The sequence below is a fragment of the Micromonospora sp. WMMD964 genome, from assembly GCF_029581455.1.
Classification (GTDB): domain Bacteria; phylum Actinomycetota; class Actinomycetes; order Mycobacteriales; family Micromonosporaceae; genus Micromonospora.
Genome location: NZ_CP120860.1, coordinates 4914183 through 5029525, shown reverse-complemented (window position 1 = coordinate 5029525; position 115343 = coordinate 4914183). Strand labels below are relative to the sequence as shown.

At 72.1% G+C, this 115343-nt stretch carries 104 protein-coding genes and 1 pseudogene (2 of these 105 cut by a window edge); 66 read left to right on the top strand and 39 right to left on the bottom strand.

Annotated elements, in window-relative coordinates:
- Nucleotides 1–718, top strand: the 3' portion of a protein-coding gene (locus tag O7616_RS23085; protein WP_282258940.1) for an endo-1,4-beta-xylanase. Its footprint begins 665 nt before the window's first position; only the last 718 of its 1383 coding nucleotides appear in the window; the start codon falls outside the window, past its left edge; its stop codon occupies nt 716–718.
- Between the two features lie 133 nt (nt 719–851).
- Here the strand turns inward: O7616_RS23085 and sthA are convergent, their stop codons facing one another.
- The 5 genes from sthA to O7616_RS23060 form a co-directional block, all read right to left on the bottom strand.
- Nucleotides 852–2255: a Si-specific NAD(P)(+) transhydrogenase gene (gene sthA, locus O7616_RS23080; protein ID WP_282258942.1), complete on the bottom strand. Its 1404-nt coding sequence runs from the start codon at nt 2253–2255 to the stop codon at nt 852–854.
- A gap of 53 nt (nt 2256–2308) precedes the next feature.
- On the bottom strand, nt 2309–3325 hold the full coding sequence (locus O7616_RS23075) for a cellulose binding domain-containing protein (protein WP_282303895.1): 1017 nt from the start codon (nt 3323–3325) through the stop codon (nt 2309–2311).
- 226 nt (nt 3326–3551) lie between these two features.
- Nucleotides 3552–5180, bottom strand: coding sequence for a ricin-type beta-trefoil lectin domain protein (locus O7616_RS23070; protein ID WP_282303894.1), 1629 nt, complete (start codon nt 5178–5180; stop codon nt 3552–3554).
- Nucleotides 5181–5305: 125 nt separating this feature from the next.
- Nucleotides 5306–7564: an esterase-like activity of phytase family protein gene (locus O7616_RS23065; protein WP_282303893.1), complete on the bottom strand. Its 2259-nt coding sequence runs from the start codon at nt 7562–7564 to the stop codon at nt 5306–5308.
- Between the two features lie 127 nt (nt 7565–7691).
- Complete coding sequence (locus O7616_RS23060) at nt 7692–8114, bottom strand: DUF2000 domain-containing protein (RefSeq protein WP_282303892.1); 423 nt, start codon at nt 8112–8114, stop codon at nt 7692–7694.
- A 49-nt stretch (nt 8115–8163) separates the two neighbouring features.
- Between O7616_RS23060 and O7616_RS23055 the strand changes: the two genes are divergently transcribed.
- A complete protein-coding gene (locus O7616_RS23055; protein WP_282303891.1) occupies nt 8164–8997 on the top strand; it encodes an AraC family transcriptional regulator in 834 nt (277 codons plus the stop codon).
- 6 nt (nt 8998–9003) lie between these two features.
- On the opposite strand, the gene O7616_RS23050 is transcribed toward O7616_RS23055, so the two are convergent.
- The gene (locus tag O7616_RS23050; RefSeq protein ID WP_282303890.1) at nt 9004–9837 is read right to left on the bottom strand and encodes a helix-turn-helix transcriptional regulator; all 834 of its coding nucleotides are present in this window, start codon (nt 9835–9837) and stop codon (nt 9004–9006) included.
- 224 nt (nt 9838–10061) lie between these two features.
- Nucleotides 10062–11486: an aldehyde dehydrogenase family protein gene (locus O7616_RS23045; RefSeq protein ID WP_282303889.1), complete on the bottom strand. Its 1425-nt coding sequence runs from the start codon at nt 11484–11486 to the stop codon at nt 10062–10064.
- 272 nt (nt 11487–11758) lie between these two features.
- On the opposite strand from O7616_RS23045, the gene O7616_RS23040 reads away from it, so the two are divergent.
- Nucleotides 11759–13339 carry a DHA2 family efflux MFS transporter permease subunit gene (locus O7616_RS23040; RefSeq protein WP_282303888.1) on the top strand — a complete coding sequence of 527 codons (1581 nt, stop codon included), beginning with the start codon at nt 11759–11761 and terminating at the stop codon, nt 13337–13339.
- A 60-nt stretch (nt 13340–13399) separates the two neighbouring features.
- Here the strand turns inward: O7616_RS23040 and O7616_RS23035 are convergent, their stop codons facing one another.
- The 4 genes from O7616_RS23035 to O7616_RS23020 all read right to left on the bottom strand — a co-directional run bounded on the left by O7616_RS23035 (nt 13400) and on the right by O7616_RS23020 (nt 17352).
- Nucleotides 13400–13852, bottom strand: coding sequence for a DUF5709 domain-containing protein (locus O7616_RS23035; RefSeq protein ID WP_145780891.1), 453 nt, complete (start codon nt 13850–13852; stop codon nt 13400–13402).
- Nucleotides 13853–13966: 114 nt separating this feature from the next.
- Nucleotides 13967–14851: an alpha/beta hydrolase gene (locus tag O7616_RS23030; protein WP_282258957.1), complete on the bottom strand. Its 885-nt coding sequence runs from the start codon at nt 14849–14851 to the stop codon at nt 13967–13969.
- 113 nt (nt 14852–14964) lie between these two features.
- Complete coding sequence (locus tag O7616_RS23025; protein ID WP_282303887.1) at nt 14965–15909, bottom strand: sigma-70 family RNA polymerase sigma factor; 945 nt, start codon at nt 15907–15909, stop codon at nt 14965–14967.
- A 465-nt stretch (nt 15910–16374) separates the two neighbouring features.
- Nucleotides 16375–17352 carry an aldo/keto reductase gene (locus tag O7616_RS23020; RefSeq protein WP_282303886.1) on the bottom strand — a complete coding sequence of 326 codons (978 nt, stop codon included), beginning with the start codon at nt 17350–17352 and terminating at the stop codon, nt 16375–16377.
- 93 nt (nt 17353–17445) lie between these two features.
- On the opposite strand from O7616_RS23020, the gene O7616_RS23015 reads away from it, so the two are divergent.
- The 7 genes from O7616_RS23015 (at nt 17446) to O7616_RS22985 (ending at nt 27128) form a co-directional block, all read left to right on the top strand.
- A complete protein-coding gene (locus O7616_RS23015) occupies nt 17446–17892 on the top strand; it encodes a GNAT family N-acetyltransferase (RefSeq protein WP_282303885.1) in 447 nt (148 codons plus the stop codon).
- Nucleotides 17893–17964: 72 nt separating this feature from the next.
- Nucleotides 17965–19314, top strand: coding sequence for a cellulase family glycosylhydrolase (locus O7616_RS23010; RefSeq protein ID WP_282303884.1), 1350 nt, complete (start codon nt 17965–17967; stop codon nt 19312–19314).
- 240 nt (nt 19315–19554) lie between these two features.
- Nucleotides 19555–22224, top strand: coding sequence for a carboxylate--amine ligase/circularly permuted type 2 ATP-grasp protein (locus tag O7616_RS23005; protein WP_282303883.1), 2670 nt, complete (start codon nt 19555–19557; stop codon nt 22222–22224).
- 89 nt (nt 22225–22313) lie between these two features.
- Complete coding sequence (locus O7616_RS23000) at nt 22314–24092, top strand: N-acetylglutaminylglutamine amidotransferase (RefSeq protein WP_282303882.1); 1779 nt, start codon at nt 22314–22316, stop codon at nt 24090–24092.
- Nucleotides 24093–25934, top strand: a complete 1842-nt coding sequence (locus tag O7616_RS22995; protein WP_282303881.1) for a prolyl oligopeptidase family serine peptidase — start codon at nt 24093–24095, stop codon at nt 25932–25934.
- A 17-nt stretch (nt 25935–25951) separates the two neighbouring features.
- Complete coding sequence (locus tag O7616_RS22990) at nt 25952–26500, top strand: hypothetical protein (protein WP_282303880.1); 549 nt, start codon at nt 25952–25954, stop codon at nt 26498–26500.
- Between the two features lie 73 nt (nt 26501–26573).
- Nucleotides 26574–27128, top strand: a complete 555-nt coding sequence (locus O7616_RS22985) for a dihydrofolate reductase family protein (RefSeq protein WP_282303879.1) — start codon at nt 26574–26576, stop codon at nt 27126–27128.
- Nucleotides 27129–27135: 7 nt separating this feature from the next.
- On the opposite strand, the gene O7616_RS22980 is transcribed toward O7616_RS22985, so the two are convergent.
- The gene (locus O7616_RS22980; protein WP_282303878.1) at nt 27136–30180 is read right to left on the bottom strand and encodes a BTAD domain-containing putative transcriptional regulator; all 3045 of its coding nucleotides are present in this window, start codon (nt 30178–30180) and stop codon (nt 27136–27138) included.
- Between the two features lie 53 nt (nt 30181–30233).
- Nucleotides 30234–30692, bottom strand: a complete 459-nt coding sequence (locus O7616_RS22975) for a hypothetical protein (protein ID WP_282303877.1) — start codon at nt 30690–30692, stop codon at nt 30234–30236.
- Nucleotides 30693–30857: 165 nt separating this feature from the next.
- On the opposite strand from O7616_RS22975, the gene O7616_RS22970 reads away from it, so the two are divergent.
- The 5 genes and pseudogenes from O7616_RS22970 (at nt 30858) to O7616_RS22955 (ending at nt 38162) form a co-directional block, all read left to right on the top strand.
- Nucleotides 30858–32711 carry an adenylyl cyclase gene (locus O7616_RS22970; RefSeq protein WP_282303876.1) on the top strand — a complete coding sequence of 618 codons (1854 nt, stop codon included), beginning with the start codon at nt 30858–30860 and terminating at the stop codon, nt 32709–32711.
- Between the two features lie 177 nt (nt 32712–32888).
- Nucleotides 32889–35276, top strand: a complete 2388-nt coding sequence (locus O7616_RS22965) for a discoidin domain-containing protein (protein WP_282303875.1) — start codon at nt 32889–32891, stop codon at nt 35274–35276.
- Between the two features lie 17 nt (nt 35277–35293).
- A pseudogene (locus tag O7616_RS31180) lies at nt 35294–35470 on the top strand (XRE family transcriptional regulator); the annotation flags it as partial.
- Between the two features lie 545 nt (nt 35471–36015).
- Complete coding sequence (locus O7616_RS22960) at nt 36016–37212, top strand: epoxide hydrolase family protein (RefSeq protein ID WP_282303874.1); 1197 nt, start codon at nt 36016–36018, stop codon at nt 37210–37212.
- A 98-nt stretch (nt 37213–37310) separates the two neighbouring features.
- Nucleotides 37311–38162 carry an alpha/beta hydrolase gene (locus O7616_RS22955; protein WP_282303873.1) on the top strand — a complete coding sequence of 284 codons (852 nt, stop codon included), beginning with the start codon at nt 37311–37313 and terminating at the stop codon, nt 38160–38162.
- 89 nt (nt 38163–38251) lie between these two features.
- Here O7616_RS22955 and O7616_RS22950 read toward each other — a convergent pair whose 3' ends face one another.
- Both O7616_RS22950 and O7616_RS22945 read right to left on the bottom strand, forming a co-directional pair.
- The gene (locus O7616_RS22950) at nt 38252–39268 is read right to left on the bottom strand and encodes a methyltransferase (protein WP_282303872.1); all 1017 of its coding nucleotides are present in this window, start codon (nt 39266–39268) and stop codon (nt 38252–38254) included.
- 80 nt (nt 39269–39348) lie between these two features.
- Nucleotides 39349–39753 (bottom strand): hypothetical protein, encoded by a 405-nt coding sequence (locus O7616_RS22945; RefSeq protein ID WP_282303871.1) that lies wholly within the window; start codon nt 39751–39753, stop codon nt 39349–39351.
- 60 nt (nt 39754–39813) lie between these two features.
- Here O7616_RS22945 and O7616_RS22940 point away from each other — a divergent pair, with 60 nt between their 5' ends.
- The 8 genes from O7616_RS22940 (at nt 39814) to O7616_RS22905 (ending at nt 45083) form a co-directional block, all read left to right on the top strand.
- Entirely contained in the window at nt 39814–39981 is a 168-nt protein-coding gene (locus tag O7616_RS22940) for a hypothetical protein (protein ID WP_282259018.1), read from the top strand.
- A 91-nt stretch (nt 39982–40072) separates the two neighbouring features.
- A complete protein-coding gene (locus O7616_RS22935) occupies nt 40073–40375 on the top strand; it encodes an urease subunit gamma (RefSeq protein WP_278139873.1) in 303 nt (100 codons plus the stop codon).
- Complete coding sequence (locus tag O7616_RS22930; RefSeq protein ID WP_282303870.1) at nt 40372–40707, top strand: urease subunit beta; 336 nt, start codon at nt 40372–40374, stop codon at nt 40705–40707. Before O7616_RS22935 ends, O7616_RS22930 begins: the two co-directional genes overlap by 4 nt.
- A complete protein-coding gene (locus tag O7616_RS22925; protein ID WP_282303869.1) occupies nt 40704–42407 on the top strand; it encodes an urease subunit alpha in 1704 nt (567 codons plus the stop codon). The genes O7616_RS22930 and O7616_RS22925 overlap by 4 nt, the downstream gene beginning before the upstream one ends.
- The gene (locus tag O7616_RS22920; protein ID WP_282303868.1) at nt 42407–43111 is read left to right on the top strand and encodes an urease accessory UreF family protein; all 705 of its coding nucleotides are present in this window, start codon (nt 42407–42409) and stop codon (nt 43109–43111) included. The genes O7616_RS22925 and O7616_RS22920 overlap by 1 nt, the downstream gene beginning before the upstream one ends.
- Nucleotides 43112–43202: 91 nt before the next feature.
- Nucleotides 43203–43874 (top strand): urease accessory protein UreG, encoded by a 672-nt coding sequence (gene ureG / locus O7616_RS22915; RefSeq protein ID WP_282307703.1) that lies wholly within the window; start codon nt 43203–43205, stop codon nt 43872–43874.
- Nucleotides 43874–44590: an urease accessory protein UreD gene (locus O7616_RS22910; protein ID WP_282303867.1), complete on the top strand. Its 717-nt coding sequence runs from the start codon at nt 43874–43876 to the stop codon at nt 44588–44590. The genes ureG and O7616_RS22910 overlap by 1 nt, the downstream gene beginning before the upstream one ends.
- 118 nt (nt 44591–44708) lie before the next feature.
- Nucleotides 44709–45083 carry a cupin domain-containing protein gene (locus O7616_RS22905; RefSeq protein WP_282303866.1) on the top strand — a complete coding sequence of 125 codons (375 nt, stop codon included), beginning with the start codon at nt 44709–44711 and terminating at the stop codon, nt 45081–45083.
- A gap of 21 nt (nt 45084–45104) precedes the next feature.
- On the opposite strand, the gene O7616_RS22900 is transcribed toward O7616_RS22905, so the two are convergent.
- Nucleotides 45105–45569: a MarR family transcriptional regulator gene (locus O7616_RS22900; protein WP_282303865.1), complete on the bottom strand. Its 465-nt coding sequence runs from the start codon at nt 45567–45569 to the stop codon at nt 45105–45107.
- Between the two features lie 96 nt (nt 45570–45665).
- Between O7616_RS22900 and O7616_RS22895 the strand changes: the two genes are divergently transcribed.
- The 7 genes from O7616_RS22895 to O7616_RS22865 all read left to right on the top strand — a co-directional run bounded on the left by O7616_RS22895 (nt 45666) and on the right by O7616_RS22865 (nt 52787).
- A complete protein-coding gene (locus tag O7616_RS22895) occupies nt 45666–46748 on the top strand; it encodes a substrate-binding domain-containing protein (protein WP_282259030.1) in 1083 nt (360 codons plus the stop codon).
- 419 nt (nt 46749–47167) lie between these two features.
- The gene (urtA, locus tag O7616_RS22890) at nt 47168–48412 is read left to right on the top strand and encodes an urea ABC transporter substrate-binding protein (protein ID WP_282303864.1); all 1245 of its coding nucleotides are present in this window, start codon (nt 47168–47170) and stop codon (nt 48410–48412) included.
- A 75-nt stretch (nt 48413–48487) separates the two neighbouring features.
- Complete coding sequence (gene urtB, locus O7616_RS22885) at nt 48488–49375, top strand: urea ABC transporter permease subunit UrtB (RefSeq protein ID WP_282303863.1); 888 nt, start codon at nt 48488–48490, stop codon at nt 49373–49375.
- Complete coding sequence (urtC, locus tag O7616_RS22880) at nt 49372–50556, top strand: urea ABC transporter permease subunit UrtC (protein ID WP_282303862.1); 1185 nt, start codon at nt 49372–49374, stop codon at nt 50554–50556. The genes urtB and urtC overlap by 4 nt, the downstream gene beginning before the upstream one ends.
- The gene (urtD, locus tag O7616_RS22875; protein WP_282303861.1) at nt 50553–51329 is read left to right on the top strand and encodes an urea ABC transporter ATP-binding protein UrtD; all 777 of its coding nucleotides are present in this window, start codon (nt 50553–50555) and stop codon (nt 51327–51329) included. The genes urtC and urtD overlap by 4 nt, the downstream gene beginning before the upstream one ends.
- On the top strand, nt 51329–52021 hold the full coding sequence (gene urtE, locus O7616_RS22870) for an urea ABC transporter ATP-binding subunit UrtE (protein ID WP_282259036.1): 693 nt from the start codon (nt 51329–51331) through the stop codon (nt 52019–52021). The genes urtD and urtE overlap by 1 nt, the downstream gene beginning before the upstream one ends.
- Nucleotides 52022–52304: 283 nt before the next feature.
- Nucleotides 52305–52787: a molybdenum cofactor biosysynthesis protein gene (locus O7616_RS22865; RefSeq protein ID WP_282259037.1), complete on the top strand. Its 483-nt coding sequence runs from the start codon at nt 52305–52307 to the stop codon at nt 52785–52787.
- 42 nt (nt 52788–52829) lie between these two features.
- Here O7616_RS22865 and O7616_RS22860 read toward each other — a convergent pair whose 3' ends face one another.
- From O7616_RS22860 to O7616_RS22845, 4 genes are all read right to left on the bottom strand, one after another.
- Nucleotides 52830–53207 carry a nuclear transport factor 2 family protein gene (locus O7616_RS22860; RefSeq protein ID WP_282303860.1) on the bottom strand — a complete coding sequence of 126 codons (378 nt, stop codon included), beginning with the start codon at nt 53205–53207 and terminating at the stop codon, nt 52830–52832.
- A gap of 105 nt (nt 53208–53312) precedes the next feature.
- A complete protein-coding gene (locus O7616_RS22855; protein ID WP_282303859.1) occupies nt 53313–53732 on the bottom strand; it encodes an ATP-binding protein in 420 nt (139 codons plus the stop codon).
- Nucleotides 53733–53954: 222 nt separating this feature from the next.
- The gene (locus O7616_RS22850; protein ID WP_282303858.1) at nt 53955–54791 is read right to left on the bottom strand and encodes an oxidoreductase; all 837 of its coding nucleotides are present in this window, start codon (nt 54789–54791) and stop codon (nt 53955–53957) included.
- Between the two features lie 31 nt (nt 54792–54822).
- Complete coding sequence (locus O7616_RS22845; RefSeq protein ID WP_282303857.1) at nt 54823–55155, bottom strand: nuclear transport factor 2 family protein; 333 nt, start codon at nt 55153–55155, stop codon at nt 54823–54825.
- 179 nt (nt 55156–55334) lie between these two features.
- Between O7616_RS22845 and O7616_RS22840 the strand changes: the two genes are divergently transcribed.
- Entirely contained in the window at nt 55335–55721 is a 387-nt protein-coding gene (locus tag O7616_RS22840) for a DUF2267 domain-containing protein (RefSeq protein ID WP_282259041.1), read from the top strand.
- A 46-nt stretch (nt 55722–55767) separates the two neighbouring features.
- Here the strand turns inward: O7616_RS22840 and O7616_RS22835 are convergent, their stop codons facing one another.
- Nucleotides 55768–58599, bottom strand: coding sequence for a ricin-type beta-trefoil lectin domain protein (locus O7616_RS22835; protein WP_282303856.1), 2832 nt, complete (start codon nt 58597–58599; stop codon nt 55768–55770).
- A gap of 302 nt (nt 58600–58901) precedes the next feature.
- Here O7616_RS22835 and O7616_RS22830 point away from each other — a divergent pair, with 302 nt between their 5' ends.
- Nucleotides 58902–59732 (top strand): nucleotidyltransferase domain-containing protein, encoded by an 831-nt coding sequence (locus O7616_RS22830; protein WP_282303855.1) that lies wholly within the window; start codon nt 58902–58904, stop codon nt 59730–59732.
- Here the strand turns inward: O7616_RS22830 and O7616_RS22825 are convergent.
- The 3 genes from O7616_RS22825 to O7616_RS22815 form a co-directional block, all read right to left on the bottom strand.
- Nucleotides 59689–61083, bottom strand: a complete 1395-nt coding sequence (locus O7616_RS22825) for an FAD-dependent oxidoreductase (protein ID WP_282303854.1) — start codon at nt 61081–61083, stop codon at nt 59689–59691. The genes O7616_RS22830 and O7616_RS22825 overlap by 44 nt on opposite strands.
- A 245-nt stretch (nt 61084–61328) precedes the next feature.
- Complete coding sequence (locus O7616_RS22820) at nt 61329–63005, bottom strand: hypothetical protein (protein ID WP_282303853.1); 1677 nt, start codon at nt 63003–63005, stop codon at nt 61329–61331.
- 241 nt (nt 63006–63246) lie between these two features.
- The gene (locus O7616_RS22815) at nt 63247–64821 is read right to left on the bottom strand and encodes an FAD-dependent oxidoreductase (protein WP_282303852.1); all 1575 of its coding nucleotides are present in this window, start codon (nt 64819–64821) and stop codon (nt 63247–63249) included.
- 74 nt (nt 64822–64895) lie between these two features.
- On the opposite strand from O7616_RS22815, the gene O7616_RS22810 reads away from it, so the two are divergent.
- From O7616_RS22810 to O7616_RS22755, 12 genes are all read left to right on the top strand, one after another.
- Entirely contained in the window at nt 64896–65492 is a 597-nt protein-coding gene (locus O7616_RS22810; protein ID WP_282303851.1) for an XRE family transcriptional regulator, read from the top strand.
- Nucleotides 65493–65665: 173 nt separating this feature from the next.
- Nucleotides 65666–66529 carry an alpha/beta hydrolase gene (locus tag O7616_RS22805; protein ID WP_282303850.1) on the top strand — a complete coding sequence of 288 codons (864 nt, stop codon included), beginning with the start codon at nt 65666–65668 and terminating at the stop codon, nt 66527–66529.
- 170 nt (nt 66530–66699) lie between these two features.
- Nucleotides 66700–67683, top strand: a complete 984-nt coding sequence (locus tag O7616_RS22800; protein ID WP_282307702.1) for an NAD(P)-binding protein — start codon at nt 66700–66702, stop codon at nt 67681–67683.
- A gap of 2 nt (nt 67684–67685) precedes the next feature.
- The gene (locus O7616_RS22795) at nt 67686–68084 is read left to right on the top strand and encodes a 6-carboxytetrahydropterin synthase (RefSeq protein ID WP_282259053.1); all 399 of its coding nucleotides are present in this window, start codon (nt 67686–67688) and stop codon (nt 68082–68084) included.
- On the top strand, nt 68084–69163 hold the full coding sequence (locus tag O7616_RS22790; RefSeq protein ID WP_282307701.1) for a glycosyltransferase family 4 protein: 1080 nt from the start codon (nt 68084–68086) through the stop codon (nt 69161–69163). Before O7616_RS22795 ends, O7616_RS22790 begins: the two co-directional genes overlap by 1 nt.
- Nucleotides 69160–69978, top strand: a complete 819-nt coding sequence (locus tag O7616_RS22785; protein WP_282303849.1) for a class I SAM-dependent methyltransferase — start codon at nt 69160–69162, stop codon at nt 69976–69978. Before O7616_RS22790 ends, O7616_RS22785 begins: the two co-directional genes overlap by 4 nt.
- Before the next feature lie 66 nt (nt 69979–70044).
- Nucleotides 70045–70983 (top strand): lysylphosphatidylglycerol synthase transmembrane domain-containing protein, encoded by a 939-nt coding sequence (locus tag O7616_RS22780; RefSeq protein ID WP_282303848.1) that lies wholly within the window; start codon nt 70045–70047, stop codon nt 70981–70983.
- Between the two features lie 57 nt (nt 70984–71040).
- Nucleotides 71041–71724 (top strand): GTP cyclohydrolase II, encoded by a 684-nt coding sequence (gene ribA / locus O7616_RS22775; protein ID WP_282303847.1) that lies wholly within the window; start codon nt 71041–71043, stop codon nt 71722–71724.
- Nucleotides 71721–72428 (top strand): dihydrofolate reductase family protein, encoded by a 708-nt coding sequence (locus O7616_RS22770; RefSeq protein ID WP_282303846.1) that lies wholly within the window; start codon nt 71721–71723, stop codon nt 72426–72428. The genes ribA and O7616_RS22770 overlap by 4 nt, the downstream gene beginning before the upstream one ends.
- A gap of 143 nt (nt 72429–72571) precedes the next feature.
- Nucleotides 72572–72913, top strand: coding sequence for a DinB family protein (locus O7616_RS22765; RefSeq protein WP_282303845.1), 342 nt, complete (start codon nt 72572–72574; stop codon nt 72911–72913).
- A 622-nt stretch (nt 72914–73535) separates the two neighbouring features.
- Entirely contained in the window at nt 73536–73988 is a 453-nt protein-coding gene (locus tag O7616_RS22760; RefSeq protein WP_282303844.1) for a GNAT family N-acetyltransferase, read from the top strand.
- A gap of 54 nt (nt 73989–74042) precedes the next feature.
- Nucleotides 74043–74615, top strand: coding sequence for a nucleosidase (locus tag O7616_RS22755; protein ID WP_282303843.1), 573 nt, complete (start codon nt 74043–74045; stop codon nt 74613–74615).
- Nucleotides 74616–74618: 3 nt separating this feature from the next.
- Here the strand turns inward: O7616_RS22755 and O7616_RS22750 are convergent, their stop codons facing one another.
- Entirely contained in the window at nt 74619–75797 is a 1179-nt protein-coding gene (locus tag O7616_RS22750; protein ID WP_282303842.1) for a low temperature requirement protein A, read from the bottom strand.
- 123 nt (nt 75798–75920) lie between these two features.
- Entirely contained in the window at nt 75921–77102 is a 1182-nt protein-coding gene (locus O7616_RS22745) for a low temperature requirement protein A (protein ID WP_282303841.1), read from the bottom strand.
- Nucleotides 77103–77274: 172 nt separating this feature from the next.
- Here O7616_RS22745 and O7616_RS22740 point away from each other — a divergent pair, with 172 nt between their 5' ends.
- The 4 genes from O7616_RS22740 to O7616_RS22725 all read left to right on the top strand — a co-directional run bounded on the left by O7616_RS22740 (nt 77275) and on the right by O7616_RS22725 (nt 83854).
- A complete protein-coding gene (locus O7616_RS22740) occupies nt 77275–78129 on the top strand; it encodes a S1 family peptidase (protein ID WP_282303840.1) in 855 nt (284 codons plus the stop codon).
- 84 nt (nt 78130–78213) lie between these two features.
- Nucleotides 78214–79239 carry a sugar kinase gene (locus tag O7616_RS22735; protein ID WP_282303839.1) on the top strand — a complete coding sequence of 342 codons (1026 nt, stop codon included), beginning with the start codon at nt 78214–78216 and terminating at the stop codon, nt 79237–79239.
- 61 nt (nt 79240–79300) lie between these two features.
- Entirely contained in the window at nt 79301–79915 is a 615-nt protein-coding gene (locus tag O7616_RS22730; RefSeq protein ID WP_282303838.1) for a bifunctional 4-hydroxy-2-oxoglutarate aldolase/2-dehydro-3-deoxy-phosphogluconate aldolase, read from the top strand.
- Nucleotides 79916–80140: 225 nt separating this feature from the next.
- Nucleotides 80141–83854, top strand: a complete 3714-nt coding sequence (locus tag O7616_RS22725) for a S8 family serine peptidase (protein WP_282303837.1) — start codon at nt 80141–80143, stop codon at nt 83852–83854.
- 62 nt (nt 83855–83916) lie between these two features.
- On the opposite strand, the gene O7616_RS22720 is transcribed toward O7616_RS22725, so the two are convergent.
- Genes O7616_RS22720 through O7616_RS22700 form a run of 5 tightly spaced genes read right to left on the bottom strand, consistent with a single transcriptional unit; the run spans nt 83917 to nt 89434 of the window.
- Complete coding sequence (locus O7616_RS22720; RefSeq protein WP_282303836.1) at nt 83917–84468, bottom strand: GNAT family N-acetyltransferase; 552 nt, start codon at nt 84466–84468, stop codon at nt 83917–83919.
- Nucleotides 84458–86512: a penicillin acylase family protein gene (locus O7616_RS22715; protein WP_282303835.1), complete on the bottom strand. Its 2055-nt coding sequence runs from the start codon at nt 86510–86512 to the stop codon at nt 84458–84460. Before O7616_RS22715 ends, O7616_RS22720 begins: the two co-directional genes overlap by 11 nt.
- Nucleotides 86509–87321 (bottom strand): ABC transporter ATP-binding protein, encoded by an 813-nt coding sequence (locus tag O7616_RS22710; RefSeq protein WP_282303834.1) that lies wholly within the window; start codon nt 87319–87321, stop codon nt 86509–86511. Before O7616_RS22710 ends, O7616_RS22715 begins: the two co-directional genes overlap by 4 nt.
- 29 nt (nt 87322–87350) lie before the next feature.
- Entirely contained in the window at nt 87351–88379 is a 1029-nt protein-coding gene (locus tag O7616_RS22705) for an iron chelate uptake ABC transporter family permease subunit (RefSeq protein WP_282307700.1), read from the bottom strand.
- Nucleotides 88380–88405: 26 nt separating this feature from the next.
- On the bottom strand, nt 88406–89434 hold the full coding sequence (locus O7616_RS22700; protein ID WP_282307698.1) for an iron chelate uptake ABC transporter family permease subunit: 1029 nt from the start codon (nt 89432–89434) through the stop codon (nt 88406–88408).
- A 157-nt stretch (nt 89435–89591) separates the two neighbouring features.
- Between O7616_RS22700 and O7616_RS22695 the strand changes: the two genes are divergently transcribed.
- The 6 genes from O7616_RS22695 (at nt 89592) to O7616_RS22670 (ending at nt 96568) form a co-directional block, all read left to right on the top strand.
- A complete protein-coding gene (locus O7616_RS22695; RefSeq protein ID WP_282303833.1) occupies nt 89592–90623 on the top strand; it encodes an ABC transporter substrate-binding protein in 1032 nt (343 codons plus the stop codon).
- Between the two features lie 80 nt (nt 90624–90703).
- Nucleotides 90704–92242 carry an aspartate aminotransferase family protein gene (locus O7616_RS22690; RefSeq protein WP_282303832.1) on the top strand — a complete coding sequence of 513 codons (1539 nt, stop codon included), beginning with the start codon at nt 90704–90706 and terminating at the stop codon, nt 92240–92242.
- A 52-nt stretch (nt 92243–92294) separates the two neighbouring features.
- Nucleotides 92295–93572 carry a SidA/IucD/PvdA family monooxygenase gene (locus tag O7616_RS22685; RefSeq protein ID WP_282303831.1) on the top strand — a complete coding sequence of 426 codons (1278 nt, stop codon included), beginning with the start codon at nt 92295–92297 and terminating at the stop codon, nt 93570–93572.
- Nucleotides 93569–94177 (top strand): GNAT family N-acetyltransferase, encoded by a 609-nt coding sequence (locus O7616_RS22680; protein ID WP_282303830.1) that lies wholly within the window; start codon nt 93569–93571, stop codon nt 94175–94177. The genes O7616_RS22685 and O7616_RS22680 overlap by 4 nt, the downstream gene beginning before the upstream one ends.
- A 101-nt stretch (nt 94178–94278) precedes the next feature.
- Entirely contained in the window at nt 94279–96018 is a 1740-nt protein-coding gene (locus tag O7616_RS22675) for an IucA/IucC family siderophore biosynthesis protein (protein ID WP_282307697.1), read from the top strand.
- Between the two features lie 49 nt (nt 96019–96067).
- Nucleotides 96068–96568: an anthrone oxygenase family protein gene (locus O7616_RS22670; protein ID WP_348773830.1), complete on the top strand. Its 501-nt coding sequence runs from the start codon at nt 96068–96070 to the stop codon at nt 96566–96568.
- Between the two features lie 12 nt (nt 96569–96580).
- Here the strand turns inward: O7616_RS22670 and O7616_RS22665 are convergent, their stop codons facing one another.
- On the bottom strand, nt 96581–97054 hold the full coding sequence (locus O7616_RS22665; protein WP_282259075.1) for a MarR family winged helix-turn-helix transcriptional regulator: 474 nt from the start codon (nt 97052–97054) through the stop codon (nt 96581–96583).
- A 138-nt stretch (nt 97055–97192) separates the two neighbouring features.
- On the opposite strand from O7616_RS22665, the gene O7616_RS22660 reads away from it, so the two are divergent.
- Nucleotides 97193–97753: an NAD(P)H-dependent oxidoreductase gene (locus O7616_RS22660; protein WP_282259076.1), complete on the top strand. Its 561-nt coding sequence runs from the start codon at nt 97193–97195 to the stop codon at nt 97751–97753.
- Between the two features lie 91 nt (nt 97754–97844).
- On the opposite strand, the gene O7616_RS22655 is transcribed toward O7616_RS22660, so the two are convergent.
- Entirely contained in the window at nt 97845–98762 is a 918-nt protein-coding gene (locus O7616_RS22655; protein ID WP_282303828.1) for an RNA polymerase sigma-70 factor, read from the bottom strand.
- Nucleotides 98759–99961 (bottom strand): FAD-dependent oxidoreductase, encoded by a 1203-nt coding sequence (locus O7616_RS22650; protein ID WP_282303827.1) that lies wholly within the window; start codon nt 99959–99961, stop codon nt 98759–98761. The genes O7616_RS22655 and O7616_RS22650 overlap by 4 nt, the downstream gene beginning before the upstream one ends.
- A 125-nt stretch (nt 99962–100086) precedes the next feature.
- Here O7616_RS22650 and O7616_RS22645 point away from each other — a divergent pair, with 125 nt between their 5' ends.
- Nucleotides 100087–101367, top strand: coding sequence for an MFS transporter (locus tag O7616_RS22645; protein ID WP_282303826.1), 1281 nt, complete (start codon nt 100087–100089; stop codon nt 101365–101367).
- A gap of 272 nt (nt 101368–101639) precedes the next feature.
- Here the strand turns inward: O7616_RS22645 and O7616_RS22640 are convergent, their stop codons facing one another.
- Genes O7616_RS22640 through O7616_RS22630 form a run of 3 tightly spaced genes read right to left on the bottom strand, consistent with a single transcriptional unit; the run spans nt 101640 to nt 104263 of the window.
- A complete protein-coding gene (locus tag O7616_RS22640) occupies nt 101640–102125 on the bottom strand; it encodes a GNAT family N-acetyltransferase (RefSeq protein WP_282303825.1) in 486 nt (161 codons plus the stop codon).
- A 48-nt stretch (nt 102126–102173) separates the two neighbouring features.
- A complete protein-coding gene (locus O7616_RS22635) occupies nt 102174–103193 on the bottom strand; it encodes a phosphotransferase (RefSeq protein ID WP_282303824.1) in 1020 nt (339 codons plus the stop codon).
- Entirely contained in the window at nt 103190–104263 is a 1074-nt protein-coding gene (locus O7616_RS22630; RefSeq protein WP_282259085.1) for a LacI family DNA-binding transcriptional regulator, read from the bottom strand. Before O7616_RS22630 ends, O7616_RS22635 begins: the two co-directional genes overlap by 4 nt.
- Nucleotides 104264–104356: 93 nt before the next feature.
- On the opposite strand from O7616_RS22630, the gene O7616_RS22625 reads away from it, so the two are divergent.
- The 9 genes from O7616_RS22625 (at nt 104357) to O7616_RS22585 (ending at nt 112753) form a co-directional block, all read left to right on the top strand.
- Nucleotides 104357–104701, top strand: coding sequence for a cupin domain-containing protein (locus O7616_RS22625; RefSeq protein WP_282303823.1), 345 nt, complete (start codon nt 104357–104359; stop codon nt 104699–104701).
- A complete protein-coding gene (locus O7616_RS22620) occupies nt 104694–105410 on the top strand; it encodes a cupin (protein WP_282303822.1) in 717 nt (238 codons plus the stop codon). The genes O7616_RS22625 and O7616_RS22620 overlap by 8 nt, the downstream gene beginning before the upstream one ends.
- A gap of 145 nt (nt 105411–105555) precedes the next feature.
- A complete protein-coding gene (locus O7616_RS22615; RefSeq protein WP_282303821.1) occupies nt 105556–106491 on the top strand; it encodes an ABC transporter permease in 936 nt (311 codons plus the stop codon).
- 23 nt (nt 106492–106514) lie between these two features.
- A complete protein-coding gene (locus tag O7616_RS22610) occupies nt 106515–107519 on the top strand; it encodes an ABC transporter substrate-binding protein (protein ID WP_282259087.1) in 1005 nt (334 codons plus the stop codon).
- A gap of 4 nt (nt 107520–107523) precedes the next feature.
- Nucleotides 107524–108318 (top strand): ABC transporter ATP-binding protein, encoded by a 795-nt coding sequence (locus tag O7616_RS22605; protein ID WP_282303820.1) that lies wholly within the window; start codon nt 107524–107526, stop codon nt 108316–108318.
- A gap of 38 nt (nt 108319–108356) precedes the next feature.
- Nucleotides 108357–109508 (top strand): Gfo/Idh/MocA family oxidoreductase, encoded by a 1152-nt coding sequence (locus O7616_RS22600; protein WP_282303819.1) that lies wholly within the window; start codon nt 108357–108359, stop codon nt 109506–109508.
- Nucleotides 109505–110680 (top strand): dihydrodipicolinate synthase family protein, encoded by a 1176-nt coding sequence (locus tag O7616_RS22595; RefSeq protein ID WP_282303818.1) that lies wholly within the window; start codon nt 109505–109507, stop codon nt 110678–110680. The genes O7616_RS22600 and O7616_RS22595 overlap by 4 nt, the downstream gene beginning before the upstream one ends.
- Nucleotides 110681–110796: 116 nt before the next feature.
- Nucleotides 110797–111600 (top strand): sugar phosphate isomerase/epimerase family protein, encoded by an 804-nt coding sequence (locus O7616_RS22590; protein ID WP_282303817.1) that lies wholly within the window; start codon nt 110797–110799, stop codon nt 111598–111600.
- A complete protein-coding gene (locus tag O7616_RS22585) occupies nt 111593–112753 on the top strand; it encodes a hypothetical protein (RefSeq protein WP_282303816.1) in 1161 nt (386 codons plus the stop codon). Before O7616_RS22590 ends, O7616_RS22585 begins: the two co-directional genes overlap by 8 nt.
- A 6-nt stretch (nt 112754–112759) precedes the next feature.
- Here the strand turns inward: O7616_RS22585 and O7616_RS22580 are convergent, their stop codons facing one another.
- A complete protein-coding gene (locus tag O7616_RS22580; protein ID WP_282303815.1) occupies nt 112760–113341 on the bottom strand; it encodes a GNAT family protein in 582 nt (193 codons plus the stop codon).
- 173 nt (nt 113342–113514) lie between these two features.
- Entirely contained in the window at nt 113515–114477 is a 963-nt protein-coding gene (locus tag O7616_RS22575) for a DUF4034 domain-containing protein (RefSeq protein WP_282303814.1), read from the bottom strand.
- Nucleotides 114478–114790: 313 nt separating this feature from the next.
- Here O7616_RS22575 and O7616_RS22570 point away from each other — a divergent pair, with 313 nt between their 5' ends.
- Nucleotides 114791–115343, top strand: partial view of a S8 family peptidase gene (locus O7616_RS22570; RefSeq protein WP_282303813.1) — the start only. Its footprint extends 2507 nt past the window's final position; the window shows 553 of its 3060 coding nt (coding positions 1–553); the start codon lies at nt 114791–114793; its stop codon lies off the right edge, out of view.

The following is a 115343-nucleotide window of genomic DNA, read 5'->3' as shown; positions in this document are numbered from 1 at the left end:
CATGGTGCGCGACTTCAAGGCGCGTGGTGTGCCGATCGACTGCGTCGGGTTCCAGTCGCACTTCAACAACGACTCCCCGTACGTCAGCAACTACCGCACCACGCTGTCCAGCTTCGCGGCGCTCGGTGTGGACGTGCAGATCACCGAGTTGGACATCCAGGGCGCGTCGCCGAACACCTACCGCAGCGTGGTGGAGGACTGCCTCGCCGTCTCGCGTTGCACCGGGATCACGGTGTGGGGCATCCGGGACAGTGACTCGTGGCGCGCCAGCCAGACCCCGCTGCTGTTCAACAGCAACGGCTCGAAGAAGCCGGCGTACGACGCGGTGCTCGCCGCGCTGAACAACGGCACCACGCCGACGGACCCGCCGCCCACCACCACGCCGCCGCCGACCGACCCGCCGCCCACGACCCCGCCCCCGGGCCCGGGTGGCTGCACCGCGACGGTGTCGGTGAACCAGTGGACAGGTGGTTTCGTGGCGAGCGTGCGGGTGACCGCCGGCTCATCGGCCCTCAACGGCTGGACGGTGACGATCGCGCTGCCATCGGGAGCGACGGTCACCAACGCGTGGAGCGCCGACCGCAGCGGTAACACCGGCACCACGAACTGGCGCAACGTGTCCTACAACGGTCAGGTCGGCGCCGGGCAGTCCACCGAGTTCGGGTTCCAGGCCAACGGCACCGCCGGCACCCTGAGCCCCACCTGCTCCGCAGGCTGAGAAACCCCCGGCCGGTGCGGAGGCGACCCGCCCCCGCACCGGCCCCACCCCAGTGGGTGATCAAGAGGTTTGCGTCACGACACGCCGCGCCGGATGACGCAAACCTCTTGATCACCGGGAGGGGGGAGAGGGGTCAGCCGTCGATGCGGGTGATGTTGCGGATCTTGTTGGATGCGTCGAGGGCGGCCACCTTGTACGCCTCGGCCAGCGTGGGGTAGTTGAACACCGCATCGATCAGGTAGTCGATCGTGCCGCCGCAGCCCATCACCGCCTGCCCGATGTGGACGATCTCGGTGGCGGCGGTGCCGAACACGTGCACGCCGAGCAGCCGACCGTCGTCGGGGGAGACGAGCAGCTTCAGCATCCCGTACGAGTCGCCGACGATCTGCCCGCGGGCCAACTCCCGGTACCGCGCGATGCCCACCTCGAACGGTGTCGAGGATTCGGTGAGCTGCGCCTCGGTCTGCCCGACGAAGCTGATCTCCGGGATGGTGTAGATGCCGATCGGTTGCAGGCCGTGCATCTCCCGGATCGGCTCGCCGCAGGCGTGCTGCGCGGCCAGCCGGCCCTGCTCCATCGAGGTGGACGCGAGAGCGGGGAAGCCGATCACGTCACCGACCGCGTAGATGTGGTCCACGCTCGTGCGGTAGTTGGCGTCCACCGTGATCCGGCCGCGTCGGTCCGCCTCCAGCCCGGCCGCCTCCAGCGCCAGGTCGTCGGTCTGGCCCTGCCGGCCGGCGGAGTACATGACCGTGTCCGCGACGATCTTCTTGCCGCTCTTGAGGATGCACAGCGCGGCGGTCTGGTGCTTCTCCACGGCGGCGACCTCCTCGCCGAAGCGGAACGCCACGGACAGGTCGCGCAGGTGGTATTTCAGCGACTCGACGATCTCGTCGTCGCAGAAGTCGAGCATCCGCTCGCGCCGTTCGACGACGGTCACCTTCGTGCCCAGGGCGGCGAACATCGAGGCGTACTCCATGCCGATCACCCCGGCGCCGACCACGACCATGCTGCGGGGTACGGCCTGGAGGTTGATGACGCCGTCGGAGTCCACGATCGTGCGGTCGTCGAAGTCGACGCTGTCCGGGCGGGCCGGACGGGTGCCCGCCGCGATGACGATCTTGTCGAAGGTCACCTTGGACTCCCGGCCGGACCCGCCGTCGACCCAGATCGAGTGCGCGTCGGCGAACCGGCCGGTGCCGGTGATCATGGCGACCCGGTTGCGCGCGAGCTGGTTGCGGATGACGTCGGTCTGCCTGGTGATGACGTGCTGGGTCCGGGCCGCCAGGTCGCTGACCGTGATCTCGTCCTTGACCCGGTAGCTGCTGCCGTAGAGGTCACGTTGGCTCAGGCCGGTCAGGTAGAGCACGGCCTCGCGTAGCGTCTTGGACGGCACGGTGCCGGTGTTGATGCACACCCCACCGATCATGTCGCGGCGGTCCACGATGCCGACCCGCCTGCCGAGCTTGGCCGCGGCGATCGCGGCCTTCTGACCGCTGGGCCCGGAGCCCAGCACCACCAGGTCGTAGTCATACATATTCGCTAGCGTCGCAAGATGTCGCGGCGCGCGCCAGACCTCGAACGCGAGCGTTACTCGTCCGCCACCTGGCAGACACCACCGTTCACAGTGACCTCCTGCGGCGTCTGCGAACCGCTGGCGACGACCCCCAGCGACACCGTGCCGCCGGGCGGGATCAGCCCGTTGTGGCGGACGTTGCGCACCCGCAGGTAGCTGCCGTCCCGGTCGACGACCTCCGCGCCCCACAGGCCGCGCAGCTGCTGACCGGCGTAGAACCGCCAGCTCATCGTCCACCCGTCGATCGGGGTCGGGCCGGTGTTGGTGACCGCGAGGCGTGCCACGAAGCCGTCCGGCCACTGGGCCACGGTCGACCGGACCGAGCAGCTCGGTGGTGGGGGAAGCGTGGTCACGGTGACCGGCGCGGACGGCGGGGACAGGTGGCCGGCCTCGTCGCGGGCCCGCACCACGAAGGTGTACGTGGTGTTCGGCGTCAACCCGCTGACCTGGGTGCTGTTGCGCGGCGGGTACTGGTACACCTCACCGACCCGGGTGAGAGCGCCGCCGGCGTCGACCCGGAACACCTCGTACCGGTCGAGGGCGACGTTCTCGACCGAGTGGGTCCAGCGCAGCCACACCGCCGTCGCGGCGACGTCGTAGGCGACCGGTTGGCCGGGTGCGCCGGGCGGCTGGTCGTCACCCGGCGGCATGGTCACCCGCAGTGTCGGATCGTTCAGCGACCTGTTGCCGGCCGCGTCCACCGCCGCGACGGAGAAGACGTACGTGCGCGAGGGTCGCAGGCCGGTGATCCGGATGCTGGTGGTGTCGGTCGAATAGTGGGCGCCGGTGTCCTCGAATCGCGCGCCGACCGGATAGCCGACCACCCCGACGTTGTCGGTCGCGGCCGCCCAGGTCAACTCGATCCAGGTGGTGTCGACGGCGACGACGGTGATGGCGCCGGGCGCGGTGGGGCGCTCGGTGTCCGCCGCGGCGTACGCCGGGGTCGCGCCCGCCACCACCGCCGCCGTGAACGCGCAGGCGGCCAGGGCGGCTGCCCTGGATCGGACGCCGCGCACCTGATGATCGCGCATGATGCTTGCCTCGCTTCCGGGTGACCGCAGCGGACCAGTCATCGACTGATGACGATGTTAGGTCAGTGGCCGTCGCGCCGTCGGCCCCTCAGCCGACCACGCCGGCCGGCAGGCTGCCGGCCCGGCGGGCGTCGCGGGTCAGCCCGGTGGCGGCCCCGGGGGCCGACGGCTGAACACCGCGGCGGGTCGGCGTCGAGCGTCTCGGCGCCGACCCACCGTGGTCCGGTCAGTTCGGGTTGCCGGCGTGGGTCAGCGTCTCCCAGGCGACGAACAGGTTGTTGCTGCCCGCCGGGCGTTGTTGCAGCGTGAGCGTCTGGGTGTTGGTCATGACGTTGCCCAGCCGGGTGCTCATCGCGTTGAAGCCGACCTCGGTGATCGGGCCGAGGCCCCGGGTGAGGCTGCCGCCGCAGAGCCAGGAGGGCGGCGCCTCGCCGAGCTGGTAGCGGGAGTGGAAGCCCAGTGCCTGCCGCAGCCGCTCACCGACCTGCGGGTACAGGTTCCGTCCCTGGATCCGCGAGGTCTCCGCGACGTGCGAGATGGCGGAGATCCCGTACCCGGTGTGGACGAAGTCGCGGCAGGTCTCCTGGGCGAGGCCCGCGACGAAGGTGGACTGGCCCTGCCAGTAGCCGATGATCTCGGAGCTGGTGTCCAGGCCGCTGCCGGGCACCGTGTACGGCAACGCACCGTCGCTGGGCAGGTAGACGAAGGCCCGAGTGCGGTTGAGGAAGCGGGTGACCGCCGCGTCGTAGGCGCTGCGGTCCTCCAGGAAGACGGCGATGCCGACGGCTGCCTCCATCATGGTCAGTTCCCAGTTGCCGTTGCTGTTCGAGCCGATGCGGACCACCGGCAGGTAGACGGTGCGCAGCATGGTGGCGAACCGGTCGGCGTTGGGCCAACTCGAGTACGTGTACTTGATGATCTCGGCGGCGCGGGGCCAGACCGAGGCGGCCCAGCCGGTCTGCAACGGTGCGTTGCTGCCGGTGTGCGCGGTGATCGTGGCCGACCACGCGTCCATGATCTGGATGGACTTCTGCGCGTACCGGGAGTCCCCGGTGAGATACCAGGCGAGGGCGTGGGTGTACGCGGCGATCGCGTCCTCCCGCTCGTCGGTGCAGCCGTTGTTGGGGTTGGAGTACGACCCGCACTCGACCACCGACCGGGGTGCCGGCGTACGCGACAGGGAGGCGTACCGGCTGCCCATCATCTGGTTGTAGGCCGATGTCCACGGCTGCGCGCCGGCCTGCACCCGACCGCGTACGAAGTCGAGTTGCCCCCGGCTGACCAGCACGCCGGGGTGGGTGAACCCACTCGACGGGGGTGGTATGGTGCCGCCGGTGGGCAGCGTCCAGGTCTGGTTGGCGGTGCCGGTGCAGCTCCAGATCTGCAGCGGAGTGCCGTCGGCGGAGCTGGGGCCGGTCGCGTCGAGGCACTTGCCGGAGGTGGGGTTGACCAGTTGCCCGGCACTCGCCGACCACTGCTGCGCCCCGGTGCCGTTGCAGTCGTAGATCTGGACGCGTGCGCCGTTCGCGGTGCTGCCGGCGGCGATGTCGAGACACTTGCCCAGCGCCCTGATCGTGCCGTCGTCGCCCACCGTCCACTGTTGCGCCGTCGAGCCGTTGCAGGTGTAGAGCTGGACCGCCGTGGTGTTGGCCGGGTTGGCGGCGGCCACGTCGACGCACTTGCCGCCGTACCCCGTGATGGCGCCGGTCGTGGCGGCTGTCGCGCGCGATGCGCCGACGGCCAGCGCCGCCGGTACGGCGAGCACGACCACGGCGAGCGTGGAGGTCAGGCGGATGCGGGGGAGGGCTCCGGCCAGTCGTCGTGTCATCTCGTCGTCCTCCAGGTGCCACAGCATTTGTAAAGTGTGTTAATTATTACAGCGCCGTTCATTGATATCAATGTCTGCGAACGCCCGCCGCCTCCCGGTGAACGCGACGACCCCCGGCGCAATGCTGCCGGGGGTCGTTCGGAACGGAGATGTCAGCGCAGGCCGGGCACGTCGATCACGATCAGCTCCGTGTCGTCCGGACGCCCCGGGATACGACCGTCGTTGCCCGGGAAGTTGTTGTCGTTGGCCACCAGCACCCGCTCGCCGCCGAGCGGCAGCACCGACTCGACCGACTGCAACGGGAACGAGAAGAGCGGGCCGACGCCGTACTCGCCCGGACGGGCCGGAGTGGAGACACCCTTCGGGTCGGCCACGCGCATCAGGTCGACAACGGTGCGCCGGGGCAGGTAGCCGTCCGCGCCCACCTCGTCCAGATCGGTCACCACCAGTCGCTTGACCACCGACTGCCGGCCCATGCCGTTGTCCCGCTCGATCAGCAGCAGCCGGTGACCGTCGAGCACCGCCGCGTCCCCGACCAGCAGGGACGGGTCGTCCACCCGGAACGACCAGGTGCGGTCGGTGTACCGGTTGTGCCGCACGTCGAACTCGTAGACCACCCGGCGGCGCTGGTCCGGGTCGTCGACCTGGGCGCCCTCCAGGATCGGGTACAGCGTCCAGCCGTCCGCGCTGGTCGCCATCGCCTCGAAACCGTTGCTGGCCCGCAGGGTCGGCGTCTCACCCGGGGCGAGATCCGGCGACTGCGGAGACCTGGTGCCGTCCGGCAGCGGGATCGGCGCCTGCAGCACCTTTCCGGTCCGGTCGGTGCGCACCAGGTACGGGCCGAACTCGTCGCCGATCCACAGGTCGCCCCGCGCGTCGCGGGCCAGCGACTCGATGTCGAAGTCCGCGCCGGTCAGCAGGCGGTCCCGGGTGTCGCCGTTCACGATCGGGAACGGCACCCTGCGGTCGGGGTCGCGGAAACCGATGTGCCCCCGGACGGTCACGCCGTGACGCTGGTAGTCCGGTTCGATCTCGTACGCCCGCAGGAGGAAGTCGGCCGAGTTGGTCTTCGCGCCGAACCCGTTGTCCGGCATGGCGAGCAGCCGCCGGCCGGAACGGTCACCCGGCTGGGCCGGGATCACCGCGGAGAAGCCCGGAATGGGCTGGCCGGGGAAGGGCGCGGTGATCCCGTTGACCGGGGTGGTGGCGAGCTGGGTGCCGGAGACCGGCCCCGGCTGGTACGCGGTCGCCGACAGCAGCGCCCGTTCCCGCAACGTCACCTCGGGTCGCAGCTTCACCGACAGCGCGTACACCCGGGTGGTCTGGGTGGCGCTGCCGTTGTCGTCGCTGATCAGGTACAGCTCGCGGCGACCGCCCGGCAGGTCACGGCCGAGCGCGGCGCCCTCGATGTTGTCCAGCAACGGATTGGGCTGCGGCTGCTTCGTGGTCGCGCCGGACGGCGGGCAGTCGGCGATGTCGACCAGCAGCTCCTTGCCCAACCACGAGCGCGGGTCGGTCGTGGTCGACAGGGACTCGACGGCGGACACGTCGGGCGCGCCGGTCGCCGAGACCCGGTACACCCGCACGGTGTTCCCCACCCCGGTCGTGAAGCCCCGCTCCACCGAGAGCAGTTGGTCGTCGCCGAGCGCGATCAGCTCGACCAGACCGAGGTTCGGGTCGGTGCGGTACGCGTACTGCGCGGTCGGCGCGTACGCGCCGCCCTCGCGGCCGTCGTACCGGATGATCCGCTGTCGGCCGCGGCCCTCGGCGTCGCGGCCGTCCGCCGCGAGCGGGCCCTCCATCCCGGCGTAGAGCACCCGGTGGTCCCCGGTGGCGGTCAGCGCCTCGAAGGTCTGGTTGACCGCGGCCTCACCGGCCGGGGTGACCTGGAAGCGGGCCGGCACCGGCAGCGAGCCGATCTCCCGGCCGTCGGAGAGCCGGAACCGGCGGATCGAGGGCTCCCGCTCGGAGCCGGCAAGGACGGTGTCCCCGCCGCGCTCGGCGACGAGCCCCTCCCCGTCGAAGTCGGCACCGGTGTACGGCGTGCCGTCGGGCCGGGTGAGCACCGTGACGTCGCGGACACCGACGTCCACGCCGCGCCGGCCGGTGTCCAGGCCCAGCTCGTAGACCCGGGCGGGAGTGGTGCCGATGTTGTCCACCAGCGCGAGGGCACGCCCGGGGCGGGTGAACGACAGCGCGGACAGGCCGGCCACCGGAGTGCCCCGGAAGGCCGTCTTGTCGAGAGCGTCGGAGAAGCCGAGCAGCGAGGCGTCCGGCGCGCAGCTCGCGCCCGTACCCGGGTGCCCCGGGGTCGGGTGCCCCGGCGCGCCGAGTGCCGGCGTCGCCGCGAGCAGCGAGATCGCCACCGCGGCGGACGCGACGGCCCGAGCCTTTCTGGAAGTGGTACGCACATCGCCTCCCGCATCGAGTCGGCGGCCGTTGCCGCCGCGCCGATGCAAGCGCCCGCCGCTCACCACAGTGGAACCCCCACCGGAACGTCGGCTGAACAACCCGTGCACGATCCCGTCGGCCGTCGCCTCAGGGGTGCATGGTCGTACCCTTGACCACCTTGTCGACCACGTTGCGGGGGGCGTGCAGCGCCAGGCCCACCAGGTCGAGTTTCTCCCGCCCGACCGCCTGCACGGCCGCTCGGTTGTCCCGGTCGTTGCCGGTGGCGAACAGGTCGGCCGTGAAGATGGACAGACGCAGCCCACGGGCGAGCGCGCGTGAGTGCGCAGCGGCCAGCGCGGCCCGGTCACCGGCGAAGACCAGCACCGGCTGGCCGAACATCGGCAGGTACCGGGTGCCGTCCGCGTCCCGGTACTCCTCGCCCAGCAGTTCCGGTACGGCGTTGGCGATGCCGCTGACCAGGAACGCGGTGACGTTCAGGCGCTGCCAGCTCACCAGGTCGTCACGGAGCAGCACAGCGATCTTGGTGGGGAATCGGATGGGTTCGGTCATGGCGTCGAGCCTGCCCGCGTACCGCCGACCGGTCTTGTACGTTCTTAGCGTGGCCACCCGCCCGGCGGGCTCGCACGTCAGCGCGTGGCGACCCGCCGTAGCCGGGGTCGCCGAGGTCTTCCACGCCCATTTCCTGGACCACGCCTACCCCCGGCACGTCCACGAGGTCTGGACGCTGTTGATCGTCGACGACGGCGCGGTCCGCTACGACCTGGACCGGCACCGGCACGGCGCGCTGCGCACCTCGGTCACCCTGCTGCCGCCGTACGTGCCGCACGACGGTCGCGCCGCCACCGTCGACGGCTTCCGCAAGCGGGTCCTCTACCTCGACACCGCCGTACTCGACGCGGAGCTGGTCGGCCGGGCGGTCGACCAGCCGGGCATCGTCGACCCGCAGTTGCGCGACCGCATCCACCTCCTGCACCGGGCGCTCGACGCACCCGGCGACGAGTTCGAGGCCGAGGGTCGGCTCGCGCTCATCCTGGACCGGCTGCACACGCGGCTGCGCCGACGCGCCCCGGTCACCAGGGCACCGGCCGCCCCCGGTCTCGCGGTCCGCCTACGGGAGCTGCTGGACGCCCGGACCGTCGAGGGCGTCACGCTCGGGGAGGCCGCCGCGCTGCTGCACGCCCACCCGACCCACCTGGTTCGGACGTTCACCGCCGCGCACGGGGTGCCACCGCACTCGTACCTGACCGGTCGCCGCGTCGAGGTGGCCCGCCGTCTGCTCGTCGCCGGGCAGCGGCCCGCCGAGGTCGCGGTCGCCGCCGGCTTCTTCGACCAGGCCCACCTGGCCCGCCACTTCCGGCGGTACCTGGGCGTCAGCCCCGCCCGTTTCCCGCGGACGCCGCGTTCCGGCGACGCCGCCGCCGCCCGGAGCTGATCGCGGTCAGACGAGCTGTCCGCCGATGACGGAGAGCAGCCGCAGCTTCTCGTCGCTCGGCGAGCCGGGCACGGCGGTGAAGACCAGCAGCGTCTGCGACTGGTCCGGGTCCACGAGCGTCTGGCAGTGCAGCTCCAACGCCCCCACCTCCGGGTGGAGGAAGTGCTTCGCCGGGCAGTAGCCGGCCGGCACCGGATGCTCGCGCCACAGCTGTGCGAACTCCGGGCTCCTGGCCAGCAGGTCGTCGACGAGCGTCGCGGCCCGCGAACCGCGCCCATCCCGGGTGTACGACGCGTGCAGGTGCCCCACCAGCAGGCGGCTCTGCGTCTGGTGGTCCTCCACCGGGTGCAGCCGCCGGACCGACGGGTCGGTGAACCAGCGGTGGTGGGCGCTGCGCGCCAGCCCGGTGTAGCGGGTCTCGTCACCCAGCAGGGCGACGGCCGGCGCGGTCTGCGCCAGGGTCTCGCCGAGGTGGTTCACCACCTGGGCCGGGGTGTCGTGCATCCGGTCGAGGATGCGCATCATCCCCGGGTTGACGTGGTCGGCCCGCACGGTGCGGTGCGGCGCGGCGTGCCCGGCGAGCAGGAACAGGTGGTCCCGTTCGGCCAGCGATAGCCGCAGGCCACGGGCCAGCGCGGCGAGCATCTGCTCCGACGGGTGCGGCCCGCGCTGCTGCTCCAACCGGCTGTAGTAGTCGGTGGACATACCACTCAACGCGGCGACTTCCTCGCGTCGCAGCCCACCGGTGCGTCGGCGCCGCCCCCGGGGCAGTCCCACGTCCTCGGGTTGCAGCGCCTCGCGGCGCGTACGCAGGAAGCTGGCGAGTCGGGCGCGGTCCACGGTGTCTCCGATCGGTGAGCGCCGACGACGGCCGGCACCAAGAATGCAACAGTCAAACCCAGCAACGCTGTTCCAGACCCCACCCCACCCCACCCCACCCCACCCCACCCCACCCCGCCACCCCCCACCCCGTCGATCATGGAGTTGTGGTGGTGGACAAAACACCTGCAATAGGTGTGAAACGGTCACCACAACTCCATGATCGACGAGGGCTGGGGGTGCGGTCAGCGTTGGATGGACTTCGTCTCCAGGAACTCCTCCAGGCCGAAGCGGCCGAACTCGCGACCGTTGCCGGACTGCTTGTAGCCGCCGAAGGGGGCGAGGGGGTTCCAGTGGCCGGCGTTCACGTCGACCTGCCCCACCCGCAGCCGCCGGGCGATCGCCAGAGCGTGCTCCGGCTCGCCGAAGACACCGCTGGTCAGGCCGTACGGGGTGCTGTTGGCGATCGCCACGGCGTCCTCCTCGTCGGCGTACGGGATGATCGTCAGCACCGGGCCGAAGATCTCCTCCTGGGCGATGGGTGCGCTCGGGTCGACGTCGGCGAAGATCGTCGGCTGCACGTAGGCCCCGGTCGGCAGGCCCTCGGGCCGGTCCGGGCCGCCGAACACGAGCCGGGCGCCGTCGGTGACGCCCCGCTCGATGTACCCGACGACCTTCTCCCGGTGGGCCTCGGACGCCATCGGGCCGACCCGGGTGGCCTCGTCGGTCGGGTCGCCGACGGTGTACTGCTTGGCCGCCTCGACGGCCAGCGCGACGACCTCGTCCTGACGGGAGGCGGGCACCAGCATCCGCGGCCACGCGCCGCACACCTGACCGCCGTTGGTGAACGCCATCATCAGCCCCCGGTTGACCGCCTCGGGCAGGTCGGCGTCGTCCAGGATGATGTTCGCGCCCTTGCCGCCCAGCTCCAGCGCGACCCGCTTGACGGTCTCGGCGGCCACCGCGCCGATGCGCCTGCCGGCCCGGGTGGAGCCGGTGAAGGAGATCATGTCGATGTCCGGGTGCGCGGAGACGGCCTCGCCGACGACCGCGCCGGTGCCGTACACCACGTTGAGCACGCCCGCCGGCACGCCCGCGTCGGCGGCGACCTCGGCGAGGATCCGCGCGGTCAGCGGGGCGTTCTCGGAGGGCTTGAAGACCATCGTGTTGCCCGCGAGCAGTGCCGGCGCCAGCTTCGAGACGATCTGCTGCAACGGGAAGTTCCAGGGGGTGATCGCGCCGACGACGCCGATCGGTTCACGGACGATCAACGAGTTGCCGACCTCCTCGGTCCAGGCGAAGTCGTCGGCCAGACCGGCGACCGACTCGACCACGGCGGCCGGGAAGGCGACCTGGGCGGTGCGGGACATGCCGATCGGCGAGCCCATCTCGGCGGTGATCGCCTGGGCGATCTCCTCCTGCCGGGCGGCGAGGCCGGCGCCGAGGCGACGCAGCACGCCCGCCCGGTGCTGCGGCGTGGTCGCCGCCCAGGCGGGAAAGGCCGCCCGGGCCGCGGCGACGGCCCGGTCGACGTCGGCGGCGGTGCCGGCCGGGGTCTCGGCGACGACCTCGCCGGTCGCCGGGTTCACGACGGGAATGGTGCCGGCCGTGCCGGCGACGGTCTCGCCACCGATCCAGTGGCCGGTGACGGTGTACGTGGAAGGTGTCATGAACCGACCGTCGCACCGGCCCGGAACCCCAACCAGGTGCGCTTTGTCCAGGGATTCGTGATCCCTGGCTGGGCCCGGCCGTCCGGCTCCAATCGGACGGCCGTTCGGCTGCGACGCCCCGTGGGGCGGTAAACCGGCGGCGGACTGTCGCATCCGACCGATACTCTTCCTGCGCGCGTCGTCGTCCTGGTACGACGCGCCCCGCGCCTGGTCGGCGCGGCATCGCCGCCACCGCCCACCACTGGCCGGCTCATTCGACCTCAGGAGAGTTTGTGACACAGCAATCCGTCGCGACATCGGACAAACTCGACGCCGCGGTGCTCAAGGTGGCGGGCGTCGTCGTCCTTGGCGCGATCATGTCGATCCTCGACGTGACGGTGGTCAGCGTGGCGCTGCCCACATTCCAGACCGAGTTCGACGCGTCCTACGCCCGGGTGGCGTGGACCATGACCGCGTACACCCTCGCCTTGGCCACCGTGATCCCGCTCAGCGGGTGGGCGGCGGACCGGTTCGGCACCAAGCGCCTCTACATGGTGGCGCTGGCTCTGTTCACGATCGGGTCGGGGCTCTGTGCCACGGCCGACACGATCGGCGAGCTGATCGGCTACCGCGTGCTGCAGGGCCTCGGTGGCGGCATGCTCATGCCGCTGGGCATGACCATCATGACCCGCGCCGCGGGCCCGCACCGGATCGGCCGGCTGATGGCCGTCCTCGGCATCCCGATGCTGCTCGGCCCGATCGGCGGCCCGATCCTCGGCGGCTGGCTGATCGACACCGCGAGCTGGCACTGGATCTTCCTGATCAACATCCCGATCGGCGTCATCGCGCTGGTGTACGCGCAGATGGCGCTGCCGAAGGACGCCCCCGAGCCGTCCGAGTCGTTCGACTTCGTCGGCATGATCATGCTCTCGCCGGGTCTGGCCCTCTTCCTCTACGGCGTCTCGTCCCTGCCGGAGGTGGGCACGTTCGCCGAGGCCAAGGTGTGGGCCCCGATGCTGGTCGGCGGCGCGCTGGTGGTGGCGTTCGTGCTCTACTCGTTCAAGCCCCAGCATCCGCTGCTCGACCTGCGGCTGTTCCGCAACCGCAGCCTGACCGTCGCCTCGGTGACGCTGTTCGTGTTCATCATCGCGTTCATGGGCGCGGGCCTGCTGTTCCCGAGCTACTTCCTGCAGGTGCGCGGCGAGTCGACGCTGGCCGCCGGTCTGCTGATGGCCCCGCAGGGCATCGGCGCGATGATCACCATGCCGATCGCCGGCACGCTGGCCGACCGGGTGCCGATCGGGCGCACCGTGCCGTTCGCGCTGGCGCTCATCGTCGCCGGGTTCTTCGGCTTCACCCAGGTCGACCCGCAGACCTCGTACTGGCTGCTCGGCGGCTCGCTGTTCGTGATGGGCCTGGGCATGGGCGGCACGATGATGCCGATCATGACGTCGGCGCTGCGGACGTTGCAGGCGCAGGAGGTGGCGCGCGGCTCGACGCTGGTCAACATCCTCCAGCAGATCGGCGGGTCGGTCGGCGCCGCCGTGATGTCGGTGATCCTCACCAACGAGCTGAACGGCTCCCGGCCGATCCCCGGCCTGGTGGACGAGAGCGGCAAGCCGGTCACCGAGGCCGGGCTGGCCATCGCCTCCCAGCAACGGCCGGAGCTGCTCGAGCAGATGCCGGTGGACCCGTCGATCATCCAGAGTGGGCTCGACTTCGCCGCCAAGTCGTTCGCGGCCACGTTCTGGGTCGCGTTCGCGCTGGTCCTGCTCACGTTCGTGCCGGCCGCACTGCTGCCGCGCCGACGCCAGCCGGCGCAGCTCGACGACCCGCAGGGCGACCTCGTCAAGACGCCAGTCGTCATCCACTGATCGGCACGCCCGCCGCGCTCACCATCCACCGATGGTGAGCGCGGCGGTGTCGTACGGTCGTCAGCGCAGCGGGCCGTCGCCGGGCCCGTCCGGGTCCTCGATCACGTGGATCGCGGCTTCCTCGGCGCTGGCGGCACCCGCGTCGATCCCGGCGTCCCACGCCACCGACTCGGCCTCGTCGTCCTCCCGGACGCCCTCGTCGTACGCGACGAGACGGCCGGCGCGCGCCTCGGCCTCGTACCCCCGGCGGGTCAGCTCGTCCTCGTCGTCGCCGTCCTCGGCGTACGGGTCGACGTCCGGCACCTCCTGGGCGAGGTGCTGCTCCAGGGACTCGCCCGCCCGCTCCTCGGCCGGCGTGGTGCCGAACCGGTTCGCCGCCGTCCAGTGGTCCTCGGCGACGATGCCGGTGTCGAGAGGGTCGCCGACCCGGTCGTCGTCAAGCGTGTCGGAGGCGTCCAGGACACCGTCGTCCTCGGCAACGTTCCACTCGTCCACGGAATCCGTCTGGCTCACGGCGGTCTCTCCTTCGTCACGGCGCAGCGAAGTGCCAAGCCTATGACCGTGCAACACCGGCAGCCCTCGAGGTCTGCCCGCTGTGACGAACCGGCGTCGGGGGCGGCGCGGACGTCACCGCTTCAGCAGCTCCACCACGGCCTCGGTGAACTCCACCGGCTGCTCGATGTGCCCGAAGTGCCCGCTCTGCTCCAGCAGCACCAGCCGCGAGTCCTTCAGTCCCGCGTGCATCTCCTCGGCGAAGCGGGGGCCGCAGATGAAGTCGTGTGCCCCGACGATCACCACGGCCGGCACGGTGATCTCACCGAGCCGGTCGCGTACGTCGAAGGGCACCGGGTCCGGTGCGCCCGCCGGCGCCACCCAGGCCCGCAGACCCGCCTGCAACGGGGCGAACTCGGCCTGCCGGGCCCAGAAGTCCGCGAAGTACACCGGTAGCGCGGCGCTCAGGCCGGCGCTCAGCGTCTCGTCGTCGCCGGCGGTGAGGGCCCGTTGGAGAGCGGCGGGGACCTCCGCCGCCTCCGGCCGGTCCGGGTGCCGCTGCGGGTAGGCGGCGAGGTTGGTCATCGCCTCGGCCCAGAAGTCGGCGCCGGTGAGCGGTGAGGTGTCGTACAGGGCGAGCCCGGCGACCCGGTCCGGGTGCTCCAGGGCGTACTGCTGGATGACGAAACCGCCGTACGAGTGCCCGAGCAGGTACACCCGGGGCTCGCCGAGGTGGGTGACGACGGCGTCCAGGAAACGGACATAAGTCGCCATCCGGTAGTCGTCGGCACTGTCGAGTCGTCCCGACGCGCCGGTGCCGACCGGCTCGACGTACACCATCGTGAAGTGTTCCTCGAGGCCCGGCGCCCGCAGGTAGGACCATTCGATGCCGGGGCCGCCGGAGTGCGCCACGCAGACCGGGCCGGTGCCGGCGACGTGGTAGACCTGCCGGACACCGTCGACGGTGAACGAGTGGGCACCCGGAACGAGGGCGCCGACGTCGTGGCTGGTGGAACCCATGAGCTGTCTCCCGATTCGAGATTCGTGCGGCGTCTGCCGGCACGGTCCTGAGGTAGGACGCACCACCAGATGCGTGGTTCGACGGGAAGGTTCGCTCGATCGGGAAAGTTTTCTCAGACCAGCACCGGCTGGCGGATCTCCCGCGCCGGGACGGGGTGGAAGAGGGTGAACCGGCGCACCCGCCCCTCGCGCAACACCTGCAACCACAGCGCGGACGGCGGGCAGTGCTCCGGGTCGTCCGCTGGGCTGATCAGGTCGGTCTCCCAGATCAGCACGTCGCCGCTGGACACGACGTTGCGCAGCCGCTGGCGTACCCCCGCCGTCAGGTCGCGGTTCATGCCCTCGACGGCCAGGTCACGACCGCCGCGCAGGCCGCCCGGCACGATCATCTCGGCGTCCGGCCACCAGCTGTCGCGGACCACCCGGTCGAAGTCGCCGCCCATGGCCGTGGCGATGACGTCGCGACCCTCCCGCCACCGTGACTCGTTCGACGCGGTGACGTCGGTGTGTGCCGCGCTCGCCGCCGTGCGCAGGCCGTCGGAGAGAGCGCGACGGGCGTGGCTGAGCCGGCTGCGGACGGTGCCGACCGGAATGCCGCAGACGGCCGCGATCTGCTCGTACGACGAGGCGTCGCTGAAGTACCGCAGCAGGGTGACCAACCGGTCGGGTTCGGACAACTGCCCGATGGCGTGCCACACCCAGTCGCGCATCGCGCCCCGGTCCAGCGCCTCCTCGGGGGTGGGGGTGTCGGCGGGGCGGGCGAACCACTCCGGCTCGGCCACCGGGACGGCTCTGGGGCGACGTAACGTCATCCGGCTGTTGTTGCGGACGATGGCACGCAACCACGGGCCGACGGCGGACGGGTCGCGCAGCTCACCGATGCGCCGCAACGCCATCAGCATGGCGTCCTGCACCGCGTCCTCGGCGTCCGGTCCGTAACCGAGGATGCTCACCGCGACGGCCCGCATCCCGGCCTCGTGACGGGCCAGCAGCGCGCCGAGCGCCGCCGCGTCTCCCGCCTGCGCCAGCGCCACCAGCTCTGCGTCACCGTCCGTCACGCGACCGTCCTCCCGTAACCCCTGGAGCGTCCTTTTCGAGGCGTTTCGGGGTAAAAATCGACGCCGCCCCCCACGACAAGCCTACGGCGGGTGACGGTCGCGGCCCGCCCGGGGCGGCAGGCGGGCGGGCCAGGCATGCCGCACCTCGGGGTCCGGACTCGCTCTCGAGCGTGATGCCGCTGTGGCATCTAGATGCCACAGCGGCATCACGCTCGAGAGGACCTGGCCCTCCCACCGACGACACCGTCTTCTCTGACGACCGGCCGTCCGACTCACCTACCGCTGCCGACGACGCCGGCCGGGACCGGCGGGCGCGGCGAGCCGGATGGTGGTACGGGTGGGGGATCGGATCGCCGAACCGACCTCGCTCGACCGCTTCGTCACCGCTCGCCCGGGGTCGGGGTCCCGGTCCGGTTCGGTCCGCCGGTGGCGGCCCGGCGCGCGTGGCACCGGACCGCCGGAGCCTCAGTAGCGGCCACCCTCGGGTGCGGGCAGCGCGTCCAGGTCGGCCAGGTCCTCGGCGCTGAGCCGCACGTCGCCGGCGGCGCAGTTGTCCACCAGGTACGTCGGGGTCTTGGTCCCGGGGATCGGGATCACCTGGTCACCCTGGGCGACCACCCACGCGAGAGCGACCTGCGCGGGGCTGAAGCCCGCCCGCTCGGCGATCTCCCGGACCCGGGCGACGATGGCGAGGTTGGCCCGCAGCGCGTCCTGCTGGAAGCGGGGTAGGCCGCGCCGGAAGTCGTCGGCGGGCAGGTCGTCGAACGAGGTGAACCGTCCGGTGAGGAAACCGCGACCGAGCGGGGAGAACGGCAGGAAGGCGATGCCCTGCTCGACGCAGTACGGCAGGACCTCGGCCAGCGGGTCGCGGGTCCACAGCGACAACTCGGACTGCACCGACGCCACCGGGTGCACCGCCTGGGCCCGCTTGATCTGGGCCACCGTCACCTCGGACATCCCGATCTGCCGTGCCTTACCCGCGGCCACGACCTCCGCCATCGCGCCCCAGGACTCCTCGATCGGCACCTCCGGGTCGACCCGGTGCAGCTGGTAGAGGTCGACGTGGTCGGTGCCGAGCCGGCGCAGGCTCGCGTCGATCGCCGCGCGGATGTGCTCCGGCCGACCGTTGTTGCCGATCCTGGGGGAGTTGCCGGGGCCGCCGGTGGGGGAGACGGCCACCAGGCCGACCTTCGTCGCCAGCACGGCCCGCTCCCGGTGGCCGCCGGCCAGCGCCCGCCCGACCAGCTCCTCATTGGTGTACGGCCCGTACACGTCCGAGGTGTCGATCACTGTGGCGCCGAGGTCGAGGGCCTGGTGGATGACCGAGATCGAGGTGACGTCGTCGCGGGGGCCGGTGATGTCGTAGCCGTGGCTCATGCCCATGCACCCGAGGCCGATGACGCCGACCTCGGGACCTGCGCTGCCCAGCGTGGTGGTTCGCATGCGCCCCACGCTACGCCGGACGGGACGCGTCATCGGAGGGCACGTAGCGTCACCACCGGCAGACCGATGCCGCCGACTGACGGGGGAGCCGCCGTGCCACACATCCGCGAGTTCGCCTGGCCGGACTACGACCGCGTCGCGGCACTGTGGACCGCTACCGAACGGGACGTGCTGACCCGGGCCGAGTTGACCGCCAAGCTGACGCGGGATCCGCAGTTGTTCCTGGTCGCCGAGGTCGACCGGACGCTCGCCGGTGTCGTGCTCGGCACGTACGACGGCCGGCGCGGGATGATCCTGCGGCTGGCCGTCGATCCGGCGTACCGGCGGCGAGGTCTCGCCCGCCTGCTGGTCGCCGCGTTGGAGGAGCGGTTGGCGGCGCTGGGCTGCCCCCGGGTGAACCTGCTGGTCCTACCGCAGGACACGGGCGCGCTGCGGTTCTGGCGGGCGCTGGGTTACCTGCCGCAGCCGGACGTGCTCTGCACCAAGCCGCTGGGCGTCACACGGCCGTCGGCCGCCGCGTCCGACACCTTGCTCCCATAGTTGTTGATCGATATGGTGGCGGAGGCGCCGCCCCGCCTCAGACCACCACCGTCGATCCGAAGCGGGTTCAGCATGCGCGCACTGAGACTTGTCACGACTCTGGCCGTCGCCGGGCTGTTGGCCGGTGGGCTGGCCGTGACCGCCACTCCGGCCAGCGCGGCGACCGCCGTGTTCTCCGTGACGAACAACTGGGGCAACGGTTACCAGGGTCAGGTCACCGTCACGAACGACACGTCCACGCAGATCACCGGTTGGCGGGTGGAGTTCGACCTGCCGTCCTCATCGAGCGTCAGCCAGTCGTGGAACGCGCAGCAGACGACCTCCGGCAGCCGCTACACGTTCACCAACGTGTCCTGGAACGGCACCCTCGCCGCCGGTGCGTCGACGTCGTTCGGGTTCCTCGTCAACGGCACCGGCACGCCGCTGAACTGCACCGTCAACGGCGCAGCCTGCGCCGGTGGCCCACCACCCACCACCCCTCCGCCCACGACCCCGCCGCCGACCACCCCGCCGCCGACCACCGGCACACCCGTCGAACGGCACGGGCAACTGCGCGTCTGCGGCACCACGATGTGCGACAGGTCCGGCGCACGGGTGCAACTGCGCGGCATCAGCAGCATGTGGCTCAACTGGGAGACCGCCCCGTACGCCGAGAACCTCACCGCGCTGCGCTGGATGCGCGACAACTGGAACCTCCAGGTGATCCGCGCGGCGATGGGCGTCGAGCCGGCGGGCGCGTACCTCAGTGACCCGAACAAGGCGCGCACGCAGGTGGAGACCATCATCAACAACGCGGTCACCGCCGGGGTGTACGTGATCGTCGACTGGCACGCCCACGAGGCGCAGAACAACCAGTCGCAGGCGGTGGCGTTCTTCGGCGACCTGGCCCGCCGCTACGGTCACCTGCCCAACGTCATCTGGGAGCCCTACAACGAGCCGCTGCAGGTGAGCTGGACCACCGTCATCAAGCCGTACCACCAGGCGGTGGTCTCCGCGATCCGCGCCGCGGACCCGGACAACATCGTGGTGCTCGGCACCCCGACCTGGTCGCAGGACGTGGACGTGGCGGCGGCCAGCCCGGTCGCCGGCACCAACCTGATGTACACGCTGCACTTCTACTCCTGCACGCACGGCTCGTCGCTGCGTGCCAAGGGCGACGCGGCGATCCGCGCGGGGCTGGCTCTCTTCGTCACCGAGTGGGGTGCCAGCAACGCCGACGGCGGCCTCGACGGCCGGGCCTGCCTACCCGAGGCGCAGTCCTGGATCGACTGGATGAAGGCCAACGGCATCTCCTGGACCGCCTGGAAGCTCGACGTCGGCACCGACACCACCAACCTGCTCAGCCCCGGCGCGCCGGTGACCGGCGGATGGAACAACCACCTGCACGGCCACGCGCCGTTCGTGGTCGCCAACATGAGGTGACCCTGACCGTTCCCTGGTCTTGATCATCTCCAGCTCGCCGATGTCGGGGTATCCGCACCACCGGGATACCCCGACATCGGCGATACCGTGTCGATCAGCGTTGGTGCGGCCGTTCGGTCCGTCCGATGCCCGGTTGGGCAGAACAGCGCGTCACCTTAACGCGCCGGAAACGCAGCCGGTACCAACCCTGGGAACGCTCGTCGGACAGTCGAGACCGCCGACACGCGAACCGGGGTGACCATGGCCGACAACACCACGAACGCGCCCACGTTCGACGAGCCCCTGGGGCGATCCGGCAACGGCCGGACCCCGCCCAGGCCCCGACCCGAACCGCTCCTGCCGCCGGACGACGGTGACCCGGCGGACCTGGCCACCATCGGGGTGGAGGAGGAGTTCCACGTCGTCGACCTGCACACCCGGGAGTTGGTCCCCCGAGCCGGTGAGTTGCTCGACCGGTTGCCCGCCACCTCGTTCACCGCCGAGTTGCACCGCAGCGTGGTGGAGACCAACACGGCGGTCTGCCGCACCCTGGACGAGATCCGCGTCGAGCTGACCCGGCTGCGCCAGGCGGCCGTGCAGGTCGCCGACCGGGCCGGGCTGGGCATCGTGGCGGCGGGGACGGTGCCCCTGCGCGCCGACGGCGACCCCAGCGTCACCCCCACCTCCCGTTACCGGCGGATGCTCGACGAATACCAGATGCTCGCCCGGGAGCAGCTGATCTGCGGTGCGCAGGTGCACGTCGGGGTGTCCGACCGGGATCTGGCCGTCGCGGTCACCCGCCGCGTCCAACCGTGGCTGCCGGTGCTCCTGGCCCTCTCCACCAGTTCGCCGTACTGGATGGGGCAGGACAGCGGCTACGCCAGCGTCCGCTCGCTGGTCTGGCAGCGCTGGCCCACCGCCGGTGACCCGGGCGAGGTGAGCAGCGCGGCGGACCACGAGGCGCTGGTCGCCGAGTTGATCTCGTCCGAGACCATCACCGATCCCGCCATGATCTACTTCGATGTCCGACCCTCGGCGCACGTGCCCACCGTGGAACTGCGGATCACCGACGCCAACGCCGACGTGGAGACCATCGTCCTGCTCACCGGCCTCTTCCGGGCGCTCGTCCGGCGGGAGGTCGCCGCCCTGCGCGCCGGGGTGGAGCGCACCGCCGTGCGCCCACCGGTGCTCCGCGCCGCCGTCTGGCGGGCCGCCCGCTCCGGCCTCGAAGGCGACCTGCTCGACCTGCCCCGCTCGGCCCGACCGGTGCCCGCCGCCGAGGCGGTCCGCCGACTGGTGACCGACCTGCGTCCGCAGTTGACGGCGACCGGGGACTGGGAACAGGTCAGCGAGCTGACCCGGTACGCGCTGGACCGCGGCAGCTCCGCCGCGCGGCAGCGGCGAGCGTACGAGCGGCGCGGTCGGTTGGCGGACGTGGTCGACCTGCTGCTCGACGAGACCCGGGGACGCGTACGGGGGCCACTGCCCGGCGCGCCGACCGCACCGGCCCTGCCCGTCTACTCCCACACCGACGACGAGGTCTTCGGTCCGGCGGGACCGCAGCCCGCGTACCGGCCGTTGCTGGCCGCCCTGCGGGGTCTCGGCGCCGACGGGCTGCGCCACCGTGAGCACGACCGGGACGAGGAGCAGCGCGCCCGGGGCGTGACCTTCAGCGTGGCCGGCGAGGCGAGCACCCGACTCTTCCCGGTCGACCTGGTGCCCCGCGTGGTGCCCGCCGACGACTGGCGGAGCCTGCGCGTGGGCCTGGTGCAGCGCGCCCGCGCGCTCGACGCCTTCCTGTGCGACGTCTACGGGGACCGGGCCGTGGTCGCCGACGGCGTGGTCCCGGCGTGGGTGGTGGAGTCCTCACCCGGACTGCGCCCGACCGGGGCGTTGATGGGCCGGCGGGGCACCCGCGCCCAGGTGTCCGGCACCGACCTCGTCCGCGACCCCGGCGGCGGCTGGTACGTGCTGGAGGACAACCTGCGGGTGCCCTCGGGCATCGGCTACGCCGTGCAGAACCGTCGGCTGACCCGGGCGGTGCTGCCCGAGCTGCCGTTCCCCGACGACCTGCTGCCCGCCGACGAGACACCGGCGATGCTGTACCGGGCACTGGTGGCCGCCGGGCCCGCCGCCGCCGACGAGCCCGCCGTGGTGGTGCTCAGCAGCGGTCCGGGTGACCCCGCCTGGTTCGAGCACCGGCTGCTCGCCGACGAGATGGGCGTACCGCTGGCCGGCAGCGGCGACCTGCTCGTGGAGGAGGGCCGCGTCCAGCTCATCCGGGAGGGTCGCCGCAGCCAGGTGGACGTGATCTACCTGCGGATGGACGAGGACGCGTTGCTGCACGCGCCCGGGGCCGACGGCGTGCCGCTGGGCTGGCCGCTGCTCGCGGCGGTGCACGCCGGGCGGCTGACCCTAGCCAACGCGCTGGGCAACGGCGTCGGTGACGACAAGGCGCTGTACGCGTACGTGCCCCGGCTCATCGAGTACTACCTGGGGGAGAAGGCGCTGCTTCCGGACGTGCCGACGTACCTGTGCGGACTGCCCGAGCAGCGCGCCGACGTGCTGGGCCGGCTCGATCAGTTGGTGCTCAAGCCGGTCGACGGGTACGGCGGCGACCGGGTGGTGATCGGCCCACGGGCGGAGGCGGAGGAGTTGGACGCCGTCCGCGAGCAGATCCTCGCCGCCCCGCACCGGTGGATCGCTCAGGAGACGATCGCGCTCACCACCCACCCGGTCTTCGACGGGACGGCACTCGCGCCCCGCCACGTCGACCTGCGGGCCTTCGTGTTCCTGGGGGAGACCGCCGAGGTGGCGCCGGTGGCCCTGACCCGCGTCGCACCGGCCGGCAGCATGATCGTCAACTCGTCCCGGGGCGGCGGGTCGAAGGACACCTGGCTGCTCGGTGGAGCCGATGAGCCGTCGGCGTAACCCACGCTTGACCCCGGCGTCATCGGGGCGCAACCCGGTCCGCCAAGCCTGGACCGGTCAGCGACCGGAGTCGATGAGAGGTGGATGCCATGTGCGGTATCGGAGGTGAGTTTCGCATCGACGGGGCGCCGCCCGACATGACGGCCGTCGAGCGGATGCTGCCCGCCCTGGCGTCCCGGGGCCCGGACGGCGAGGGCCGGTGGCAGCACGGCCCGGTGGCGCTGGTGCACCGGCGACTGCGCATCATCGACCTGTCCGACGCGGGCGCCCAACCGATGGTCGACCCCGAGCTGGGGTTGGCCCTGGTCTTCAACGGATGCATCTACAACTACCGGGAGTTGCGCGACGAGCTGACCGCCCTCGGCTACTCCTTCCGGTCCACCTCGGACACCGAGGTGATCCTCAAGGCGTACCACAGGTGGGGGACGGCCTGCGTCGAACGGTTCTACGGCATGTTCGCGTTCGCGCTCGTCGAACTGGCCACGCGCACCCTGGTGCTGGCCCGCGACCGGCTCGGCATCAAACCGCTCTACCTCGCCGAGGGGCCCGGCCGGATCCGTTTCGCGTCGACGCTACCGGCGCTGCTCGCCGCCGGTGACGTCGACACCGACCTCGACCCGGTGGCGCTGCACCACTACATGACGTTCCACTCGGTGGTGCCGCCGCCGCGCACCATCCTCGCCGGCATCCGCAAGCTCCCACCCGCCACCATCCGGGTGATCACCGGGGACGGGCGGAGCACCGAAACCGTGTACTGGCGCCCGGAGTTCACCCGCGCCGCCGCCGCACCGATGTCCGCCGAGGAGTGGCAGGAACGCATCATGACGGCGTTACGCACCGCCGTACGCCGCCGCATGGTCTCCGACGTGCCGGTCGGCGTGCTGCTCTCCGGCGGCCTCGACTCCAGCCTGATCGTCGCCCTGCTCGCCGAGCAGGGCCAGACCGGCCTGGCGACGTTCAGCATCGGCTTCGAGGCGGCGGCCGGGGAGACCGGCGACGAGTTCCACTACTCCGACCTGGTGGCCCGTGAGTTCGACACCGACCACCAGCAGATCCGGATCGGCGCTACCCGCTTCGTGCCCGCCGTACACGAGGCCGTCGCGGCGATGAGCGAGCCGATGGTCAGCCACGACTGCGTCGCCTTCCACCTGCTCTCCGAGGAGGTCTCGAAGCGGATCACGGTCGTCCAGTCCGGGCAGGGCGCCGACGAGATCTTCGCCGGCTACGACTGGTACCCGCCGATGGCGAACGTCGCCCGCGCCGACGCCGTCGAGGCGTACGCCCGGGTGTTCTTCGACCGTCGGCACGACGCGCTCGCCGGGCACCTGGCGCCGGAGTGGATGCTCGACCACGACGCCAGCCTGGAGTTCGTCGCCGCGCACTTCGGCGCGCCCGGCGCGGACACCGCCCTGGACGCGGCCTTACGCCAGGACAGCCAGGTGATGCTCGTCGACGACCCGGTCAAGCGGGTCGACAACATGACCATGGCGTGGGGGTTGGAGGCCCGGGTGCCGTTCCTCGACCACGAGGTCGTCGAGCTGGCCGCCGCGTGCCCACCCGCGTTGAAGCTGGCGCACGGCGGCAAGGGCGTGCTGAAGGCAGCGAGCCGGGGCATCGTGCCCGACGAGGTGATCGACAGGCCGAAGGGCTACTTCCCGGTGCCCGCCATCCGGCACCTCTCCGGGCCGCTGCTCGACGACGTCCGCGACGCGTTGACCGCCCAGTCGGCCCGCGACCGGGGCCTGTTCCGCAAGGATTACCTGGAGGAGTTGCTGGACGCGCCGAACGCCCGGCGGACCACGCTGGGCTCCAACGCGCTCTGGCAGCTCGGGCTGCTGGAGCTCTGGTTGCAGCGGATCGGGGTTTAGATGAGCGTACGGATCGAGGCGCCGCGGACCACCCGGCGGACCCGCCTCGCCGGTCGTCGGCCGACGCCGACGCCCGTCGTCGAGGACTTCGCGCCCGCGCCGTCCCCGGACGGCGGCCGGGTCGCGTACCTCTCCGACCGGGCCGGTACGCCAGCCGTCTGGGTCCGTGCGGTCGGCGCGGATGACGCCGTCGCGCTGCCGACCGGTGACGATCCGGTGCTGGCGGTGAGCTGGTCCCCGGACGGGCAGTGGCTGGCCTGCGTCGTCGCTCCCGGCGGCGCGCCCCGTACCGAGGTGTGGCTGCTCCGGCCGGACGGCAGCGGGCGCCACCAGGTCGCCGGTTTCGGACGGCGCAGCGCGACGCCGGCCGGTTGGCTGGCGGCCGGCGCGGTCCTGATGGTCACCGAGACCGCCGAGCGGGGTGCCGCCGTCCTGGTCGACGCGGGCACCGGGCACCGGCGGGTGCTCGCCGAAGGTGACCTGCTCACCCTGTTGGACGTCAGCCCGGACGCCCGCAGCGCCCTGCTGCGCCGTGGCCCCCGCAACGCCCGTTGGTTGGAACTGCTCGACGTGGTGACCGGCGAACGACGGCGGCTGTCGCCGGACACCGGCCGGGGCAGCACCGACCAGGGCTGGTTCGCCCCGGACGGGACGAGTGTGTTGGCCCGCACCGACGCGTACTCGGAGCTGGCCGGGCTGGTGCGGATCGACCCGACCCGCCCGGAGTCGACGCCGACCCGGCTCGCCTGGCGGCCGGACGCCGAACTGGAGCAGGTGGCCCTGACCGCCGACGGACGCCGGGCGGCCCTGCTGTGGAACACCTACGGTGGCCGCAGCGAGCTGAGCCTGCTCGACCTCGCCAGTGGGGTGCAGCGGGCCGTCACCGCCCCTGGTGAGGTGCTCGACGACGCCGTCTTCGCCGCCGAGGGTGGTCTGCTCTGCCTCACCGCGCAGGGGTCGGTGCGGCCCCGGGAGGTCTGGCTGGTCGACCCGACGACCGGGGTGCCACGTCCGCTCCGGCCGGACACCGACGTCGCGCGTACCGATGCCGCTGGTGTCGCGCCACAACTGGTCGATCTGCGTGCCCGCGACGGGCTGCCGCTGTCCGGTTGGCTCTACCGTCCGGCCGGGCCGGGGCCGTGGCCCACCGCCATCAGCCTGCACGGTGGCCCGGAGGCGCAGGAGCGTCCCCGCTACAACCCGCTGTTCCAGGCTCTCGTGGCGCAGGGAGTCGCGGTGTTCGCGCCGAACGTGCGCGGTTCGTCGGGTTTCGGCCGGACCTTCGTGGCCGCCGACAACCTCGCCGGCCGCTACGGTGCCATCGCCGACGTCGCGGCGTGCGCCGATCACCTCGTCGACATCGGGGTGGCCCGCCCGGGGCAGCTCGGCTGCCTCGGCCGCTCCTACGGTGGTTACCTGGTCCTCGCGGTGCTGGTGAACTTCCCCGGACTGTTCGCCACCGGGGTCGCCGAGTGCGGGATCTCCGACTTCCACACCTTCTTCGCCGGCACCGAGCCGTGGATCGCCGCCGCCGCCGTCAGCAAGTACGGCCACCCGGTGCGCGACGCCGACCTGCTGCGGGACCTGTCGCCGATGACCCACCTCGACCGGCTCGACGTGCCGCTCCTGCTCATCCACGGCGCCAACGACACGAACGTGCCGGCGGGCGAGTCGGCGCAGGTCGCGCAGGCGCTCGCCGCCCGCGACGCGCCGTACGCCCATCTCGTCCTGACCGGTGAGGGGCACGACTTCCTGACCCGCGACAACGCCGAGGCGGCGCGTACGGCGACCACCGCCTGGCTCACCCGGCACCTCGCCGTGACGGCGACCACCGTCGGCTGAGGCGCTATCCTGCGCCGGTGGACGTCACGGCGCAGGGCGAGCGGTTGGCCGCCGACCTGGACCGCTGGTTGACCGACCTGACCTTCGTCGACCTGGACACCGACGACGTCACCGCACGGGTGATCGACTCGGTGGTGCGGTGGGCCGACGCCCAGGGTTGGCGGGTCTACCGGCGCGCGCCGAGCGTCCTGCCGTTGCCACCGCCACTTCAGCAGCGACACTCGGTCCTCGACGTGGCGTGCGCCCGCCCGGACGGTCCGCCCGTGGTGGTGGAGGTCGACCACACCGACCGCTCCCGGACGGTGCAGAAGCTGCTCGCGGAGGCGGACGCCGGGCGGATCCCGATCTGGGTGCGCTGGGGGGTCGGGCGTTTCACCGCGCCGCCACCGCCGGTGCGGATGGTGACCGTCGAGGTGATGCGGCGTGCCGGGTCGGCCGGGCAGGGGCGGCTGCACAGCCGCACCGGCGACCGCCCCGCTCCGGCGCACTCGACCGGCACGGCTGCCGCGCAGGTGTTGCCGATCCCGCTGGCCGACCCGCTTTCGGACCCGGGCTCGGGCACCTGAAGCGAATCGTAAGCGGGGACCGGCAGAGTTCTGGGTGTCACCGGAGAACACGACCGACAGCCAGGAGATTCCGATGCGCAAGCTCATCAACTCGACCTACGTCACCCTCGACGGTGTCATCGAGAACCCGATGTGGACCTCGCCGTACTTCGACGAGGAGGCCGCCGCCTTCGCCGGCTCGCAGACCGAGGACGCCGATGCGATGCTGATGGGCCGGGCCACCTACGACGGCATGTCCGTCGCCTGGCCGAACATGGACGAGAGCGACCCGAACACCGGCGCTGCGTACTTCAACAACGTCAAGAAGTACGTCGCCTCGACCACCCTGACCAACCCCACCTGGAAGAACACCGAGGTGCTCCAGGGCGACCTGGTCGAGGCGGTCACCGCGCTCAAGGCCCAGGAGGGCAAGAACATCATCCAGTACGGCTTCGGCTCGGTCACCGCGCAGCTGATCAACGCGGGTCTGGTGGACGAGGTCCGGTTCTGGATCCACCCCGTCCTGGAGGGTGCCGCCAGTCTGACGGTGCCGCTGACCGACTTCAAGGCGTCGTTCGACCTGGTCGACACCCGGGTGCACAAGAGCGGCGTGATCGTCGCCTCGTACCGGCCGAAGACGACGGCCTGACCGACACTCAGAGCTGGGCTCGGGCCTCGCCCGGGCTCAGCTTCGCGCCCTCGGCGAGCAACGCGTCCAACCGCTCCGGCCCGAGTTCGGCCCGCAGGCGCTCGGTCACCCGGTCGACGTCGTCGCGTTCGGCGGGCGCGGCGGGGGACCGCGTGGCGAGCCGGGCGGCGGCTGCGGCGCCCAGCAGCCGGGCGGCGACCTCGGGGGAGCGCACCGCCGCGGCCATCCCCTCCAGCGGCCCGACCGCGTCGCGCATCGTCGCCATCGCCTCGGCGGCGTCGAACGCCTCGATGTGCAGGGCCAGCGCGGCGTCCGGGTCACCGCCCTGCTCGATCGCGTAGCCCAGCTCGACCAGGACCATCGGTAGGTACAGCGCCGGCTGGCTCTCGCCGCGGCCCAGCTCGACGAGGTGGCTGAGGTGGGTGACGGCCAGGTCGAGTTTCCCGTCGCGGCGGGCGGCCAGCCCGAGGCTCATCTCCGCGAAGACCAGCGCACCGGGCGAGCCCTGCTCCACCGCCAGACCGTACGCCCGTTCGGCCAGCTCCCGGCCCTGGGTGTAGTCGCGGGTCTGCACCGCGAGCCAGGCCAACCAGGACAGCTCGGCGCAGACCTGCGGCCAGAGCGCCAGTTCCTCGGCCCAGCGCAGCCCTTCCCGGTGCAGCGCGGCGGCGCGCTCGTGCTCGCCGCGCATGTCGGCCAGCCCGCCCACCCACTCGGTCGCCCGGAGACGGCCCCACCGGTCGCCGAGGTCGGCGAACAGCGCTGCGCTGCGCGTCGCGGTGCGTTCCAGGGTGGCCTGGTCACCGTTCGCGTGCGCGAGGTGGGCCAGGGAGGTGAGCACCGCGGCTTCGGTCCACCGGTCGGCTGGGGCGGTGGGCAGCAGCTCCGACGCCAGGGCCAGGTCACCGTGCTCGATCATCGCGTTGGCCGCGAACCAGGCGCTATGGCCGTCCGGGTCGACGGCCACCGCTGCGCGTACGTCGTCGGGCGCGACCGCCTCGCCCAGCGACAGGGCGAAACCGACGCGCCACGGGGCCGCGCGGGCCTCCTGTTCCGGTTCGCCGGGCACGGTCAGCGCCCGCCGCGCCTCGGTGAGCCGGCCGCGCAGGTGCCAGTACCAGCTCAGCGCGACCGCCAGGCGCAACCCACCACCGTGGCCGAGCGCTGCCCGCAGGTTCGCCATCTCGGCGTCCAGCAGCGCCAGCCACCGTTGTTGGTCTGCCCCGCGCAGTTCCGGGTCGGCGCGCTCGGCCAGCTCGGTGTAGTAGGCCGCGTGCCGTGCGCGTACCTCGTCGGGGTCGGTCAGGCGGTCCAGGCAGAACGCGGCGACCGATTCGAGCAGCCGGTAGCGGGGGTCCGCGCCGGAGTCGTCGAGCACCACCAGCGACCGGTCCACCAGTCGGGCCAGGGTGTCCAGATCGGTATCGCAGACGCGTTCGGCGGCCTCCGGGCTGCAGCCGTCTGGGAACACCGCCAGCCGGGCCAGCACCGCCCGTTCGCTCTCGTCGAGGAGGTCCCAGCTCCAGCCGATCACCGCGGTGAGCGTCCGCTGCCGCAGCGGCACGTCCCGCTGTGCGGTGCTGAGCAGCCGGAACCGGTCGTCGAGCCGGTCCACCACACCCTGCACGCCCAGCGCGCGCACCCGGGTCGCGGCCAACTCCAACGCCAGCGGAAGGCCGTCGAGGCGACGGCAGAGCTGCGCGACCGCCGACGCCGTCCGCTCGTCGAGGCGGAAACCGCGCTGCTGCGCGCTCGCGCGGGCCGCGAACAACCGGGCCGCCGCCGAGTGCCGGACCGCGTCCAGGTCACCGTCCTCGGGCACCGGCAGCGGGGGTACCTCCCAGAGCAGTTCCCCGGTCAGACCGAGTGGCTCCCGGCTGGTGGCCAGCACCCGCAGCCCGGGTACGTCGCGCAGCAGTCGGGCGACCAGCGCGGCCACCGGCTCGACGACATGCTCGCAGTTGTCCAGCACGAGCAGGAGCCGGCGGTGCCGCAGGGCCGCGACCACCCGGTCGGTGGGGGAGAGGCTCGCGCCGACGGTCTCGTGGGCGCCCAGGGCGGCGAGCACCTGCTCGGCGACGAGGGTGTCACCAGCCGGCAGCGGGGCCAGCTCGACCAGTTGGACGCCGTCGGGAACGGACAGCTCGCGGGCCGTCTCGACGGCCAGTCTTGTCTTCCCGACGCCACCCGGGCCGACGAGCGTGACCAGCCGCTGCCGGGGCAGCAGCGCGCCCAACTCGGCCAACGCCTCGTCCCGCCCGACCAACTCGTCCAACTGTGCCGGCAGGCTGCTGCCGTGGAGGATCGGGGCCCTCGGTGGCGGGCTCAGGCTCGCGTCCTGTTCGAGGATCCGGCGGTACAGCGCGACCAACTCCGGCCCGGGGTCGAGACCCAACTCGTCGGCGAGCCGGTCGCGCAGATCCGCGTAGCTGTCCAACGCCTCGGACTGGCGGCCCGCCGCGTACAGCGCGCGCAGCTGCACGGCCCGCAGCCCTTCCCGCAGCGGGTGCCGGGCGACCAACTCGGCCAGGTCAGCGGCGGCCAGGTCGTGCTCTCCCCGGGCGACCCGAGCCTCGGCCAACCGTTCGTGCACCGCGAGGCGCTGCTCGGTCAGGCGGGTCGCCTCGGCCCGGACGAACTCGGCGTCGGCCACGTCGGCGTACGCCTCGCCGCGCCACAACGCCAGGGCTTCGCGCAGCCGGTCGACGTCGGTGCTGCGGGCCAGCTCGGCGAACCGGTCCGCGTCGACGGCATCGGCCCGCAGCAGATAGCCGGGCGGCCGGGACTCCACCAGGTCCCGTGCGCCCGGCTCGGCGTCGTTGAGCGCCTTGCGCAACTGGGACACGCGTACCTGGAGGGCGCCGGCGGGATTGGCGGGGGAGTCGTCACCCCACAGGTCGTCGATGAGGCGGTCCGCCGAGACCACCTGGTTGCGGTTGGTCAGCAGGTCCGCCAGCAACACGCGGACCTTGGTGCCGGGCACCACCACCGGCTCGCCGGCGTCGGTGGTCACGGCGAGCGGCCCGAGCACCCCGAACTGCACGGCGGACATCCTATCGCCGGTCAGGCGACCGGAAGCGCACCGTGAGCGCGGTGCGGGGACGGTCAGGGTCGTCGTTCCGCGCTGCGGCGGACCGCCGCGAGCATCCGCCGTACGCCGAGCACGTGACCGCCCGACCTGAGGAGCAGTTGCCGGTAGAGGCCACCGGTCAGACCGGGGAAGACCGCCCGGGTTTCGGCCCGGAGGCGGGATCGGCCCGGCCCGGCCCGTTCGAGCCGGAAGATCAGCGCGTACGTCGAGAACCGGTGGCTGCCCCGTAGCGTCAGCTCCCTCCCGGGGATCGCGGTGGCCACCCGGAACCCGGGGATCGTCGAGCCTTCGGCGAGCGGTCGGGGCCCGGACGCGACGGGGTCGGCGGTGCCGACCAGGCGGCCGTACGCGCCCATGCCGGGGCCACCGAACGTGGACTCGACGACGTGCACGAGGTGCGGCCAGGCTTCGTCGGGCTCGGCCGTGATGACGGTGACGTGTTCGTCCACGTGCGGCAGTGCGTCGATTCGCATGGGCGCCTCCCCGTTCTGCGGCCCATTCTCACCGACCGACCGAAGTTCGCCGATCCCGACAATGGCGTGGGGCCGGTTCGCCAGGTAGAAACAGGGGCGAGAGAGCGCTCTCACCGCCCTAGACTGCGCCGGAGTCCGCTCCGGGCAGCGGAGAGGACGAACCGCATGTCAACCCCGTCCCGTCGTACCCTCATACTCGCCCTGACGGTGGCCACGGTCGTCACCGTGAGCGGCACGGCGGCCTCCGCCGGCCGCCCCACGCACGGCGCACCCGACTTCGGCCCGAACGTGACGATCTTCGACCCGTCGATGCCGATCGGTGAGATCCAGCAGACCCTCGACGCGGCCCATGCCCGGCAGGTCGACAACGAGATGGGCGCCGAGCGGCACGCCTACCTGTTCAAGCCGGGCACGTACGGCACCGCCGAGCAGCCGTTGCAGGCCAAGGTCGGCTACTACACCGAGGTCTCCGGCCTGGGTGCCTCGCCCACCGACGTCGCCGTCACCGGCAAGCTGGAGGTCTACAACCGCTGCCTGGCCGACGGAGGCACCGGCAACTGCCTGGCCCTGGTGAACTTCTGGCGCACCCTGTCCAACCTGTCGCTCAGCGTCAACGCCGCCGGCCAGGACGGCTGCCGGTCGTCGGCGAACTTCTGGGCGGTCTCGCAGGCGGTGTCGATGCGTCGGTTGAACATCGGCGGCGGTGGTCTGTCGCTGATGGACTACTGCACGGCCGGTCCGCAGTACGCCAGTGGCGGCTTCATCGCCGACTCCCGGCTGCCGGCCACCACCAACGGCTCGCAGCAGCAGTGGCTGACCCGCAACAGCGAGGTCGGCGGCTGGTCCAACGCGGTGTGGAACCAGGTCTTCGCGGGCGTCGAGGGCGCGCCCGACGACGCCACGTTCCCCGACCCGCCGTACACCACCCTGGAGACCACCCCACTCAGCCGGGAGAAGCCGTACCTCTTCGTCGACGGGAAGGGCCGCTACCAGGTGCGGGTGCCCGCCGCGCAGCGGGACAGCCGGGGTGTCTCCTGGGCGGACGGCATGACGCCGGGCCGGACCATCCCGATCGGCGACTTCTTCGTCGCGAAGCCCACCGACTCGGTGCGCGTCATCAACACGCAGCTCGCCCGCGGCAAGCACCTGCTGCTCACCCCCGGGGTCTACGACGTCGCGCGCAGCATCGAGATCCGCCGCGCCGACACCGTCGTGCTCGGCATCGGGCACGCCACCCTCACCGCCGTGAACGGCGCCGTCCCGCTGGACGTCGCCGGTGTGCCCGGCGTGATCGTCGCCGGTGTCACGATCGACGCCGGCACCGTGGAGTCGCCGGTCCTGCTGCGGGTGGGCCGACAGCACGGCCACAACGCCAGCAGCCCGCACAACCCGACCACGCTGTCCGACGTGTACTTCCGCGTCGGTGGCCCGCACATCGGCCGGACGAACACCGCGCTGGAGGTCAACAGCGACAACGTGCTCATCGACCACACCTGGGTCTGGCGTGGTGACCACGGCGTCGAGGACTTCACCGAGGGCGTCAACGGTGACACCGACCGCTGGCGGACCAACACCGGTCGCTACGGCGCCGTCATCAACGGCGACCACGTGACCGCGACCGGCCTGTTCGTCGAGCACTTCCAGCGCTACAACACGGTCTGGAACGGCGAGCACGGCACCACGATCCTCTACCAGAACGAGCTGCCGTACGACCCGCCGACGCAGGCCGACTGGATGAACGGCGCGGTCGAGGGCTGGGCCGGCTACAAGGTCGGTGACCGGGTGCGTCACCACACGCTGCACGGCGGCGGGGTGTACGTCTTCAACCAGAACAACCCGTCGATCCACACCGAGAACGGTTTCGAGGTGCCGAACCGGCCGGGTGTGAAGCTGCACCACATCATGACCGTGAACCTCAGCGCCGGGACGATCGACCACGTGGTCAACGGCGTCGGCGACGCGGCCGACATGACCAAGGTCGGCGCACCGGTCTACGTCACGCAGTACCCGACCCCGTAGGGATCCCGGGCGTACCGACGGGGCCGGAGCCGGTGAGGCTCCGGCCCCGTCGTCCGTTGCACGAATCCTTCCGAAGCACTGACTAATATTTCCATGGATCAGTCGAACTCTTGCGGGTCGGCATTCACTGCTGCCACGATGGCCGTCAATGCCTTCCGTCCCGAAGGAGTGGTCGTCATGGCGGTCTCCCGCCGCAGGTTCGTCACGTCCGTGATGGCGGGGTCCGCCCTCGCCGCCGCCTCCAGCACCGAGCTGCTCACCAGCCTGGCCAACCCCGCACACGCCGCCAGTCCCCCCGGGGACGTGGTCGGCAAGGTGACCGTCGGCTACCAGGGCTGGTTCAGCGCCCCCGGCGACTCCGCGCCGATCGGCGGCTGGTGGCACTGGAGCCGCGACCGGTTCCAGCCGCCGTCGCCCGCCAACACCACGATCGTGTCCTGGCCGGACATGCGGGAGTACACCCGCACCTACCCCACCGCGTACCCCAACCTCGGCAACGGTCAGCCGGCCACCCTCTTCTCCTCCTACGACCAGCAGACGGTGGACACCCACTTCCGGTGGATGCAGGAGTACGGCTGTGACACCGCGGCCCTGCAACGGTTCAACCCGATGGGCGACGAGGGCCCGACCCGCGACGCGATGACCCAGAAGGTCCGCTCCGCCGCCGAGCGCTACGGCCGCAAGTTCTACATCATGTACGACGTCACCGACTGGTTGACGTTCCAGGCGGACATCAAGACCGACTGGACGACGAAGATGTCCGCGCACACCGCGTCCAGCGCGTACGCCAGGCAGAACGGCAAGCCGGTCGTCTGCATCTGGGGCTTCGGCTTCAGCGAGCCCAGCCGCCCCTTCACCCCGGGCCCGTGCCTGGAGGTCATCAACTGGTTCAAGGCGCAGGGCTGCTACGTCATTGGTGGGGTGCCCACCTGGTGGCGGCAGGGCATCGAGGACTCCCGCCCCGGCTTCCTCGACGTCTACCACGCGTTCAACGCGATCTCGCCGTGGATGGTCTACCGGACCGACACCCTGGAGGGGCTCGACTCGTACTACCAGAACGTCAACATCGGCGACATGGCCGACTGCGCGGCACGGGGCATCGACTACCTGCCCTGCGTCATGCCCGGTGACCTGGCCGGAGGCCACCGCCGCCACGGCGACTTCTACTGGCGGCACATCTACAACATGGTCCGGCTCGGCTCCCAGGGCCTGTACGTGTCCATGTTCGACGAGTACAACGAGGGCAACCAGATCGCCAAGACGTCCGAGACCCAGGCCACCACCCCGGCCGGCGCGAACATCCGGGCCCTCGACGAGGACGGCGTGGCCTGCTCCTCCGACTACTACCTGCGCATCACGGCCGACGGTGGTCGGATGCTCAAGGGTCAGCTCGCGCTCACCGCGACCCGCCCCACCCCACCGACGGTCGGCACCCCACCCCCGACCGGCGGGAACCTGGCCGCCGGCAAGTCGACGTCGGCGAGCAGCCAGGGTGGCGGGTTCCCGGCGTCCAACGCGGTGGACTCCACCGTCGGCAGCTACTGGGAGAGCGCCAACGGCGCGTTCCCGCAGTGGTGGCAGGTCGACCTCGGCGCCAACCACCAGGTCGACAAACTCGTGCTGCGCCTGCCCACCGGCTGGGGCGCGCGTACCCAGACCATCACCGTGCAGGGCAGCGTCGACGGCAGCTCCTTCAGCACCATCGCCGGGGCCTCCGCGTACACCTTCGACCCGGCCACCGGCAACACCGTCACCCGCACGCTGCCGACCACCACCGCCCGGCACGTCCGCCTCAGCATCAGCGGCAACACCGGCTGGGCGGCCGCCCAACTCGCCCAGGTCGAGGTGTACGCCGGAACGACCGCCCCGGACAACCCTCCGAGCGCGCCGAGCGGCCTCACGGTGACCGGCAAGACGTCGACGAGCGTGTCGCTGTCGTGGACGGCCTCCACCGACGACACCGGTGTGACCGGCTACCAGGTGCGCCAGGGTGGCACCGTCGCCGCCACCGTCACGGGCACCACGGCGACGGTGAGCGGGCTCAGCCCGTCCACCGCGTACACGTTCACGGTGGTGGCGCGCGACGCCGCCGGGAACACCTCCGGCGCGTCCTCGGCGGTCACCGCGACCACGGACGCGGCGGCCAACGCGGACCTCGCCCGGGGCCGACCCACGTCGGAGAGCAGTCACGTCCAGAGCTACGGGTCGGGCAACGTGGTGGACGGCGACGCCAACACCTACTGGGAGAGCGCCAACAACGCGTTCCCGCAGTGGGTGCAGGTCGACCTCGGTGCGGCGCGCACGGTCGGCCGGGTGGTGCTGAAGCTGCCACCGTCGTCGGCCTGGGGCGCTCGGACGCAGACCCTCTCCGTGCAGGGCAGCACCGACGGGTCGAGCTTCGGCACGCTCGTCGGATCGGCGGGGCGGGTGTTCAACCCGGCCAGCGGCAACCAGGTGAGTCTCACCTTCACCGCCGCGCAGGCGCGTTACGTGCGGATCACCGTCACCGGCAACACCGGCTGGCCCGCCGGTCAACTGTCGACCCTGGAGGTCTACGCGAGCTGACCGAGGCTCGGGCGGCGACCTACCAGGATGCGGACTACGGGCAGTTGGTGCGGGTGCTGCGGGGTCTGCTCCACGCTGCCCAGGCCGCGCAGTCACCGGAGGTGCTGGTGCAGACGTACCGGATCACCTCGTCGCTACTGGTCAAACTCGGCGAAGCCGACCTCGGATGGCTGGCCGCCGATCGGGCGATGGCCGCCGCCGGAGACCGCGTCCTTCCACCGTCAGCCCACTTTGGTGATCAAGACGTTTGCGGCAAGTTTGATCTCCAGAAGCGCCACAAACGTCTTGATCACGAAGGCGGGAGCGAGGGCGAAGGCGGGGGCGGGGGTGTGGGGCAGGGGAGTGCTGGGGGTGGGCGGTGGGTGGGACGCCGGCGTGGCGCGACTGGCCACGCTGGTCGGCCTCACCCGCTGACGGGCGAGCGCAGGCGCAGGTCGTATGCCGGGTGGATGCTGCGCAACGGCGCGTCAGCGCTCCCAGAGGTCCTCGGTGCGGAAGATCCTGGCGGTGAACGTCACTTCAGGGCGCCGGTGTCCCTTTCATCTGTCCACCAACCCGGCCGGACGTCGACACCGGAGGGCGTGCTGACGGCCGGTGATCATTCCACGGGTCCGGCGCGGAGGCGCGTCGGCGATTCGCGTTTGGGCCCCGGCGGCGTCGGCCCGCTGTGAGACTGGGCGAGTGCCGGCACTCCCGGTGTGTGGGCGCTGTCCGACTCGACCTGGCGAGGTGGGGGAAGATGTCCAACGACAACGAAATCCGTCCCTTCCGGCTCGACACGTCGGAGGACTCGATCGCCGACCTGCGTCGCCGGATCGCGGCCACTCGCTGGCCCACCCGCGAGTTGGTCACCGATCGCTCGCAGGGGGTGCAGCTGGCGACGATCCAGGAGCTGGCCCGCTATTGGCTGACCGATTACGACTGGCGTGCGTGCGAGACGAGGCTGAACTCACTGCCGCAGTACACGACGACCATCGACGGCGTCGAGATCCACTTCGTCCACGTACGGTCGCGGCACGAGAACGCCCTGCCGCTGATCATGACGCACGGCTGGCCGGGCTCAGTTGTCGAGCTGCTCGGGATCGTCGGCCCGCTGACCGACCCGACAGCCCACGGCGGCACGCCCGAGGACGCCTTCCACCTGGTGCTGCCGTCGTTGCCGGGCTACGGCTTCTCCGGCGAGCCGACCGAGCTCGGCTGGGACTCGGCGCGGATGGCACAGGCGTGGGCGAAACTCATGGACCGCCTCGGGTACGCGCGCTACGTCGCGCAGGGTGGCGACGTCGGCGCCGCCGTCACGGACGCCATGGGGCGTCAGGCCCCCGCTGGGCTGCTCGGCATCCACGTGAACCTGCTCGCCGGGGCGATCGGCATCAAGGACCAGCTACCGGCAGAATCCGAGCAGGAACGCACCGCGCGCGCCGCGCTCGACCTGTTCACGATGGACGGCTTCGGCTACTTCCTGGAGCAGTCGACCCGGCCGCAGACGATCGGCTACTCGTTGCTGGACTCACCTGTCGGGTTGGCGGCCTGGATGCTCGACCACGACACGGACAGCTACTACAAGATCTCCCGCGCGTTCCTCGACGGTGCGCCGGCCGGCGGTCTCACCCGGGACAGCATCCTGGACAACATCACGCTGTACTGGTTGACCGGTACCGGCGCGTCGTCCGCCCGGTGGTACTGGGAATTCGGGCGGTTCCTCGCCGCGGCTCAGGCGGCCGGCCAGACTCCGCCACCGGTCACGGTTCCGGTCGGCTTCACGACGTTCCCCGAAGAGATCTGGGCCGCTCCGCGTAGCTGGGCCGAGACGGTCTACCCCGGCATCGCGTACTTCAACGAGGCCGACCGCGGCGGGCACTTCGCGGCCTGGGAGGAGCCGGAACTCTTCTCCGCCGAGGTACGGGCCGCGTTCCGGCCGCTGCGGAAAGCCTGACGACCTCTTCCGAGGGGCCTCCGGTGGCCCGCATATCCGGCGACCCGACGGGAAAGCGCGAGGCGTCCGACAGCCCGAGACCGGAGCAGGAGACGAACATGCCTTTCATCACCGTGGGGACGGAGAACTCCGCGCCCATCGACCTGTACTACGAGGATCACGGTTCCGGTAAGCCGGTCGTGCTGATCCACGGCTTCCCGTTCAACGGGGCGACCTGGGAGAAGACGACCACCGCGTTGCTCAACGCCGGATACCGGACGATCACCTACGATCGGCGCGGTTTCGGTAACTCCGCCCAGCCGACGTTCGGGTACGACTACAACACGTTCGCCGCGGACCTCGACGTGCTGATGACCGAGCTGGACCTGAACGACGTGACCCTGGTGGGTCATTCGATGGGCACCGGCGAGGTGATCCGCTACCTGGGCAACTACGGCTCCCAGCGGGTCAGCCGTGCCGTGGTGGTCAGTCCGCTGCAACCGATGCTGGCCAAGGCCAAGGACAACCCGGAGGGCGTCGACACGAGCCTGTTCAAGGGCTTCCAGCAGGCCATCATCAAGGACCGGTTCGCCTACCTGACCCAGTTCTGCGACGCGTTCTTCAACTACAGCGAGAACAAGGGCAAGCTGGTCAGCGAGGAGGCGTACCGGGCGCACTGGCAGATCGGCGCGATGGCCTCCGCGAAGGGCACCCACGACAGCGTGGACGCCTGGCAGGAGGACTTCCGGCCCGACCTGCCGAAGATCAACATTCCGGTGCTGATCGTGCAGGGCGACAAGGACAACGTGCTGCCCTACCCGGTGACCGGCCAGCGACTCGGGCCGATGATGCCGACCGCCCAGCTCGTCACGCTCAAGGGCGCGCCGCACGGTCTGCCGTGGACCAACGCCGACGACATCAACAAGGCCATCATGGACTTCATGAAGCAGCCGGCCAAGGCTCGCGCCTGACCCGTCCCGGTAGCCGATCGGACACCAGCGCCGTGAGGCGCTGCGACACCCGGCCCACGGTTCGCACCGGGGCCGGGTGTCGTCGACGGTCAGGCCCGGCGGGCGACCACCGCGCCGTTGGCGCCCGGGGCGTCGAAGGGCACCGTCCGCACGTCGACGAAGCCGGCGTCGGTGAGCCAGGCGGCGTACTCGGCACCGGAGTAGTTCCGACCACCCTCGGTCTCGACCAGCATGTTCATGCCCATCAGGGCAGCCTCCGGCGGCCCGGTGCGCTCGTCGTTGAGCAGCAGCTCGCAGACGACTATCGCCCCGCCGGGCGGCAACGCCGCGTGACACCGCGCCAGCAGAGCCCGGTTCGTCGGCTCGTCCCAGTCGTGCAGGATCATGCTGAGCAGGATGACGTCGTGCCCCTCCGGCAGCGCCGGGTCGGCGAGGAAGTCACCCGCCACCGCGTCGATCCGCCCGGTCAGACCGGCCTCCGCGATCCGCTCCCGCGCCCGTACGCACACGTGCGGCAGGTCCAGCACCGTCGCCCGCAGCTCGGGCAGGCGGCGGCAGAATTCGATCGGGAACGCCCCGGCCCCACCGCCGACGTCGAGCAGGCGGCGGTGGGCGGAGAAGTCGTACGCGTCGGCCAACGCGGCGGCGGTGAAGCTCGACGTGGAGAACATGGCGTCCCAGAACTGCGCCAGCATCTCCGGGTCGGCGGTGTCGAACATCGACTGCTGGGCCTCCGGGTCCCAGGTCAACGGTCGATCCGTGCGCAGCGCCTCGCCGATGCGGTGCCAGGGCAGGTAGGTGCGCAGATCCGAGTAGCGGACCTGCGCCCCGAAGTAGTACGGGCGGCCCTCGACCAGGAACTGCTCGGCCAACTCGGAGTTGCGGTAGCTGTCGCCGACCTTCTCCAACAGGCCCAGCGACGCGCTGGCGGCGAGCAACAGGTCGGCGGGCCGGTCGGGCAGCCCGAACTCGGCGGAGGCTTCCTCGACGGTCATCGTCCGCCCGCCCGCCAACCGGGTGAACAGGCCCAGCTCGACGCCGACCGCGAGGGTCTTGAACCCCCACACACCGGCCACCAGACGCATGAGAGGAGTCGGAGAGGTCATGCGGTCATCAGATCACGATCCGCCTCCGTCCACGATGGTCGGTCGCGTCCGCAGCGGGGTGACCAGCCCGACGGTCGGGGCTAGCCGGGTCGGCCGGCGGACCGTCGGCCGAGCCGTCGCGCGGCGAGACTCACCGCCGTGCTGCCGGCCGCCGTCCCGACCAGCACCAGCACCGCCCCGACGGCCCACAGGCCGCTGTCGTCGGCCGACGCCGCCCGCCACGTCCACGCCGCCGTGAAGGAGACGGTCATCACCGGCACCACCAGCCACGGGCTCAGCCGCCTGGCGGCGAGAGCGGCCAGCAGGACGAGCGTCAGCACGCAACCGATCACCTGCCACGGCGCGTACGGACCGCTTGTCGCGCCGGTCTCCGCGTCGACCGTGTACTCGTCGTCCCAGCCCAGCCAGAGCAGCCAGGTCCCGACCGTCGCCGCCGCCAGGAACAGAACACCGAGCAGTGCGTGCGTACCCCTCGTCGCCGTCATCGGACGATCATGCCCGGCCCGGCGGGGAAGCGGAATGAGCACCGGTACCCAGACGCGGCCGTGATTCCGGTCGGACTGTTGCCCCGGCCGGTGGTGATCCTCTACGGTCGGCTCAGCGGTGGGCGGTGCGGTCCGCATCCGACCGGACACCGCCGGTTGCCCGTCGCGCGGGCCGGGATGGTGGAGTCCCGGGTCGCCCCGGCGGCGGGAGACTCGGCGGTCGTGTGACTCCAGCTCGTACCCCGGGTGTTGCCGCCCGGCGCGGCTCCCCGCGGGCCGCCGACGAGCCGGGCACGCCGATCCCACCGGGAGAAGCCCCGTGTTCCTCAGCCCGCACGAGCAGGACCGCCTGCTCGTCCACGTGGCGGCCGATGTCGCCCGCGCCCGCCGCGAGCGCGGCCTGCGCCTCAACTACCCCGAAGCCGTCGCGATCATCACCGCGTTCCTGCTCGAAGGGGCCCGTGACGGCCGGTCCGTGGTCGACCTGATGTCCGCCGGTCGGACCGTGCTCGGCCGGGACGACGTCCAGGACGGCATCCCCGAGCTGCTGAGGGAGGTGCAGGTGGAGGCGACGTTCCCGGACGGCACCAAGCTGGTGACGGTGCACCACCCGATCCCGTGATCCCGGGTGAGATCCTGCCGGCGGCCGACCCGGTCGAGATCAACGCGGGCCGCCCGGTGACCACGGTGCTCGTCGTCAACACCGCCGACCGGCCGGTGCAGGTCGGCTCGCACTACCACTTCGCCGAGGCCAACCCGGCGCTGGCGTTCGACCGGGACGCCGCCTGGGGGCAGCGGCTCGCCGTACCGGCGGGCACCTCGGTCCGGTTCGAACCGGGCATCAGCCGCAGCGTCGACCTCGTCCCGCTCGGCGGTGCGCGCGTCGTGCCGGGTCTGCGCGGCGAATGCGCCGGACCGCTGGACCGGTCACCGTCCGACGGGTCGTCGCGATGAGCGCCGTGCGGCGGGACCGCTACATCGACCTGTACGGGCCGACGACCGGGGACCGGATCCGGCTGGCCGACACCAACCTGCTGATCGAGGTGGAGGCCGACCACTGCGTGGGTGGTGACGAGGCGGTCTTCGGTGGCGGGAAGGTGATCCGCGAGTCGATGGGCCAGTCCCGGGCGACCCGCGCCGAGGGGGCCCTGGACACCGTCGTCACCGGTGCGGTGGTGCTCGACCACTGGGGTGTGGTCAAGGCCGACGTGGGCCTGCGCGACGGACGGATCGTGGCGCTGGGCCGCGCCGGCAACCCGGACACCATGCCCGGTGTCCACCCCGACCTGGTGATCGGCCCGTCGACCGAGGTGATCGCCGGTAACGGGCGGATCCTCACCGCCGGCGCGGTCGACACCCACGTGCACTTCATCTGCCCGCAGATCGTCACCGAGGCCCTGGCCAGTGGCATCACCACGCTCGTCGGCGGCGGTACCGGGCCCGCCGAGGGGACCCGGGCCACGACCGTCACCCCGAACGGCTGGCACCTGGCCCGGATGCACGAGGCGCTGGACACGATGCCGGTCAACGTGCTGCTGCTCGGAAAGGGCAACACCGTCTCGGAGGAGGCGCTGTGGGAGCAGTTGCGGGCCGGTGCGGGCGGCTTCAAGCTGCACGAGGACTGGGGCACCACCCCGGCGGCGATCGACGCCTGCCTGCGGGTCGCGGACGCGTCCGGGGTCCAGGTGTCGATCCACACCGACACCCTCAACGAGGCCGGTTTCGTCGCCGACACCCTGCGCGCGATCGGCGGCCGGGCGATCCACTCGTACCACACCGAGGGTGCCGGAGGTGGGCACGCACCGGACATCATCACGGTGGCCGGCGAACCGAACGTGCTGCCGTCGTCGACCAACCCGACCCGGCCGTACACCGCCAACACCCTCGCCGAGCACCTGGACATGTTGATGGTCTGCCACCACCTCAACCCGTCCGTGCCGGAGGACCTGGCCTTCGCGGAGAGCCGGATCCGACCGTCCACGATGGCCGCCGAGGACCTGCTGCACGACCTCGGCGCGATCTCCATCATCGGCTCGGACGCGCAGGCGATGGGGCGGGTCGGCGAGGTGATCCTGCGGACCTGGCAGAGCGCGCACGTGATGAAGGACCGGGTGGGCGCGCTGCCGGGCGACGGGGCCGCCGACAACCACCGGGCCCGCAGGTACGTGGCGAAGTACACCATCTGCGCGGCCATGGCGAACGGGCTGGAACGGGAGATCGGCTCGGTCGAGCCCGGCAAACTCGCCGACCTGGTGCTCTGGGATCCGGCGTTCTTCGGCGTACGACCGCACCTGGTGCTCAAGGGCGGCATGATCGCGTACGCCCAGATGGGTGACGCCAACGCGTCCATCCCCACGCCGCAGCCGATGCTGCCCCGACCGATGTTCGGGGCGTACGGTGCCGCGGCGGCGGCCACCAGCCTGGCCTTCGTGGCGCCGGCGGCGCTCGACGCCGGCCTGCGCCTGGACGTACGACGGCGGGTCGTGCCGGTCGGCGACGTGCGCTCGCGGGGCAAGGCCGACCTGCCGGAGAACAACGCCATGCCGCGCATCGAGGTGGAGCCGGACACCTTCACCGTGCGGATCGACGGGGTGGTGGTGGAGCCGGACCCGGTGACCCGGCTGCCGATGGCCCAGCGGTACTTCCTGTTCTGATGGCGACGCCGAGCCTGCTGTTGCTGGTGGCCGACGGGCGCTTCCCGGCCGGGGCGCACGCGCACTCCGGCGGTCTGGAGGCGGCCGTGGCCGCCGGTCGGGTCACCGACCTGGCGACGTTGGAGCAGTTCGTCGCCGGACGGTTGGCCACCGCCGGTCTGGTCGGTGCGGCGTTCGCGGCTGCCGCACACCGGGCCGCCACCACCGCCACCTCCGGGGCGGACGAGGCGGCCCGGTCGAGCACGCTGGCCCGGCTCGACGCGGAGCTGGACGCGCGTACCGCCGCACCGACACTGCGGGAGGTCTCCCGCCGGCAGGGCCGGGCGCTGCTGCGTGCCGGCCGGGCCATCTGGCCGGACGCCCCGTTCGGGGACCTGCCCGCGACGCCGTGCGGAGTGCACCAACCGCTGGTGCTCGGGCTGCTCTGCGCCGCTGCCGGGCTGTCCCGCCTCGACACCGCCACCGTCGCCGCGTACGGGACGGTCACCGGGGCGGCCAGCGCCGGCGTACGTCTGCTCGGCCTCGACCCGTACCGGGTCCAGGCCCTGCTGGTCGGTCTCGCCGACGCCTGCGACGGCACCGCTGCCGACGCGGCGCGGGCCGCCGACGGTCCACCGGAGCGGCTGCCGGCCGCCGCCGCTCCGCTCGCCGACATCCATGCCGAGATCCATGCCACCTGGGAGGTGCGTCTCTTTGCGTCCTGACACCGCTGCGCCCACTGCCGAGTCGTCCATACTGCTGTCGACCGCCGTGCCGCACGACGAGACCGTTCCACACACCCATCCCGAGCCGGGGGTGGATCCGCACCCGCCGCTGCCGCGTCCGGGCCGTGCCCTGCGGGTCGGCATCGGCGGCCCGGTCGGGTCCGGCAAGACGGCCCTGGTGGCCGCGCTCTGCCGGGCCTTCGCCGACGAGCTGCGGCTCGGGGTGGTGACCAACGACATCTACACCACCGAGGACGCCGACTTCCTGCGGCGGGCCGGAGTTCTGGACCCGGCCCGAATCCGCGCGGTGGAGACCGGCTGCTGCCCGCATACGGCGATCCGGGACGACATCGGCGCGAACCTGGACGCCGTCGACGAACTGGCCGAGGCGGTCGGCCCGTTGGACCTGGTCCTGGTGGAGAGCGGTGGCGACAACCTGACCGCGACCTTCAGCCGGGGGCTCGTGGACCGGCAGATCTTCGTGGTGGACGTGGCGGGGGGCGACAAGGTGCCCCGCAAGGGCGGGCCGGGGGTCACCGCCGCCGACCTCCTCGTCATCAACAAGACCGATCTGGCGCCGCTGGTGGGCGCCGACCTGGCGGTGATGGACCGGGACGCGCGGGCTCGACGGGGCGACCTGCCGACCGTCTTCCTGTCCATCGTCGGTGACCCGACGGCGAGCCGCGTCGCCGACTGGATCCGGCACGAGCTGGCCCACCACGCCGCCCTGCACCCCCTCACCGTGCCGGTGGAGCCGGTCTGATGCGTGCGCGCGCCCGGCTGGTCGCCCGAGCCGACGGCCGGGGCGGCACGACACTGGTCGAGCTGCGCGGCGAGACGCCGCTGCTGCTGCGCCGGACCCCCGCCGACGGTGGTGTCGCCACGGTGCACCTCGTCGGCGGGGCGGCCGGCCCGCTCGCCGGTGACGATCTGCGGCTGGAGATCGAGGTGGGCCCGGGCGCGGCGGTGCGGGTGCACACCGTCGCCGCCTCGATCGCCCTGCCGGGCCGACCGGGCGCGGTGTCGAGGATGACGGTACGGGCGGTGGTGCACGCCGGAGCCACCCTGCACTGGCTTCCCGAGCAGTTGGTGGCGGCGGCCGGCTGCGCGCACCTCGCCGAGTCCCGGATCGAACTGGCCGCCGGGGCGGTCCTGCGGTGGCGCGACGAGCTGATCTGCGGCCGGTACGGTGAGGCGCCCGGCGGCGCGGTCGTGCACACGCACGTCGACTACGCGGATCGGCCGCTGCTGCGCCAGTCCCTGGCGGTGGGACCGCACGCGCCCGGCTGGGCCGGACCCGCTGTGCTCGGTGGCGCGTCGGCCACCGGTTCGTTGCTGCTGGTCGACGAATCGCGACCCGTCGAGCCCGCGACTGTCGACGAGACGGTCGCCCGACTGCCCCTGGCCGGCGGCCCGGCGACACTCTGGACCGCCACCGCCCCGGACGCGCACACCCTGCGTGCCCAGCTCACTCCGTGAGGAGATGCGGTTCCGGGCCTTCGTGTTCGGCATCATCGCCCGGGACGGGTCCGCCGCCCCATATGGTCGAAAGCACCCGCGACTGCCGGTCGCGTGCGGCGGTGCACAGGAGGCCGTGATGAGTGGAGACGATCGACCCGAGGGCATCAGTCCGACGGCGGTGGAGGGGGCGCCGGGCCTGTGGCGCGTCGACCTGCAGCGGCACGACCTCAGCATTCCCGGACGCGAGGTCGTCCAGAGTCGGGTGGAGTTCACGCCGGACTCGCCGCCGTTCACGCACTTCCACCCCGGCGAGGAGATCATCTGCGTGCTCCAGGGATCCCTGGAATACACGCTCGAGGGTCAGCCACCCGTGGTGTGCAACGTCGGTGACGCCCTCACCGTGCCGTACGGCGTCCACCACCAGGCGAGGAACGTCGGCGGCGGGGTCGCCGTCGAACTGGCCACGTACGTCGTGGAGAAGGGCAAACCGCTGCTCACCAAGGTCGAGTGAGAACCGGCGGAACGGCGCGGGTCAGCGGCGTACGCCGGTCGCGTCGGCACGGTCGCCACGGCGCGTCGGGTCGAGGCGGTCGACCAGGTCGTCGAGCCGCTCGACCAGGCCGCTGTCGGTCGCAACGCCCAGCTCGGCGAGGCTGGCCCGGACCCGCTGGTCGAGGCGTTCGTGCTCGCGTCGGCCACGGGCCGTCAGGTAGGCGCGGATCCGCCGACGGTCCATCGGGTCGATCCGCCGGAAGACGAGATTACGGTCGACGAGGTGGTCGACCAGTTTGGTGAGGGTGCCCGGAGGCAGCGACGCCTCGGCGGACACCTCGCTCATCGGGTGACCCTGGCCGTCGGCGAGGAGGCAGAGCACCCGCCACGCCTCGATGGTCAGCGCGTCGTCGGCCAGCACGGCGCCCAACCGGCGGGAGAGCAGCCGTTCGGCGCGGGTGAGCGAGCGCAGCAGGTCGGCTGGCGCCCCGGGCACGTCTGACATGCGACTCCCTGGTCCGGTGGCCCCGCCATGGTACCGAGCCGTCCCGGTCCGTGGTGAGCTCTGGCCTTCGGTCGTGGGTCGGGCAATCATGTGCTCATGTCCGCTCCGGCACCGCCGTGGCTGACCGTCGACCGTGCCGTGGTCAGCATCGCGCTGGTCTACCCGATGCGCGGGCCGGGCGGGATGTTCGGCCCCACCTGCGAGCTGTGCGCGCAGCTCGCGGTGGAGGAGGTCAACAGGTCTGGCGGTGTGCTGGGTCGCGAGCTGCGGCTGGTGCCGGTCGACGGCGGCGCGCCTCCGGCCGAGGTGGCCGCCGAGGTCGAGGCGTTGGTGTCGGTGGGGGCCGTGCAGGGGGTGACGGGGTGGCACATCTCGTCGGTGCGCCAGGCGCTGGCACCCCGCGTCGCGCACCGGGTGCCGTACGTCTACACCGCACTCTACGAGGGCGGTGAACGCACCGAGGGGGTCTTCCTGACCAGCGAGACGCCGGACGCCCAACTGTGGCCCGCGATGCGGCTGCTGTCCAGGGAGAACCGGGTGCGTCGCTGGTTCGTGGTCGGCAACGACTACGTCTGGCCCCGCCGGACGGCCCGGGCGGCGATGCGGTACGCGGTGCGCGAAGGCGGGCAGGTGGTGGGTCGACACTTCCTGCCGTTGGACGCGCACGACTTCGGCGAAGTGTTGCGGCGCATCGAGCACAGCGACGCGGACGCGGTGCTGATGCTGCTGGTCGGGGCGGACGCGGTGCGGTTCAACAGGGCGTTCGCCCGTTCCGGGCTGGACCAGCGCTGCCTGCGTCTGAGCACGTTGATGGACGAGAACATGCTGTTGGCCAGCGGCGCCGGCGCGACGCGGCGGTTGTACAGCACGGCGGGTTTCTTCGCCGGGCTGGTGACCCAGGAGAACCTCGACTTCCACGGTGAGTTCGCCAGTCGTTTCGGGGTGGAGGCGCCGCCGCTGGGCAGCCTGGGGGAGTCCTGCTACGAGGGCGTGATGCTCCTCGCCGCGCTGATCGGTCAGGCCCGCACGCTGGACGTCCGGGCCATCGAGACGGCGGCGGACACGGTGGCGTACCACGGGCCACGCGGGCGGTTGCGGCTGCGCCGTCGGCACGTACGTCAGCGCATCTATCTGGCCGAGGCCGACGGGCTCGACTTCACGGTGCTCGCCCAACTCTGAGTCCGGTCCGCCGGAACGGGTCGACCGGACCCTTGACAGTCGTACCCGATCCGGACCTAAGATGCTTCCTGTGTGAAGGATCTGCCCTCGGGGTCGGATTCCACCAATTCGCGTCCCCGGTCGGTGAAATCGTCTCCGACCATTGTGGTGACGCCTTTTCCCAGCCTCTCTGAGCGGCCGTAACCGTTTCTCCGACGGTGCCGGCCGTTTTTTCGTGGGCGCCTGGTCGGCTGCGCGGAAACAGTCAATTAAGGACCGGGAAACACTCGCGCAATGATGCCGGTCGACGCTTTCGGTGCCCATATCCGAGTCGATACCCGGTTCGACGTCCACCCGTCGGTCCCGGCGTCGCCCACGTCAGCTCCACCGGACCGCACCGACCGTCCTTTTGCCACCTGAGTGCACCGCAGGGAGAGTAGATGTCACTGTTCCCCGGCCGCCGCATCCTGGCGGGTGCCATGACCCTGGTCGCCGCGGCCGCGATGACCGCGTGCGGCAGCAAGACCAACGACGCGGGCAACGCGTCCGGCGTCACCGCCGACGTCTCCGGCGACACCGTCAAGGTGGGCCTGCTCAACTCGCTCTCCGGCACGATGGCCATCAGCGAGGTCACCGTCCGCGACTCCATCATGCTCGCCATCGAGGAGATCAACGCGGCCGGCGGCGTCCTCGGAAAGAAGATCCAGCCGGTCGGTGAGGACGGCGCCTCCGACTGGCCCACGTTCGCCGAGAAGGCGGAGAAACTCATCTCCGAGGACCGCGTCGCCGCCGTCTTCGGCTGCTGGACCTCGGCCAGCCGCAAGGCCGTCAAACCGGTGTTCGAGAAGAACAAGGCGCTGCTGTTCTACCCGGTGCAGTACGAGGGGCTCGAACAGTCGCCCTACATCTTCTACACCGGCGCGACCACCAACCAGCAGATCGTTCCCGGGCTCGACTACCTCAAGTCGCAGGGTGTCAAGTCGGTCTATCTGGTCGGCAGCGACTACGTCTTCCCCCGCACCGCCAACAAAATCATCAAGGCGTACGCGGCCGCGAACGGCATGACGGTCTCCGGTGAGGACTACGCGCCGCTCGGATCCACCGAGTTCGGCACCATCGTCAACAAGGTCAAGTCGTCCGGGGCCGCGGCCGTCTTCAACACGCTCAACGGCGACAGCAACGTGGCCTTCTTCAAGGAGTACAAGTCCGCCGGTCTGACCGCCACCGCCATGCCGGTGGTGTCGGTGTCGATCGCCGAGGAGGAGGTCAAGGGCATCGGCACCCAGTACCTGGAGGGGCAGCTGACCGCCTGGAACTACTACCAGACCACCCCGGGAGCGGCGAACACGAAGTTCGTGGCCGCGTACAAGGCGAAGTACGGGGCGGACAAGCCGACCAGCGACCCGATGGAAGCCGCGTACGTCGCCGTGTACCTGTGGAAGGCGATGGTCGAGAAGGCCGGCGTCTTCGACGTCGAGAAGGTCCGCTCCGCGTCGGACGGGATCACCTTCGACGCGCCGGAGGGCATGGTCACGGTGGACGGGAAGACCCAGCACATCGCCAAGACCGCGCGGATCGGCAAGATCGGCGCGGACGGTCTGATCACCGAGGTCTGGAACTCCGGTAAGCCGGTCGCACCGGACCCGTACCTCAAGACCTACCCGTGGGCGAGCGGCCTGAGCTGACGACGCCGGCCCGGGCGGGGCGTGTTGCCGCACACCCCACCCGGGCCACCCGACCAGCAGTTCGGAGACCCCACCGTGACAGTCCTCTTCGGTCAACTCTTCACCGGCATCAGCATCGGCGCGGTGTTGCTGCTCATCGCGCTCGGCCTCGCGTTGACCTTCGGCCAGATGAACGTGATCAACATGGCGCACGGTGAGTTCATCATGGCCGGCGCGTACACCACCTATGTCCTCCAGCAGAGCATCACCGGGGCCGGCTGGTCACTGGTGATCGCGCTACCCGTGGCGTTCGTCGTCGCCGGCACCATGGGCGCACTGCTGGAGCTGCTGCTCATCCGCCGGCTGTACGCCCGACCGCTGGACACCCTGCTGGTCACCTGGGGCGTGTCCCTGATGCTGCAACAGCTGGCCCGGGACATCTTCGGCAGCCCGAACGTGCAGACCCGCGCGCCGGAGCTGCTGACCGGCAACGTGGCGCTTCCCGGCGGGCTGACCGTCGCCAACAACCGGCTGTTCATCCTGGCTCTCGCACTGGCCGCCGTCGCGGCGCTCACCCTGGCGCTACGGCTCACCCCCCTCGGGCGTCGCATCCGCGCGGTGGTGCAGAACCGCGACCTCGCCGCGGTGTCCGGCATCGCCACCTCCCGGGTCGACCGGACGACCTTCTTCGTCGGGTCCGGGTTGGCCGGGCTCGCCGGTGTGGCGCTCACCCTGCTCGGCCCGATCGGCCCGACCATGGGCACCAACCTGATCATCGATGCCTTCCTGGTCGTCGTGGTCGGCGGGATCGGCCAGCTCAAGGGCAGCGTGATCGTCGCCTTCGCCCTCGGCGTCCTCCAGGCCACCGGGGAGTACCTCACCACCCTCAGCGTCGCCAAGGTGATCGTCTTCGTGGCGATCGTCGCGTTCCTCCAGTGGCGGCCACAGGGCCTGTTCACCCTGCGGACCAGGAGCCTCGCATGACCGCCGTCACCCCCGCGCCGCCCAGCACCGCCGTCCGCCCCGCACCCGCCGGGGCCACGCCACCGGGCCCGCCCGCGCGCCGATCCCGGCTGCGCACGGCGGCCGGCTTCGCGTTCGGCGCGGCGCTGCTGTTCGCCGTCGCGCCCCTGGTGTTGTCGGACTTCCGGCTGTCCCTGCTCGCCAAGTACCTCTGCGTCGCCATGGTCGCGGTCGGCATCGGGATCGCCTGGGGCCGGGGCGGCATGCTCACCCTCGGCCAGGGCGTCTTCTTCGGCCTCGGCGGCTACGCGATGGCCATGCACCTCAAGCTCGCCGACGCGGGTCCCGGTGGGATGCCCGACTTCATGCAGCTGTACGGGCAACTCGACGAACTGCCCCTGTGGTGGCGGCCGTTCGCCAGCCCCTGGTTCGCGCTGCCGGCGACGGTCCTGCTGCCGATGGCGGTGGCCTTCGGTCTGGGCTCGCTGGTGTTCCGCCGCCGCGTCCGGGGCGCGTACTTCGCCATCCTCAGCCAGGCGCTCGCCGCCGCGATGGTGATCCTGCTGATCGGCCAGCAGGGCACCACCGGCGGCACCAACGGGCTCACCGACATCAAGGGGTTCTTCGGCTACGACCTGGACGACCCGGTCAACCAACGGATGGTCTACTTCATCATCGCCGGCACCCTGTTGGCACTGCTCGCGCTGGCCCGTCAGCTCATCCAGAGCCGCTACGGGGAGCTGCTGGTGGCGGTCCGCGACGGCGAGGAACGGGTGCGCTTCCTCGGCTACGACCCGGCGTCGGTGAAGTTGGTCGCGTACGTGGTCGCGGCCGGGATGGCCGGCCTGGCCGGAGCGCTGTTCGTCCCCGCGGTCGGCATCATCTCGCCCGCGCTGATCGGTATCGTCCCGTCGATCGAGTTCGTCATCGGCGTCGCGGTCGGCGGCCGGGCCACCCTGCTCGGCCCGGTGCTCGGCGCGGTGGCGGTGGCCTGGGCGCGTACCGCCCTCTCGGAGCGGTTCCCGGGCACCTGGACGTACCTCCAAGGGTTGCTCTTCGTGGTCGTGGTGGCGTTCCTACCCGGCGGCCTGGCGTCGCTGTGGGCGCTGGCCCGCCGCCGTGACGGCAGCGCCGGACCGGCCCGACGGTGGTGGTCGCCACCGGGTCGGCGACGCGCCGAGCCGGAGGTGCCGGCGGCATGAGCGACGACCGGTCGGACGGGCTCTCCGTCCGCGACGTGCGGGTCAGCTTCGACGGCTTCACCGCCGTCGACGGCGTGTCCCTGGAGGTGCCCGCCGGTGACATCCGTTTCCTGATCGGGCCGAACGGGGCCGGCAAGACCACCCTGGTCGACGCGATCACGGGCCTGGTCCGGGCCACCGGCTCGGTCCGGTTCGGCGACGACGAGCTGTTGGGCCGCCCGGTGCACCGGATCAGCCGGATGGGCATCGGCCGCACCTTCCAGACCTCGACGGTCTTCGAGGAGCTGTCGGTGTTGCAGAACCTCGACATCGCGGCGGGCGCCCGGCGCGGCTGGGTGACCCTGGCGCGCCGCCGTCGGGGCGTTCCCGACGAGGTGGCCGCCGCGTTGGACACCATCGGCCTGGCCGACCGGGCCGACCACCTCGCCGGGACGCTCGCGCACGGCCAGAAACAGTGGTTGGAGATCGGCATGTTGCTGGTGCAGGACGCGCGGCTGCTGCTGCTCGACGAGCCGGTCGCCGGCATGAGCCACGAGGAACGCGACGCGACCGGGACGCTGCTGGAGACGGTGAGCCGGGACCGCACCGTCGTCGTGATCGAGCACGACATGGACTTCCTCCGCCGGTTCGCGCGCAGCGTCACCGTGCTGCACGCCGGTCGGGTGCTCAGCGAGGGCACTGTGGCGCAGGTGCAGGCGGACCCGCGCGTGCAGGAGGTCTACCTCGGCCACCCGGTCGACGCCGGGTCGGCCCGTACCGGCCAGGAGGCGTGATGCTGACGTTGCGAGGGGTGCACGCGGGGTACGGCCGCAGCCGGGTGCTGCACGGTGTCGACCTGGCCGTCCCGCCCGACGGGGTCGCCGCGGTGCTCGGGCACAACGGTGCCGGTAAGAGCACCCTGCTGCGGGTCGCCGCCGGGCTGCTGCGCCCGAGCGCCGGCACGATCGAGTTGGACGGCGAGGACGTCACCCGCCTCGGCCCGCACGAGCGGGTGGCGCGGGGGATGGCGTACGTCCCGCAGGGTCAACAGTGCTTCCCGCACCTGACCGCCGCGGAGAACCTGCGACTGGTCGCCGACGGCCGGCGCGACGGCGCGGTGGCCACCGCCGAGGTGCTGGACCTGTTCCCCGCGTTGCGGTCGCTGCTGCGGCGTCGCGCCGGGCTGCTCTCCGGAGGTCAGCGTCAGCAGTTGGCCATCGCCCGCGCTCTGATCACCCGGCCGAGGCTGCTGATGCTGGACGAGCCGACCGAGGGCATCCAGCCGTCGGTGGTCGCGGAGATCCAGGAACGGATCGTCGAGCTGACCCGGCAGTCCGGGTTCAGCGTGCTCCTCGTGGAGCAGCACCTCGGGTTCGCGCTGCGGGTGGCGGACCGTTACCAGGTGCTGGAATCCGGCCGGGTCACCTCGCACGGCGACGGGGGTGTCACGGCGGAACGGGAGGTTCGCGCGGCCCTGGCCGTGTGAGCCGCCGACCGTTCACGACGCGCTCGCGATCCACTTCGGCCAGCCCGCGAGGTCGGCATGGTGTCGAGCGGTATACCTCAGAGTCATAATTATGACTCTGAGGTATACCGCTCACTGCCGCATCTGCCCCCGCTGAGGTGACCGACGGTAACTGCCCGCCGCGCCCACAGCCCGAGGGCTTGCACGTCCAGACCGCTCCCCTGGTGAAGCGACAGCCCGGCGACGGCCCGATCGTCCGTCGACCTGCTCCGCGAGGCCATGCCCGCTTCGTACAATTCCTGCCATGCCGGAAATCGTCGAGTTGCTGGCCTCGCCCGTGCACCGTTTCCTGGGCCGGCCCGCCGACGGCCCGGCACCGGCGCCGCCCGGTGAGTTGGTCGACGCGGTCCGGATCCGGGCCGGTCTCGGCATCGTCGGCGACCGCTACTTCGGCCAGCAGGCACACCGCGACGCCAGCGTCACCGTCATCGCCCAGGAGTCGCTGCCGGTCGACATCGGTCTGGCCGAGGTCCGGCGCAACATCCTCACCACCGGCATCGCCGTGGACGAGTTGATCGGCAGAGTGCTGGTGCTGGACTCCGGAGACGGCCCGGTCAGCCTCCGGGTCAACCGGGCGGCCCGGCCCTGCGCCTGGATGGACGTCACCGTCGGACCGGGTGCCTGGAAGGCCCTGCGCACCACCGGTGGCATCCGCTGCACCCCACTCACCGACGGCACCCTGCGCGTCGGGCCGATCGAGGTCAGCATCGAGCGGGCGTCCACGTGAGGTCGGCCGTCGACGCGACCGAGGAGACGACCCCGACCCGGGTCAGACCGGGCTGATGTGCGCGGCGAGGACCCGCCAGCCGTGCAGGTCGTCGTGGATCCAGGTGCGGGTGTAGCGCAGGCGAGCCGAGAACGGCGATCCGTCGAAGGTCCCGGCAACCCGGCCCAGGAAGAACGTCACCCCGGTCGAGCCGACGACGAGCAGGTCCAGCTCCTCCTCGACCAGCTCCCGTACCACCGAGCGGCGCTCCCGGTGTTCCGACAGGTCGTCCTGCTTGGTGTACGTGCGACCGTCCGGGCCGACGCAGATCAGTTGGTCGACGAGCAGTTGGTCGAGGGCGTCGACGTCACCGGCCCGCTGGGCGGCCTGGAGGGTGCGTTCGGCGTCGAGCAGCTCTGCCTCGCGTGCGCTGTCCGGCATCGTGCGGTCCTCCCGGTCAGGGTCGACCCGGTTCCACAGTCGGGCCGGTCTGTCCGCATTGTGGCAGCTCACCTGGCCGGGAAGGGAGTGGATCGCCGTGGCCACTCACAGGGCCAGGCGAATCCGTACGACGGTCTCCCCGGCGCCGGTGAGCACGGTGACCTCGTCGCAGATCTGCTCCACGATCGCCAGCCCACGGCCCCGTACCGCGTCGGTCGCCGGCAGGCCCTGGCCGAACCTCCGGGTAGGGCCCCGGTCGACGACGTCGCAGAACAGGTGGCCCGATTCGGCCCAGAGCACGACCCGGCCGCCGCCGGTGGTGTGCTGCAACGTGTTGGAGGCCAGCTCGCTGACCGCCAGCGTCAGCAACTCCACCCGGTGCGGCGGCAACCCCCGGGCCAGTGCTCCGGCGCTGACGAACGCGCGCAGCGCCCGCACGTCGGTCGCCACCCGGTAGGTCATGGTCTCCGCGAACGGGGCGGGGACGCTCTGCTCGATGACGGTGTCCCGTCGTTCGGCCGGCATCAGCCCTCCGGTCGCGGGTCGCCGGTCGGAGCCACCACGATCGGGCCGGTCGCCGTGGACGTGCGAGCCCCGAAGTGCGCCATCGGACAGCAACAACCCTTCTCGTGCCGGAGCCGTTGTCGCCACATCATGTCATCCGCCGGGCCGCACCCGTTCCTCCGTTCGGCGGCCGATCGCCTGCGGGCCGGCCCGAAACCCGTCGTCGGTCCGGCACCAGCGCGCTCAGGGTGCCGCGTCGAAGGCGATGGACTCGCTCAGCTCCCGCCACCGCGCGTCGGACGCCGCGAGCGCCTCGGCGGCCGCCGAGGCGGCCGCCACCGCGTCGGCGCCGAGCAGCAACCGCAGCGGCGGGTCGTCGACCTGGGTGATCCGGATGATCGCCTGTGCGGCGCGGACCGGATCCCCGGGCTGGTTGCCGCTGCCCTGACGCAGCCGCTGCACGGCCGGGTCGATGACCGGGCGGTACGGTTCGCTGATCGGCAACTCACTCATCGACGAGCCGGCCCAGTCGGTGCGCAGCCCGCCCGGCTCGATGCTGGTGATCCGGATCCCGAACGCCGCGACCTCCCTGGCGAGCACACCGGAGAAGCCGCTGACCGCCCACTTCGCGGCCTGGTAGGCCCCCAGGCCGATGCTGGCGACCCGGCTGCCGACGCTGGAGATCTGCACGATGTGCCCCCGCCCCTGCTCCCGCATCGTCGGAAGCGCGGCGCGGGACAGGTTGACCACCCCGTAGAAGTTCGCGTCGATCTGCGCGCGGAAGTCGTCCTCCGTGATGTCCTCGATCGCGGCGACGTCGGCGTACCCGGCGTTGTTCACCAGGACGTCCAGGCGACCGAACCCGTCCACGGCGGTGCGGACCGCGTCGCGGGCGGCGGCCGGGTCGGTGACGTCGAGGGCTATCGGCTGGACCTGGTCGCCGTACCGGTCGCGGAGGGCTTCGAGCTGTGCCGGGTTCCGTGCGGTGGCGACGAGTCGGTCGCCGTCGGCCAGCACGGCTTCGGCGAGGGCTCGGCCGAGACCTCGGGTACAACCGGTGATGAGCCATACTCGCGGCACGTCGCTTCTCCCGTCAGGCGGTCTCCGGCGGCTACGGGCGGATGTCCAGGGCGCCGATCAGGCCGTCGCGCAGGGTGAACCGGTATCGCAGCTCGACGGGGCTGCCGGGGAAGTCGCCGGTGACCCGGGTGAGGGCCAGGTACGAGTCGCCCGCCTGCGAGGTCACCCGGACCGGCTCGGCGGTGTACGCGTAGGCGTCCATCGTCTTCTGCCGCCACGCGCGGATCGAGGCCCGCCCGTCGTACAGCCGCTCCTCGTCGGCGACGGTCGCGTTGTCCGCGAAGCAGGCGACGAAGGCGTCCAGGTCCCGGTCGTTGACGGCCCGGAAGTACCTGTCGATCACGTCGGGTAGGTCGACGGCCATCTGCTCCTCCTGCGGCACGGGCCGCCGTCGGCAGCCGTCGGATTCCCGGTCCGACCTCACGGTACGAGACGGGGACGGTGCCGCGCGGAGCAACCACCAGAACGATCCCGCCGCGGCTGCCGGGGTTTGCCGTCGGGGGCCCCGGGTAGCCACGCGTCTCCGGGACGAAGGGCGGGGGCATGGCCGAGCTGGGGTTCGTCGACAAGGTCGCGGCACGGGCGGGGGTCCCGCCGGAGCAGGCGCGCCCACTGACCGAGGCCGTTCTGCGGACCCTCACCGAGCGGCTCAGCGGCGGTGAGGCGGGCGCGTTGGCCCCGCACCTGGCCGACGAGCTGAGCCCACTGCTGGTCAAGGCCGCCGAGCCGCCGGAGGCGTTCGGCTTCGACGAGTTCCTGCGCCGGGTCGCCGACCGGGCCGGTATCGACCGCGCGGCCGCCGAGCGGGGCACCCGGGCGGTTCTCCAGACGATGCACCGGGTGGTCGGGCACCGCGAGTTCGAGGACGCGCTGGCCCAGCTCCCGGCGGATCTGCGGGCGCTGGCGCAGCCGCTGCCGCACGGCCCCTGACGCGGGCGCGGGGCCGGACCGGTGATCCGGTCCGGCCCCTCCGTCGTCAGGTGGCGTTGACCACCCACTTCTGGTGGGCGGCGCCGGTGTTGGTGCCGATCTGGATCTGCGTCCCGTCGGCGGTGCCACCGCCGGCGGCCTGGAGGACCTTGCCCGACTGCGGGTTGCGCAGCGACCCGTCGGACTGCGGCTGCCACACCTGCGAACCCGTGCCGTTGCAGGTCCACAGCTGCACCTTGGTGCCGTCGGCGGTGCCGGCGTTGTCCACGTCCAGGCACTTGCCCAGCGCGCGGTACGTGTCACCGACGCGGCTCCACAACTGGGCCGCGGTGTTGTTGCAGGTCCACAGCTGCACCTTCGTGCCGTCGGCGGTGCCCGCGTTGTCCACGTCCAGGCACTTGCCGCCGACGCCGGTGATGCTGCCCGGCGCGCCGGCGCTCGCGTACACCTCCAGCTCGTAGATCCGCGCGGCCGTGTCGGTCGTGCTGGTCGGTGTGGTGATCGCCAACCGGACGTGGCGGGTGCCCGGCGCGACCAGGTTGTGGGTGGTGGTGCTCGCGGTATTGCCGGTGACCGTGGCGCGGGTGGTCCAGGTCGTGCCGTCGGCGCTGGACGCGATCGTGAAGTCCCGGGTGTTCCAGGCCGGGTCCTCACCGCCGGACCCGGCGTGCTTGACCACCACCCGGTTCACCGTGTGGCTGGCGCCCAGGTCGACCTGGAGGTACCTGTTGGTGCCCTTCGAGCACCACTTGTCACTGTTGTCGCCGGTCACACTGCCGTTGACGGCCTTGGCCGGGCCCTCGCTCGTCGAGCAGGAGCTGTCCGCGACGGCCGGCTTGTTGAGCGCCAGGTTGGTCCCGTCACCGGGCGGTGGGGTGACGCCCGGGATGGCGTTGAGCGTGTACCACGCCTCGGTGCTCCACAGTGACTGACCGCTGGTGGAGGTGAACGGTCGTGGCGAGCGCAGGTGGACCACGTGGCCCGCCTTGCGACCGGCCACCGCCAGGTTGACCTTCCTGCCGTCCGACGAGAGGGTGGCTGAGGTGACGGTGAGCGTCTCCTCGTCGATCTTCGGACCGCCGTAGTTCGACGTCGCCACGTACCTCCATTGCTTGATCTTGTAACGCGCGGCCAGGTCGGCGGCGGTCTCCGCCGACACGGGCTGGGTGTACTCCACCTCGAAGCCGGCGGTGGTGGCGCGCATGGCGAGCATCTCGAAGGTCGTGGTGCTGTTCGGGGTGAGCTTCTGCAGGCCGTACGCCAGCTTGCCGGTCTGGCCCCAGTTGCCGCCCGCGCCGAGCCCGCCGACGTAGATCGCGCCGTCCGGACCGACGTTGACCTCGGAGACACCCGCCTCCAGGCCCTGGGTGAGCCGGAACAGGGCGCCCTGGTACTCGCCGTTGACCTTCTCCACGTTGGCGCGCTGGAGACCGCCGTAGGTCACGTCGCCGATGACGAACTGGCCGGCGTATCGGCCGCTGGTCAGGTACAGCGGGGTGCTGGGCGAGTTGGCGATCTCGTTCTGCGGCATCCACAGCACCGGAGGAGTGACCGGGTTGGTGTCGAACGGGCCGGCGGGGTTCGTGAAGTGGTTGAAGAAGCGGCCCTGCTTGACGTGCAGGAGCTTCGACGAGGGCAGCCAACCGCCCTGGTTGTCCGTGACGAAGATGCCGCCCTCCGGGCCCCACCCGATGCCGTGCGGGGTGCGCAGGCCCCCGGCGACGTAGCTGACCGCGCCGGTGTCCTTGTCGACCTTGAGGGTGGTGCCCCGGTTGGTGGCGGGCTGCGGGTTGGTGGTGGCGCCGCCAGAGTTGATCGACACCGAGAGGTTCAGGTAGAAGAACCCGTCGGAGTAGAGCAGGCCGAAGGCGAACTCGTGGAAGTTGCCCCCGTACGGCCAGGTGGCGACCGTCTCCAGCCGCTCGGCCACCTCGTCGCCGCCGGTGTTCACCAGCCGGGTGAGCCGCTGCTTCTCCGAGACGTAGACCACCCCGTCGACGACCTTCAACCCCATCGGCTCCTTCAGCCCACCGGCGATCTTCTTGGTGGTGACGTTGCCCGGGCTGGTCGATCCGCCGGTGTTGCCGAGGATCCACACCTCGCCGTCCTGGGAGGTGCCGGACTGGTCGCTGCCTCCCCAGGTGGAGACGACCAGCCGCCCGTCGGCCAGCCAGTCCATGCCGGTGACCTTCGGTTGGAACCCGCTGGGCCGCAGGTTGGTCAGCGTGTAGCCGGGGTGGACGCCGGTCAGGGGCAGGCCGTCACCGGGGGAGTCGGTGATCCCCTCGCACTCCTTGCGTCCCGGTGCGGTCACCCGCACCACGCCGGCGTCGGTGCTCAGCGCCGAGTTCGGTACGACCACGAAGGACGACGAGCCGGGCGTCCTCCACTCGAGGGTGATCTGCTGCCCACCGCCCCGCTCGAAGTGGTCGATGCGCAGCGGGTGCAGTCCGGCGGTGAGCGTGACGGTGCCCTCCTTGGGCGGGGTCGCGCCGTGCAACCCGTCGTGGTTGATCACCACAGCGTTGTCGATCGACAGTTTGGACCCGTCGTCGCTGCTGAGCCGGAACGTGTAGCTGCCGGCCTGGGTGGTGGAAATGTTGCCGAGCACCTGCGAGACGAAGTTGTCCTCGAAGCCGAAGTCGGCCGCCGAGGTCCAGTTGACTGTGGACATCAGCTTGTCCACGTTGGGGGTCTGCGCCGGCTTGAGGGTGCAGATCTCGGACAGCGGCACCTGCACGTCGAAGACGCGCAGCGTGACACCCGGTTCCTGGGCGGGGGCGGCGGTGGCCGGAGCGGCCCAGAGGCCGGCGGTGAGGACGAGTGCGAGCGTACCGAGGGCGGGTTTGCGGATTCGGCGTAGCAGGCGTGTGCCCATCGTTCCTCCAGAGGCGGTGGAGTGTCCGACGGCCGGGCGAGGAGCAGCGGTGAGGGAGGCCGTCGGCCCGGTGCCGTAACGCCCTCGACGCCGACGAGTGACATTGCGGAAACACCGGGTGGATGGGTCGAGACATTAAGGTGTTTCGATCTGGGTGTCCATGTCTTCACCCCGATTCATCAAAAGTTGCCGATGCTCGTGCGAAAGTTCGCGGTAGTTGACACGGAATGCCCGGTGCGGCGGTCCCTACGTCCCACGGCCCCGACGTCGGGCCGTCGTCGTCCGCACGCCACCATGAGCGCGTGGACTCCGTACTCGCGCACTACCTCGACAACCTGGTCGCCGCCGCCCGGGACGTACTCGGGGCCGACCTGGTCGGCGCGTACGCCGCCGGCTCGGTGGGGCTGGGCGCCTACCAACCCGGCCGCAGCGACGTGGACGTGGCGCTGGTCAGCGCCGGGCCGCTCGCCGAGGCGGCCAAACGGGAGTTGGTGGCGCGGCTGCGGCACGAGGCGCTGCCCTGCCCGGCACGAGGACTGGAGCTGGTGGTCTACGACCGGGCGGTGGCCGCCTCAGGCACACCCGAGCCCGGCTTCGAGGTCGAACTCAACACGGGTGCCACCATGCCGTTCCGGCGCACACTCGACCCGGCCGACCGGCCGGCCGCCGACGGGCGCTTCTGGTACGGGCTGGACCGCAGCATCCTGCACCAGAGCGGTCTGCCGTTGCTCGGACCGCCGGCCAGTGAGGTCTTCGCCGACCTCACGGCGGCCGACCTGCGTCGGCTGCTCGTCGAGGCGTTGACCTGGTGGCTCGCCCTGCCGACACCACCGGACGACCAGCCCGCGCCCGGTACGGAGGACGCGGTGCTCGGCGCCTGCCGGTCACTGGTGCGGCACCGAGACGGCGTCTGGCTCGCCAAGGTCGCGGCCGGTCAGCGGTTGGTCGACACCGGTGACCGGACCGAGGTGATCCACCGCGCGGTCGCCGCCCGCCACGGCGGCCCGCCACCGACCGGCGCGCAGGCCCGCGCCTTCCAACAACGGGTACGCGACGAGATCGCCGGCCAGGAGGCCGTCGAGCCCTCGGTCAGCGGACCGGGCGGGACTGCAACGAGGCGAAGAGCAGGTTGAGACCCTCGGTCATGGTCGGGTGGGTGATGACCGCGTCGCGCAGAGCGGTCCACGGCATTCCGGCGAGCATGGCCAACTGCACCGACGTGATCACCTCTCCGGCCTCGGGGCCGAGCAGCGCCGCACCGAGGATCCGGTCGGTGCCCACGTCGACGACCGCCTTCCACATGCCCTGGGTCTGCCGCAGGGTGCGTGCCCGGGGGATCGCGGCGACCGGTAGGCGGGCCACCTGGACGTCGTACCCGGCGCGACGCGCCTCGGCCTCGGTGAGCCCGACCCGGGCCAGCTCCGGGGTGGTGAAGACGGTGTACGGGATGAGCCGGTCGGCGGTGCTGCGCTGTCCACCCGCGAGGTTCGCCCGGATGATCCGGTAGTCGTCCAGCGAGACGTGGGTGAACTGCGGGCTGCCGGCGACGTCTCCGGCCGCCCAGGTGCGCTCGGCGCTGGTGCGCAGGTGCTCGTCGACCTCCACGAAGCCCCGCTCGCTGAGGCGTACGCCGGCCACGTCCAGGTCGAGGGAGTCGGTGACCGGTTCCCGGCCGGCGGCCACCAGCACGTCGTCCCCGATCACCGCGCTGCCGTCGTCGAGCGTCACCCGCAGCGCGCCGTCGGCGTCCCGGTCGAGCCGGGAGACCGCGACACCCACCCGTACGTCGATGCCGTCGTCGACGAAGACCCGCATCACCGCGTCACTGATGTCGGGATCCTCGCGGGTGAGCAGCCGCGGCCCGCCCTCGACCAGCGTCACCGCGCTGCCGAACGACGCGAACATCTGCGCGAACTCCACCCCGACGGTGCCGCCGCCGAGCACCACCAACCGGGCCGGAACCCGGTCCAGGCGCAGCAGCGTGTCGCTGGTCAACACCCCGGCCTCGGCCATCCCGGGCACCGAGGGCAGGTGCGGACGCGTACCCGTGTTGATCACCACGTTCGCGCCGCGCAGCACCCGCTCGCCGCCGTCGGCGAGCGACACCCGCACCGTCCGTGGACCGACGAACCGGGCCTCGCCGATCACCAGATGCAGGCCGGAGTCGAGGAACTGCTGCCGGTTGGCGGCCACCATCCCCTCGACCACGTCCTGCTTGTGCGCCCGCAGCAGGTCGACGTCGACCTGGCCGCCCTGCACCACCAGGCCGAGCGCGCCCGCGTCGCGCAGCTGGCGGGCCGCCCGTGCGCTGGTCACCAGTGCCTTCGTCGGGATGCACGCCACGTTGATGCAGCTGCCACCGATCATGCCGCGCTCGACCATGGCGACCCGCTGCCCGGACCGAGCGACATCCATGCTCAACGTCTTGCCGGCCTTGCCGCCGCCCACGACGAGCAGGTCGAACTCCTCCGGTCGGTCGGTCACCGGCTGCTCCTCTCGGCGGGCGGGCAGGCTGGCGCACGCCGCTGGCTGGTACGCGACGGTCAGCCCAGCCTGACAGCTCCGACGTGCGTGGCGACCGGGTTCTCCGCAGAATCCGCCCTAGCCGCCACCCGTCCCTTGATCAAGTGATGAAAAGGAGGTCTTCCGGCCCTTTCCGAGCTACTTTTCATCACTTGATCACCGCTGGTCACCGGGGTGTCCGGGGGCGGATCCAACCGCTGCGCAGGTCAGTGGCGGGCGGAGCCGTTCTCGCTGACCGGCTGGCCGAAGGCGAGGAACGGTACGGGCGTCGGCGCGTCCGTGCCGATGTGCCGGGGGAAGGTCGGCTCGGGGCGTACCTCCTGGGTCGCCGGACGCTCGGCGGCCGGTTCGTCGGTCGAATCCGGCGCATCGACAGGGTCGCCGGTCCGCTCGGCGGGCTCGGCCGCGACCTCGTCGGGTGAGTGGTCCGCGACCTGGTGGACCGAGTACGCCGGTGCCTGGTCGGGGGACTGGTCGGCCGGAGCCGGGTCAGTGCCCGCGTCCTCGTCGGCGGGCCGCTCCGCGAGGACCGGTGGCACTCCGGTGCGGTCGACGGTGAGCCGCTCGACCCCCGCCCGCTCGGCAGTGGGCCGGTCGGTGTCGGAACGGGGACCAACCATCGGGTACTCGGCGGTCTCCGTCCCGCCGGCGGCCGCGGCCATGACCGCGGCGGCGGCGAGGTCGGCCACCCGCTTCGCCTCCCGTTGCACCCGGGCACGGACCTCCTTGGCGTGTCGCTCGGCGGAGTCCCCGGCCCGTCGGGCCTCCTCCAACCGGGCACTCTCGGCGGTGAGGTCCCGGCGGACCTCGCCGAGCCGCTGCTGCATCCGCGACAGCTCGTCCTCCAGCGTCTCGCCCTCCTGGCGGATCTCGGCGAGCTGCTGACGGGCGGTGTCCAGCTCGGCGTTCAGCTCGGTGGCCTCCTGCTGGCGCTCCTCGATCTCCTGCTGAAGCGCGGTGAGCTTCTCCTGGTGGATGGCCGCCTGCTCGTCGGCGCGGTTACGCAGCTCGGTCACGTGCTGCTGCGCCTCGGCCAGCAGGGCGGCGATCTGCTGCTCCGTCGCGCTGCTCTGCTCGGCGAGCTCCCGCTCGGCAGCGGCCTGCTGTTCGGCGATGTCCCGCTCGGCGGCGGCCCGCCGTTCGTTGACCTCCCGCTCCACGCTGGCCTGCCACTGGGCCATCTCCTGCTGGTTCTTCGCGCGGGCCGACTGGAGTTCCTGCTGGATCTGCGTACGGGCCGACTTCATCAGCGCGTCGGCGGCCACCCGGGTCTGGTTGAGCTGCTGCGCACTCTGTTCGGTGATCCGCTTCGCCTCGTGCTGGGCGCGTTCGTGTGCCGCCTCACCGTCGGCGCGCAACTGCTCCGCGTGCTCGCGGATCGCCGTCAGCTCGGCCTCGGCCAGGGCGCGCCGCTCCTCGTGCGCCTGCTCCTGCTCGGCGCGGCGGGTCGCCAACTCCTCGGTCAGATCCTGACGTGCCTGCGCGGCGCGTTCCCGGGTGTCGGCGAGGATCTGCTCCGCCTCGCTGCGCAGCTCGTTCGCGCGGTCGGTGGCCGACTCGGTGATCATGGTGGCCTGCTTGTCGGCGAGAGCCATGATCTCGGCGACCATCGGGCCCAGGTCGTGGATCGTCGCGCGGTCCACCTGCACCGGTTTCTCCTGAAGGTCGGCTAGTTCGGTCCGCAGGCGCTGCACCTCGGCGGTCAACTCACGGACCCGGACGGCGGAGCGCCCGTGCTCCCCACTGAGCATCGCGATCTGGCCGTCGAGCTGCTCCAGGTGTCGGTCCACCTGGCGTTTGTCGTAGCCGCGCAGGGCGAGCTCGAAGGTCGGCCGCGAGGCCGCATCGTCGCGTCCTGCGCGCGGCTCAGCGCCGATGGACATGCACCATCCTCCGTACGATTCGGGGGCGTCAGGGTCGGTGGTCGCCTGCCCCGTGGGCCGTCAGTGTGGCGCAACGCTACCGCCGAGCCGAGCTGATGCGAAGTCCCGCCCCACCACCTCTCACGTTGTCGCCCCGCAGCCCGCTCGCTCCTGCGTCGATCATGGACTTGTGGTGCCGGAAAGCTGGGGATTCACCACCTTTGCCACCCGGCACGACTCCATGATCGACGCAGGTCGCCCGCTAGCGGCGGCGAGCGAGGAGGACCGCGTCGTGGAGGATGACCTCGTTGCCGTCCGGGTCGGTGGCCGGGCGCGGGCGCGCCTCGGCCGTCAGCACCTCCCAGCGCGACCGGTCCAGGTCGGCTGCCACGTCCTCCGCCGTGTACATCATGTCCGGCATGTGCATCCGCCGGACCGTCGTCCACAGATCCGACGGGTGGTGCCCGACGATCAGCAGAACACCGCCGGGAGCCACCGCCGCCGCCAACCGGGCGAACAGCTCCTGCCGCTGCACCGGTGGCAGGTGCATGAACTGCGCGGACACCAGGTCGTACGCCTCCTCGGCCGGCGGCTTGTCGCGCAGGTCGGCGTGCGTGAACTCGATCCGGTCGCCGACGCCCACGGTGTCGGCGTTGGCGGCGGCCCGGGTCAGCGCGGTGGCGGAGATGTCCACCGCAGTGACCTGCCAGCCGCGCTCCGCCAGCCACACCGCGTCGGCGCCCTCCCCGCTGCCCACGTCCAGCGCACGCCCCGGCGGCAGGTCCGCGACCTCGGCGACCAACTGTGGGTTCGGTCGACCACTCCACACCGCCGGTCGGGACTGGTAGCGCTCCTCCCACGCCGGCTCCTCGAACGCGGTGGCCACCAACTCCCGGTACGCGGCGACCGCGACACGGGTGTCCTCGGCGATCAGATCCGCGTTGATCGCGGCTCCGGCGTTGAGACCGGCCGCGGCGGACGTGATCACCTGAGCGCGCAGGTCGGCCACGTTGCCCGCCACCCAGACGCCCGGGACGCTCGTCGCGCCGGTGGCGTCGGACGGGATCTGGGCACCGATCACGTGCTCGCCCATCGTCACCTCCTCCGGGGCCAGACCCAGCCCCACCAGCAGCCCGGCGCGAGGGGTCAGCCGCGTCGCCACCACAACGGCGTCGAGCGCCACCACCCGGCCGTCGGCGAGCCGTACGCCGGTCAACGCGTCGTCGGTCACCTTCACCTCGGCGACCGGACCCGGCACCACCGCGATGCCCCGGGCGGCGAGCCGCTCGGCGACCTCCGCGTCCGGTGCGGGGGAGTCGTGCAGCAGGAGCAGCACGTCGGGGCTCCACTGTCGCCACATCTCCGCCTGGTGCACGGCCAGCGGCCCGGTCGCCAGGACGCCGATGCGCCGGTCCCGGACCTCCCAACCGTGGCAGTACGGGCAGTGCAGCACGTCACGCCCCCACCGCTGCGCCAGGCCGGGCACGTCGGGCAGTTCGTCGGTCAGGCCGGTGGTCACCAGCAACCGCCGGGCCCGCACCGAATCCCCGCCGTCGAGGGTCAGCCGGAACCCGTCGTCGTCCCGGGTCGCGGCCTCCACCCGCCCGGTGCGGAACTGCCCGCCGTACCCGGCCACCTCGGCCCGCCCGGTCGCGAGCAACTCGCCCGGCGGCGTCCCCTCCCGGCCCAGGTAGTTGTGAATCCGGTCGGCGGGCGCGTTGCGCGGCTCACCGGAGTCGACCACCAGCACCGACCGTCGGGCCCGGCTCAGCGCCAGGGCACCGCTGAGCCCCGCGGCGCCGCCGCCCACCACCACCACGTCGTATGTCTCGTCCACTGGCCTCTCCTCTTGCTTGTCGTCTGGGACCACCATCCGTCGCCACCAGCCGGGTGGCAACTATCCTTGCCGTTATGGCAAAAGACGACGCCGTCGCGCTGGCCGGGGTCGGCCCCCGGCTGCGGGCCCTGCGCACCCGACGCGGGATCACGCTGACCCAGCTCGGCGACCTCACCGGCATCTCGGTGAGCACCCTGTCCCGGCTGGAATCCGGCAGCCGCCGGCCCACCCTGGAGCTGCTGCTCCCGCTGGCCCGCGCGTACCAGGTGGCGCTCGACGAGCTGGTCGACGCACCGGACACCGGAGACCCTCGGGTACGCCCCAAACCGATCGTCAGGCACGGCATCACGTACCTGCCGCTGACCCGCCGGCCGGGGGGTCTGCAGGCGTTCAAGCTGATCTTCCCGCCGGAGGCACCCAGCGGCGACCGGAGCCAGCAGACCCACGAGGGGTACGAGTGGCTCTACGTGCTCTCCGGCCGGCTGCGTCTGCTGCTCGGCGAGAACGACCTGATCCTGACATCCGGCGAGGTGGCGGAGTTCGACACCCGGGTCCCGCACCGCGTCCTCAACCCCGGCCCCGGCACCGCGGAGGCACTGATCCTCTTCGGGCCACAGGGGGAGCGGCTGCACGTCCGCGCCCGCCCCGCCGCGCCCGACGAGAATCTTTGATCAACTCAGGTTCACCGATGTCGGGGTATCCGGGCCACGTCGACACCCCGACTTCCACGATCTCGTGTCGATCAACGGAAGCCCTCACCGGGTGGCGGGACGGCACCATGTGAAAGAACGCGTGCCCGGCTCGCCGCCACCGGACTCGAACCGACTGGTGCGAGGATGGTCCGATGACCGATGCGGCATCCCGGCGTTGGCCCGACCGGATCGAGCACCGTGACATCGTCGTCAACGAGGTCCCGGGCTTCCGCCCGGTCACGTTGGACATCGTCGTGCCGGCCGACGCCACGGGGCCGGTCCCGGTCCTGGTCTGGATCCACGGCGGAGCATGGTTGTTCGGCTCGCCCAAGCACCCGGCGGCCTGGCTCATGGAGGTGGATCCGTTCACCGCCGCCATCCGGGCCGGGTTCGCCGTGGCCTCCGCGCAGTATCGGCTGAGCGGCGAGGCGCCTTTTCCCGCCCAACTCGACGACGTCAGGGCGGCGGTGCGGTGGTTGCGCCGACAGGGCGACACGGTGGGCGTGGACCGCGAGCGGATCGGAGTGTGGGGCGAGTCGGCCGGTGGGCACCTGGCCTCGATGGTCGCGCTGACCGGAGACGACCATGACCACAGCGGCGTCCGGGCGGCAGTCTGCTGGTACGCGCCGTCGAACCTGCTGACCATGCAGTCGCAGGCGCACCCGTCCGGCACGATCGACCATGACGCGGCCGACTCGCCCGAGTCTCTTCTGATCGGCGCCCCGTTGGCCGACAACCCGGAAGTGGGCCGGGCGGCCAGTCCGATCACCTACGTCACCGACCAGGCCCCACCCATGCTGCTGATCCATGGTGACCAGGACCTGGTCGTACCGGTAGGGCAGAGCGAGGAGCTCGCCGCGGCACTGACGGCGGCCGGTGCCGAGGTCGAGTTGTCGGTGGTGCGGGGGGCCGATCACTGCTTCGGCGGAGTGCCGCTGGAGCCGCTGGTCCGCGACACCCTGGCGTTCTTCATCCGAACCCTCGCCCCTCAGGCCGGGGTGCTGCCGCGTCACTAGGGTGACCCGGTAGCCGCATACGCGGACCTACGCCCTTCTTGTCCGGAGATCACCGGAGGCGGCTTCGAACCGTGCACACCGTAGCGCCGTGTTTATGATCGACGACCCCGACCGGGGCACGGCGGCTGCACCGTCAGGTTCGGCCCGGAGCAGGAGGTGAGGTGCGCGACGTGAGCAGCGAGGCGTACGCCTGCTGGGTGCGCGAGCCCGGTGCGGCCGAGATCCGTCCGGTGACGCTGCCCGCACCCGGGCCCGACGAGGTGCTGGTCCGAGCCCGCTACTCCGGCGTCAGCCGGGGCACCGAGACGCTCGTCTTCGCCGGCCGGGTGCCCCCCGACCAGTACGCCGCGATGCGCGCCCCCTTTCAGGACGGTGACTTCCCCGGCCCGGTGAAGTACGGCTACCTCAGCGTCGGTGTGGTCGAGCGGGGCCCTGCGGACCTGCTCGGGCGGACGGTGTTCTGCCTGCACCCGCACCAGAGCGCGTACGTCGTGCCGGCCACCGCCGTGGTGCCCGTGCCGGACGGGGTGCCTCCGGCCCGGGCGGTGCTCGCCGGCACCGTGGAGACCGCCGTCAACGCGCTGTGGGACGCCGCACCGCTGATCGGCGACCGCGTCACCGTCGTGGGCGCGGGCATGGTGGGCTGCTGTGTCGCCGCGCTGCTCGCCCGGTTCCCCGGCGTGCGGGTCGAGTTGGTCGACACCGACGCCCGGAGGGCCGGGGTGGCCGGCGCGCTCGGCGTCGAGTTCGCCCAACCGGCCGACGCGACCGGCGACCGGGACCTCGTCGTGCACGCCAGCGCCACCGGCGACGGACTGCAACTGTCGCTGGACCTGCTCGCGTCGGAGGGCACCGTCGTCGAGCTGAGCTGGTACGGCGACCGCCCGGTGCAGGTGTCGCTGGGTGGAGCGTTCCACTCCGGGCGGCTGACCGTGCGCAGCAGTCAGGTCGGCATGGTCGCGCCCGCCCGCCGGGGGCGGCGCAGCTACACCGACCGGCTGGCGCTCGCCCTGGACCTGCTCGACGACCCGGCCTTCGACGCCCTGATCACCGGCGCGTCCCGGTTCGCGGAGCTGCCCGACGTGCTTGCCCGACTGAGCAGCGGCGACCTGCCCGCGCTCTGCCACCTCATCACCTACGACGACGGGGAGTGACCGTGTTCAGCGTGACCGTTCGGGATCACATCATGATCGCCCACAGTTTCCGAGGCGAGGTGTTCGGTCCGGCGCAACGTCTGCACGGGGCGACGTTCGTCGTGGACGCGACGTTCCGGCGGCCCGACCTGGACGCCGACGGGATCGTGGTCGACATCGGCCTGGCCACCGAGCAGTTGCGGGCGGTGCTGGCCGACCTGACCTACCGCAACCTGGACGACGAGCCGGCCTTCGCCGGGGTGAACACCACCACCGAGGTGCTGGCCCGCACGATCGCGGACCGGCTGGCCGAGCGGGTGCACGCGGGCGACCTGGGCGCCGGGGCGCGGGACCTGACCGGCATCGCCGTCACCCTGCACGAGTCGCACATCGCCTGGGCCGGCTACGAGCGGTCGCTGTGATCGATGCCGGGCGGGCGGCGCCCGCCGACGGGTCGGACACGACCGGCCGCCCGGTTCACGTCGTCCTGCCCGGCGACATCGACGACCCGGCCACCCCGAGCGGTGGCAACACGTACGACCGGCGGATCTGTTCCGGGCTCGGCGAGCACGGCTGGTCGGTGCGCGAGCACCCGGTGCCCGGTGCGTGGCCGGACCCCGACCCGGTCGACCGGGCGAGGCTGGCCGCGGTCCTCGCCGCCCTGCCCGACGACGCCGTGGTGCTGCTCGACGGCCTGATCGCCTCGACCGTGCCCGACCTGCTCGCCCCGCACGCCCGGCGGCTGCGTCTGGTCGTCCTCGTCCACCTGCCGTTCGACGACGAGGCCGAGGCCCGCGCGCTGGCGACCGCGCGGGCCGTCGTGACCACCAGCGAGTGGACCCGCCGCCACCTGGTGGCCCGCCACCGAGCGCTCGCCGACCGGGTCCGGGCCGCGCCGCCCGGGGTGCGACCGGCGCCGCCGGCACCCGGCTCGGCCGCCGGCGGACGGTTGCTCTGCGTCGCGGCGGTCACCCACCACAAGGGGTACGACGTACTCGTCGACGCGTTGTCCACGATGGTCGGGCTGCCCTGGACGATGGTGTGCGCGGGCACCCTGGACCGGGAGCCGGATCTCGTGCGACGGCTGCGCGAGCGGCTCACCGGCGCGGGTCTCACCGAGCGGGTGCGATTCGCGGGTCCGCTGACCGGTGCGGCGCTGGACGCCGCGTACGCCGACGCCGACCTGCTGGTGCTCCCGTCCCGGGGCGAGACGTTCGGCATGGTCGTCACCGAGGCGCTGGCCCGTGGCCTGCCGGTGCTGACCACCGAGGTCGGTGGGCTCCCGGAGGCGCTCGGGTACGCGCCCGACGGGGACCGTCCGGGCCTGCTGGTCGCGCCGCACGACCCGGCCGCGCTGGCCGGGGCGCTGGTCCGTTGGCTGACCGACGACGCGTTGCGGGCCCGGTTGCGGCGGGCCGCCCTGGCCCGCCGCGACACCCTGACCGACTGGCCGGTGACGACCGCGCTGCTGGCCGCCGCGCTGAAGGAGGTGGCGGGATGACCGTCGAGGAGACCCTGTCGTTCGCCGACTGGCTACGCCTGCGCGAGCCGGCCGACGCGGCGGCGCGTGCCGAGGACCTGCTGGACGCCGTCCGCCCCGGGCTGGCCGGCGCGACCCCGACCGTCATCCATGACCTGGGAAGCGGCACCGGCTCGATGAGCCGTTGGGTGGCCGCGCGCCTACCCGGCCCGCAGCACTGGGTGCTGCACGACCGGGACGCGGATCTGCTGGCCCGGGTCGCCGAGGGCATGACCGGGGTGGTGGCGGCCGACGGCGCCCCGGTGACCGTCAGCACCCGCTGCGGTGACCTCACCCGGCTCGACGCCGCCGACCTGGCCGACGCCTCCCTGGTCACCGCGTCGGCGCTGCTGGACATGCTCACCGCCGAGGAGGTCGATCGGGTGGTGGCCGCCTGTCTCGGCCGCCCCACCCTCTTCGCCGTCTCGGTGACCGGGCGGGTCCGGCTCACCCCGGCCGACCCGCTGGACGAGGTGGTCGAGGCCGCGTTCAACGAGCACCAGCGGCGCTCCGTCGACGGTCGCCGACTGCTCGGGCCGGATGCGGTCGCCGCCACCGCCGCCGCGTTCGCCCGGCACGGTGTCGACGTACGGGAGCGGCCCAGCCCGTGGCGGCTCGGCCCGGAGCAGGCCGACCTCGCCGCCGAGTGGCTGCGGGGTTGGCTGGGCGCGGCGTGCGAGCAGCGCCCCGACCTGGCCGGTCCGGCGCGGGCGTACGCCCGTCGTCGGCTGGACGAGGCGGCGGCCGGACAGCTCACCGTGCTGGTCGAGCACAGTGACCTCCTCGCCGGTGGATGAACCGTTCACGCCCGGGGTACGTGGACTAGGGCAAGTGGACGATCTTCAAGGGGAGGGCCGACGCCGATGTTCTGGGCCTGGGCACGAGTGGTCGGTGGGGTGGGTCTGCTCGCCGTCCTGTTGTGGCAGGTGGGCAGCGGCCCGTTCCTCGCCGGGGTGCGGCTGATCGACGCGCCCGCGTTGGGCGCGGCGCTGGCCATCGGGGTGCTCACCACGGTCTGCGCGGCCTGGCGGTGGAGCCTGGTCGCCGGCGGCCTCGGCGTACGGCTGCCGTTGGCGACCGCGGTGGCGCACTGCTACCGGGCGGTGTTCCTCAACGCCACCCTGCCGGGCGGGATGCTCGGCGACGTGCACCGGGCGGTCCGCCACGGCCGTGACGCCGGTGACGTGAGCCGGGGCATCCGCGCGGTGGTCTGGGAACGTACCGCCGGGCAGGTGGTCCTGGTCGGCGTCGCGCTGGTGGTGCTCGCGGCCTTCCCGTCGCCGGTGCGGCCATACCTGCCGCTCGCCGCCGCGTTGCTTCTCGGAGGCGGGCTGGTCGCCGTGCTGGTGGCCCGGGCCGTGCCGAACGCCGGCCCCTCCCGCTGGGCGCGGGCGCTGCGCACCGCCGTCGCGGACGTACGCTCCGGCCTGCTGGCCCGGCGCACCTGGCTCGGCGTGCTGATCGCCTCCGCGGTGATGGTCGCCGGTCACCTGGCCACCTTCCTGGTGGCGGCACGGACCGCCGGGTCGGACGCCCCACTGTCGCGGCTGCTGCCGTTGACGCTGCTGGCCCTGCTCGCCATGGGCCTGCCGCTGAACGTCGCCGGCTTCGGGCCACGCGAGGGGGTGGCGGCGTGGGTGTTCGGCGCGGCCGGGCTCAGCGCGGCCGAGGGTGTCGCGACCGCCACTGTCTACGGGGCACTCGTGTTGGTCGCCAGCCTGCCCGGAGCCGCCGTGCTGCTCGCCCGGAAGACCCGGACCCCGGCCCCCGCCCGGGAAGCCGCCTCCGTCGGCGGGTGTTGAGTGGGTGGTGAGACGTACGCGTCGCCGTGTGTCGGTGACGCCGGACAGAGGAGTCCCATGCCCGAAGCATTGCCGGTCGCCACGATCCGTACGCAGGTCACGGTGCCGTTGACGTTCCCCAACGGCTACGCCACGACCGTCCGGGTGTTCACGTTCAAGGGCCTGGTGGACGGTCGGGAACACCTGGCCTTCGGCCTGGGCGACTGGGCGGGCGCACTGGACCGGCTCGCCGCCGGGGGAGACCCCCCGCTGGTCCGCCCGCACAGTGAGTGCCTGACCGGCGACGTGTTCGGCAGCCAACGCTGCGACTGTGGGCCGCAGTTGCACGAGGCGGTGCAGCGCATCGCGGAGACCGGCGGTTTCCTGCTCTACCTGCGGCAGGAGGGTCGGGGCATCGGCCTGTACGCCAAACTCGACGCGTACGCGTTGCAGGACGCCGGTCTCGACACCTACCAGGCCAACGTCGCGCTGGGGCGCGGTGAGGACGAGCGGGACTACACGGTCGCCGCGCAGATGCTGGCCACGCTGGGCGTGCCGCGGATCCGACTGCTCAGCAGCAATCCCGACAAGGCCGAGCAGTTGACGCTACTGGGCGTGGACGTCACCGAACGGGTGCCCACCAGCGTGTTCCTCTCTCCGGCCAATGCCGGCTACCTGGCCGCGAAGGCGGCCAAGGCGGCGGAGACCGAGGCGGCGGAAGCGCGGACGACTCGCACCGCCGACCGGCCCGTCTCCCGATGAGCGGCCGGTCGGAGTCCACGCGGCCGTACGTGCTGCTCAGTTGCGCCGCGTCGATCGACGGGTACATCGACGACGCCTCCGACCAACGGCTGTTGCTCTCCAACGAGGACGACCTGGACCGGGTCGACGCGGTCCGGGCCAGCTGCGACGCGATCCTGGTCGGCGCCGGCACGGTCCGCCGCGACGACCCTCGGCTGCTGGTGCGCTCGGCGGACCGGCGCGCCGAACGGGTGGCGGACGGCCGACCCGCGTCGCCCGCCAAGGTCACGGTGACCGCCCAGGGTGACCTGGACCCGACCGCCCGCTTCTTCACCGCCGGTGAGTCGGCCCGACTCGTCTACTGCGCCACGGGCGCGTTGGAGAAGGCCCGGGAGCGCCTCGGCCGCCTGGCCACCGTGATCGACGCGGGAGACCCGGTCGACCCCGGGTGGATGCTGACCGACCTGGCCGCACGGGGCGTACGGCGGCTGATGGTGGAGGGCGGCGGGACGGTGCACGCCCAGTTCCTCGCCGCCGGTCTCGCCGACGAACTGCACCTGGTGGTCGCCCCGTTCTTCGTCGGCGACGGGCGGGCGCCCCGGTTCGTCGGCGACGGTCGCTTCCCCTGGCACCCCGGCCGTCGTGCCCGGCTCGCCGAAGCCCGTCAGATCGGCGACGTGGTCCTGCTCCGCTACGCCCTCTCCGACCGCTGCCCCGCCGCCTGATCGTTCGCGCTGGGTCGCGCCGGCTCTCGTAGCGGTATTCGCCGCGACCGTGATGCCACAGCGGCATCCTGATGCCACACCGGCATCACGCTCGGCGCGATTATCCTGTCGACGGCGACGCCGGTGTCCGGCAGGATTCCCGGATGTCCGTACCGTCCCTTGCCCTCCTGCGCTGGCAGTTCGACCTGACCTGGTCGCTGCTCGAATACCACCTCGATGTCGCATGGCCGGGCGTGGGGGAGCCGACCGTCGTGTGGCTGCGGGGGACGCGTACCGAGTGGTCGGGTGTTCTCGACAGTCTCACCGAGGCAGACCTCGACAGCGTCGCCACGTTCCCATGGCAGAACGACACCGACCACACTGTCATGCACACGATCGGCTGGGTCAACGCCGAGTTGATGAAGAACGTCGCGGAGATCGGCCAGCTCCGGCTGATGCGCGCTGCACAGCCCATCTCTGATCACCAGATGCCCCGGAGGCTCTGATGGGCGCGGGTGGCTTTTCGTCGCGTGATGGTGTTCGGGTCGTTCGCTCCCGGGGCGGGTGCGGTCATGACCGATATACCTCAGAGGTATGTATATGACTCTGAGGTATATCGCTGCTCGGTAGGTCGACCTGGCCGGCCGGCCGAACGCACGCTGGATACGGATTGCCGCAGCGGCCGTCACGGCGGTGCCGCGCCGTTCATCGGCCGGGTGGTCGTACCGACAGGTCGTGGTGGAAGACGTCGCGGGGGTCCCAGCGGGCCTTGACCTGTTGCAACCGTGGGGTAGTTGGCGCCGTGGTAGAGGTCCGGCCAGGGGCGGGCGGCGTTCAGCAGCGCAGGATACGACCCCGCCGGGGCGTTCCGCGCCTACCTGGCGTTCAGCGGCTACACCCAGGGAATGGCCCTGCTCATCCCACGAGGCCCCGACGACACCACCTACCCGGCCTGGGTGTCGGCGACCCGCAGCCGGCTGGAGCGGACGGGCCGCACCCGGACCCGGCAGTGGCTCGCCGCAGCCGGGCGGACCAGCTCCGACACCGACCTCGAAACCTGGTTCCGGTTCGGTCTGCGCGCGCTGCTCGACGGCCTGCTGACGAATCGCGCTCGATATGGTGGCGGGCGTGCCCGAACTGGTGAGGATCACCGAACACAACGTGGAAGCCGCGTGCCGGCTGAACGTGCGACCCGACCAGGAGAGGTACGTGTCGCCGGTCGCCTGGTCGCTCGCCGAGGCGTACGCGCAGCCGGAGATCGCCTGGCCACGTCTGATCGTCGAGGGTGACGAGATCGTCGGCTTCCTGATGGGCTTCTTCGACATCGAATGGGACCGACCGGACGACAAACGCTCGGGCCTCTGGCGGCTCAACATCGCCGCCGGGCAGCAGGGCCGGGGCTACGGCCGCTACGCGGTGGACGCCGTCCGTGCGGAGGCCCGCCGACGAGGGCACGACCGGGTCTACACGACCTGGGAGTCGGGGGAGGACGGCCCGGAGGGGTTCTACCTCAAGCTCGGGTTCCGCCCGACCGGGGAGACCAGCGGAGGTCAGGTCGTTGCCGCCCGGTCCGCCCACTGAGCGGCGGTCACCGCTGACGTCGGCGGCCGAGGAGCCGGCCCGTACGATGCTCCGGTGAATCTTCGGGGTACGGTCCGCGCCGATCGTCCGTTGGTGGTGCTCGCTGTCGGTGAGGAGGCCCGCTACCTGCCGCCCGACCTGCCGGTCCTGCTCACCGGCATGGGCAAGGTGAACGCCGCCAGTGCCGTGGCCGCGGTGCTGGCCGCCGGGCCGCGCCCCTCCCTGCTGCTCAACCTGGGCACGGCGGGGGCGTTGCGGCCCGGATGGGTCGGCATCCACGAGGTGGCCACCGTGCTCCAGCACGACCTGGACACCGAGTTGCTGCGGTCGCTCACCGGCGAGACCTACGGGGCGCCGCTGTCGCTGGCCACCGAGGGTGCGGTGCTGGCCACCGGTGACACGTTCGTGGACGACGACGCGGCGCGGGACCGGTTGGCGCAGCGCGCCGACCTGGTCGACATGGAGGGGTACGCGGTGGCGTGGGCCGCCGCGCAGGCCGGTGTGCCGTGTCGACTGGTCAAGCAGGTCAGCGACGAGGCGGGGGAGGGCGCGGCCCGGACCTGGCGGGAGTCGGTGGACGCGTGCGCCCGCGACCTCGCCGAGTGGGCCGGTCGACACCTCGGCTGAGGCTCAATCCCCGGGCCGCCGCACCCGTACGCACGGGGTGGTCTCCCGGACCGCCCCGGGGATCAGCACGTGCCCCGCCAGCCCCAGCGCGACGGCCACGACGACCAGCACCGGCGGCCAGCCACCGGCCCAGGGCAGCAGCAGCAGCGGCACGATCAGACAGGCCACCCGCCACCAGGGCACGCTCGTGGACACCAGCAGGGTGAACAACGCGCGGCCGACCACGAACAGCGCCGGGCCGCCCACGAGCAGCACGAGCCACCGGACCGGCGTCGTCCCGGTCGGCCGGGAGACGACCAGGTCGAACGAGGCCGCCGTGGCGACCACACCGGCCAACATCACCAGATGGGTGTACGGGGCCACCCGGGCCGGTCGCCCGCCCCGGGCCCCGGCCTTCAGCAACTCGCCGGCCCGGAAGACGTACACCTGCCAGAGCAGCAGCATGACGGCGAACGCGCAGAACAGCGAGACGACCCGGACGCCGTCGAGATCGGTACGGCTGACCCGCATGGTGGGCACCAGGATGATGTCGCCGAGGGCCAGGATGACGAACTGCTGGTACCGCTCGCCCAGGTGCCCGGTCGTGTGTTCGTACTGGTCGATGGGCACCCGACCCAGCCAGGGCGTCGGATAGCGGGCCGCCGCGGACAGCAGGTCGATCAGGATGGCGATGGTCCAGAGCGTCCAGTTCACGTAGCCGTCCGCCGCGCCGGTGATCCAGAGGACGCCGGACGTGACGAACCAGAACAGGAACCGGCTGGCCCGGATGGTGGCCGCCCGGTGGCGCTGCCGGTACAGCGACGTGATCAGGATGACGCCGCGGAGCACGTGCGTGCCGACGTACGAGACCGCGAAGATCAACGCGTGCCCCTCGGTGACCATGGGCAGTGACGCCGCCATCCCCACCGACCCGACCATGGCGATCATCAGGATGACCTGGATCGGGCGTTGCTGCGGATCGTAGAACTCGGTGGTGGTGGAGGTGACCGACCAGGTCCACCAGATGGCCGTCAGCATCAGCAGCACTTTCGCGCCGCCGGACCAGGACAGGTTCTCGGTGAGCAGCGTCGAGGTCAGTGCGAGGGCGGCCACGAAGACCACGTCGAAGAGCAACTCCAGCAGCGTGGCCCGGGTCGACCCGTCCGGCCGGCGTACCAGCGCCGCGGTTCCTGCGGTGGTCATGCCCGGCCTCCCGCCGCCGTCTCCGAGGATTATCGGCGGCGGTGACGCGGGCCGTCCCCGGATCGGGGCGATTCCCGCCGCTCGGGTAAGAGGGCGGTCGGACACGTCGGCTGACTGGGGAGGTCAGTCGCCGGGTTGCCGCCACCGCAGGCCCGGCGTGGTCTCCCGGGCCGCCCCGGGAAACAGGATGTGACCGGCCAACCCGAGCGCCACGATCGTGGCCACCAGCACCGGCGGCCAGCCGCCGGCCCACGGCAGCACCAGCAGCGGCAGGAGCTGCCAGGCGATTCGCCGCCACGCTACGACCGACGACACCGCCAGGGTGAAGAGGGCGCGGCCGACCACGAACAGCGTCGGGCCGGTGATGATCAGCACGAGCCACGGCACCGGCGTCGTTCCGGTCGGCCTGGTGACGACCAGGTCGAAGGTGGCGGCAGTGCCGGCGACGCCGGCCAGCATGACCAGGTGGGTGAACGGGGCCAGTCGCGTCGCCCGGCTCCCCTGGGATTCGGCCTCCACCAACAGTTCGCCGGCGCGGAAGACGTAGATCTGCCAGAGCAGCAGCATGGTGGCGAAGGCGCAGAGCAGGGAGCCGAGCCGGAGGTGGTCGAGATGGCCCCGGCTGACCTGCAGCGTCGGCAACAGGATGATGTCGCCGAGGGCCAGGATGATGAACTGTTGGTACCGCTCGCCCAGGTGTTCCGTGGTCCGCCCGTACTGGACGAGCGGCACCCGACCCAGCCGGGGCGTGGGGTAGCGGGCTGCCCCGGCGACCAGGTCGATCGTTATGGCGATCGTCCAGAGCCCCCAGTTCGGGGTCTCCGACAACGCGCCGATGACCCAGAAGACGCCGGACACCGTGAACCAGAAGAGGAACCGGGTGGCCCGCTCCCTGGCTGTCCGGTGTCCCTGCCGGTGCAGGGCGGCGACCAGAATGACGCAGCGGATCACGTGCGTACCGACGTAGGAGGTCACGAAGAGCAGTTGGTGCCCGATGGTGACCATCGGCAGTGACGCCGCCATCCCCACCGACCCGACCATGGCGATCATCAGGATGACCTGGATCGGGCGTTGCTGCGGATCGTAGAACTCGGTCGTGGTCGTGGTGACCGACCAGGTCCACCAGACGGCGGTCAGCATCAGCAACAGCTTGGCGCCGCCGGTCCAGGAGAGCTCTTCGGACAACAGTTTGGAGGTCAGTGCGAGGGCGGCCACGAAGACCACGTCGAAGAGCAACTCCAGCAGTGTCGCCCGGGTCGACCCGTCCAGTCGGCGTACCAGCGCCGCATTCCCTTTGGTGGTCATGCCTGGCCTCCCGCCGTGTCTTCCGAGGAATTATCGGTGGGTCCGACGCGGGCCGTCCCCGGATCGGCGATTCCCGCGGGTCGGGGAAGACGGCAGCCGGAGGTTGCCACGGCGTCGGACGCCGGACGATGCTTGACCGCATCCATCAATCCCGATCTATTCGGAGGTTCGGATGCGCCGCTCCCCGCTCGCCGCCCTCGTCCTGAGCGTTCTCCTGCTCGTCGCGCCCGGCGCGGCGCAGGCCGCCGTGCCCGACCGGGCCACCCCCGCCGACCCGGCGGCCGTGCTGGCCCAGGTGCGCACCGTGGGCACCTCCTGGGGGTTCGACCCGGCCAGCGGCCGGATGACCATCACCGTTGACGACACAGTGGCCCCCGCCGAGCTGACGGCGCTCCGGGCCGCGGCCGACCGGGCCGGCGCGGTGCTGCGCCGCGAGCCGGGAACGCTGCGCCCCCTGATCGCGGCCGGGCAGGGCATCTACGGCGGCGGGGCGCGCTGCTCGCTCGGCGCGAACGTGCGCAGCGGCAGCACCTACTACGTGGTGACCGCCGGGCACTGCACCGCTGCCGCCGCCACCTGGTACGCCGACAGCGCCCAGACCACGGTGCTCGGCGCGCGCACCGCCACCAGCTACCCGACCAACGACTACGGCCTGATCCGCTACACCGGTCGGATCGCCCACCCGAGCGCCGTCTACACCTATCCCGGCCTGCTGACCGTCTACGGTTCCGGCAACGCGTACATCGGGCAGGCGGTGTGTCGCAGCGGTGTCACCACCGGGGTGCGCTGCGGCACCGTCACCGGGCTCAACCAGACGGTCAACTACGCCACCGGCGTGATCTACGGCCTGATCCGCACCAACATCTGCGCCGAGCCGGGCGACAGCGGCGGACCGCTCTACGTGGCGTCCACCGGCACGATCCTCGGCATCCTCTCCGGCGGCAGCGGCAACTGCACCGCCGGCGGCACGACCTTCTACCAGCCGATCTCCGAGGTGCTGGCCGCGTACGGGCTGACGTTGCCCTGACCGGTGACGCGACGGGTTGCCCGTCTCGGGCGCGACACCTAGGCTCGGCGACGCCCAGGACCCCGCCGCGAGGACGTGTGCCCGATGCCGACCGACCACCGACAGGTTCGCTCGACCACCCCGGCCGGCCGTACGCCGGTCGAGGTCGCCGCGGTGGGGGAGACGATGGTGGTGCTCTGCCCCGCGCCCGGTGAGCCGTTGGAGCACGCCGAACGGGTCGCCGTCTCGGTGGGCGGCGCGGAGTCCAACGTGGCCGGTTACCTGGCCCGGCTGGGGCACCGGGTGGCCTGGGTGAGCCGCGTCGGCGACGACCCCTTCGGCCGGGCGGTGGTCCGGCACGTCGCCGCCGCCGGCGTCCGGGTGGACCAGGTGGTCGTGGACCCCGCCGCCCCCACCGGCATGTACCTGAAGGACCCGGGCCCGGAGGGGACCGCGGTGCACTACTACCGGGCCGGGTCGGCGGCCTCCCGGATGGACCCGGGCACGCTGGCCGACCCGGGGCTGGCCGGTGCCCGTGTGCTGCACCTGTCCGGGATCACCCCGGCGCTCTCCGCCTCCTGCCGGGCGCTCGTCGAGCACGCGGTGACCGCCCGCCCGCTGACGGGCGCACTGGTCAGCTTCGACGTGAACCACCGAGCCCGGCTGTGGTCCGCCGAGCAGGCCGCACCGGTGCTGCGTGACCTCGCCGACCAGTGCGACCTGGTCTTCGTCGGTCAGGACGAGGCGCAGACGCTGTGGGGCACCGCGGACCCGACGGCCGTACGCCGGTTGTTGCCCACCCCGGAGACGGTGGTGGTCAAGGACGGCGCGGTGGGCGCCACCGCGTTGCGCCGCGACGCCGAGCCGGTCTTCGTACCCGCGCCCCGGGTGACCGTGGTCGAGCCGGTCGGTGCGGGAGACGCGTTCGCCGCCGGCTACCTGGCCGGGTTGCTGCGCGACCTCGACCCCGTGCGGCGGTTGCGCCTCGGCCACCTGATGGCGGCGCAGGCGTTGACCAGCAGCGGCGACAACGCCCCGATCCCGCCGTGGGCCTGGTTCGAGGATCTGCTCGCCGCCCCCGTCGAGGCGTGGTCGCCGCTCGACCTGACCGGCGCGCCGACGCCGGTCTGAGTCGTCGGGTTCCGGCCGGACCACCAGGCAACCGTTCTACCGCGATCGGATGGAGTGCATCATGACCACACCGGATTTCGACCACATCTTCGGCGGCGCCCGGGTGATGGCCATCCTGCGCGGCCTGCCGGTCGCCGAGACCGTCCGGCTCGCCGAGCGCGCCTGGGACCTGGGCATCGACGTGGTGGAGGTCCCGGTCGCCACCGCCGACGCGGTACCGGCGCTGCGCGCCGCCGTCGAGGCGGGCGTCGAGCGGGGCCGCATCGTCGGCGCGGGCACCGTGCTCGACGTCGAGCAGGTCACCGCCTCGGCCGACGCAGGAGCCGCGTTCACCGTCGCGCCCGGGCTGGACCTGACGATCGCCGACGCCGCCGCCGCGCGGGGCCTGCCGCACCTGCCCGGTGTGGCCACCCCCACCGAGGCCCAGCAAGCGTTGCGGCACGGCCTCACCTGGCTCAAGGCGTTCCCCGCGATCACCCTGGGCCCGGCCTGGTTCAAGGCCCTCGCCGGCCCGCTGCCCCAGTTGCGCTTCGTCGCGACCGGCGGCCTCGACGCGGGCAACGCCGCCCCGTTCCTGCAGGCGGGCGTACGGGTGGTGGCGGTCGGCTCGGCCCTGTCCGACCCGAGCCAGCTCGACCGCCTCGCCGAGCTGGCCCTGAAACCCCCCACCCCCTGACCCACCCCCGCGCGCGGTCAGCCAGTGTCGATCATGGACTTGTCGTGGGTGCGAAAGCCGCATTCCACCTGACGTCGGGCACCACCACTCCATGATCGACGGGGTTGGGGGTGGGGTGGCACGTTTGTGCCATGGCTCAAACGCGCCGCGGTTGGGTGGGGGACGAGAGGTGGGCGTGGCGTCGATGCTGTGCTGCGTACCACTTCTCGACACAAAGAGGTCATCTTGGCTCTGTCTCACCGGCGTCGCCGATCCGGGCTGATCGCCCTCGGCGCCGCCCTCACCCTGGCGGCCGGGTTCACCCCACCCGCCGCGGGGGCGTCCGCCGCCCCGCCCACCAGCCCCGAGCGCCCGGCCGGGATTCCTCCCGCCGCCGCGGGACGCACGTCGACTGTCACCCTGATCACCGGTGACACGGTCACCGTCACCACGGCGGCGGACGGCAGCACCGTCTCGACCGTGCGCGGGCCGGACGGCAGCACGCCGAGCTTCCACCGCACCGTGCTCGACGGCGACACCTACGTCTACCCCGACAGCGCGCTGTCGTACGTCACGAGCGGCGTGCTGGACCGGCAGTTGTTCAACGTCACCGAACTCATCGCCGACGGGTACGACGACGCGCACACCGACCAGTTGCCGCTGATCGTCACCATGACCGACGCGGCGGTCAAGGCCCGCACCCGACCCGGTGTGGACGGTGCCAAACTGGTCCGGCAGTTGGACAGCGTGCAGGGTGCGGCGCTGACCCGCGAGCGTTCCACCGCCGGCCGGTTCTGGGCCGCGCTGACGGCCGGCTCCGCCCGCCGTGCGGGCGACGCCCCCGCCCTGGCCAACGGCATCGCCAAGGTGTGGTTGGACGGCCGGGTGCACGCCGACCTGGCCGAGTCCACCGCGCAGATCGGCGCGCCGAAGCTGTGGGCCGAGGGCAACACCGCGGCCGGTGTCGACGTGGCGGTGCTCGACTCGGGTGCGGACGCCGAGCATCCGGATCTCGCCGGTCAGATCGCCGAGTCCAGCAGCTTCGTGCCGTCGGAGCCCGACATCCTCGACTACAAGGGCCACGGCACCCACGTCGCCTCGACGATCGCCGGCACCGGCGCCGCGTCCGGTGGTGCCGAGAAGGGCGTGGCCCCCGGTGCCCGGCTGCACATCGGCAAGGTGCTCAACAGCGAGGGCAGCGGGCAGGACTCGTGGATCATCGCCGGCATGGAGTGGGCGGCCCGCGAGCAGAAGGCCCGCATCGTCAGCATGAGCCTGGGCGGTGGGTCCACCGACGGCAGCGACCCGATGAGCCAGGCGGTCGACCGGCTCAGCGCCGAGACGGGCGCCCTCTTCGTGATCGCCGCCGGCAACAGCGGCCCGGCCACCATCGGCAGCCCGGGTGCCGCCGACGCCGCGCTCACCGTGGGCGCCGTCGACGCCACCGACCAGCTGGCCGACTTCTCCAGCCAGGGTCCGCGTGCCGGTGACGGCGGGCTCAAGCCCGAGATCACCGCACCCGGTGTGGACATCCTGGCGGCCCGCTCCCATCTGGTGCGGGGCGGTTCCGGGGACTACACGCTGATGAGCGGCACGTCGATGGCCACCCCGCACGTGGCGGGCACGGCCGCGCTGGTCGCCGCCGCGCATCCCGACTGGACCGGTCAGCGCATCAAGGAGGCGCTGGTCAGCACGGTCAAGGCCACCCCCGGGTACACCCCGTACCAGGCGGGTGCCGGTCGGGTGGACGCGGTCGCCGCCGCGCATGCCACCGTCTTCGCCACCCCGAGCGCCTACTCCGGCTTCCAGGGCTGGCCGCAGCAGCCGGGATCGACCGTCGACCGGACGGTCACCTACACCAACGTCGGCGGCGCACCGGTCGCCCTGAGGCTGACCGTCGACGCGGCCACCGCACCCGCCGGCCTCTTCGCCCTATCCGCCGACACGGTCACCGTGCCCGCCGGTGGCACCGCCTCCGTGACGGTGACTGCGGCGTACGACAAGCTCCCGGTGGAGAAGCAGGTCAGTGGCATGATCGTCGCCACCGACGACGCCGGAACCGTCCGTGGCCGCACCCTGATCGGCGCGGGCAAGGAGGGCCAGCGGCAGAACCTGACGCTGATCGCGAAGGACCGGGACGGCAAGCCTCTCGCCGGCAAGGTCATCCTCACCACCGAGGGCCTCTTCACCGCCGTGGACCTGCCCGAAAGTGGCACCGCGACGCTGCGGCTGCCGGTGGCGAGCTGGACCGGCTGGATCTCCGCCGACGTACGCGGTGTCAACGGGCCGCGTTCCAAGGGCATGGCGATGCTCAGCTTCACCGACGTCAACCTGGACCGGGACCGCACCGTCACCCTCGACGCGCGGGCCGCCCGGCAGGTGCGGGCCGTCGTGCCGCAGGACGCCACCGCCACCTCGCTGCGGATGGACATCCACCGGTCCACCACGACCAGCCTCACCGAGAGCCAGGTGCTGCCCGACGACTCGTACGACAGCATGTGGGCGTTGCCGACGAGCCGTGCGGTCACCGACGGCGAGTTCGAGTTCGGTGCCCGTTGGCGGCTGGAGGAGCCGGCGCTGACCGTCTCGGCCGGTGGTCGCGCGTACGACGATCTGCTGGTGAAGCGGGCGACCCCGGCGTTGCCGGCCGGTCGTCGCCAGCTGGACGCGGTCTACGTCGCCGACGCGTCGGCGGCCGGGCTGGCCAAGCGGCCGGTCCGCGACCGGGCGGTGGTGGTCCGCCGCAGCGACACCGTGGACATCGCCGCCCAGGCGCAGGCCGCCGCCGCGGCCGGGGCCAAACTGCTGCTGGTGGTCAACGACGGCGTCGGTCGGCTCCAGCCGTGGGACGAGTTCGCGTGGAGCCCGGAGAGCCCGGCCCCGGTGACCGTCGCCACGCTCACCGCCGACGAGGGCGACCAGCTCGTCGCCGCACTGGAGCGCGGCCCGCTGCGGCTGACCGTCGAGTCGCACCCGGAGACCACCTACCTGTACGACGTGGTGCACCACTGGACCGGCACGGTGCCGGCCGACCCCACCTACCGGCCGACGAAGCGGGAGCTGGCCCGGGTGGACGTGGAGTTCCGCAACTACCGGCAGGGCAAGGCGTTGGAGTTCCGCACCGACATCTGGAAGGGCCTGGCGTCGAGCAACCAGGAGGCCACCGCGGCGCAGGGTCGACGCACCGACTGGGTGAGCACCGACCAGCGGTGGGTCGACGACGCGTACATCGCCGGTGAGACCGGACAGCACCTCCCGGCGGTGACGACGTACTCGGCCGGCAAGCCGAACAGCGTCACCTGGTTCGGGCCGATCCAACGCCCCCGGATGGGCGGAAGCTACACGCCCGTGCGGTACCTGGACACCGTCTACCTGCCCGCGCCCGGCTGGGGTGACGGGGGCGGCCACATCGGTGAGGCGTACGCCAACTTCGACATGGTCAACCGGACCACCCTCTACCAGGGGGACAAGGAGCTGGACTGGGGCAACGCCGAGTACCTGCAGGTCGGCGGCCTGGCTGAGCAACGACTGCCGTACCGGCTGGTGGTGGAGAACGACCGGGCGGCCTGGACCAACCCGTACTCCCGGCAGACCCGCACCGAGTGGGGCTTCAGCTCGGCGGTCACCGGGGCGGAGTCGGCGGAGGTGCTGCCGATGATCCAGCTCGACTACCAGGTGGACATCGACCGGGACGGGAAGGCGTCCCGGAGGGCGCCGCTGACCGTGCTCGCCTCCCACCTGCCCGGCGTCGCGGGCACGGTCGGCCCGGTCACCGTCGAGGTGTCCTACGACGACGGTGCGACCTGGCAGAAGCCGCGCCTGACCCGGCACGGCGACGGATGGCGGGTCAACCTGGCCGCACCGGCGAAGGCCGACTTCGTCAGCCTGCGGACCACCGCGCGCGACGCCGCCGGCAACACCGTGAGCCAGCGCATCACGCGGGCGTTCGGCCTGCGCTGACGCCGCGGTCACCGGCCGCCGGTCGGGCTGCCTCACGCAGCCCGACCGGCGGCCGGTCCGTTTCAGCCCGTCGGTCGGTCCAGGAAGAGCAGGCGGGCGCGCTTCTCCGGCAGGTCGATCAGTGGTCCGGGCCGGAATCCGGTACGCAGGAAACGGTCGATGGCCCGGTCGTTGCGGGCGTTGGGCTCCATCACCACCCGCTGCCGGCTCGGATCGGCGAGGACGAAGTCGAGGACCGTGCCGAACAACGCGCCGGTGAAGCCGGGCTCGACCGTCACGGGTGGCCCGATCAGCAGGTGGACGCCGATGTCGCCGGGGCGTACCTCGTAGCACTCGCCGACCGGGTCCGCCTCCGGCTGGTAGGTCTGCGCCAGCGCGGCCGGCACGCCGTCGCGGTGCACCAGGTACGCGTGGTGGGTGACCAGCGAGTCCAGGTACGCGTAGATCTCGTGCACCCGTTCCCGGCTCGCCTCCCGCATCCCCCAGAACCGGGCCCGGTCCTGGGTGACCCAGCCGTGCAGCAGGTCGACGTCCTCGTCCGGCCGCACCGGGCGGATGGTGATCGTCCCGAATCCGTCGACCTCGCTGCGGTAGTGGTGTCGATCAGTGCTCATCGGGCTCCTCCACGAGTCGGTCCCAGTCGGTGACGATCGGTAGCAGCTCGCCCGCCAACCAGGCCGGGCTCTGGTCGTCGTGGTGCCTATGGCCGGGCACTCCACACGCGCCCAGCGGCACCACCCAGCGGCTGTCCGTGCGCCGCGCCAGGTCCCAGACGAAACGCGCCGCCGGCCCGCGGAAGCACCAGTGGGTGACCCCGGGGACGCTGGAGGTGGACAGCACACAGTCGTGGTCGCCGTCGAGTCGGGGGCCGGGGCCGGCGTCCGGGTCGGGCAGCGCCCGCCAGGCCGCCAGCCGGTGCAGGTCCCCCCAGCGCACCGGCCCGGCCGCCGCGTCGGCGACCTCCTCGACCGCCGCCCGCACCACCGCCGCCGGGTCCACGCCGGGCAGCGGGCTGCCGCCGAGCAGGTGCTCCAGCGCGTACCCGACGCGCGGCGTCACCGCCAACCAGGGCGCGAACACCTCGGGGTACGCGGGCGGCTCGGCCAGCGCGGCCAGCGCCGGATGGGTGGCGATCCGCCGTACGACGGCCGCCCGCACGGTGGCGAAGGCAGCCGCGTCGACGCTGTCGGCGGTCATCAGTCGGTCCCAGCGCAGCAGCCGGTCGCGCAGGGCGGCGGCCTTCGGGCTGAGCCCGCTCGCCTCGGCCAGCACCGCCAGCAGCGGCCCGGCCGAGCCGAGGTACGTGTCGGTGTGCACGGTGGCCATGTCGTCGGCCGTCCAGCCCCGACCGGCGTCGAGCAACTCGGCGATGCGGCGCGCCCGGTGTGGCGCGGAGAACTCCACCCCCAGTGGTGCAGCCAGGCCGCGCTCGTTGGCCATCACCGCCCGACCGACCACCTCGGCGCGGGGCATCGGCGCGTACCACCCCTGCCAGGTGTACGTGTCGTCCCAGCCGGGCACGACCCGCCGCCCGTTGTCCGGATGCCGTACCGGCACCGCCCCGGCGACCCGGTGCAGCAGCCCACCGGCGGTGTCCGCCGCCTGCACCACGTTGACCGGCTCCACCCAGTGCCGCAGCGCGTGGTCCACATCGGTCACGGTGCGGGCGCGCAGCAGCTCCGGCAGCGCCGCGAACCCCAGCTCGGCGCGGACCCGGGGCGGGTAGCGCAGGCTGATCGCCGTCTCGTCGCCGGACCCGCCGACGATCACCGGACCCCGGCTGGTCTCCAGCACCTCGACCTCGACCGGGCTCGCCCCGGCCACCTCGATCGTCTCGACGTGGCGGTGCACGGGCTGCCAGCCGTCCGGGCCGAGGGCCTGCACCCGCCCGTCCTGCCGGCGCAGCCGCTCGGCGTACAGGTCCTGGTAGTCGGCCATCGCGTTGGTGATCGCCCAGGCCACCGGACCGGTGTGCCCGAAGTGCGCGATGCCCGGCACACCGGGCACCGCCAGCCCGATCACGTCGTACTCCGGGCAGGCCAACCGGATCTGCTGGTAGACCCCCGGGTCCTCGATGAACCGGTGCGGGTCACCGGCGAGCAGCGCGCCCCCGGTGCCGGTGCGTTCGGCGGCGAGCAGCCACCCGTTGCTGCCGGCGACGGCCGGTCCGTCGGTGGCGAACGCCTCGATGAGGTCCGGGCCGAGCCGCTGCGCCACGTGTTCCCGCCAGAGCTTGCTCGGGAACCCGGCGAACAGGATGTGATGGCCCAGCCAGACGGCGAGGGGCGTCCACGGCTCCCACCGGCCCGGGCGCAGCCCGGTCGCGGCGAACTCCGGCGCGCGGGCCGCCCCGGCGGCGAGGCCGTCGTTGACCCCGGCGACGTACGCGCCCACCCACTCGGCGGTCGCCGGGTCGAGCACGGCGTGGCAGCGGCGTGCGGTGTCGTCGAGTCGTACCCGTCGGGCGAACCGGTCCCAGTCGAGCGCGTCGACGCCGAGGAACGCCGCGCTGGTGCCCTGCGACCGGTGCCGTTCCACCTCGATCTGCCAGGCCCGGTCGTACGCGGTCACCCGCCCCTGCGCCGCCACCAGCGTCAGGGGGTCGTCGGCACGCAGGTGCGGCACGCCCCACCGGTCGCGGAAACGCCCGGTGCTCACGCGGGCTCGACAGCGCGACGGCGGGCGGCGGGGACGACCAGCGGGGTGCCGGTCTCCGGGTCGTCGATGACCCGGCAGGGCAGCCCGAACACCTCGGCCACCAGATCGGCGGTGACCACCGACGCCGGATTACCGGCGGCCACCACGCGGCCGTCGCGCATGGCGATCAGGTGGGTGGCGTAGCGGGCCGCGTGGTTAAGGTCGTGCAGCACCGCGACCAGGGTGCGTCCCTGCTCCTCGTGCAGCCGGGCGCACAGGTCCAGGATCTCGATCTGGTGGGCGATGTCGAGGAACGTGGTCGGCTCGTCGAGCAGCAGCAGCGGGGTCTGCTGGGCCAGCGCCATGGCGATCCAGACCCGCTGCCGTTGCCCGCCGGAGAGTTCGTCCACCGGCCGGTCGGCGAGGTCGTCGACGCCGGTCGCGGCCATCGACTCCTCGACCACCCGCTCGTCCTCGCGCGACCACTGCCGCAGCAGCCCCTGGTGGGGGTAGCGCCCCCGGGCCACCAACTCGGCGACGCTGATGCCGTCCGGCGCGATCGACGACTGGGGGAGCAGGCCGAGGGTGCGGGCGACGGTGCGAGCCGGCTGGTCGTGGATGTCGCGCCCGTCCAGCAGCACGGTGCCGGCTTTCGGCCGCAGCATCCGGGACAGCGCGCGCAGCAGTGTCGACTTGCCGCACGCGTTCGGGCCGATGATCACCGTGAACGAGTTGTCCGGCACCGCGACGGTCAGGTCCTCGGCGATGGTGCGCTGGTCGTAGGCGAGGGTCAGCGCGGTGCCGCCGAGCCGGGAGGTGCCGGGGTGCATGGGTGCTCCTTCGAGGGCTTCGCGGGTGTTCACAGCCGACCCGCCCGGCGTTCCGTCGCGAGCAGCCAGACCAGGTAGCCGCCGCCGATCACTCCGGTCACCACGCCGACCGGAAGCTGGTGCCCGGGGAACGCGCGTTGGGCCACCAGGTCGGCGCCGACCAGCAGCGCCGCTCCGACGGCCGCCGACGGCAGCAGGTTCGGGCCGGGCGCCCGGGTGAGCCGTTTCGTCACGTGCGGCGCGACGAGCGCCACGAAGGACACCGGCCCGGCGGCGGCCGCCGCGAACGAGACCAGCAGGACCGCCGCCGCGAGCAGCACCAGGCGCAGCCGGCGCACCGGCACCCCGAGAGCGCCGGCCGTGTCGTCACCCAACTCCATCATCCGCAGCGCCGGACCGCAGACGACGAGGACCACTGGTGCCACCACGACCAGGACGCCGAGCAGCGGCCCGGCGTTCGCCCAGCCTCGCCCGTCCAGGCTGCCGGTGAGCCAGAGCACCGCGCGGGCGGCGTCCATCAGGGGCGCCCGGGTCAGCAGGTAGCCGTTGACGCCGGTCAGGATCGCGGCGATGCCGATGCCGACCAGGACGAGGCGGTAGCCGTGCACACCGCGCCGCCAGGCGAGCGCGTAGATCACCAGCCCGGTGGCGAGGCCACCGACGACCGCCGCGCCCGCGAGAGCCAGGCTGCTGCCGCCGAGGACGACCACCACCAGCGCGCCGGCCGACGCGCCCTGGGTGAAGCCGAGGATGTCCGGGCTGCCCAGCGGGTTGCGGACCAGCGACTGGAACACCGCGCCGGCCAGTGACAGCGCCGCGCCCACCAGCAGGGCGGTGACCAGTCGGGGCAGTCGCAGCTCGTGCACGATGAACTGCTCCGCCGGGGTGCCACCGCCGACGAGCGTGCGCAGCACGTCGGCCGGGCCCATCGGATAGTCACCGCTGCCCAGGGCGACCAGGCCGAGGCCGACCGCGAGCGACGCCGCGCCGACGCCGACGGCCAGCGCCCGGGGACGGAACCGCAGCGACAAACCCCCGGGGGTACGGAGGGTGGTCACGGTGGTGAGCCGGCCGGTGCGCGCGCTCACGGTTGCGCTACCCGTCGACGGGTGACCAGCCACAGGAAGAGCGGGCCGCCCAGCACGGCGGTCACCATGCCGACCTGGAGTTCTCCCGGTCGACCCAGCACCCGGCCGAGCACGTCGGCGCCGAGCAGCAGCGCGGGCGCGAGCACCGCGCAGTACGGCAGCAGCCACCGCAGGTCCGGACCGGTCAGGGCGCGGACGAGGTGCGGCACCAGCAGCCCGACGAAGACGATCGGCCCGCAGGCGGCGGTCGCCGCACCGCACAGCAGCGTGACCGCCACGATCACGGCGGCGCGGATCAGCACCGGCCGCGCGCCCAGGGACCGCGCCGCGTCGTCGCCGAGGGCGAGCGCGTTCAGCGGGCGGGCGGCACCGAGCGCGACCAGCAGGCCGACGAGGATGAACGGCAACACCCGCTGCACTGTCGCGGTGTCCGCGCTGGCCAGCGAGCCGACCGTCCAGAACCGCAGCCGGTCCAGCGAGGTGGTGTCCAGCAGCATCACCGCCATCACGTAGGAGTAGAGGGTCGCGTTGAGCGCCGCTCCGGCCAGCGCGAGGCGGGCCGGGGTGGCCCCACGTCCGCCGCCGACGGCGTAGACGAGGGCGGTCACGGCCGCCGCGCCGAGCAGCGCGAACCAGACGTACCCGCCGACGGCGGTGACGCCCAGGAACGCGGCGGCGGTGGCGACGGCCGCGGACGCTCCGGCGTTGATGCCGAGCAGCCCGGGGTCGGCGAGGGGGTTGCGGGTGAGGGCCTGCATGACGGCGCCGGCCACGCCGAGCGCGGCGCCGGCGAGGAGCCCGAGGAGGGTACGCGGCAGGCGCATCCGGTGCACCACCGCGTACTCGGCGGCGTCGCGGTGCAGCAGCCCGGACCAGACGTCGGCGAGCGGCATGGCCTTCGCCCCGACCGCGATGCTGAGCAGCACGATCACTCCGAGCAGTGTCACGGCGGCGATCAGGCCCGCGGCGCGGGCCGCCTGACGGCCGCGTCGAACCGGGAAGACCGCCGGGGCCCTGTCCGGCACACGTGGTGCCGGTCTGGTGACGGTGGGTGTGGCGTCCAGTGTGGGCTCCGGAGTGGTGGCGGCACGACCAGCCGCTGTTGACAATGACCGAGGTTAGGCTAACCTAACCCCGCTGCCCCGGTCGAGTCCGGCCAACCTTTGATCGAAAGACAACACCATGCCCGATGCCCTGTCCGCACGTCGTCTCTCCCGCCGTGGCCTCCTGGCCGCCGGTGGTGCCGCCACGTTGGCCACCCTGCTCGCCGCCTGCGGCACTGACGACACCGCGAAGCCCGCCGCCGGCAACGGAAACGGCCCCTGGTCGTTCACCGACGACCGAGGCACGAAGGTCGAGGCGAAGGCCCGGCCGACGCGTGTGGTGGCCTTCACCGGCGTGGCGGCGGCCCTGATCGATTTCGGTCTCGACAGGCAGCTCGTGGGCGTGTTCGGTGAAACGAAGCGTGCGGACGGCACCGCCGACCCGCAGGCCGGTGATCTCGACATCGAGGCCGTCGAGATCCTCGGCAACGTGTGGGGCGAGTTCAGCCTGGAGAAGTACGCGGCGCTACGCCCCGAACTGCTGGTCACCCACATGTACGACCCGGACGCGCTCTGGTACGTGCCGGACGAGAGCAAGGCGAAGATCCTCCCGCTCGCGCCCAGCGTGGCGATCACCACCGCCCGGGTGCCGATGACCAAGCCGATCGAGCGCTACGCCGCCCTGGCCGAGTCGCTCGGCGCGGACCTGTCCGCCAAGAAGGTCACCGACGCGAAGGCCCGCTTCGACGCCGCCGCCGAATCGGTCCGGCAGGCGGTCAAGGCCAACCCCGGCATCAAGGTGATGGCCTGCTCCGGCAGCCCCGACCTCTTCTACGTCTCCAACCCGAAGGTCAGCACCGACCTGATGTACTTCGCCGAGTTGGGCGTCGACATCGTGGTCCCCACCAAGCTCGAAGCAGGCGACTACTTCGAGGCGCTGAGCTGGGAGAACACCGCCAAGTTCCCGGCCGACCTGATCCTGCTGGACAACCGCAGCACCGCGCTTCAGCCCAAGGACCTCGCCGCCAAGCCGACCTGGCAGCAACTGCCGGCGGTCAAGGCCGACCAGGTGACCCCGTGGGACGCGGTGCCCCGCTTCTCGTACGCCGGCTCCGCGCCGCTGCTGGAGAACCTCGCCACCGCCATCCGGAACGCGAAGAAGGTCAGCTGAACCACCCGTCACCCCCGGGCGCACCGCCGCGCCCGGGGTGGGTCTCCGCTGCCCTCGTCGAGAACGTGGAAGGACATCCCGTGACCGTGCCGACGTACCCCGTCGAGACCATCGCGCCGTCACCGACGCCCGCCGCCGCGCGGGCCCACCTGCTGCACGACGCGTCGGTGGAGCAGTACCGCCGCTCGATCGCCGACGGCGTCGACCGGGTCGCCCGCCGGGTCGCCACCGTCGACCGGCCCGGCACCGGGATCACCCCGGCCGAGCTGGCCCCCCTGGTCGACCGGGTGGACCTCGACCGGCCGTTGGGTGACACCGGCGCCGCGCTGGACGAGTTGGAGGACGTCTACCTGCGCGACGCGGTGTGGTTCCACCACCCCCGCTACCTCGCCCACCTCAACTGCCCGGTGGCCATCCCGGCGCTGCTCGGCGAGGCGGTGCTCAGCGCGGTCAACTCCTCACTGGACACCTGGGACCAGAGTGCCGGGGCGACGCTCATCGAGCGGCGGCTGATCGACTGGACCGCCGCGCGGATCGGGCTCGGCCCGGACGCCGACGGTGTCTTCACCAGCGGCGGCAGCCAGTCCAACCTCCAGGCGCTGCTGCTGGCCCGCGAGGAGGCGTGCGTCGACGCGATCGGCCCGGCGGCCCGCGCCGAGCTGCTGCCCCGGCTGCGGGTGCTCACCTCCGCCGCCGGTCACTTCAGCGTGCAGAAGTCGGCCAAACTGCTGGGGCTCTCCCCGGACGCGGTGATCGTGGTCCCCACCGACAGCCGTCGGCGGATCCGGTCGGCCGCCGTGAGTGCGGAGATCGCGCGGTGCCGGGAGGCCGGGCTGGTGGTGATGGCTGTCGTCGCCACCGCGGGCACCACCGACTTCGGCTCGATCGACCCGTTGACGGAGCTGGCCGCGATCTGCACGGCGACCGGGGTGTGGCTGCACGTGGACGCCGCGTACGGCTGCGGTCTGCTCGTCTCGCCGACGCGCCGGCACCTGCTCGACGGCATCGAGCGGGCCGACTCGGTCACCGTCGACTTCCACAAGTCGTTCTTCCAGCCGGTCAGCTCCAGCGCGCTGCTCGTCCGCGACCGGCGGGCCCTGCGGCACGCCACGTACCACGCCGACTACCTCAACCCGGCGCGGATGGTCGAGCAGCGCATCCCCAACCAGGTCGACAAGAGCCTGCAGACGACCCGCCGCTTCGACGCGTTGAAGCTCTGGCTCACGCTGCGGGTGATGGGCCCGGACGCGCTCGGCGCGCTCTTCGACGAGGTGGTCGACCGGGCCGCCGACGCCTGGCAGTTGGTCAGCGAGGACCCCCGGTTCGAGGTGGTGACCCGCTCCGAGCTGAGCACCGTCGTGTTCCGTTACCTGCCCACCGGCCCCGGCCGGGAGCTTGCCGACGCGGCGAACCTGCACGCCCGGGAGGCCCTCGCGGCGTCCGGCCTCGCCGTGGTCGCCGGGACCCGGGTGGACGGGCACCACTTCCTGAAGTTCACGCTGCTCAACCCGGCGACGACCGTCGACGACGTCGACCACGTGCTGGAACTGATCGCCCACCACGCCGGCCGGTACGTGCACGACCACACGGCCGCCGACCTGACCTGCCACGTCGGCTGACGCCGACCTGACCCGCCACGTCGGCTGACGCCGACCGCACTTGGAGACTCGCATGTCCACCCACGACTTCGTCGCCATCGGGCTGGGCCCGTACAACCTGGGCCTGGCCTGCCTCACCGCGCCGATCGACGACCTGGACGGGGTGTTCCTGGAGGCCCGCCCCAGCCTGGCCTGGCACCCCGGCATGCTGCTGGAGTCGGCCCGGCTGCAGACCCCGTTCATCGCCGACCTGGTCAGCCTCGCCGACCCGACGTCGCCGTACTCCTTCCTGAACTACCTCAAGGAGATCGGCCGGCTCTACCCGTTCTACATCCGGGAGAGCTTCTACCCGCTGCGCAGCGAGTACGACGCGTACTGCCGGTGGGCGGCGGCGAAACTGCCGAACCTGCGCTTCGGTCAGACCGTGACCACCGTGGAGTACGACTCCGCCGACGAGCGGTACGTGGTCCGGGCCGACACCGGCGCGGGCGAGACGGTGGAGTACCGGGCCCGGCACCTGGTGCTCGGCACCGGCACCCCGCCCTACCTGCCCGACGCCGTCGCCGCGCTGCCCGGCGACGCGGTGCACAACTCCCGCTACCTGGAGCACCGCGACGCGCTGCGCACCAAGCGCAGCATCACCGTCGTGGGCAGTGGACAGAGCGCCGCCGAGATCTACCACGACCTGCTCGGCGACATCGACCGGTACGGCTACCAGCTCAACTGGGTGACCCGTTCGCCGCGGTTCTTCCCGCTGGAATACACCAAGCTGACGTTGGAGATGACCTCACCGGACTACGTGGACTACTTCCACGCGCTGCCCGAGGCGACCCGCTACCGGCTGGAGAGCGAGCAGAAGGGTCTGTTCAAGGGGATCAACTCCGACCTGATCAACGACATCTTCGACCTGCTGTACGCGCACAGCGTCGACGGGCCGGTGAACACCCGCCTGCTCACCAACACCGAGCTGGTCGGCGCCGACCACCAGGACGGGACGTACACCCTCGGGTTGCGTCAGGTGGAGCAGGAGCGCGACTTCACGCTGCGGACCGAGGGCCTGGTCTTCGCCACCGGCTACCACTACCGGGTGCCGGAGTTCCTCGACCCGGTGCGCGAGCGGATCCGCTGGGACGCGCACGGCCGCTTCGACGTGGCCCGCAACTACAGCATCGACCACGGCGGGCGGGGGATCTTCCTGCAGAACGCGGGCACCCACACGCACAGCATCACGTCACCGGACCTGGGCATGGGCCCCTACCGCAACTCCTGGATCATCCGCGAGCTGCTCGGCCGGGAGCACTACCCGATCGAGAAGAGCATCACCTTCCAGGAGTTCGGGGTGCCGTCGTGAGCGTCGTCTTCGCCCGCGTCGACGACCGGCTCGGTGAGTTCGCTCTGCGTACGCTCGACCCGGACGCCGACGCCGCGCTGCTGCACCGGTGGGTGACCCACCCGAAGGCGGCGTTCTGGCTGATGCAGGACGCCGACGAGGCCCGGGTGACCGAGGAGTACGCGCGCATCGCCGCGCACCCGCACCACGACGCGTACCTCGGGCTGTGGCGGGGGAGTCCCGCCTTCCTCGCCGAACGGTACGACCCGGCCCACGTCGAGCTGGTCGGCCGCTACGACCACGAACCCGGTGACGTGGGCATGCACTTCCTCTGCGCCCCGGTCGGCACGCCGGTGCACGGCTTCACCCGGGCGGTGCTGACCACCGTCATGGCCTGGCTCTTCGCCGACCCGACGACCCGGCGGGTGGTGGTCGAACCGGACGTCCGCAACACCGCCGTGCACGCGCTGAACGCGGCCGTCGGGTTCGAGGTCGTCGGCCCGATCGCCAAACCGGAGAAGGACGCCCTGCTCAGCGTCTGCACCCGTGCACAGTTCGAAGCCGCCGTCGCCCGCGCCGCAGCGGATCGCGCCGCCACCACCCGAACCGAAGGAGCCCCGGCGTGACCGCCACCGCCGTCCCCACCCCGACGTCCGCCACCGCCGGGAACGCCGCCGGCAGCCCGGTCGGCCACCTCACCCCGGAGCGCTGGGCCCGGGCCAACCGGCTGCTGGTCCGCAAGGCGCTCGCCGAGTTCACCCACGAACGGCTGCTCACCCCGCAGTCCGTGCCCGGCCCCGACGACCGCCAGTGGTACGAGGTCCGCAGCGACGACGACACGGTCAGCTACCGGTTCGCCGCCCGGGTGCTCGCCCTGGAGCACTGGCAGATCGACGCGGACAGCATCACCCGGCACCGCGACGGCACGTCGCTGCCGCCCGACGCGGTGGACCTCGTCGTCGAGCTTCGCGGCACCCTCGGGCTCTCCGCGCGGGTGCTCCCGGTCTACCTGGAGGAGATCACCTCGACGTTGGCCGGCACCGCGTACAAGCTGGCGCAGGCCGCGCCGAGCGCCGCCGAGCTGGCCGAGGCCGATTTCCAGACCATCGAGACGTCGATGACCGAGGGCCACCCGTGTTTCGTGGCCAACAACGGTCGGCTGGGCTTCGGCGTGGACGAGTACCACAGCTACGCCCCGGAGGTCGCCGCGCCGGTCCGGCTGGAGTGGCTCGCCGCGCACCGGGACCACTCGACGTTCAGCAGTGCCGCCGACCTCGACTACGACCGGCTCATCGAGGGCGAGTTGGACGCGGAGACCCGGGCCCGCTTCGCCGCCACGATGACCGCTCTGGGCCTGGACCTGGCCGACTACCACCTGATCCCCGCGCATCCGTGGCAGTGGTGGAACAAGCTGGCGGTCACCTTCGCCGGGGAGCTGGCCGAGCGCCGCCTGGTGCACCTCGGCCCCGGACCGGACGTGTACCTGGCCCAGCAGTCCATCCGCACGTTCTTCAACGTCAGCGAGCCGAGCCGGCACTACGTGAAGACCGCGCTGTCGGTGCTGAACATGGGTTTCATGCGGGGCCTGTCGGCCGCGTACATGGCGGCGACCCCGGCGATCAACGACTGGTTGGCCGACCTGATCGCCGGCGACGAGGTGCTGACCGGCACCGGTCTGACCGTGATCCGGGAGCGGGCCGCGGTCGGTTACCGGCACCGGCAGTACGAGGCGGCGACCGACCGTACCTCCCCGTACCGCAAGATGTTGGCCGCCCTGTGGCGGGAGAGCCCGGTGCCCGACCTGGCGCCGGGGCGTCGACTGTCCACCATGGCCGCGCTGCTGCACGTCGACGCCGACGGCGGGTCGCTCGCGGCGGCGCTGATCGCCCGGTCCGGGCTGACGCCCGAGGTGTGGCTGCGCCGGTACCTGGACGCCTACCTCACCCCGTTGCTGCACAGCTTCTACGCCCACGACCTGGCGTTCATGCCGCACGGCGAGAACGTCATCCTCGTCCTCGACGAGAACGACACCGTCGAGCGGGTGATCTTCAAGGACATCGCCGAGGAGATCGCGGTGATGAGCGCCGACGTCGAGCTGCCGGAGGCGGTCGAGCGGATCCGGGTGGACGTGCCCGACGACACCAAGCTGCTGAGCATCTTCACCGACGTGGTGGACTGCTTCCTGCGCCACCTCAACGCGGTCCTGGTCGAGGCCGGCGTGATCGCCGAGGACGACCTCTGGCGTACCGTCGCGGCCTGCGCCGCCGACTACTTCGACCGGGTGCCGCACCTGGCCGAGCGGGTCCGCCACTACGACCTGTTCGCACCGGAGTTCACGCTGTCCTGCCTCAACCGGCTCCAACTGCGGAACAACCAGCAGATGGTCGACCTGGCCGACCCGTCGGCGGCTCTGCAGTTCGTCGGCACCCTCACCAACCCCCTCGCCGCCCACGCCCCGGCCCGGTGACCGTGCCGGGGTCTGGTCAGCGGGCGGGCGAACGGGTGCAATGGGGCCCATGGGATTCCTGAGCACCGTGAGCCTGTTCGCCGCCACAGTGACGACCGGCCTGACCGCCGGGCTGTTCGCGGCCTTCGCGTACGCGGTCATGCCGGGTCTGGGCCGTGCCGACGACCGGACGTTGGTGCTCGCCATGCAGCGGATCAACGAGTCGATCCTCAACGGGTGGTTCGCGGTCTGCTTCGGTGGCGCGCTGCTGTTCACGCTGCTGGCGGCGGCGCTGCACCTGGGCGCCGACCGCCGGGCGGCGCTGCCGTGGATCGTCGCCGGGCTGCTGGCCTACCTGGTGGTGCTCGGCGTCACCGCGGTGGTCAACGTGCCGCTCAACAACGTGCTGGCCCGCGCCGGCGACGTCGACCGGGTCGCCGACCTCGCGGCGGTGCGGGAACGCTTCGAAAGCACCTGGGTACGCGGCAACGTGGTGCGGGCCGTCGCGTCGACCGGCGCGTTCGGGCTGCTGGCCTGGGCCCTGGTGGTGGCGGCACGGCAGTCCGGCTGAGCCGGTCGCGGCTCAGTCGGTCGGCTCCGCCGCACCGGCCTGCCGGAACGCGCGTGCCAGCCGGGCCAGGTCGTGACCCTCGAAGTGTTGGAGGAACCGGCGACGGACGGCGGCCAGGTGGCTGGGCCAGGACTCTTCCAGGCGGGCGAAGCCCGCGTCGGTGAGGACGGCGTTCCAGCCCCGGGCGTCCTCCTCGCAGCGTTCCCGCTTGACCAGGCCCTGCGTCTCCAGGCGGATGATCGTGCGGGTCATGCCGCTGAGCGACAGGTAGCAGAGCGCGGCGAGTTCGTGCATGCGCAGCCGCCGGTCCGGTGCCTCGGAGAGGTTCATCAGGGCGGTGTACTCAGTGAGTGGTAGCTGACGGTCACCGACCATGTCCGCGTCGATCGTGCGGGGCAGCGTGTACATCACCTGCCCCAGGGCGCGGACCAGGGCCTCCTCGTCAGGGGTGAGGGGTTGCGGAGTCTCCGCGGAGGGGTTGGACATCCTCATATCATACTTGTTTGACTGAGCAAATGGTTACCCTCCGTGTGACGACGACCATAGGCGAGGTATTTGCTTGACCAATCAAGCACCGGTTAGCGTTCTCGCCGTCAGGTAAGGACCCTCTGAAAGGCGCCACACATGACCAGGATCGGGATCATCCTCGGAAGCACCCGTCCGGGGCGTAACGGCGAAGCCGTCGCCCGCTGGGTGCTCGAGATCGCCAAGCAGCGCAACGACGCGGAGTACGAGCTGATCGACCTGCTCGACTACCAGCTGCCGCACCTCGACGAGGCGTACCCGCCCTCGATGGGCCAGTACTCCCAGCCGCACACCAAGCGGTGGGCCGAGACGATCGCCTCGTACGACGGCTTCGTCATCGTCACCCCGGAGTACAACCACTCCACCTCGGGTGCCCTGAAGAACGCCATCGACTTCCTGTACGCCGAGTGGAACAACAAGGCCGTCGGCTTCGTCAGCTACGGCTCGGTCGGCGGCGCCCGCGCCGTGGAGCACCTGCGGCTGATCTCCGGTGAGCTGCAGATGGCGGACGTGCGCTCGCAGGTCGCGCTGTCGCTGTTCACCGACTTCGAGAACTTCAGCACCTTCAAGCCCGGCCCGTTCCAGCAGGACGCGCTGACCACCACGCTCGACCAGGTGGTCGCCTGGAGCGCCGCGCTCGCTCCGCTGCGCAAGGCCTGAGCGTTCCGCTCCTCGGAAACGGCCGCGGGACCATCCCGCGGCCGTTTCCGTGCGTTCCGGCGTCCAGTGCGCGGGCCCAGCCCCGCTGCGCTCAACGCGTCGCCAGTGGGTGGGTGGTGCCCTCGGCGACCGCCCGAAGCTTGTCCGGGTTCGCGACGTTGTGGATGGTGACGATCCGCCCGCCGGCGTCGATGTCGAAGGAGACGGTGGCGACCACCCGGCCCGCACCGCTGAACACCAGTCCCGGTCCACCGTTGATCTCGACCAGGTCGGCGCGCATGTCGTGCGGCGCAACGCCCTGGTAGGGGACGGTGCCGATGGCCGCGAACCAGGCGGCGACCGTATCCGCGCCTCGGATGGGACGCAGGGCCTGGCGAACCTTCCCACCACCGTCCGTCCACAACGTGACGTCCGGGGACAGGAGTTCCAGCAGGGTGTTGATGTCGCCACCGGTCGAGGCGGCGAGGAATCGCTCGGTGACGCCGCGCTGCTGCGACGGGTCGGCGGTGAAACGTGGCCGCTGGGCCCGTACGTGCTCGCGGGCGCGGTGGGCGGTCTGCCGGACCGCGGCCTCGGAGCGCTCCACCGCCACCGCGATCTCCGCGTGGCTGAACGCGAAGACCTCCCGCAGGACGAACACCGCACGTTCCAGTGGGCTGAGAGTCTCCAGCACCACCAGCATCGCCATCGACACGGACTCCGCGTCGGTGACGGCGTCGGCGGTGTCCCCGTCGGTCAGGATCGGCTCGGGCAACCACGGTCCGACATAGATTTCGCGTTGTCGTCGGGCCGATCGCAATCGCTGCATCGCGAGGTTCGACACGATGCGGGCGAGGTACGCCTTGGGATCCGCGACCTGGGAACGGTCCGCCGAGGACCATTTGATCCAGGCGTCCTGCACCGCGTCCTCGGCATCGGCCGCGGTCCCGAGAATCCGGTAGGCCACCGAGAACAGCAGGTTGCGATGACTGTGGAACACCTGCTCGTCGACGTCGGGCGGGTGGGTCACCGCGCGTCCCGCACCCGAGTGAAGCGACCGCCGCGTGGCCAGAAAGCACCGGAGGAGGGCAGCCGGGACATGCGGCGGTAGGTCGGCCAGGGCGAGGCGCTCACGGTCTCCTTGTACCAGACCGCCGTCCGCCCGGTCAGGCATCCTCGGCGAGGGCTGTCGTCGGGGCGGGTGAACTGCACGACCGCATCGTTGCGGCCCAGGCTCACCGGCGTGTGGTAGTAGCCGAACCGGAACGGCTTGGGCCGCCGACCCCGCAGCGTGCGGGCGATCGACACCGCCGCGTGCACGCCGGTCGGCATGCCGCTCTGGCAGGTGCCGTGTAGAACTCCGTAGCTCTGCCGGATCGCGGCCGTATCGCCGATCGCGTACACGTCGGGGTGCGACACCGACCGCAACGTGGTGTCGGTGACCACCAGGCCGCGTTCGTCGACGGTCAGACCTGCGGCGGCCGCCAGCGGCGCCGCCCGTGTCCCGGCCGTCCAGAGGACGACGTCCGCCGCCACTGTCTCCGCACCGGCCAGCACCACCCCGTCGGGAAGGACCGCCGTGACTGGGGCGCCGCTGAGCACGCGGACACCGAGGCGGGTGAGCGCGGCCCGCAGGTACGCTCGGGCCTTCGTGTTCATGGCCGCGCCGGGATCCTGCCGGCCCACCAGCGTGACGTCGAGCCCCGGGTGTCGTTCCGCGATCTCCGCAGCCGCCTCCACACCGGTCAACCCGCTGCCGACGACGACGACGGTGCCGCCGCCGAGCCGGGCCAGCCGGTCGGCCAGCGCTGGCGCGCCGCTCGGGCCGTCCAGGGTGTACGCGTGGTCCTCGGCGCCCGGCACCGCCGCCGTGTCGGTCACGCTGCCCAACGCGTAGACCAGGGTGTCGTAGCGCAGCTCCCGGCTGTCGTCGACCCGGACGGTCTTCGCCTGCGCGTCGACTGCCGTGACCCAGCCGCGCACGAACTGCGCACCGGTCACCGCCAGCAGTTCGGGGATGTCCAGCTCGGCGAGCTGCTGCCCGGTCGCCGCCATGTGCAGCCGGAGGCGCTCGGTGAACCTTTCCCGCGCGTTGACGACGGCCACCTGTACGTCGGCCCGCCTGGTCCGTGCCGCGAGTTGGGTCGCCGCGGCCATGCCCGCGTAGCCCGCGCCCAGGATCAGAACGCGGTGCGGGCCCGCCGTGGCCTGTCGATGTGACGCACTCATTGTTTCGCCTCTCTGATCAGGTTGACGACCACGAGATGCGGGGCGCGCGTCGGTTCGTGACATCGGTGCGATGTGACGCCCGCCACGGCCTGCGTCGTACGGCTGTGCCCACTAGCGTTGACGCGATGAGCCGATCAGGCGCCGCTGGTAGGGCACCGCTGTGGCGGGACCGCACCTTCGGCACGTACTGGGTCGCGCAGTCGCTCTCGGCGGCCGGCGACTCGTTCGCCTATCTCGCGGTGCCGCTGCTGGTCCTCCAGGCGACCGGGTCGGTGGCGCGGATGGGCCTGCTCACCGCCGTCGCGGGTGCGGCGTCCGTCGCCGCCGGGGTCTTCGGCGGCGTGCTTGTCGACAGGTACGACCGCCGCACCCTGATGATCGTGGCGGACCTGACCCGGTTGGTGCTCTACGGCCTGGTGCCGCTGGCGTGGCTCGCCGGCCCACAGGTGTGGCTGCTCTTCGTGGTGCTGCCGATCTGCGAGGCCGCCGGCATGGTGTTCCAGGTCGCCGCGGTGACCGCGGTGCGCAACCTCGTCGACCGGGATCGGATCACCGAGGCCAACGGCCGGTTGCAGGCGACGTACGCGGCGGCCGCCGTGCTCGGGCCGCTGCTCGCCGGTGTGGTGGCGGCCCGCTTCGGCCCGGCGACCGCCGTCGCCGTCAACGCGGCGAGCTTCGCGCTCTCCGCCGCCGGACTGTGGCTGATCCGTCTGCGCCCCGCACCTGTCGACACCGGCCCCCGGGAGCGCCCGTTGGTCGAGTTCCTCGCCGGGGCGCGGTTCCTGTGGCGGCAGCCCGTCCTGCGCGCGCTGACCGTCCTGCTGTCGGTCTTCATCTTCCTGACCTACGGCTTCGTCGACGTGCTGATCTACCACGTCACCCATGACCTCGGCCGCTCCGAGGGCACCGTCGGCACGGTGCTCGGGCTGGCGGCGCTGGGCACGGTCACCGGTGCGCTACTGGTGGCCCCGCTGCGCCGACGACGCGGATTCGGCGCCACCTGGATCGGCGCGCACGCCGTCTGCGGCTTCGCGGTGGCGGGCGTCGGCCTCGCGACGAGCGTGCCGGCGGTCACCGCGCTGACCGCCGTGTACCTGTGTTGTGTGAGCGTCGGCGGGATCTGCTCGATGTCGCTGCGCCAGGAGATCACCCCCGACCACCTGCTCGGCCGGGTCACGTCGGCCTTCTGGAGCACGCACTACGCCCTCGGCCCGGCCGGTGCGGTCGTGCTGACCTGGGCCGCCGGTCGATACGGCGTGGCGGTGGTCACCCTCGCTGCGGGCGCGGGATGCCTGCTGGTCGCGGTCGGCGGCCTCTTCAGCCCGATCCGCCGCGCCGGAGCGGAGCCGACCGCGGCGCCGTCGGCGCTGAGCGCGGCCCCGGCCGGCGGCACCGTCGGCGGTTGAGGCCCTGTCGAGCTGATGCCACAAACGATTCACCTGTCTGAGAAGGGCCGGTCCGGGCAGCGGGGGGCGGTCGCGCCGGGGTAGCGGGGCGATCGCGGCCGGGAGGCGGGGGGCGGTCGCGCCGGGGTGGCGGGGGGCGGTCGCGCCGGGGTGGCGGGATCGATCGCGCCGGGTGGCGGTAGACGCACCGGCGGCGCGGCGGGTCCCGATTCGTTTGTGACATCAGCTCCACAGGACCCGACCACCGCCACGGGGCTCCGAGCGGAAGCCGGTCAGAACTCCTGGTACATGACGTGCAGGCCGACCCGGCCGAGGGCGGGGTGACGGAACGCGCCCGGCACCGTGCCGATCACCGCGAAGCCCTCCCGCCGGTACAGCTCCACCGCCGACCTGTTGCTCTCCGCGACGGCGTTGAACTGCATGCCCGCGTACCCCTGCTCGCGGGCCCAGGTCAGGGCGTCGCGGCACAGCGCGGTGCCGACGCCCCGGCCCCGGGTGTCGGCGGCGACCATGAAGCTCGCGGTGGAGACGTGCGCTCCCGGCCCCGGCTTGTTGGCGCCCATCTTCGCGGTGCCCAGCACCCGCTCGCCGTCCACCGCGACGACCGTCCGGCCCGGTGCCACCTCCACCCACACGGCGTACGCCTGCTCGGCGGTCATCGTCGGGTCGTAGGTGAAGGTCTCCTCCGCCCGGATCACCTCCTGGATGATCGGCCACACCTGCGACCAGTCCGCCGCTTCGAAATCCCGAATCCGCACGGCCAGCACGCTAGGCGGCGGCCCGGCGTCGGAGCAACGAGAATTCGGTCAGCTCGTGGCGAGCGCGGCGATCTCCTCATCGAGCAGACCCGTCAGTCGGGCGTGCCGCCCCGGGTGGGTGCGAGCAGTCATGCCACGGCTGGGCATCTCCACTGTCATCAGCAGGTACAGATGCAGCCGGTACAGACCCAGCCGACGACGCGCCGAGGCGTCCAGCAGCAGCGGCTCGGCGGCGGCAGCCCGGTAGCCGCGCAGCAACGGGTGCTCCGGGTCGTCCTCGACCCGCCGGTACAGCAGCGGCGAGACCAGGTCCAGCAGCGGATCGCCGTAGAGGAACCGTTCGCCGTCCACCAGACCGCGCAGCCGCAGCCGGCCGTCCGCGTCGGGCGCGGCCAGCACGTTGCCGTCCCAGCAGTCGAAGTGCAGCAGCGCCGGGCGACGCACCTCGTCCAGCACGTCGGCGTGCCGATCCACCAACGTGTGCAGGCGCTCCGGGGAGACCGGCAGCCGGACGTCCCAGTCGGACGCGTCGGCGAGCAGCGCGTCGAGCATCGCCGTGAACGCGGCCCGCCAGGTCGACCCGGACGGCCGGTCCCCGTCGTAGCCGAACCGGTCGCCGGTGATCCGGTGCACCGCGGCGAGGGCCGCCCCGAGATCGTGGCGCGCCGGGCCGTCGTCGACCGCGACACCGGCCCCGGCCAGGTCGGACAGCGACCGGCCGGGCAGCATCGTGGTGACCAACCACTCGCCGTACGCCGCGTCGGCGCCGTGATGCAACACGACCGGCGTCGGCACCTCGGGCGCACGGTCGGCGACGAGCCGGAAGTAGTCGGCCTCGGCCGTGCAGAGCCCGCGCTCGTAGCGCAGCAGCGGAGTCCCGGCCGGCGGAGCCACCTTCAGCACCACCCGGCGGTCGTCGTCGAGCGACGCCCACCAGACCGTCGCGTATCCACCTCCGGTCAGCGGCCCGGTGTCCCGGACCCGGGTGTGCGGCCCGAACGACGCACTGATCAGATGCGCCACGTCGGTGCTGGTGAGGCGCCGCTGGGTCGGGCTGACCTCGGTCACGTCGCCGCCTCTCCCCGCCGTGCGCGCGGCATCGCTCCGGCGGTGGCGCGGACGGCAGGCGGAACGGGCCCGGCGCTGGCCCGGCGGACCAGCTCGGCGGCGAGCACCTCGACCCGGGGCGCCGGTGCCCCGGGACCGAGCACCAGGGACATCGCCCGCGCTCCCATGTCGACGAGGGGCAGTCGGACGGTGGTCAGCGCCGGGGTCACGTCGCGGGCGATCGGCATGTCGTCGAAGCCCACCACCGACGTCTGCTGCGGCACGGCCAGCCCGCGCGCTCGCAGGGTGGCGAGCGCGCCGATGGCCATCGAGTCGTTGAGCGCCACGATCGCGGTCAGCTCCGGATCGGCGTCGAGCAGTCGGGCGGTCGCCTCCGCGCCGCCGTCGCGGTCGAACTCCGCGTACCGGATGCGCCGTTCCGGCAGCTCGCGGCCCTGCTCGGTGAGGGCCTGACGGAGGCCGGCCAGCCGATCGGTCGTGGTGGTCAGGATCCGTGGACCGGCGACGACACCGATCGCCCGGTGCCCCAGCCCGCACAGCTCCCGACCGGCCAGGTAGCCGCCGGTCCGGTTGTCCGGCATCACCGCGTCGCCGGAGTGCTCGTGTCGGCCGATCACCGCGACCCGCCCGCCGGTCGCCTCGTATGCGGCGAGCTTCTCGTTGAGCTGCCTGGTGAACGCCTCGTCGTGGTAGCCGGAGCCGGCCAGGATCAACGCCGCCACCTGGTGCCCGCGCAGCAGCTCCACGTACTCCAACTCCCGGTCCGGGTCCCGGTAGCTGTTGCAGATCATCAGCAGCCGGCCCTGGTCGGTGGCGACGCGTTGCAGCCCACGGGTGATCTCGGCGAAGTACGGGTCGGAGACGTCGTGCACGATCACGCCCACCGCGCTGCGGTGCGAGCGCGCCAGCAGTTGGGCGTGCGCGTTCGGCACGTACTGCAACTCGGCGACGGCGGCGAGCACCCGCTCACGCAGCTCGTCGGTGACCGGTTTGCTGCTGCCGTTGATGACGCGGGAGGCGGTGGCGGGTGAGACGCCCGCGCGGCGCGCCACATCGGACAGGGTCGCCATGGCCCGCCCCCTCGATCTGTTGACGGCGTTTCGTCGTGCCGACTAGCGTCACGGTACCGCAGAGAAAGCCCTTTCCCGCAGGGAGGCCCGGCCGTGTCCGACAGCTTCGCGGTACTTCAACTCGACGAACTCCCCGCCCGGCGCTGCTCGTGCGGGACCACCCGCCGAGGCTTCATCGCCGAGAGCGACGGCCAGGCCAGCGTCCACCTGCTCCAGGTGCAGGACGCGGTCACCCACCACCACCGGATCGCCACCGAGTACTACATCGTGCTCGCCGGTGAGGGCGAGGTCGAATTGGACGGCGTGCGGCACCCGGCCCGACCGATGTCCGCCTTCCTGATCAAGCCGGGTTGCCGGCACCGGGCCATCGGCGACCTGACCGTGCTGCTGGTGTCGCTGCCGGCGGCGGACGACACCGACGAGTACTTCGATGCCTGACCGGTCGGTGCCCCTGCCCGGCGGGATCGGGGTCTCCCGGCTCCGCGTCTACGACACCCTCGCCCCGGACGGGCTGGTCGGGGGCACCCCGCACGTGCACCTGTGCTGCACCGAGGGGTACGTGGTGACCGGCGGCGAGGGCGCGGTGCAGACGCTGAGCGCCGCCGGTTTCCGGGAGACGCCACTGCGGCCGGGTGCGGTCGTCTGGTTCGAGCCGGGCACCGTGCACCGCCTGGTGAACGGGGGAGGGCTGAGCATCGTGGTGCTCATGCAGAACAGCGGGTTGCCCGAGGCCGGTGACGCGGTGCTGACCTTCCCGCCCGATGTGCTGGCCGACCCGGACGCGTACGCCGCCGCGGCGGCACTGCCCGACGGGGGAGCGCCGGGCGCCGACGTGCGGGCCGCGTACCGGCGACGTGATCTGGCGGTGGCCGGGTTCCAGGCGCTGCGGTCCGGCGGGCCGACGGCGCTGGCCGCCTTCCACGCCGCCGCGGTAGCGCTGCGCGAGCCGCTGCTGGCGCGCTGGCGGCAGCGCTGGGAGGCCGGCGCGGGCCGGGCCGCCGCCGAGACCGGCGACCAGCTCGACGCCCTGGAGCGGGGGGATCTTCGGCACCTGGGCGAGGCCGGCGTGTACGCGGTGGGCGAGCCGGTCGAGCGGGGTCGGCTGGGCATGTGCGGCCTGCTGGACACCTACCCGGCGGCCTCCTGACGGGTGCTGCCGTCCTCGGACGAATACATCGAGGAAAGGCCTTGCCCGGCATCGAGGTGCCGCCTACGCTCCCAGGAAAGCGTTTGCCTGATCCGCCGATCGGCCCGGATGCCGGTGCCGTGCCGGGCGCCCGAGGAGGTTTCGCGTGACCGAGAACTCTTTGGACACCGCAGGTCGGCGCGCCGACGCCGAGGCGGTGGACAGCGAGCGGGCAGCTCCGACCACAGTCGACGAAACGGCGTCGTCCGGTGCGCCGAACGGCGGTGGCCGCCCGCCCCGGCCGACGCTCGGTCGCCGGGCGGCGGCCTTCGCCGACTCGCTCTGGCGGCCGGCGCTGGTGCTCGCGGTCCTCTTCGCCGCCTGGTGGTTCGTGGCCGCCCAGGAGTACGTCCCGAACTACCTGGTGCCCACCCCCGGCCAGGTCTGGGAGACGATGACCGGTCAGTGGTCCGACCTGGCGCGGCACACGCTGGTCACCCTCTACGAGACGGTGCTCGGCTTCGTGCTGGCCGCCGCGTTGGGTCTGGCGACCGCGGTCGCCATCGCCTACTCCCGCACCCTGGACAAGGCGCTCTACCCGATCGTCCTGTTCGCACAGGTCATCCCGAAGATCGCGATCGCGCCGCTGCTGGTGGTCTGGTTCGGCCTCGGCCTCACCCCGAAGATCATCCTGGCCGTGCTCATCGCGTTCTTCCCGGTGGTCATCTCCGGCGTGGCCGGGCTGCGTTCCACCGACCCGGAGTTGCTCGACCTGGCCGCCACCATGGGCGCCGGGCCCTGGCGCACCTTCCGCAAGATCCGTTTCCCGAACGCGTTACCGCACCTCATGGCCGGTCTCAAGGTGGCGGTCACCCTCGCGGTGGTCGGTGCCGTGGTCGGCGAGTTCGTCGGCGCCAGCGAAGGGCTCGGCTACGTCCTGTTGCTGGCCAACGGCAACCTCGACGCCCCGCTGCTGTTCGCCGACCTGATCCTGATGTCCGCCATCGGCATCGTCCTGTTCGTCCTGGTCGAGATCGCCGAGGCACTGCTCATCCCGTGGCACGCCAGTCGCCGGGCCGGCGTGTCCCTGACCACCTCCTGACCGACCCCATCACGGAGGCACCGATGAAACGCACCGCCACCACCATCCTGGTCACCGCCGCCCTGCTGTTCGCCGCCACCGGCTGCGGTGGGGACGACTCCGCCGGCACTACCGGCGCCGACGGCAGGAAGCAGGTCACCCTGACCCTGAACTGGGTGCCCTACGGCGAGCACGCGCCGTTCTACTACGGCCTGCAGAACGGCTACTACTCCGCCGAGGGCATCGACCTGAAGATCCTGCCCGGCAACGGCTCGGGCAACACGGTCAAGCAGGTCGCCCAGAAGCAGACCGACTTCGGCTGGGCCGACAGCCCGGTGCTGCTCAAGTCGGTGGCCACCGGGATGCCGGTGCGCAGCCTCGGCGCGTACCTGGAGAAGGGCCCCTCCTCGGTGGAGTTCTTCGCCGACAAGGCCGTCAAGACACCGGCGGACCTCAAGGGCAAGACCGTCGGGGGTACGCCCGGCGACGCCCTCTACGCGACCTTCCCGGCCTGGCTGGAGAAGAACGGCCTCCAGCAGACCGACGTCAAGGTCGTCAACGTCGACGCCGCCGGCAAGATCGCAGCGCTGGCCGAGGGCAGGGTCGACGCCATCATGGGCTTCTTCCACGACCAGGCGCCCACCATCGAGAGCAAGACCGGCAAGAAGGTCGACGTCCTGCTCTTCGCCGACTACGGGATGAACCTGCTCGGCACCGGCCTGATCGCCAACACCCAGACCCTGCAGAAAGACCCGGAGTTGGCCCGCAAGTTCGTCAAGGCCACCCAGAAGTCCTGGGCCGACGCCGCCCGCGACCCGGCCGGCGCGGTGACCGCGATGGCCGCGCTCGCCGAGAACGAGCCGGCGCCCGAGGTGCTCACCAAGCAACTCACCCTCGTGCTGCCGCTGCTCGGCGGCGAAGGACCGCCCGGGGTGAACACCGAGGCCCAGTGGACCGAGACCATCGACCTGATGTCCCGCTACGCGGAGCTGAAGGACCCGGGCGCGCCGGACGCGTACTGGGACTCCTCGTACGCGGCGCAGGGGTGACCCGGTGACCGCCGCGCCGGCAGCCACCGGCACCGCCATCGGGATGTCCGGGGTGACCGTCCGGTTCACCTCCCGGCGGTCGCAGACCACCGCGTTGGACGACGTGTCGCTGGACATCGAGCCCGGCGAGTTCGTCACGATCGTCGGCCCGTCCGGCTGCGGCAAGTCCACCCTGCTGAAGATCGTCGCCGGGTTGGTCACGCCGACCAGCGGCGCGGTGTCGCTGCTCCAGCACCCGGTGCGGGGTCCGCAGAAGGAGATCGGCTTCGTCTTCCAGAAGGCGGCGCTGCTGGAGTGGCGCGGTGCCCGGGCCAACATCCTGCTGCAGGCCGAGATGCGCGGCATGGACCGCGCGCAGGCGGCCCGCCGGGCCGACGAGCTGATCGAGATGACCGGCCTGACCGGCTTCGAGAAGGCCCTGCCACACGAGTTGTCCGGTGGCATGCAGCAGCGGGTGGCGCTCTGCCGCGCGCTGCTGCACTCCCCGCCGGTGCTGCTCATGGACGAGCCGTTCGGCGCCCTGGACGCGCTGACCCGGGAGCAGATGAACGCCGAACTGCACCGGATCTGGCGGGAGACCGGCACCACCGTCGTGCTGGTCACCCACTCCATCGCCGAGGCGGTCTTCCTCGGCACCCGGGTCGTGGTGATGAGCCCCCGGCCCGGCCGGATCATCCGCACCTTCCCGGTCGACCTGCCGGCGCACCGCGACTACGCCACGGTGATGTCGGATCCCCGTTTCGACCGGCTCGCCACCGACCTGCGTGGGTTGCTCGGCAGCGCGGCCGCCAACCACTGAGCGCGGATCGGCACGACCAGCACGACGGAAGGAACACCATGACCCGCAGGTCGATCGGCATCATCGTCAACGGTGTGACCGGACGGATGGGCTACCGCCAGCACCTCGTCCGGTCGCTGCTGGCCATCCGCGAGTCCGGCGGCGTGACGGTGGCCGACGGCACGACCATCTGGCCGGAACCGGTCCTGGTCGGGCGCAACGAGACGAAGCTCCGCGAGATCGCCGAGCGGCACGGGCTGACCGACTGGACCACCGACCTGACCTCCGCGCTGGCCCGCGACGACGTCGAGATCTACTTCGACTCCCAGGTCACCCAGCAGCGGGAGAAGGCGATCCGGCAGGCCATCGAGGCCGGCAAGCACATCTACACGGAGAAGCCCCTCGCCGAGGACACCGCCGCCGCGCTCGACCTGGCCCGGGCGGCGGACGCGGCCGGCGTACGCACCGGCGTGGTGCAGGACAAACTCTTCCTGCCGGGTCTGCGCAAGCTCAAGCGCCTCGTCGACGGTGGCTTCTTCGGCCGGATCCTCTCGGTGCGCGGCGAGTTCGGCTACTGGGTCTTCGAAGGTGACTGGCAGCCCGCCCAGCGGCCGTCGTGGAACTACCGGGCCGAGGACGGCGGCGGCATCGTGGTCGACATGTTCCCGCACTGGCACTACGTGCTGGAGGAGCTGTTCGGCCGGGTGCGGGCGGTGTCCTGCGTGACCGCCACCCACGTGCCCGAGCGCGTCGACGAGGCCGGTCAGGCGTACCCGGCCACCGCCGACGACGCCGCGTACGCCGTCTTCGAACTCGACGGCGGGATCATCGCGCAGATCAACTCGTCCTGGAACGTGCGGGTGTACCGCGATGAGCTGGTGGAGTTCCAGGTCGACGGCACCGAGGGCAGTGCGGTGGCCGGGCTGCGCACCTGTCGGGTGCAGCACCGGGCGGTCACCCCGAAGCCGGTGTGGAACCCGGACCTGCCGGCCACCGAGGACTTCCGGGCCCAGTGGGCCGAGGTGCCCGACAACGAGGAGTTCGACAACGGCTTCAAGGTGCAGTGGGAGGCGTACCTGCGGCACGTCGTCGCCGGTGAACCGTTCCGCTGGGATTTCCTGGCCGGCGCGCGCGGCGTGCAGCTCGCCGAGTTGGGGCTGCGCTCCGCCCGCGAGGGTGCCCGGGTCGAGGTGCCGGAGCTGCGCTCATGACGGCCGAGGTGGTGCCGCCGGTGACGGCCGAGGTGGTGCTGCCGGGCGGGCGGCGGCACCGGCTCACCGGCGCCGGGGGCTTCGCCCGCCCGACCGCTCCGGCGACCAGCCGTATCGCGTACGCCGCCGCGCACGTCGTCGCCGACCCGACGGCGGAGAACGTGCCGGGTGCCCCGGCGGCCGTGGACTGGGACACCACACTCGCGTTCCGGCGGCATCTCTGGTCGTACGGGCTGGGGGTCGCCGAGGCGATGGACACCGCCCAGCGGGGGATGGGGTTGGACTACCCGGCCACCCGGGAGTTGATCCGCCGCAGCGCCGCCGAGGCCCGCGCGGTGGGTGGCCGGATCGTCGCCGGGGTGGGCACGGACCAGCTGCCGACCGGTCCGGCGACCCTGGCGGCGGTCACCGCCGCGTACCTCGAACAGCTCGGCGACGTCCGCGCGGCCGGCGCCCGCCCGGTGCTGATGTGCAGCCGGCACCTGGCCGCCGCGGCGCGCGGCCCGGAAGACTACCTCCGGGTGTACGACGAGCTGCTCAGTGCCGCCGACGAGCCGGTGGTGCTGCACTGGCTGGGCCCGATGTTCGACCCGGCGTTGACCGGCTACTGGGGTGCCGTCGACCTGGACCCGGCCGCCGACACGGTGGTCGAGCTGATCAAGGCGCACGAGTCCACGGTGGACGGCATCAAGGTGTCGCTGCTGGACGCCGACCGGGAGGTCGCGCTGCGCCGTCGGCTTCCCGCCGGGGTGCGCCTCTACACCGGTGACGACTTCCACTACCCGGAGCTGATCCGGGGCGACGAGGTGGGGCACTCCGACGCGCTGCTCGGGGTGTTCGCGGCGATCGCGCCGGCCGCCGCCGCCGCGTTCGCCGCCCTGGACCGGGGGGACCTGGCGGCGTACGACGAGATCTTCGCGCCGACCGTGCCACTGGCCCGGCACCTGTTCGCGGCCCCGACCTGGCACTACAAGACGGGCATCGTGTTCCTGGCCTGGTTGGCCGGGCACCAGGACCACTTCACCATGGTCGGCGGCGCGCAGTCCGGCCGGTCCCCGGCGCACCTGGCCACCCTGCTCACCCTGGCCGACGCGGCCGGGCTGCTGCCGGACGCCGACCTGGCCGCGGCCCGGGCGCGGGCGTTCTTCACCGTTGCGGGGGTGGCCCAGTGAGCGCGAGGAGTGAGCCGGGTTTGCGAGCCCCGCAGTCGGGAGCGAAGACCAGCCCAGTGAGCGCGAGGAGTGAGCCGGGTTTGCGAGCCCCGCAGTCGGGAGCGAAGACCAGCTTAATGGGCCTCGCGCGCTTCTCGTTCAACCAGGCCACCGCCCAGCGTTGGCCGCTGCCGGACGTGGTGGCCGGCTGCGTGGCGGCCGGGGTGCCGGGCATCGGGTTGTGGCGCGAGCCGGTCGCCGAGTACGGGTTGGCCCGCTCGGCGAAGCTGGTCCGCGACGCCGGTCTCGCCGTCACCTCGCTGTGCCGGGGCGGGTTCTTCTCCGCCGACGACTGGCGCGCGGAGAACCTGCGGGCCATCGAGGAGGCGGCCACGGTGGGTGCCCCGGAGCTGGTGCTGGTGTCCGGTGGGCTGCCGCCGGGCAGCCGGGACATCGACGGTGCCCGGCGGCGGGTCGCCGACGCCGTCGCCGAGTTGGCCCCGCACGCCGAGGCGGCCGGGGTGCGGCTGGCGATCGAGCCGCTGCACCCGATGTTCGCCGCCGACCGCTGCGTGATCGCCACCCTGGGCCAGGCGCTGGACATCGCCGAACGGTTCGACCCGTCGGTGGTCGGCGTGGTCGTGGACGCGTACCACGTCTGGTGGGACGACACGGTGTACGCGCAGATCGCCCGGGCCGGTGAGTGGATCGCCGCGTTCCAGGTCTGCGACTGGGTGACGCCGCTGCCGGAGGGGGTGCTGCTCGGCCGGGCGCTGCCCGGCGACGGGTGCATCGAGCTGCGCCGGTTGCGCGAGGCGGTGGACGCGGCCGGTTACACCGGCCCGATCGAGGTGGAGGTCTTCTCCGCCGAGGTGTGGGCGCGCCCGGGTGCCGAGGTGCTGGACGCGGCGGTGGACGGCTACCTGCGCCACGTTGTCTGAAACTGCCGAACGGCGCTGGCCGTCGGCGGTCGGCGCGTGGCTGGGCATCGGCACCGCACCCGCCACGCTGGTGCTCGGCGCGGCGATGGCCGCCCGGCACGGCGGGGCGGTGCCGGTGGCGGGTCTGCTGGTCGGCGGGGCGCTGATGGCGGCACTGCTCTGGGGGCAGGGCCGGATCGGCCTGCGTCGCCCGCTCGGCGATGGCGGGACGCTGACCGCGGTGCTGCCCGCGTACCTGGGTGACACCTCGCGGTTGCTGCTGGCAGCGGTGTTGACCGTGTCGATGGTCGGCTGGAACGGGTTCAACGTCGGGCTGGGCGGGGCGTCGTTGGCCGCGTTGACGCACCTGCCGGGCTGGGCGGGGCCGGGCCTGTTGGAGGTGGCGGTCCTCGCCGTCTCCTGGGCGCCGGCCCGCCTGGGCAACCGGATCGCGGTGGTCACCACGCTCAGCGCGGTGGTGCTGGTCGGCTGGTGCCTGGCCGTGCTGCCACCGCCCGGCGCGCCTGCCCGTCTCGCCTTCGGTGGGTTCGCCGACGCCGCCGCGCTGATCGGCTACGCGGCGGTGTTCGCGTTGCGCGCACCCGATTTCAGCGTCGGTCTCGCCCGGCGGCGGGACCTGCTCTGGTGCGTGGGGCTGCTGATCGGGCCGGCGCTACTCGGGGTGCTCGCCGGTGCCGGCCTGTGGTTGCGCACCGGTGAGGCGGACGTCGTCGCGCTGCTCGCCGCCGGGACGGGGCCGGCCGCGTACGCGAACCTGTTCGTCGCGGTGGCGGTTTTCGCCGCCGCGCTGACCACCACGTACTCCGGTTCGTTGGCGTTGCGCGGCCTGGCGCCCACGGTGCCGGCGCGGGCGGCGATGCTGGTCGTCGCGGTGCTCGGTGGGTTGCTGGCGGTGGTGCGTTTCGACCGCCTGGTGCTGCCGTGGCTGACGCTTCTGGCCGCTGCGCTGCCGGTGCTCGTGGTGCCGATGGCGACCGAGGCCGCCGCCCGCCGACGCGGTCGCGCGCCGCGGACGGTGCCGGCCTGGTGCTGGGTGCCGCCGGCGCTGCTGGCGGTGGCCTGCACGCTCGCCGGCGTGGGTGTCGCGCCGCTGCTCGGCCTCGCTCTCGCCGGGGTGTGCACGGTGCTCTGGCGCCGTCGGGGCGCGCGGTGATGTCGCTCAGGAGTTGCCGCGGTGGTCAGCCCACTCGTGCTCCAGGATGGACATGTCGTGGGCGTCGACCCAGTCGCCGTCGAAGCACAGGGCGTGGCGTCGGGTGCCCTCGTGGACGAAACCGATCTTCTCGTAGACGTGCCGGGCGCGGGGATTGAAGTCGAAGACCTCCAACCCCACCCGGTGCATCCCCAACTGGTCGAAGGCGTAGCCGAGCACGAGCCGGGCGGCCTCGGTCCCCAGACCACGACCACGGCCCTCCGGCCCGACCATGGTGCGGAAGTCGACGCTGCGGGCGTCGGGGTCCCAGGAGTTGAGGACGACCTCGCCGACGACACGATCTGTCGCCTTGTCCACGACGACCAGGTCGAGCCGGTCGTCGGTGGCGCCCCGTGAGCCGTACCAGTCGCGGCTGCGCTCCAACGGCGGGGGCTGTCCCAGATCGGCGCTGCTGGTCACACTGCCGGTCAGACGGGCCACGTCGGGGTCTGCCATGACCGCGGTCATGGCTTCGGCGTCGTCGGCGGTCGGTGGCCGCAGCGTGACCAGGCGTCCGGTCAGAGTCGGCTTGTGGCTGAGATCGATCATCGGGCTCTCCCCGTGGACTCCCGGATGTCACGGCCTGGCCGCATGACCTTAGCCGGTCGGGAACGGGGGTGAGCAACCACATATCTGCCGGCGCGCGGCCAGTCGCCCGGTCGTCGACGGTGCCACCTGTCGGGGTCGTCGAGGTGGCGGGCCGCAGGTCAGACACCACTCGCTCAGGCGGCACCTCGGTTCGTGGCCACCCAGTCGCGGGAGGCGGTGAACTTCTCCACCGGATCGCCGAGGACCTGCCACGGCCACTCGGTGACCATCCCGTCGAGCAGCGCGAACGCGTGCGCGGCCGCGTCGAACTCCTCCGCCAACTCGAAGGTCAGGGCGAAGATGGCCAGCCGCGGTGCCCAGCCGGGACCGGCGGGAACGTAGTCCGGGTGGAAGATCGAGCTCTCCGCTGCGGCGAGCAGTTCGGCGCGGACCTCGTCCGAATCGAAGTAGGCGTTGCCGTCTTCGAGGTCGGTGGCCTCCCATCTCTCGAAGTGGGCGACGGCCACCAACTCGTGCAGGATGCTGTACGGCCCGGCCGCAGCCGCCGCACCCCGCGCGAAGTCGAACATCTCCTCGTGACTGCCGGACCACTTCGCGCACAGATACTGCAACCGATGCTCGTGCGCGACCACGTGCCCCGGGTGGAGTCGAGTCACCGCCTCGAAGCGCTCTCGGGCCTCGGCCGCCCCGACTCCCAGGCCACGGGCGCTGATGACCAGCCAGGTGCGGGCGGTCACGTTGTCGGGTTCGCGGGCGAGCACCTTCTCCAACAACGATTCGGCGTAGTGCAGCCGCTCGTGGAACCCCTTGAACTGCTCAGCGGTGGTGTACTTCGCCCGCTTGCCGCCGCGTGCCTCCCACGCCCAGTGCACCGCGTGGCAGCCGGCGACCAGTACGGGGAGCGTGGAGTCGGGCTCGGCGTCGATCCATTCTCCGATCCAGTCCTGGATCCCGTCGACACCGCCGACCGCCTCCATGAGGAACGCCATCTCGTCCGGGTCGGCGGCCATGGTGAGCAGCTCCCGCGCGAACTTCCACCGACGCTTCTCCAACGCTCGGATCAGGGCCTTCCGATGCGGGTCGCCATAGGTCGGGTCCAGGGCCGGTGCCTTCGACCGCTTCATGAATCCCCACATGCCACCAAACCCCCGTGTCACACGTCGCGATGGACGCCGATACTAAATGATCATGAGTGACCACTGCGGAGGCGCGGGTGGGCGCCGTCGGCGGGGTCGCTGCTCCGGCGGCATCGGCAAAACATGATCTAGGCGTGGCCGGCGGAACGTGATCTTATACGCACCGGCGATCCGAAACACTCTCCGAACCCTCGATTAACCATCGGCGGCTTAGGTGGGGGAGCGCTCCCATGAGCGGGTCGCGATCGGAACAGTGCTCCACAAAGGAGCCATCGAAAGGAGCCTCGTGGCTACCAGCACGAGCGGAAACAGGGTGCGAAGACTAGCGATACCGACGCTGGTCCTCGCCCTGGTCACCGGAATCACCGGCGTCGCGGGATCGGCGGCGGCGGCACCCGCAGGACCGTCGGGTGGCGGCGGCGCCGGCTATTTCACCGCCGGGTCCGACAAGAAGGTCACCCTGACCGACGGCGCCGACCGCCGGCCGGGCGGCAGGAAGGCTGCCGACCAACAGGCCACGGCGGACGAGACCCGTCCCGGCATGTACATCGTCGAGCTGGCCGAGGAACCCCTGACCTCGTACGCCGGCGGCTCGGCCGGGCTGGCGCGGACCCGCCCGCAGGCGGGTGACCGGCTGGACGTGACGTCGGCACCGGCACGGGCCTACCGCGGCCACCTCGACGCCCAGCGCAGCGCCGTCGCCGCCGCCGCGAAGGTGCAGGTCACCGCCGCGTACACCACCGCTTTCAACGGGTTCTCCGCGAAGCTGACCGCCGAGCAGGTGACCGCGTTGCGGGCGGACAAGCGCGTCCGCGCCGTCACCGCCTCACGGGCGCTCGGCACCCCGACGCCTCCGCCGACCGCGC

Coding starts and splice junctions, on each gene's coding strand:
- O7616_RS22925 (WP_282303869.1), top strand. CDS start 40,704: ATGAGCGCCGTGCGGCGGGACCGCTACATCGACCTGTACGGGCCGACG.
- O7616_RS22820 (WP_282303853.1), bottom strand. CDS start 63,005: ATGTCCATCGGCGCTGAGCCGCGCGCAGGACGCGACGATGCGGCCTCG.
- urtA (WP_282303864.1), top strand. CDS start 47,168: ATGTCACTGTTCCCCGGCCGCCGCATCCTGGCGGGTGCCATGACCCTG.
- O7616_RS22590 (WP_282303817.1), top strand. CDS start 110,797: ATGGGCCTCGCGCGCTTCTCGTTCAACCAGGCCACCGCCCAGCGTTGG.
- O7616_RS22980 (WP_282303878.1), bottom strand. CDS start 30,180: ATGTCCGCCGTGCAGTTCGGGGTGCTCGGGCCGCTCGCCGTGACCACC.
- O7616_RS23075 (WP_282303895.1), bottom strand. CDS start 3,325: ATGCGCGATCATCAGGTGCGCGGCGTCCGATCCAGGGCAGCCGCCCTG.
- O7616_RS22770 (WP_282303846.1), top strand. CDS start 71,721: ATGAGCGGCCGGTCGGAGTCCACGCGGCCGTACGTGCTGCTCAGTTGC.
- O7616_RS22665 (WP_282259075.1), bottom strand. CDS start 97,054: ATGTCCAACCCCTCCGCGGAGACTCCGCAACCCCTCACCCCTGACGAG.
- urtE (WP_282259036.1), top strand. CDS start 51,329: ATGCTGACGTTGCGAGGGGTGCACGCGGGGTACGGCCGCAGCCGGGTG.
- O7616_RS22900 (WP_282303865.1), bottom strand. CDS start 45,569: ATGTCAGACGTGCCCGGGGCGCCAGCCGACCTGCTGCGCTCGCTCACC.
- O7616_RS22865 (WP_282259037.1), top strand. CDS start 52,305: ATGCCGGAAATCGTCGAGTTGCTGGCCTCGCCCGTGCACCGTTTCCTG.
- O7616_RS22895 (WP_282259030.1), top strand. CDS start 45,666: ATGTCCGCTCCGGCACCGCCGTGGCTGACCGTCGACCGTGCCGTGGTC.
- urtD (WP_282303861.1), top strand. CDS start 50,553: ATGAGCGACGACCGGTCGGACGGGCTCTCCGTCCGCGACGTGCGGGTC.
- O7616_RS23045 (WP_282303889.1), bottom strand. CDS start 11,486: ATGACACCTTCCACGTACACCGTCACCGGCCACTGGATCGGTGGCGAG.
- O7616_RS23005 (WP_282303883.1), top strand. CDS start 19,555: ATGGCCGACAACACCACGAACGCGCCCACGTTCGACGAGCCCCTGGGG.
- O7616_RS22695 (WP_282303833.1), top strand. CDS start 89,592: ATGCCCGATGCCCTGTCCGCACGTCGTCTCTCCCGCCGTGGCCTCCTG.
- sthA (WP_282258942.1), bottom strand. CDS start 2,255: ATGTATGACTACGACCTGGTGGTGCTGGGCTCCGGGCCCAGCGGTCAG.
- O7616_RS23020 (WP_282303886.1), bottom strand. CDS start 17,352: ATGCGAACCACCACGCTGGGCAGCGCAGGTCCCGAGGTCGGCGTCATC.
- O7616_RS22805 (WP_282303850.1), top strand. CDS start 65,666: ATGACCGATGCGGCATCCCGGCGTTGGCCCGACCGGATCGAGCACCGT.
- O7616_RS22845 (WP_282303857.1), bottom strand. CDS start 55,155: ATGGCCGTCGACCTACCCGACGTGATCGACAGGTACTTCCGGGCCGTC.
- O7616_RS22810 (WP_282303851.1), top strand. CDS start 64,896: ATGGCAAAAGACGACGCCGTCGCGCTGGCCGGGGTCGGCCCCCGGCTG.
- O7616_RS23000 (WP_282303882.1), top strand. CDS start 22,314: ATGTGCGGTATCGGAGGTGAGTTTCGCATCGACGGGGCGCCGCCCGAC.
- O7616_RS22975 (WP_282303877.1), bottom strand. CDS start 30,692: ATGCGAATCGACGCACTGCCGCACGTGGACGAACACGTCACCGTCATC.
- O7616_RS22970 (WP_282303876.1), top strand. CDS start 30,858: ATGTCAACCCCGTCCCGTCGTACCCTCATACTCGCCCTGACGGTGGCC.
- O7616_RS23070 (WP_282303894.1), bottom strand. CDS start 5,180: ATGCTGTGGCACCTGGAGGACGACGAGATGACACGACGACTGGCCGGA.
- O7616_RS22745 (WP_282303841.1), bottom strand. CDS start 77,102: ATGACCACCAAAGGGAATGCGGCGCTGGTACGCCGACTGGACGGGTCG.
- ribA (WP_282303847.1), top strand. CDS start 71,041: ATGCCCGAAGCATTGCCGGTCGCCACGATCCGTACGCAGGTCACGGTG.
- O7616_RS23060 (WP_282303892.1), bottom strand. CDS start 8,114: ATGACCGAACCCATCCGATTCCCCACCAAGATCGCTGTGCTGCTCCGT.
- O7616_RS22750 (WP_282303842.1), bottom strand. CDS start 75,797: ATGACCACCGCAGGAACCGCGGCGCTGGTACGCCGGCCGGACGGGTCG.
- O7616_RS22840 (WP_282259041.1), top strand. CDS start 55,335: ATGGCCGAGCTGGGGTTCGTCGACAAGGTCGCGGCACGGGCGGGGGTC.
- O7616_RS22955 (WP_282303873.1), top strand. CDS start 37,311: ATGCCTTTCATCACCGTGGGGACGGAGAACTCCGCGCCCATCGACCTG.
- O7616_RS22670 (WP_348773830.1), top strand. CDS start 96,068: ATGGGATTCCTGAGCACCGTGAGCCTGTTCGCCGCCACAGTGACGACC.
- O7616_RS23030 (WP_282258957.1), bottom strand. CDS start 14,851: ATGGGTTCCACCAGCCACGACGTCGGCGCCCTCGTTCCGGGTGCCCAC.
- O7616_RS22580 (WP_282303815.1), bottom strand. CDS start 113,341: ATGATCGATCTCAGCCACAAGCCGACTCTGACCGGACGCCTGGTCACG.
- O7616_RS22960 (WP_282303874.1), top strand. CDS start 36,016: ATGTCCAACGACAACGAAATCCGTCCCTTCCGGCTCGACACGTCGGAG.
- O7616_RS22945 (WP_282303871.1), bottom strand. CDS start 39,753: ATGACGGCGACGAGGGGTACGCACGCACTGCTCGGTGTTCTGTTCCTG.
- O7616_RS22685 (WP_282303831.1), top strand. CDS start 92,295: ATGTCCACCCACGACTTCGTCGCCATCGGGCTGGGCCCGTACAACCTG.
- O7616_RS22860 (WP_282303860.1), bottom strand. CDS start 53,207: ATGCCGGACAGCGCACGCGAGGCAGAGCTGCTCGACGCCGAACGCACC.
- O7616_RS22855 (WP_282303859.1), bottom strand. CDS start 53,732: ATGCCGGCCGAACGACGGGACACCGTCATCGAGCAGAGCGTCCCCGCC.
- O7616_RS22610 (WP_282259087.1), top strand. CDS start 106,515: ATGAAACGCACCGCCACCACCATCCTGGTCACCGCCGCCCTGCTGTTC.
- O7616_RS22630 (WP_282259085.1), bottom strand. CDS start 104,263: ATGGCGACCCTGTCCGATGTGGCGCGCCGCGCGGGCGTCTCACCCGCC.
- O7616_RS22740 (WP_282303840.1), top strand. CDS start 77,275: ATGCGCCGCTCCCCGCTCGCCGCCCTCGTCCTGAGCGTTCTCCTGCTC.
- O7616_RS22950 (WP_282303872.1), bottom strand. CDS start 39,268: ATGACCTCTCCGACTCCTCTCATGCGTCTGGTGGCCGGTGTGTGGGGG.
- O7616_RS22765 (WP_282303845.1), top strand. CDS start 72,572: ATGTCCGTACCGTCCCTTGCCCTCCTGCGCTGGCAGTTCGACCTGACC.
- urtC (WP_282303862.1), top strand. CDS start 49,372: ATGACCGCCGTCACCCCCGCGCCGCCCAGCACCGCCGTCCGCCCCGCA.
- O7616_RS22910 (WP_282303867.1), top strand. CDS start 43,874: ATGCGTGCGCGCGCCCGGCTGGTCGCCCGAGCCGACGGCCGGGGCGGC.
- O7616_RS23010 (WP_282303884.1), top strand. CDS start 17,965: ATGCGCGCACTGAGACTTGTCACGACTCTGGCCGTCGCCGGGCTGTTG.
- O7616_RS22720 (WP_282303836.1), bottom strand. CDS start 84,468: ATGAGCACTGATCGACACCACTACCGCAGCGAGGTCGACGGATTCGGG.
- O7616_RS22730 (WP_282303838.1), top strand. CDS start 79,301: ATGACCACACCGGATTTCGACCACATCTTCGGCGGCGCCCGGGTGATG.
- O7616_RS22920 (WP_282303868.1), top strand. CDS start 42,407: ATGGCGACGCCGAGCCTGCTGTTGCTGGTGGCCGACGGGCGCTTCCCG.
- O7616_RS22620 (WP_282303822.1), top strand. CDS start 104,694: ATGCCTGACCGGTCGGTGCCCCTGCCCGGCGGGATCGGGGTCTCCCGG.
- O7616_RS22905 (WP_282303866.1), top strand. CDS start 44,709: ATGAGTGGAGACGATCGACCCGAGGGCATCAGTCCGACGGCGGTGGAG.
- O7616_RS22735 (WP_282303839.1), top strand. CDS start 78,214: ATGCCGACCGACCACCGACAGGTTCGCTCGACCACCCCGGCCGGCCGT.
- O7616_RS22785 (WP_282303849.1), top strand. CDS start 69,160: ATGACCGTCGAGGAGACCCTGTCGTTCGCCGACTGGCTACGCCTGCGC.
- O7616_RS22835 (WP_282303856.1), bottom strand. CDS start 58,599: ATGGGCACACGCCTGCTACGCCGAATCCGCAAACCCGCCCTCGGTACG.
- O7616_RS22600 (WP_282303819.1), top strand. CDS start 108,357: ATGACCCGCAGGTCGATCGGCATCATCGTCAACGGTGTGACCGGACGG.
- O7616_RS22595 (WP_282303818.1), top strand. CDS start 109,505: ATGACGGCCGAGGTGGTGCCGCCGGTGACGGCCGAGGTGGTGCTGCCG.
- O7616_RS22985 (WP_282303879.1), top strand. CDS start 26,574: ATGCGCAAGCTCATCAACTCGACCTACGTCACCCTCGACGGTGTCATC.
- O7616_RS22965 (WP_282303875.1), top strand. CDS start 32,889: ATGGCGGTCTCCCGCCGCAGGTTCGTCACGTCCGTGATGGCGGGGTCC.
- O7616_RS22575 (WP_282303814.1), bottom strand. CDS start 114,477: ATGTGGGGATTCATGAAGCGGTCGAAGGCACCGGCCCTGGACCCGACC.
- O7616_RS22645 (WP_282303826.1), top strand. CDS start 100,087: ATGAGCCGATCAGGCGCCGCTGGTAGGGCACCGCTGTGGCGGGACCGC.
- O7616_RS22660 (WP_282259076.1), top strand. CDS start 97,193: ATGACCAGGATCGGGATCATCCTCGGAAGCACCCGTCCGGGGCGTAAC.
- O7616_RS22710 (WP_282303834.1), bottom strand. CDS start 87,321: ATGCACCCCGGCACCTCCCGGCTCGGCGGCACCGCGCTGACCCTCGCC.
- O7616_RS22780 (WP_282303848.1), top strand. CDS start 70,045: ATGTTCTGGGCCTGGGCACGAGTGGTCGGTGGGGTGGGTCTGCTCGCC.
- O7616_RS22995 (WP_282303881.1), top strand. CDS start 24,093: ATGAGCGTACGGATCGAGGCGCCGCGGACCACCCGGCGGACCCGCCTC.
- O7616_RS22650 (WP_282303827.1), bottom strand. CDS start 99,961: ATGAGTGCGTCACATCGACAGGCCACGGCGGGCCCGCACCGCGTTCTG.